This window comes from Pseudomonas sp. B7(2017) (assembly GCF_002112745.1).
GTDB classification, from domain to species: domain Bacteria; phylum Pseudomonadota; class Gammaproteobacteria; order Pseudomonadales; family Pseudomonadaceae; genus Aquipseudomonas; species Aquipseudomonas ekonensis.
In genome coordinates, this window is the sequence record NZ_NEIP01000006.1 from 1 (window position 1) to 113794 (window position 113794).

Genomic DNA, 113794 nt, shown 5'->3' on the forward strand with positions numbered 1-113794 from the left:
TTCTACAGCAGCCTCATTTGCTGTCAAGCGGTTATTTTCAGAAGTTTTCAAAATTTCTTTTTCAACTTCAACCACTTGCGCTTTCGATCTCTCGTCAGCGGGAGGCGAATTCTACAGCGTTGCACGCTGCTGTCAACACCTCTTTTCTCCGCTTTCGACCGGTAGGATCGAAACGCCGAAAGGGCCAAACAGCACCACCCTCTTCGACTCCCTCCGGGCTTCGCTGAACTGAAGCGACCCGCTGCCGAAAACTTCGTAACTCGTTGAATCTCAAGGAGTTTTCCGTTTCGACTGCGCCGGAAGTGGGGCGAATTATAGAGAACTGAAATCTACCGTCAACCGTTAATTTCACTTTTCTTGCAGAATCCGCTTTTTCCCCATCAACCGCGGGATCCGACGCGTCACAGGAGGGATCCGCAGCACCAATAGAGAGGCACCTATAAAGGCATAGACTGCCCACTCCTTGAGGTCCGCCCGTACGATCCAAAGCATATGCAGCAACCCAAGCCCGAGGATCGGATAAACCAACCGATGCAGCTTCTTCCAACGGACACCCAGCCGACGCTGACTGTAACGGTTGGAGGTGACGGCTAGCGCCAGCAATCCCAGGAATGCCAGCGCTCCGACGATGACGTACGGACGCTTGCGCAACTCAACCCCCAGCTGCGACCAGTCGAACCCCAGGATGAACGCCATATAGCTGAACAAATGCACAACCACATAGGCGAAGCACCAAAGGCCCAGCTGCCTGCGGACGGCAATCCATCCCGCCCACCCGGTCAGCTTCTGTGCCGGCGTCATGCTCAAGGTGACCAGCAGCAGCACCAGCGCGCCTAGCCCTAACCGATCGACCAGCACTTTGCCTGGATCCGGCCCGAGCAGATCCGAAAAGGCCTGGTAGAACCACAGCAGCGGCCAGATCGCCGCGGCGACAAAAACACCCATACGCCAAAAGGTATGCCGCATCAGTAGTTCTTCCGCAGATCGAGCCCGGCATAAAGAGAAGCAACCTCTTCCGCGTAGCCGTTGAACATCTGCGTATCACGCACGTTGGGCTTGAACAGGCTGTTCGGCAGACGCCGCTCCCGCGCCTGCGTCCACCTCGGGTGGTCGACCGTCGGGTTCACGTTCGCGTAAAAGCCGTATTCATTCGCCGCGATGCTTTGCCAGGTGGTCTTCGGCTGCTCACTCACCAGACTGATCCGCACGATCGACTTCACGCTCTTGAAGCCGTACTTCCAAGGCACCACCAGACGCAGGGGCGCACCATTCTGATTCGGCAGTTCTCGGCCATACATGCCGACCGCCAGAATCGCCAACGGATGCATTGCCTCATCCAGACGCAAACCCTCTACATAGGGCCAATCGATCAGGGCGAACCCGGATCGCTGCCCCGGCATGCTCTTGGGATCCTGCAGGGTTTCGAAACGGATGAATTTGGCGTTGGAGGTCGGCTCGACCTGCTTGAGCAGCGCCGACAGAGGAAAGCCGATCCAGGGAATGACCATCGACCACGCCTCGACGCAGCGCAAACGATAGATCCGCTCCTCCAATCGGTAGGGCTTCATGAAGTCTTCCAGCGCATAACGCCCCGGCTTACCCACCTCGCCGTCCACCACCACGCTCCAGGGTTCGGTCTTCAGGGAGCCGGCGTTGGCTGCCGGGTCACCCTTGTCGGTGCCGAACTCATAGAAGTTGTTGTAATGGGTCGCGTCCTTGAACGGCGTGATGGCCTCGTCCTTGGCGCTGACCGCTCCCCATTGGGTGGAGGGCAGTTTTTCGGCAAACCAAGTAGGTGCCTTTCCGGGATCGACATCGGCGTAACGCGCAGTCTCTTCGGCATCGGCCCAGCGCGGCAGGCCGGTCATGGCCAGGCCGGCGGCCGTTGCGCCAAGCAGTTGCCGACGGGACAGGTAGATGGATTCGGGCGTGACGTCCGACTCAGTGCAACCGGACGCCTTGGGGACTTTGATCAGCATGACAACTCCGCAGTTTTGGAGGACAGATGCACCCGTAGACTGCGGAGTATGAGGGAAATTACATCACTCGGCGTTTTTGTGGCGACGAAGATGCAACAGGTACTGCACCGGGCCGGACGCCGCATAGGCAAGGAAAACCAGCAGCAGGATGCGCGGCGGATCGCTGAACACCACGGCAAAGACCAGCACCACCGCGAGGATCGCCACGAAAGGCACGCGGCCTTTGAGGTCCAGTTCCTTGAAGCTGTTGTACTTGATGTTGCTGACCATCAGCATGCCCGCAGCGGCGACCATCAGGGCAACCAGGAACGACATCTTCGAACCCTGGATCCCGTAATCGCTGAACGCCCAGACGATGCCCGCCACCACGCCGGCGGCAGCAGGGCTGGCCAAGCCGATGAAGTAACGCTTGTCCGCCGTGCCGACCTGAGTGTTGAAGCGCGCCAGACGCAGCGCCGCACCGGCCACATAAATGAAGGCGACCATCCAGCCGACCTTGCCCATGTCGCCCAGCGCCCAACCGAACGCCAGCAACGCCGGGGCCACGCCGAAGGCAACCATATCGGACAGCGAGTCGTACTCGGCACCGAACGCGCTCTGGGTGTTGGTCATCCGCGCGACGCGGCCGTCGAGGCCGTCGAGCACCATGGCGACGAAGATCGCGATGGCGGCGAAAGCGAAGTACTTGCTCGCATTGGCCGCATCCCCCGCGCTCAATGCGGCCTGGGCGCTCATGGAGTTGATGATGGAATAGAACCCTGCGAACAGGTTCGCGGTGGTGAACAGGTTCGGCAGAAGATAGATACCACGATGCCGGACTTTACGGCCTTCGGCGTCATGGCCCTCTTCGACGTGCTCGTCGACGGGCAGCAGGCTTTCGGCGTCGGAAGCCTGGTTCGGCTCTTCAGGACGTTCGCTCATGGACATTACCTTGCAACGGATTGGACAGTTTCGACAGGTGTCTGGGACGACGGTTCGGCCGCAAACGATGCAGCTTTATACCAGAAGCGTCGGGCTCAAACGAAAAAACGCGGCCGAGGCCGCGTTTTTCGCACAAGGGTCGAGGACTTAGTTCTTGGCTTTGTCGACGATCTTGTTGGCACCGATCCACGGCATCATCGAGCGCAGTTGCTCGCCGATGATTTCGATGCCGTGAGCGGCGTTGTTGCGACGCTTGGCGGTCATCGAAGGGTAGCCGGTCGCGCCTTCGCTGATGAACATTTTGGCGTACTCGCCGTCCTGAATGCGTTTCAGGGCATTGCGCATGGCCTGACGGGATTCGGCGTTGATCACTTCCGGGCCGGTCACGTACTCGCCGTACTCGGCGTTGTTGGAGATCGAGTAGTTCATGTTGGCGATGCCGCCTTCGTACATGAGGTCAACGATCAGCTTCAGTTCGTGCAGGCACTCGAAGTAGGCCATTTCAGGCGCGTAGCCTGCTTCGACCAGGGTTTCGAAACCGGCTTTCACCAGCTCGACGGTACCGCCGCACAGAACGGCTTGTTCGCCGAACAGGTCGGTTTCGGTCTCGTCCTTGAAGGTGGTTTCGATGATGCCGGTACGGCCGCCGCCGACGCCTGCCGCGTAGGACAGCGCAACGTTCTTGGCGTTGCCCGAAGCGTCCTGGTAGACGGCGATCAGGTCAGGGATGCCGCCGCCTTTGACGAACTCGGAACGCACGGTGTGGCCCGGCGCTTTCGGCGCGATCATGATCACGTCGAGGTCGGCACGCGGAACGACCTGGTTGTAGTGGATCGCGAAGCCGTGGGAGAAGGCCAGGGTGGCGCCCTTCTTGATGTTCGGCTCGATTTCGTTCTTGTACAGCTGGGACTGGAACTCGTCCGGGGTCAGGATCATGACCAGGTCGGCGCCGGCGACAGCGGTGGCCACGTCGGTGACTTTCAGGCCATGGGCCTCGGCCTTGGCGACGGTGGAGGAACCTTTGCGCAGGCCGACGGTGACGTCGACGCCCGAGTCCTTCAGGTTGCACGCCTGGGCGTGACCTTGGGAACCGTAACCGATGATGGCAACTTTCTTGCCCTGGATGATCGACAGGTCACAGTCTTTATCGTAGAAAACTTTCATGAAATTCCCCTATATATCCAGGCCGTTCAGGCCGTTCGCCAAATTGTTTTAGATGCTGAGCACTTTGTCGCCGCGGGCAATCCCGGTGACGCCGCTGCGTACGGTTTCCAGAATCGAGGCAGTGCCGATCGACTGGATGAAGCTGTCGAGCTTGTCGCTGGTACCGGTCAGTTGAACGGTATAGACGCTGGCGCTGACATCGACGATCTGCCCACGATAGATATCGGTGGTGCGTTTGATCTCGGCGCGCTGGGCGCCGGTGGCCTTGACCTTGACCAGCATCAGTTCGCGCTCGATGTGAGCGCTCTCCGACAGATCCACCAGCTTGACCACCTCGACCAGCTTGTTCAGGTTCTTGGTGATCTGCTCGATGATTTCATCGTGGCCGACGGTGGTCAGCGTCAGACGCGACAGGGTCGGGTCCTCGGTCGGCGCCACGGTCAGGCTTTCGATGTTGTAGTTGCGCTGCGAGAACAGGCCGACCACACGCGACAAGGCGCCGGGTTCGTTTTCCAGAAGCAAGGAAATGATGTGCCGCATGATTAGGTACGCTCCGTCTTGCTCAGCCACATATCGCGCATGGAGCCGTCTTTGATCTGCATCGGGTAGACGTGCTCGCTGGTGTCGACCTGGATGTCGAGGAACACCAGGCGATCCTTCATGGCGAACGCCTCTTCCATCTTCGGCTTCAGGTCCTTCAGGTCGGTGATGCGGATGCCCACGTGACCATAGGCCTCGGCCAGCTTGACGAAGTCAGGCAGCGATTCCATGTAGGAGTGCGAGTGGCGGCTGCCGTAGCTCATGTCCTGCCACTGGCGAACCATGCCCAGCACGCCGTTGTTCAGGTTGACGATCTTCACCGGCAGACCGTACTGCATGCAGGTCGACAGTTCCTGGATGTTCATCTGGATGCTGCCCTCGCCCGTCACGCACGCGACGTCCGAATCCGGGAAGCTCAGCTTCACGCCCATGGCCGCCGGGAAACCGAAGCCCATGGTGCCCAGGCCACCGGAGTTGATCCAACGGTTGGGCTTGTTGAACTTGTAGTACTGCGCAGCGAACATCTGGTGCTGGCCCACGTCGGAGGTCACAAAGGCATCGCCCTTGGTCACTTCGCACAGGGTCTCGATCACGGTCTGCGGCTTGATCTTGCTGCCGTCGCCCTTGTCGTAAGGGAACAGGCCGCGGTCACCGCGCCACTCGTCGATCTGCTTCCACCAGCTGGTCACGGCGTCCTTGTTCGGGGTCTCGCCGATTTCCTTGAGGATCGCGACCATTTCGGTCATGACGCTCTCGACCGGACCCACGATCGGTACGTCGGCCTTGATGGTCTTGGAGATCGACGCCGGGTCGATGTCGACGTGAATGATCTTGGCGTTCGGGCAGAACTTCGGCGCGCCGTTGATCACCCGGTCGTCGAAGCGAGCGCCGACGGCCAGGATCACATCGGCATGGTGCATCGCCAGGTTGGCGGTGTAGCTGCCGTGCATGCCGAGCATGCCGATGAACTGACGGTCGGTGCCGGGGAAACCGCCCAGGCCCATCAGGGTGTTGGTCACCGGCAGGTTGAGCATCTTGGCCAGTTCGGTCAGCGGCGCGGAGCCGTTGCCGAGGATCACGCCGCCGCCCGAATAGAGCACGGGACGCTTGGCCGCCAGGAGCATTTCCGCTGCCTTGCGGATTTGCCCGGAGTGGCCGCGGACGGCCGGGCTGTAGGAACGCAGCTTGGCTTTTTTCGGGAAGACGTATTCGAACTTCTCGGCCGGGTTGGTCATGTCTTTCGGGACATCGACAACGACCGGGCCCGGACGACCGGATTGCGCCAGGTAGAAGGCCTTCTTCATGACTTCCGGGATTTCCGAAGCGTGCTTGATCATGAAGCTGTGCTTCACGATCGGCCGGGAGATGCCGATCATGTCGGTTTCCTGGAACGCATCGGTGCCGACCATGGTGCTCGGCACCTGACCGGAAATGATCACCATCGGAATGGAGTCCATGTAGGCGGTCGCGATACCGGTAATGGCGTTTGTGGCGCCAGGACCGGACGTCACCAGCACCACGCCGGCCTTGCCGGTGGCACGGGCATAGCCGTCAGCCATATGGGTAGCCGCTTGTTCGTGACGAACCAGGATGTGGGTCACTTCCGGTTCTTTGAACAGGGCATCGTAGACATGAAGGAGAGCACCACCCGGGTACCCGTAGATATATTTGACGCCTTCGTCACGCAAGAAGCGGACGAGCATCTCACCGCCAGATAAAAGCTCCACGTTGTTCACCTCTAAAACGCCAGAATACCGTCCACGAAATAGCGGAACGGGTCTTAATAGGTTTACTTCTCGGCAGAGCATGAGCGACGGTGGTCGCCGACTACGTCAGCACTGACTGAGCAAGTATTGGGATCGTCCCAAGTGTTGCGGGCCTTTCCCACCCAGCGCGAGGTAACGCGTTGCGGGTGTAACAGGTCGACGCGGATAGGCGCCTCATGATCTGCCGAGCGGGTCTGCTTCTGGCAGTCCCTCTACAGCGGACTTTGGATTCTTCTGTTTCGCCCTCTGCAAGTCAAGCCGTCTATGGGCTTAATTGTGGGTAAATACATGAGAACGCAAGAAAAAACCTGTAAAGAGCTACTCTGTTAGCTCCGATTGCGCAGTTTTACCAAGGAATCAGCATGCGAACGCTTATCGCCAGTCTGCTGATCGGCCTTAGCCCGTGGTGCATGGCCGGTCAGATCTACACTTGGGTGGACGCCCAAGGGGTCACGCATTTCGACGCGCAACCGCCGCCGGGACAGCCCGCCATCACCGTGCAGCCCTCTGCCCCGCCCCTCCCCTCTGCGTCCAAGCCATCGGCAATGCCGGGCAGCGGCGCACTCGGCGACCAGAAAGCCATCGACGAAAAGGTCAAGCGGCAAGTCGCCGAACAGCAAGCGCAGCTGACGGCGTTTTGCGACCAGGCGCGCACCAATCTTGCGCAGTTGCAGAACAATCCGCGCCTGAGGGAAGAAGTGGAGGGAAAGGTGCGACGGCTCAACGAAGAGCAGCGTCAGGAGCGAATCGCCGAAACGCACAAGCAGATAAACGAAAACTGCCAGTAGCCACCGGCAGTTTCCGGCTCAACGCGATGCGGTGATCAGCAGGTCGAACTCTTTGAGCAGCACCTGCAGTTGACGGTCCTTGCCCTGCACGTTGCGCTGGGCGAAGACCATCTCGGCCATTTCCTGGATGCCCGACGCGTTGGGCAGCGGCAGATCCTGCTCAAGGATGATCTTCATCTTCGGCAGGAAGATCCATTGCAGCCACTGCTCGAACTCGAGGGTATCGACGGCGAAGGGCTCGACGCTGTTCAGGGCCTCGGCGGACGGCGGCACGTCGTCCCACCAGCCCTGGGCGCGCAGTTCACGCTCGATCAGCAGCAACTGATCGGCGACTTTCGGAAAACGTACGTCCATCACAGCGAGACCCGGGCTTTCTGACGGGCCAGCGCGGCGCCGGAGGCATCGCCCTGCTTCTCGCGGGCCTGGGCGATCAGCTCCCACAGGCTGGCCTGCAGGTCCGGACGACCGTTGGCCATCGTCAGGGCACGGCGGGCGAACTGCTCGGCCTGCGGCGCATCGCCTTGGGCCATGCGCACCTGGGCCAGGCGGTACAGCACTTGCGGCTCACGCGGGGCCACACGCTGGGCACGCTCCAGGCTGGACGAGGCGCCGTTGAGGTCGCCGCCGGCCTGTTGCTGTTGGGCGGTGGTCAACAGCGCGAGCACCGGGCCGTCCAGTTGCTCGTCGGCGGACAGACCGCCGCCGCTGCCGCTGGCCGACGGGATGCCGCTCGGTGCCGAAGGCATGCTGTAGCTGCCGGAGCCGGTCGGCGCGGATTCCACCGGCGAAGGGTTGTACGGCCCCGGGGTGATGCCGCCGGACGCCGGGCCCGGAACGATCGGCGAGGTGCTGATCGGCGTCGAGGTCGCGGCGCCGCCCGGCACCATCACCACCACGCCGGTGTCGCCTTGGGGAATGGCCTGGGCCTGGCTCTGCGCCGGCCGCTTCACGGTCGTCTGCCGGAACCCGCCATTGGCCGAAATGCGCTCGCTGTTGGACACGGCGGTGCCGGAATCCACAACCGGAATCGAACCACGCTGCACGGTGGAGCAGCCGCTGAGCAGCGCCACGGCGGTCACCGCCGGAATCAACCACTTGTTCACTTGAATCCCTCTTTGCTTAATTCATCCAGCCCTTGACCCAATCCATCACCGACTCGGCAGGTGTGGGGTTTTCGCCCGCACACGCAGCGCCGGGCGGAGGCTCGCTGCCGCGAATATACGGCATCTGCACCGCACCCGGGCAATTGGCGTCGGAACCCTGGCCGGTGCGCGCATCGACCCAGGCCTGCACCACGTTGTCCGGTTGCGGCATGTCCAGCGGCAGCGGATCGGCCTTGCGCATGAAACTGGTCCAGACCTGCAGCGCGCCGGTGGCGCCGGTGAACGGCGTCTTGCCGTTGTCGTCGCGGCCCAGCCACACCACCGCCAGCAGGTCCTGGCTGAACCCGGCGAACCAGCTGTCGCGCGAGTCGTTGCTGGTGCCGGTCTTGCCGGCCAGCGTCAGGGTCTTGGGCAACACGTTATAGACCGAACTGCCGGTGCCTTCACGCATGACTCGCTGCATGGCGTTCTGGATCAGGTAGATCGAGGCCGGATCGAAGCGCTGTTCGATCTGGAACGGATAGCGCTTGAGCGGTTCGCCCTCGGCGGTCAGCACGCTGCGGATCCCGCGCATCGGCGTGTTGAAGCCGCCGTTGGCCAGGGTCTGGTACATGGTCGCCACTTCCATCGGGGTCATGCCGCCTGCCCCCAGCAGCATCGATGGGAAGGCCGGGAAGTCGCGGGTAACGCCCAGGCGTCCCAAGGTCTTGAGCACGTTGGGCACACCGATGGCGAGCCCCAGACGGGCTGTGGACAAGTTGTAGGAATGCGCCAGTCCCTGATAAAGGAACACGGTGCCGTGGGAGCGGCGGTCATAGTTCTGCGGTTTCCAGACCTGCCCGTCCGCGCCCTTCACCGAGAAGGATTCGTCCGACAGCCAACTGGTCAGCGTGTACTGGCTCGGCTTCTCCAGCGCGGTCAGGTACACCGCCGGCTTGATCAGCGAGCCGATCGGCCGCACCGCATCCAGTGCCCGGTTGAAGCCGGCGAAGCTGGCCTGACGGCTGCCGATCATGGCCTGGACCTCGCCCGTTTCCGGGTTGGTCACGACCATTGCCGCTTCCACGTCGTCGGCGCCTTTGCGGCCGGACAGGCGCTTGAAGGTGTCGTTGACCGACGCTTCGGCCTTCATCTGCAGGATCGGATCGAAGCTGGTGAAAATCCGCAGGCCCTCTTCGGTCAAGTCTTCGTCGCGGTAGTCTTCACGCAACTGGCGCTTGACCAGATCGATGAAGCCCGGGAACGAGCTGTCGGCCAGCTTGCCGCGGGTGGTCACGCCCAGCGGCATCTTCTTCGCCGCCTCGACCTGCTCGGCGGTCGCGACGCCCTGCTGCTCAAGCACGTCGAGCACCAGGTTGCGCCGCTCCAGCGCCCGCTCCGGGTTGCGGCGCGGGTTGTAGTAGGACGGCCCCTTGACCATGCCCACCAGCAGCGCGACCTGATGCAGCTTCAGCTCGGAAAGCGGCTGGCCGAAGAAGAACTGGCTGGCCAGACCGAAACCGTGCACCGCACGCTGACCGTCCTGGCCGACGAACACTTCGTTGAGGTAGGCCTCAAGGATTTCCTTCTTGTCGTAATGCAGCTCCAGCAGCATCGCCATCATGGCTTCGGTGAGCTTGCGGGTCAGGCTGCGTTCGTTGGTCAGGTAGAAGTTCTTCACCAACTGCTGGGTCAGCGTACTGCCGCCCTGGGTCATCTTGCCGCCGGAGGTGTTCACCCACACCGCCCGGGCGATCGACTTCGGCGACACGCCCCAGTGGCTGTAGAAATCCCGGTCTTCCACGGCCACCAGGGTTTCCAGCAGGTACGGCGGCACCTGGTCGAGTTTGATCAGGATCCGGTCTTCGAGGTTTTTCGGGTAGATCCCGCCGATCAGCAGCGGCTCCAGGCGCACCACGGACAGTTTCGAGCCGTTGGTCGCCGAGAGCTCGGCCACGTAGTCGCCGGAGAACCGCACGCGCACCGGCTGCGGTTTTTCCAGCCCTTCATAGAACTGGAAGCCACGGGTGTTCAGGTCGACGGTGTTGCCGTTGACCGATGCCGCGCCGGGGCCGTTGCTGACGCTTTCGCGGCGGTAGCCGAGGGCATCGAGTTCGGTGAGGAAATCGTCCTTGCTCAGCTTTTGTCCGACGAACAGCTCAAGCGGCCGCGCGTACACCTTGGCCGGGATCGTCCAGCGCTTGCCGGAGAATTTCTCCTGCACCACGGCATCGAGGTACACGGCGAAGCCGGCCAGCACCACAAGGCCGACCAGGCTGAGTTTAAGGGCCCAGCCCAGCCATGGGCGCAGGCCCCGGGAGGGTGGTTTTTTCGGTGTGCGGGGGGATCGGGTACGTGTCATGGCGGCGGATTATACGCACTTTATTCATACTCAACAGGAGCGCTCCGAGGTTTGCGTCGGGCGGGCGAGCGGCCATAATGAGCGCCTCGAATCCCCCAGACACTGAAGGATCACCTGTGAGCCAGTCCCTGATCGCTGCCCTGCAAAACCCGGCCCTCTACCCGCACCCCGTCGAAGGGTTCCAGGTCATCGAAACCCACATCTCGTGGGTGCTGCTCACCGGTCAGTTCGCCTATAAAGTGAAGAAGCCGGTGAACTTCGGCTTCCTCGACTTCACCGGCCTCGAGTCCCGCGCGCATTTCTGCGGCGAAGAGCTGCGGCTGAACCAGCGCCTGACCGACGACCTTTACCTGGAGGTCCTGCCGGTCACCGGCACCGCCGAGAACCCGCAACTGGGCGGCGACGGCCCGGCCATCGAATACGTGCTGAAGATGCGCCAGTTCCCGCAGACCGGGCTGCTCAGCACCCTGCAGGCCAACGGCGAGCTGACCACTGCCCACATCGACGAGATGGCCGAGCAGATCGCCCGTTTCCACCTCAATGCGCCGAAGGTGCCGGCCGAACACGACGCCGGCACGCCGGACAGCGTGATGGCGCCGGTTCGCCAGAACTTCGAGCAGATCCGTCCGTTCCTCAGCGACAAGAACGACCTGCTGCAACTCGAAGCCCTCGAGGCCTGGGCCGAAGCCAGCTTCGATCGCCTCAAGCCGCTGTTCGCCCAACGCAAGGCCGAGGGCTTCACCCGCGAATGCCACGGTGACATCCACCTGGGCAACGCCACCGTGATCGACGGCAAGGTCGTGATCTTCGACTGCATCGAGTTCAACGAACCGTTCCGTTTCACCGACGTCTACGCCGACATCGGTTTCCTGGCGATGGACCTGGAAGACCGTGGCCTGAAATCCCTGGCCCGCCGCTTCATCAGCCAGTACCTGGAACTGACCGGCGACTACCAGGGCCTGGAAGTCCTGAACTTCTACAAGGCCTATCGCGCCCTGGTGCGCGCCAAGGTGTCGCTGTTCAGCATGCCGGCCGACGCCACGCCGGTGCAGCGCGCCACCACCCTGCGCCAGTACCGCAACTACGCCAACCTGGCGGAAAGCTACAGCACCATCCCTTCGCGCTTCATGGCGATCACCCACGGCGTATCGGCGGTGGGCAAGAGCCACGTGGCCATGCGCCTCGTGGAAGCGTTGGGCGCCGTCCGCCTGCGTTCCGACGTGGAGCGCAAGCGCCTGTTCGGCGAGCAGACCGTCGCCAATGACGTCCAGGCCGGCATCTACAGCCCTGAAGCCAGCGTCGCCACCTACGACCGTCTGCATGAAGTGGCGGCGGTGATCCTGCGTGCAGGCTTCCCGGTGGTGATCGATGCGACCTACCTCAAGCGCGGCCAGCGCGACAGCGCGGCGGCCGTCGCCGAGGCCACCGGCACGCCGTTCCTGATCCTGGACTGCAACGCGCCGCAAGCCGTGATCGAAAGCTGGTTGGCGATTCGTCAGGCGGACAAAAAAGATCCGTCCGACGCGACCCTGGCCGTCATCGAGGCGCAACAGGCCAACCGCGAAGCCCTGACCCCGGAAGAGATCCTGCGCAGCAAGCGCGTGCAGACCAATGAATCCGGCACGCTGGACACCGTCGTGGCACAGATCCGTCAGCGTCTGCCAGGCCTGTAAGGGACTATTTCGGCCGTGAAGCCCCCGCTTGCTTCACGGCCGTCAAATAGTGGCATTATACTGGCGTCATAAAACCAACAGGTGAATTGACATGAGCCAGCCGAAACTACTCGACACCCCGCTGTACGCCTTGCTGCACAAGGACGACATCGCAGGCTTCAACAAGGAGCGACCCAAGGACGGGCCGATCGATATGGTGGGCGGCGATTTCCGCGGCCTCGACCTGCGTGAACTGAACGCTGACGGCGTTGATTTCACCGACGCCTATTTCCGCTCCGCCGACCTTCGCGGCATCGACTTTCGCCAAGCCTCGCTGGAAGGCGCCAGCCTGGCCCACGCGCAGATCTCCGGCGCGTACTTTCCGCCTGAGCTGAGCGCCGACGAGATTCTGATGTCGATGAATTTCGGCACCCGGCTGCGCTACCGCACCCGCTGAAGCCGCCCGAGCCGTCCAGCGCCCCTGCGCTGGACGGCATGCCGCCCGTTCCTTCCCACGCCCCACCACTGCTGCTGAGCAATCGGCCGCCCCTTAGAAGCGTTTGCGTCCAATCCGACCAACGAACCACGCTTTTCCTGCTGATGGCTACACTCCTGAGAAGATCGCCCACGCACCATTCGGCCGTCGCAAGGAGGCTTGATGAATGATGAACTGCAACACCTGAAGAATCTCGGCAAGACGTCGGCGCAATGGCTGCATGCCGTGGGCATCCACAGCGCTTCGGATCTGCGCCGCCTGGGCGCGGTGGACGCTTACCGTGCCGTGCGGACCCGAGGGTTCCGGGCGTCGAAGGTGTTGCTGTACGCGATTGAAGGGGCGTTGATGGACGTGCACTGGAACGACATCCCCGCCGAGCGCAAGGACGCTCTGAACAAGCAGCTCGAAGCCATTTCCTCCCGCCACAAGAATTGAACGGGCACTCGCCGCCATGTACTTGCTCGGGGATCAGTCGGCCTATGCCGATGCGTTGACCAGTCGCCTGCAGGACCTGCCGATGCAATGCCTGGCGGGGCTTGCGCCTTGCGGGCCGCCGCTGGAGCTGGAGTCGGCGGACGACCTGATGGCGCAGTTGCCCGGCGACCGGCTGTTTATGCTCAGCCAAGGCGTGGTCAACGGCAGCCTCGCCGCCCGGACCTTGTTCTATTGGCACGAGGGCGACCTGATCGGCCTGCAGCAAGGGCCGGAGTGGACGGATCTGCGGCTGTGCGCAGACGGCCCACTGAGCCTGTTGCCGTATCGGCGAAACGATGTGTTCCAGCATGTGTACTCGACGCCCGCGAACGGCGACCTGTTCCTGCGCTACCTGCTCGGCCAGACCGCCCTGCTCGCCCATGCCGTCGCCGAGCTTAAGCCCCGCGAGTTCCGCAGCACCAACGGGTTCAAACGGGTTCCTACAGGTGAAGTGCTGATTCAGCAGGGCGACACCTCCGACCATGTGTTCGTGATCATCGAAGGGCATGCCGAAGCGTTTGTCGACGGACACAAGGTGGGCGATGTGCCCAAGGACGAGATCTTCGGGGCCATGGCGGCGTTCACCGGCGAACCGCGCAACGCTACGGTGATCGCCAGCGAGCCGAGCACCGTGATGCTGATTCCCGGCGATCAGTTTCTCAGCATGACGCGCACCAACCCTAAAATCGCCCACAGCCTGATCGAAAGCATGGCGCGGCGCATCGACCAGCTCAACCGCCAGCTTGCCGCGTTTCACGCCCAGCATTGACGTCCCTTGTTTCCGGGGCTTTTTGGCCTTTTTCCAGACAAGGGAAAAGAAATCGGAAAGGGATGTTGACTTGGTAATGAGAATCGCTATGATTATCACAACTGGTCGCGAGACCGGTCGATATTCTGAAAGGCCCTTGGTTCGGACTCTCAGATTATCTCCTCATCAGGCTAATCACGGTTATTTGACCCGGTTTTTACCGGGTCTTTTTTTGCCTGTGGAAAAGTCATTTGCCGAACTGCTTTCGCATCTCGGCACAGTAATCCTGCGGCGGTCGGGCAGGCGTGAACCAGACATAGTCGGCCATGCTCGCCGACACTTCACTGCCCTGTTCCGCCAGCAGCAGCACCGTCGGCGCTTCCTCTGCGCCAAGATCCAGCGCATGCAGCGGCACGCCGACATCCTTGCGCGCATGAAAGGCTCCGGCGAACAGCATCGCGGGCGCAGGCGCCGCCAACAAGCGCGAGGCCATGCGCCGATCCCGCTGTTGCTGAACCGCCAGCATCGCCGGCATTTGCGAGGCCGGCAGCAAGCCGCAGTGAGAATCGGCAATCTGCTCCAGCAATTGCTTCTTGACCGGTGCAGCGTTGCTGCGGGTTCCGCTCAACGCCGGAGACTCGCGGTAGAACGCCCGAACGTCGGCGGCATCGAGATTGGCCGCCAGCAGCGGATAAGGCTGAGCGAGGGCAAACCGGACGATCGGCCCGTACAGGCTCCAGTCCCATCCATCCTGCCAGGCCAAGGCTTGGGCAAGGTCTGCGGGAGGCGCAGCGGACCTGCGCACATCATCGACCCGCGCCTGTTGCTCGGGCACCAGCATTTCCAACAGCAGGCTGCCTTGGGGGCGTTCCTTTTCCAGGTTCTGCAGCAGCCACAGCTGCAGGCCATGGTGGTCGGCATTGTCGTGCTGCTCGCCGACGATCACCCGCTGCGGCTCGCCCAGGCGTGCCAGCAGTTGCCGGGGCGTCAGCGCCTCAGCGCTACGCAGGTCCCGGATTTCGCCCGTGACCGGAGGCGGTGCCACAGCCTGACAGCCGCCGAGCAACAAGATCGCCAACAACAGGATTGCGCGCATGCCTGCACCTCGTAGAACCGTTCAGCGGGCGATGATCAGCGGGTGTCCGCGCTCCGGATGCGGTTGCACCAGCACCTCCAGGCCGAACACCGCCTTGAGCGAGTCCGGCCGCAACACCTGCTGCGGCGTGCCCAGCGCCACGGGCCGTCCGCTTTCGAGCAGCAGGATGCGATCACAATAGCGCGCCGCCAGATTCAGATCATGCAGGATCACCATCACCGCCGCGCCGCGGTCGGCGAACGCCCGCACGGCCTGCAGCGTGGTGTGCTGATGCAGCGGATCGAGCATCGACGTCGGCTCGTCCAGCAGCAGGGTCTGCCCGGCCTGCCCCGGCCACAACTGCGCCAGCACCCGCGCCAGGTGCACACGCTGGCGTTCGCCGCCGGACAGCGCCAGATAGCTGCGTCCGCTCAAGTGCGCCGCATCCGCCGCCTGTAACGCCTCGATGATGATTTCATCGTCGCGCACCCGTCCGGCCTGATGCGGCAAGCGCCCCATCCCGACCACTTCCTCGACGCGGAAAGCGAACTCCAGGGTGGACACCTGCGGCAGCACCGCCAGCCGCTGGGCGCGTCGGCTGCCGCGCCACTGCGCCAATGCCACGCCCTCAAGCAGGACGTCACCGTCGTCCGGCGCCAGCTCGCCGCACAAGGCGCCGAGCAACGTGCTCTTGCCCGCGCCGTTCGGGCCCAGCACCCCCAGCACCTCGCCCGGCGCAAGCTGCAGGCTGACCCCGGCCAGCACCGTCTTGCGGCCGCGGCGGATGTGCAGATTGTCTGCGCGCAACATCAGGCCCGCCCTCGCAGCAGCAGATAAAGGAAGAACGGCGCCCCGATGAACGCCGTCACGATGCCGATCGGCAGTTCCGCCGGCGCCAGCGCCAGCCGCGCCACCAGATCCGCCAGCAACAGCAGGCTCGCCCCGGCCAGCACCGACGCCGGCAACAGCACCCGGTGATCGGGCCCGGCCAGCAGCCGCACCAGATGCGGCACCACCAAGCCGACGAAACCGATCATTCCCGCCGCCGCCACGGCCGCGCCGACGCCGAGGGCCGTGCAGAACACCAGTTCGCGCTTGAGCCGTTCGACATCGATGCCAAGATGCCCGGCCTCGGACTCCCCCAGCAACAGCGCATTCAGCGCCCGTGCCCGGCGCGGCAGCCACAAGGCCACCCCGGCGCTGATGATCAGCAGCGGCCACAAGCGTGCGTAACTGGCGCCGTTGAGGCTGCCCAGGTTCCAGAACGTCAGGGTGCGCAGGGTCGCGTCATCCGCCAGGTAAGTGAACAGGCCGACGGCCGAGCTGGCCAGCGCGGTCAGGGCGATCCCCGCCAACAGCATGGTGGCGACATTGGTCTGCCCGTTGCGCCGGCCCAACCGGTACACCAGCGCCGTCACCCCGAGGCCGCCGAGAAACGCGCACGCCGACAACAAATAGGGGCCGAACCACTCCGGCAGCCCACCGAACAGCGAACCGCCGACAATCGCCACCGCCGCCCCCAACGCCGCGCCGCTGGACACACCGACCAGCCCCGGGTCGGCCAACGGATTGCGGAACAACCCCTGCATCGCCACGCCGGACAGCGCCAGCACCCCGCCGACCGCCAGCCCGAGCAGCGTGCGCGGCAGACGGATCTGCCAAAGGATCAGTTCGGCCTGCTCCAGCCCGTCCGCCGCCAGCGGCACGCCGAGCATGCGCAAGGCCGCGCGCAGCGTATCCAGCAACGGCAGGCTGACCGGCCCCAGCGCCAACGACAGCCAGGTCGCCGACAGGCACAACAGGATCAGGCCGATGAACAGGCCCCGGGGTTTGACCACTGGATTCATTGCCCGCCCTTGGCCGGGTAGAAACCGTCGGACAGCGCCTTCAGCGCCGCCGGCAGACGCGGCCCGAGGCCGCCGACCAGCAGCGTCGGATCCAGCTCCAGCACCCGCCCGGCCTTGGCCGCACGGCTGGCGTTGAGGATCGGGTTTTCCTTGAACAGGGCCGCCTTCGCCGCCTCGCCGGTCAGCGCCCGGTCGGCGAAGACCAGCACTTCAGGATCCAGGCCCGCCAGCGACTCCACGGAAAAAGGCTTGAAGCCGGATTGCGTCGCCAGGTTGCGCCCACCGGCCTGGCGGATCATCCAGTCCGCGGCGGTGTCGGTGCCGGCGATCAGCGGTTTGCCGCCGGCATGCCCCAGGATCAGCAGCACGCCCGGCGCCTTCTGCTTCGCCTGCGCTTGAGCCACGCGCTGCTTTTGCGTATCCAGCTGCTGTTGATAATTGTGCAGCTGCTGCGCGGCCTGCTCATCGGCCCCCAGCAGCGCCCCCAGACGGTTGACGTTCTTTTCCAGGGTCGGCAGGTCAGGCTGGGCCGAGAACAGCTCCACCTGCACGCCAGAGCTGCGCACCTGGGAAATCACCGGCGGCGGGCCCATTTCCTCGGTGCCGATCAAAATCTGCGGGCGCAGGCTCAGAATCCCCTCGGCCGAAAGGCTGCGCTGATAGCCGATGCTCGGCAGCGCCTTGAGCGATTCCGGATGCTGGCTGGTGGTGTCGACGCCCACCAATTTGGCCTCGCCGCCCAACGCGCTCACCCATTCCGACAAGGCCCCGCCGGCGCTGACCCAGCGTTGCGGCAAGTCCGCCGCCCCTGCCAGGTGGCTGACGAACAGTCCGGTGCACAGCACGGCGATGCGGGTACTCAGGCGCATGAACAGCTTCCTTGAACAGGTTTTTCCGGGCATCGCGACGCGAGGACAAGTATCCTCGGCATCGGGTCGCCAGGCGGCGGACGAAGGCGGCCATTTGATAATTGTTTGCATTTGAACGTCAAGCTCGGACACATCCGGACACGAGCCGACATTTGAGGATAGCCATGAAGTTTCTGTGCGCGGGCGCCGAGCTGGCCGAGGCCGGCAGCCGCGGTTTCGATATCGAAGGGAAAAGGCTGTTCGCGGTGCGCCGCAGCGGCCGGGCCTATGTCTACCTGAACCGCTGCCCGCACCGGGGCGTGGGGCTGGAATGGCACCCGGACCGTTTCCTCGACCCGAGCAACAGCCTGATCCAGTGCGCTACCCACGGCGCGCTGTTTCTGATCGAGGACGGCGAATGCGTCTCCGGCCCCTGCGCCGGACAGGCGCTGACCGCCATCCCCTGCCGCGAAGACGCCCAAGGGCTGTGGGTCGACCTCTAGCCGTCGAGCAAGACGTCCAACCGGCGGTCGATCACCATCTGCTGATGATCCAGCCGCACGCCATAGGCCAGCACCTCGACCCCGCAGGCCACCGCCTCGCGCAGGGCATCGGCGTAGCCCGGATCGATTTCACGGGCCGGGCGCACCGCGTCGATGCCGCTGAGATTGACGCAATACAGCTGCACCGCCCGGATGCCGTCCCGGGCCAGGTGCACGAGCTCGCGCAGGTGCTTGGCGCCGCGCTCGGTCACCGCATCGGGAAACGCCGCCACCGCCGTGCCGTCGAAGCCCAGGGTGACGCTCTTCACTTCCACGTAGGCCGGCCCTTGCGGGTAGTCGAGACGAAAATCGATCCGGCTCTTTTCCTGACCGTAAGCGACTTCGCGCTTCAGCGCGGTAAACCCGTTCAGCTCGCGGATCACTCCGGCCTGCAACGCCTCCTCGACCAAGGCATTGGCCCGCCCGGTGTTCACGCAGAACCGCCGGCCCTGCGGGGTTTCGCCGATCTCCCAGGTGCCGGGCAGCTTGCGCTTGGGATCGTTGGAGCGACTGAACCAGACCTGCCCGCCCTCCACCAGGCAATTGAGCATCGAGCCGGTGTTCGGACAGTGGAGCGTCAACGACTCACCGCCGACCGTCTCGACATCGGCGAGAAACCGCTTGTAGCGCCGGATCAGCCGCGCCTCTTCGAGGGGAGGATGAAAGCGCATCAGCCTTGCCAGCTCTTCAGGCCGCGGGCGATCCGATCCACCGCTTCTTGCAGGCGCGCAAGGTTTTGCGTGTAGGCGAACCGCACGTGATGGCCGGCCTGATGACGGCCGAAGTCCAGCCCCGGCGTGAATGCCACATGCTCGGTCTCAAGGAAATGCCGGCAGAACGCGAAGGCATCGCCGCCGAACCGGCTGATGTCGGCGTACAGGTAGAACGCCCCTTCCGGCTCCACGGCGATGTTGAAGCCCAATTCGCGCAGTGCCGGCAGGAGGAAATCCCGACGGCGGCCGAACTCGGCGCGGCGTTCCTCGAGGATGGCGATGGTATTGGGCTCGAAGCACGCCAGCGCGGCTTGCTGGGCGATGCTCGGGGCACTGATGTAGAGGTTCTGCGCAAGCTTCTCCAGCTCGCCGACCGCCGCCTGCGGCGCCACCAGCCAGCCGAGGCGCCACCCGGTCATGCCGAAATACTTGGAAAAACTGTTCAGGACAAAAGCACTGTCATCCACTTCAAGGACGCTGGCAGCGTCGGTGCCGTAGGTCAGGCCATGATAGATCTCGTCCACCACCAGATGGCCGTGGCGCGCCTTGACCGCCGCGGACAGCGCCGCCAGCTCGTCGCGGCTCAGCACCGTGCCGGTGGGGTTGGCCGGCGAGGCGACCAGCGCGCCGACGCTGTCGTGGTCCCAATGACGGTCGACCAGGTCCGGCGTCAGCTGATAGCGCACCTCGGGGCCGACCGGCACCAATTGCGCCGCGCCTTCGACCAGCCGCAGGAAATGCCGGTTGCACGGGTAGCCGGGGTCGGCCAGCAGCCAATGCTTGCCCGGATCCACCAGCAAGGCGCTGGCCAGCAGCAGTGCGCCGGAACCGCCGGGCGTGATCAGAATGCGCTGCGGATCGATGTCCAGGCCATGGCGCTGGCGGTAGAAGCCGGCGATCGCCTCGCGCAGCTCGGGAATGCCCCTGGCGGCGGTGTAGCGGGTTTTCCCTGCCTCCAGCGCCGCCTGCCCGGCGCGGATGATCGGCTCGGCGGTGGTGAAGTCCGGCTCGCCGATCTCAAGGTGGATCACGTCGTGGCCGGCGGCCTGGAGCTCGTTGGCCCGCGCCAGCAGCGCCATGACATGAAACGGTTCGATCGCACGACTGCGCGCACTGTAGGACTGAGCCATCGGCCTTGCTTCCCAGGGAAAAGAAGCGATTCTACCCACGTCGCGGAACGGTCGAGAACCCGCAGCGGTCAGAACCTCTGAGACTCTGGACTGTAACGAGCCATACGTATGCTCCAGGATTGACTAAAATCAGTGATTGATCAGGTCTCCAGCACCACCGGACACGGCCTGGCAAACATTTGCAGGCGCCACCGGCCGCGGGCTCGACATCCGGGAGTGGCGCGGGCCGAATTGATCTGGTAAGTTCGCCCGCTTGCAGCCGCAGGGCCGGCAGGTGTCGGTGATGGAGCAATCCTGCGCAATGGATTACAAGAGTAGAGGCGGTCCATTCATGCCCACCCAAGCAAAGCAACAACCGACGATCAGCGGTTTCGAACCTTACGTTCCGGCCGAAGGCGAGGAGTACATGGGCGCCCCCATGCGCGCTCACTTCACCAAGCTTTTGATGAGCTGGAAAAAAGAGCTGATGGAAGGGGTCGACAAGACGGTAGACCACATGAAGGATGAGGCTGCCAACTTCCCGGACCCGGCCGACCGTGCCAGCCAGGAAGAAGAGTTCGCCCTCGAGCTGCGCGCCCGCGACCGCGAGCGCAAGTTGATCAAGAAGATCGACAAGACCCTCGAACTGATCCAGGACGAAGAGTACGGCTGGTGCGAGTCCTGCGGCATCGAGATCGGCGTCAAGCGCCTCGAGGCCCGTCCTACCGCCGACCTGTGCATCGACTGCAAGACCCTGGCGGAAATCAAGGAAAAGCAGGTCGGCAAGTAATCCCGGCCCGAGCAGAGAACGGAGCGTGCGAACGCTCCGTTTTCGTTTCCGCTCCTGAACCTGCGACAACGCAGCGTCAGCCCCGTCCTATGCTGAACGAAACATCGCATCCGCGGACAAGCCCGCTCCCGCAGCGAGTCGGCGCAAGCCTGGAACCCGTATCGCCATCCCCATGACCGCCATGACCTCCCCTGCCTACATCGGCCGCTTCGCCCCCACCCCCAGCGGACACCTGCACTTCGGCTCGCTGGTGGCCGCCCTCGCGTCCTATCTGGATGCGCGCTCGGTCGGCGGCCGCTGGCTGGTGCGCATGGAGGATCTCGATCCGCCCCGGGAAGAACCCGGCGCCCAGGCCGCGATCCTCGAGGCTTTGGAGCGCTACGGCTTCGAATGGGACGGCGAGATGGTGCGCCAGAGCGACCGCCACGACGCCTACGCCGAAGTGCTCAACCGCCTGTTCAATCAAGGCCTGGCCTACGCCTGCACCTGCTCGCGCAAGCAACTGGAGCCCTACGGCGGCATCTACCCGGGGCTGTGCCGCAATGCCGGCCATGGCCAGGAGGACGCGGCGATCCGCGTGCGCGTGCCGGAGCTGGAATACCGCTTCACCGACCGCGTGCAGGGCGAGTTCCGCCAGCACCTGGGCCGCGACGTCGGCGACTTCGTGATCCGCCGCCGCGACGGTCTCTACGCCTACCAACTGGCCGTGGTGCTGGACGACGCCTGGCAGGGCATCACCGACATCGTGCGCGGCGCCGACCTGCTCGACTCCACACCGCGCCAGCTCTACCTGCAGGAACTGCTGGGCCTGCGCCAGCCGCGCTACCTGCACCTGCCGCTGATCACCCAGCCGGACGGCAACAAGCTCGGCAAGTCCTACCGCTCCCCGCCGCTGACCGCCGACCAGGCAACGCCCCTGCTGCTCAGGGCCCTGCGGGCGCTGGGCCAGGAACCCGGCCCGGAACTGGCCGACGCCACCCCGCAGGAACTGCTGGCCTGGGGCTGCGCCCACTGGGACGCCGCGAAAATCCCGCGCACACTGACATTGCCCGAAGCACAACTGCTGTGACGGCACTTGCAGTGGCGCGCCCATCCGTTACCATCGCCGCACGTTTTCGGGCACGCGCATAAAAAAGAGAGGCCGGGATGTACATCTATCGCTTGGTCCTGCTTCTGGTCGTGGGGATCTACCTGTTTTCGCCGGCCATCATGGATTGGTGGATCGACGCCACGGGCGCCTGGTATCGCCCTTATCTGCTGTGGCTGATCCTGATCGTCGTGACCTTCATCCTGCAGAGCCAAAAAGATGCCGATGAGCTTTAGCCTGACCCAGATGCTGCTGATCAGCGCCGCCTACCTGGCCGCCCTGTTCGGCGTGGCCTGGATCAGCGAACGGGGCATGATCCCGCGGGCGATCATTCGCCATCCGCTGACCTACACCCTGTCGCTGGGGGTCTATGCCAGCGCCTGGGCGTTCTACGGCACGGTCGGCCTGGCCTATCAGTACGGCTACGGGTTCCTGTCCAGTTACCTGGGGGTCTCCGGCGCGTTCCTGCTGGCGCCGGTGCTGCTGTACCCGATCCTCAAGATCACCCGCACCTATCAGCTGTCGTCGCTGGCGGACCTGTTCGCCTTCCGTTTCCGCAGCACCTGGGCCGGCGCGCTGACCACGATCTTCATGCTGATCGGCGTGCTGCCGCTGCTGGCGCTGCAGATCCAGGCCGTGGCCGACTCCATCGGCACCCTCACCGGCGAGCCGGTGCAGAACCGCGTGGCCCTGGCGTTCTGTGCGCTGATCATCCTGTTCACGATCTTCTTCGGTTCCCGGCACATCGCCACCCGCGAGAAGCACGAAGGCCTGGTGTTCGCGATCGCCTTCGAGTCGGTGATCAAGCTGGTGGCCCTGGGCGGCGTCGGCCTCTACGCGCTGTACGGCGTGTTCGACGGCCCGCAGCAGCTGGAACTGTGGCTGCTGCAGAACCAGACCGCCCTCGCCGCCCTGCACACGCCGCTGCAGGAAGGCCCGTGGCGCACCCTGCTGCTGGTGTTCTTCGCCTCGGCCATCGTGATGCCGCACATGTACCACATGACCTTCACCGAGAACCTCAACCCGCGCTCGCTGGTGAGCGCGAGCTGGGGCCTGCCGCTGTTCCTGCTGCTGATGAGCCTGGCGGTGCCGCTGATCCTCTGGGCCGGGCTCAAGCTGGGCGCCACCACCAACCCCGAATACTTCACCCTCGGCATCGGCATCGCCGCCGACAGCAAGGCGCTGGCGCTGCTGGCTTACGTCGGCGGCCTGTCGGCGGCCAGCGGGCTGATCATCGTCACCACCCTGGCCCTGTCCGGGATGGCGCTCAACCACCTGGTGCTGCCGCTCTACCAGCCGCCGGCCGAGGGCAACATCTACCGCTGGCTGAAATGGACGCGGCGGGCGCTGATCGTCGCGATCATCATGGCCGGCTTCTGCTTCTACCTGATGCTCGGCCCGGGCCAGGATCTGGCCAACCTCGGCATCGTGGCCTTCGTCGCCACCCTGCAGTTCCTGCCCGGCGTGCTGTCGGTGCTGTACTGGCCGACCGCCAACCGGCGCGGCTTCATCGCCGGCCTGCTGGCGGGGATCATGGTGTGGGTGGTGACCATGCTGCTGCCGCTGGTCGGCAACCTGCAGGGCTTCTACATCCCGCTGCTGAACATGATCTACGTGCTGGACGACACCAGTTGGCACATGGCGGCCATCGCCTCGCTGGCCGCCAACGTCCTGATGTTCACCCTGATTTCGCTGTTCACCAACGCCAGCCCCGAAGAGGCCAGCGCCGCCGAAGCCTGCGCGGTGGACAACGTGCGCCGTCCGCAGCGCCGGGAACTGCACGCCGCCTCGCCGCAGGAATTCGCCACCCAGCTGGCCAAGCCGCTGGGCGCCAAAGCCGCGCAGAAGGAAGTCGAACAGGCCCTGCGCGACCTCTACCTGCCGTTCGACGAGCGCCGCCCCTACGCCCTGCGCCGCCTGCGCGACCGCATCGAAGCGAACCTGTCCGGCCTGATGGGGCCGAGCGTGGCCCAGGACATGGTGGAAACCTTCCTGCCCTACAAGGCCGGCGGCGAAAACTACGTCACCGAAGACATCCACTTCATCGAAAGCCGCCTCGAGGACTACCACTCCCGCCTCACGGGGCTGGCCGCCGAACTCGACGCCCTGCGCCGCTACCACCGCCAGACCCTGCAGGAGCTGCCGATGGGCGTCTGCTCGCTGGCCAAGGATCAGGAGATCCTGATGTGGAACAAGGCGATGGAGGAACTGACCGGTATCGCGGCGCAACGGGTGGTCGGCTCGCGCCTGGGCACCATCGCCAACCCGTGGAAAGAACTGCTGCAAGGCTTCATCAACGTGCCGGACGAGCACCTGCACAAGCAGCACCTGACCCTCGACGGCCAGACCCGCTGGCTGAACCTGCACAAGGCGGCGATCGACGAACCGCTGGCGCCGGGCAACAGTGGCCTGGTGCTGCTGGTCGAGGACCTGACCGAAACCCAGATGCTCGAAGACAAGCTGGTGCACTCCGAACGCCTGGCCAGCATCGGTCGGCTGGCGGCCGGCGTGGCCCACGAAATCGGCAACCCGATCACCGGCATCGCTTGCCTGGCGCAGAACCTGCGCGAGGAGCGCGAAGAGGACGGCGAACTGACGGAAATCAGCGGCCAGATCCTCGAACAGACCAAACGCGTGTCGCGCATCGTCCAGTCCCTGATGAGCTTCGCCCACGCCGGCAGCCATCAGCACAGCGACGAACCCGTCTGTCTGGCGGAAGTGGCGCAGGACGCCATCGGTCTTCTAGCCTTGAACCGGCGCAACTTCGAGGTTCAGTTCTTCAACCTGTGCGACCCGGACCATTGGGTCGAAGGCGACCCGCAGCGGCTCGCCCAGGTATTGATCAACCTGCTGTCCAACGCCCGTGACGCCTCGCCCGCCGGCAGTGCGGTGCGGGTGAGGAGCGAAGCCTACGAACACACGGTCGACCTGATCGTGGAAGACGAAGGCAGCGGCATCCCGTCGAGCATCATGGACCGATTGTTCGAACCTTTCTTCACCACCAAGGACCCTGGCGAAGGCACCGGCCTGGGCCTTGCACTGGTCTATTCCATCGTTGAAGAGCATTATGGACAAATCACCATCGACAGCCCGGCTGATGTACAGAGCCAGCGCGGCACCCGTATCCGGGTGACTTTGCCGCGTCATGTCGAAGCGACGTCCGCTGTGAACTGAGACCGTCGAGAGTATCGAATCAATGCCGCACATTTTGATCGTCGAAGACGAAACCATCATCCGCTCCGCCTTGCGCCGCCTGCTGGAACGCAACCAGTACCAGGTCAGCGAAGCCGGTTCAGTGCAGGAAGCACAAGAACGCTTCAGCATTCCCACTTTCGACCTGATCGTCAGCGACCTGCGACTTCCGGGCGCACCGGGCACCGAGCTGATCAAGCTCGGCCAGGGCACCCCGGTGCTGATCATGACCAGCTACGCCAGCCTGCGCTCGGCCGTGGACTCGATGAAGATGGGCGCGGTCGACTACATCGCCAAGCCCTTCGACCACGACGAGATGCTCCAGGCCGTGGCCAGGATCCTGCGTGACCGCCAGGCCGCCCCCGCCGCCGGCGAAGCCGTCGCGGGCAAGTCCGCCAACGGCAGCGGCAAGGCCGCCGTCGATGCGGGCAACGGCGAGATCGGCATCATCGGCTCCTGTCCGCCGATGCAGGATCTGTACGGCAAGATCCGCAAGGTCGCGCCGACCGACTCCAATGTGCTGATCCAGGGCGAGTCCGGCACCGGCAAGGAACTGGTGGCCCGGGCCCTGCACAACCTGTCCAGGCGCGCCAAGGCACCGATGATCTCGGTGAACTGCGCCGCCATCCCGGAAAGCCTGATCGAGTCCGAACTGTTCGGCCACGAGAAAGGCGCGTTCACCGGCGCCAGCGCCGGCCGCGCCGGCCTGGTGGAAGCGGCGGACGGCGGCACGCTGTTCCTCGACGAGATCGGCGAACTGCCGCTGGAGGCCCAGGCCCGCCTGCTGCGCGTGCTGCAGGAAGGCGAAATCCGCCGGGTCGGTTCGGTGCAGTCGCAAAAGGTCGATGTGCGCCTGATCGCCGCGACCCACCGGGACCTCAAGAACCTGGCGAAGATCGGCCAGTTCCGTGAAGACCTGTACTACCGCCTGCACGTGATCGCCCTGAAGCTGCCGGCCCTGCGCGAGCGCGGCGCCGACGTCAACGAAATCGCCAACGCATTCCTCGCCCGCCAGAGCGCCCGGATCAACCGCACCGACCTGAAATTCGCCGCGGACGCCGAACAGGCGATCCGTCACTACTCCTGGCCGGGCAACGTGCGGGAGCTGGAGAACGCGGTGGAACGCGCGGTGATCCTGAGCGAGAGCCCGGAAATCTCCGCCGACCTTTTGGGCATCGACATCGAGCTGGGGGACCTGGAGGAGGACGAATTCATCGGCCTGCCGGCGCAAGCGGCCGCCAGCGCACCCACCAACAGCCACGAGCCGACCGAAGACCTGTCGCTGGAGGACTACTTCCAGCACTTCGTCCTCGAGCATCAGGACCACATGACCGAGACCGAACTGGCGCGCAAGCTGGGCGTCAGCCGCAAGTGCCTGTGGGAACGCCGTCAGCGCCTGGGCATTCCGCGGCGCAAGACCGGGGCCACCAGCGAGAGCTGAACGTTACCTGTCGAGCGTGCGGGTAACCGTTGAAAGGCTGAGAAAACTGTTACCTCAGCCATTTCACGTAACAGAAGCCGGGGTTATCGGTAACGAAACCCCGGCTTTTTTTCGCCCTCAAAAACCTGCCAGACCGTCCCAACCCCTTGTTTTACTGGGGTTTGCAAAAGTTGGCACGGCACCTGCTATATGTTTGGTACAAGAACAATAACAAGCAATGCATAAGACAATAAAAATAAGACGAATCGACTCACGCACAATAAAAACAAGACGGCGAGAGGCGCAGCTAACTGATTCTTTTGGAGAGGCGTTGTATTTGGGATTCGTCCCACGACCAGGCCGAGAACAACAAAAACTGTCTTGAGACAGAGCCTGTACTGGTTGGATCGCAAGATCACTGCAACTCAGCGACCAAAGCAATCCGTTTGCTCTTGGCTCCCGAATGGGAGGGTCATGAAGGGAAAACCTCATGACGAGGGCGCTCAACAAAAACAAGAAGCCCGAATCAAAAATAAAAAGAGCACGCAACTACTTCTTGGGGAGCTTCGGCTCCCCTTGTAGTTTCTGTCACCTTGACGTCCGCCCTGGCGATCCCCCTCCAGAAATTGCGGCTCCGAACGCCCTAGACGGCGGCCTGCAGCTCAAATCCGCTGCGTCCTACACCATTCGCCGACTAAATGCTAGAATCCCCGCCCATCATGCGGCCATTCCCCGGTAAGGCCGAACATTCCTTCAAACAGTGCATCCCATGCTGAAGAAGCTGTTCCAGTCATTTCGAACGCCCCTGCGTCGTACGCAACAACACATCCGCAGCACGCCTGAAGTCCTCAACAGCGGCCAGCACTCGCTGCAGAAGGCGCAATTCAGCCGTTATGCGGTCAACATCGTCGAACGTCTGCAGAGCGCCGGCTACCAGGCCTACCTGGTCGGCGGCTGCGTGCGCGACATGCTGCTGGGCATCACGCCCAAGGACTTCGACGTGGCCACCAGCGCCACCCCTGAGCAGGTCCGGGCCGAATTCCGCAATGCGCGGATCATCGGCCGCCGCTTCAAGCTGGTGCATATCCATTTCGGCCGCGAGATCATCGAGGTCGCGACCTTCCGCGCCAACCACCCGCAAAACGAAGACGACGAAGACAGCAACCAGTCCTCGCGCAACGAAAGCGGGCGCATCCTGCGCGACAACGTCTACGGCACCCTGGAGGAGGACGCGCAACGCCGCGACTTCACCATCAACGCCCTGTACTACGATCCGGTCAGCGAGCGCATCCTCGACTACGCCAACGGCGTGCACGATATCCGCAACCACCTGATCCGCCTGATCGGCGACCCGGTGCAGCGCTACCAGGAAGACCCGGTGCGGATGCTGCGGGCCGTGCGCTTCGCCGCCAAGCTCAATTTCGGCATCGAGAAGCACACCGTCCAGCCGATCCGCGACCTGGCGCCGATGCTGCGCGAGATCCCGTCGGCCCGCCTGTTCGAGGAAGTGCTCAAGCTGTTCCTCTCCGGCCACGGTGCGATCACCTATGAAATGCTGGTCGACCTGCAATTGTTCGAACCGCTGTTCCCGGCCAGCGCCGACGCGCTGGAGCACAACCCGGAATACACCCACACGCTGATCAGCGAAGCCCTGACCAACACCGACCTGCGGATCAAGCAGAACAAACCGGTGACCCCGGCATTCCTGTTCGCCGCCCTGTTGTGGCCCGCCCTGCCGGCCCGCGTGCTGCGTCTTCAGGAACGGGGCATGCCGCCGATTCCGGCGATGCAGGAAGCGGCCCACGAACTGATCGCCGAACAGTGCCAGCGCATAGCCATTCCGAAGCGTTTCACGATGCCGATCCGCGAGATCTGGGACATGCAGGAACGCCTGCCGCGGCGCAGCGGCAAACGCGCCGACCTGCTGCTGGACAACCCGCGTTTTCGCGCCGGCTACGACTTCCTGCTGCTGCGCGAAAGCGCCGGCGAGCAGACCGACGGCCTGGGCGAGTGGTGGACCGATTACCAGGACGCCAACGACAGCGGGCGCCGGGACATGATCCGCGAACTCAGCGGCAAGGACGACGGCACCGGCGGCGCACCGCGCAAGCGCCGGCGCAGCAACGCCAAGCGCAAGAGCGCAGCGGGCGAATAAGGCATGGAACGCATCTACATCGGCATGGGCAGCAACCTGGCTGCCCCGGCCGAGCAATTGCGCAGCGCGGTCGACGCGCTGGCGCACCTGCCCGCCACCGACCTGGCCGGCGTTTCGGCGTTCTACCAGAGCGATTCGCTGCTGCCGGGCCAACCGCGCTACACCAACGCGGTCGCGGCGCTGGACAGCTCGCTCTCCCCGCTGGAACTGCTCGACGCCCTGCAAGCCATCGAAAACGATCAGGGCCGCGAACGCCTGGAACGTTGGGGCCCGCGCACGCTGGACCTGGACATCCTGCTGTTCGGCGACCGACTGATCGACGAGCCCCGCCTCAAGGTGCCGCACTACCACATGCAGGAACGCGCGTTCGTCCTGTACCCCCTGGCGGAGCTGGCGCCGCAGGACTTGCGCCTGGCCGACGGCCGCACCCTGGCCGCGCTGCTGGCGGCCTGCCCGTTCATCGGCCTCGAACGCCTCTGACGGATTCCCCTGCCTCAGCCCGGGGCTGCCTGGGCTGACGTCACCGCCAGCAGGTTGGCTCCCACAGGGATCACTGCCGACGCCCCCGCCGCTCCCCGCAACTGCCTTTTTTGTAGGACAAAAATTCGGCAACCCAGACCCGCCGCAGCGCTGAATCGCATCAGTAACGCCGGTAACACTCCCGTCGTAACAATGCGGTAACACACGTAATTGACTTCCTGGGTTCTCATCACGACTATAGGCGTCCCGCTGCCGCCAACCCGGCGCACAAGGGCGCAATCCAGGCCTTATAAGCACGACAAAAGAGCGTGCGCCTGAATAGATGACGAATCACGCGCGTTACCCGCAGCAGTTTCCAATGCGCCTGAACGAGGATTTCTTACATGCCAGCCATCACCCTGACCACGCTCCAGAGCCTCAAGCAGAAAGGTGAAAAGATCACCATGCTGACCTGCTATGACGCGACCTTCGCCCACGCCTGCAACGAGGCCGGTGTCGAAGTGCTGCTGGTGGGCGATTCCCTCGGCATGGTCTTGCAGGGCCACGACAGCACCCTGCCGGTGACCACTGCGGAAATGGCCTACCACGTCGCCAGCGTCAAGCGCGGCAACACCGATGCCCTGATCCTCGCGGACCTGCCGTTCATGGCCAACGCCACCCTGGAACAGACCATGACCAACAGCGCGATGCTGATGCAGGCCGGCGCGCACATGGTCAAGGTCGAGGGCGCCCTGTGGCTCGCGGAGTCGATCCGCCTGCTGGCCGAGCGCGGCGTTCCGGTGTGCGCGCACATGGGCCTGACCCCGCAGGCCGTGAACATCCTCGGCGGCTACAAGGTGCAGGGCCGCAACGAGAACCAGGCGCGGCAGATGCGCGCCGACGCCATCTCGCTGGAGCAGGCCGGCGCGGCCATGCTGCTGCTCGAATGCGTGCCGAGCGAACTGGCCGCCGAAATCAGCCAGGCGGTGAAGATCCCGGTGATCGGCATCGGCGCCGGCAGCGCCACCGACGGCCAGGTGCTGGTGCTGCACGACATGCTTGGCCTGTCGATCAGCGGCCGCGTGCCGAAGTTCGTGAAGAACTTCATGCACGGCCAGGACAGCATCCAGAACGCCCTGAAGGCCTACGTCACTGAAGTCAAAGCCGCCACGTTCCCTGGCGTCGAACACGGATTCTCCGCATGAACACCGTCAAAACCGTACGTGAACTGCGCGCCGCCGTGGCCCGCGCCCGCAGCGAAGGCAAGCGCATCGGCTTCGTGCCGACCATGGGCAACCTGCACAGCGGCCACATCGCGCTGATCACCAAGGCCACCCAGCGCGTGGACTTCGTGGTCGCGAGCATTTTCGTCAACCCGCTGCAGTTCGGCGCCGGCGAAGACCTCGACAAGTACCCGCGCACCCTGGCGGCAGACCAGGAAAAACTGCTGGAAGCCGGCTGCGACCTGCTGTTCGCCCCGACCGTCGAGGAAATGTACCCCGACGGCATGGCCGGACAGACCCGAGTCAGCGTCCCGCAATTGTCCGAAGGACTGTGCGGCGCCAGCCGTCCGGGGCATTTCGAAGGCGTGGCGACGGTGGTCAGCAAGCTGTTCAACATGGTGCAGCCGGACCTGGCGATCTTCGGCCAGAAGGACTTCCAGCAACTGGCGGTGATCCGCGCGCTGGTGCATGACCTGAACATGCCGATCCAGATCATCGGCGAGCCGACCGTGCGGGCCGCCGACGGCCTGGCGCTGTCCTCGCGCAATGGCTTCCTCAGCGAAGAGCAGCGCGCCGTGGCGCCGGTGGTCTACCGCACCCTGAGCGCCATCGCCGAGTCGATCAAGCAAGGCGAGCGCGATTTCCCGGCCCTGATCCAGGCACAGCTCAAGCAACTGGAAGCGGCGGGCCTGCGTCCGGACTACCTGGAGATCCGCCACGCCCTGACCCTGCGCCCGGCCACGGCAGACGACCGCGACCTGGTGATCCTGGTGGCCGCGTTCCTCGGCACCACCCGCTTGATCGACAACCTGCACCTGAACCTCGACACCCCGGCCTGAGCGCCGTCATCCTTTGTGGGAGCGGGCTTGCCCGCGATGGCCATCCGTCCGCCATCGCGAGCAGGCCCGCTCCCACATTGTTTTGCGGCGACCGAAAATCCTGCATCCGCCCACGCCCCCTGTGGGAACCCGCCTGCTGGCGATGGCATCGGCGAAGACGCACCGAGAGCCAGCCGCTTGCGCATCGCCCATGCCCTGTGCGCAGCCATATTGCCGCCCTCCCCCCCTTCGGGCACACTGCCTGCCGTTCGATTCCGACCAGGGGAACCCCTCATGCACGCCATCATGCTCAAGGCCAAGCTGCACCGCGCCGAAGTCACCCACGCGGTACTCGATTACGAAGGTTCCTGCGCCATCGACGGGGAATGGCTGGACCTGTCCGGCATCCGTGAGTACGAGCAGATCCAGATCTACAACGTCGACAACGGCGAACGCTTCACCACCTACGCGATCCGAGGCGAAGAAGGTTCGCGGATGATCTCGGTCAACGGCGCAGCGGCGCACAAGGCCAAGGTCGGCGACCGCGTGATCATTTGCGCCTACGCCCACTACAGCGAAGCCGAACTTGCGAATTTCAAGCCGCGCATGCTCTACATGGCGCCGGGCAACGAATTGAGCCACACCAGCAACGCCATCCCGGTGCAGGTCGCCTGAGCAGGCCGCCCCCGCCCTTCCGTTCATCGGCCGTTTCCTGGACAGATGTTAAAAAAGTACAGGAAACGGGTCAGACAAAGTCAAGACAGATCGCAGCGCGGGGTTTACTGTATTGGCCCTGCGCCCTGAAACCGTGTCAACGCAGCTGACCCCATGCCCTGACCGGGCCTGGCGGTTCGATCCGTGTACCAAAGGCCGTTCAAGTAAAAAGGAAAACCGCAGCGATGGCGTACTACCGCACTCCTCATGACGTTACCGCTCTGCCTGCCTGGCAAGCGTTGAAAGACCACCGCCAAGCCATGCAGGATTTCAGCATGCGCGAAGCCTTCAACGCCGACCCGCAGCGCTTCAACCAATTCACCCTGAGCAGCTGCGGACTGTTTCTCGACTATTCGAAGAACCTGATCAACGCCCAGACCCGCGACCTGCTGGTGGGACTGGCCAACGAGGTCGACCTCAAGGGCGCGATCAAATCGCTGTTCGACGGCGAAATCGTCAATGCTTCCGAAGGCCGCCCTGCCCTGCACACCGCCCTGCGCCGCCCGGTGGGCGACAAGCTGTCGGTCAACGGCGTCAATGTGATGCCGGACGTGCACAAGGTGCTGAACCAGATGACCGATCTGGTGGGCCGCATCCACGACGGCCTGTGGCGCGGCTACACCGAGAAGCCGATCACCGACGTCGTGAACATCGGCATCGGCGGCTCGTTCCTCGGCCCTGAGCTGGTGTCCGAAGCCCTGCTGTCCTACGCCCAGAAAGGCGTGCGTTGCCACTACCTGGCGAACATCGACGGCAGCGAGTTCCACGGCCTGACCCAGAAGCTGCGGGCCGAAACCACGCTGTTCATCGTGTCGTCGAAATCCTTCAACACCCTCGAAACCCTGAAGAACGCCCAGGCCGCCCGCGCCTGGTACCTGGCCCAGGGCGGTTCGGAAGCCGAACTGCACCGCCACTTCATCGCCGTTTCGAGCAACAACGCGGCGGCCGTGGCGTTCGGCATCCGCGAAGAGAACATCTTCCCGATGTGGGACTGGGTCGGCGGCCGCTACTCGCTGTGGTCGGCCATCGGCCTGCCGATCGCCCTGGCCATCGGCATGTCCAACTTCAAGGAACTGCTGTCCGGCGCCTACACCATGGACCAGCATTTCCAGAGCGCGCCGTTCGAACAGAACATGCCGGTGCTGCTGGCCCTGCTCGGCGTGTGGTACGGCAACTTCTGGGGTGCGCAGAGCCACGCGATCCTGCCGTACGACCACTACCTGCGCAACATCACCAAGCACCTGCAGCAACTGGACATGGAGTCCAACGGCAAGCGCGTGCGCCAGGACGGCACAGCGGTGTCCACCGACACCGGCCCCGTGATCTGGGGCGGCGTCGGCTGCAACGGCCAGCATGCCTATCACCAGCTGCTGCACCAGGGCACCCAACTGATCCCGGCCGACTTCATCGTGCCGGTCGTCAGCTTCAACCCGGTGTCCGACCATCACCAGTGGCTGTACGCCAACTGCCTGTCCCAGAGCCAGGCCCTGATGCTCGGCAAGACCCTGGCCGAAGCCGAGGCCGAGCTGCGCGACAAAGGCATGAGCGAAGAGCAGGTGCACAAGCTCGCCGCCCACAAGGTGATCCCGGGCAACCGCCCGAGCAACACCCTGGTGGTCGAACGCATCAGCCCGCGCCGCCTCGGCGCCCTGGTGGCGATGTACGAACACAAGGTGTTCGTGCAGAGCGTGGTCTGGGGCATCAACGCCTTCGACCAGTGGGGCGTGGAACTGGGCAAGGAACTGGGCAAGGGCGTCTACAACCGCCTGGTCGGCAGCGAAGAGAGCGCCGCCGAGGATCCGTCCACCCAAGGCCTGATCAGCTACTTCCGCGGCCGTCACCGCGGCTGATCCGGCGCATCGCCCGCAGAGCCTGTCCATCACGGACTCTGCGGGCAACGACAATCCCCTGTGGGAGCGAGCCTGCTCGCGATGACAACGGAACATTCAACTTTGATGTTGGCTGATCCGACCCCATCGCGAGCAGGCTCGCTCCCACAGTCGTTTTGGTCATGGCTTGAACCTCTCGGGCACTCGGCGCATCTTTATTCTTGTCGCACAACAAGAATAAGGAACCGTCATGTTCGATATCAGCACGTTCCCCAAAGCCGATGCCGTCCGCCGGGCCGCACAGTTGAGTCAGGACGACTACCAGCGCCTGTACCGCGAATCCATTGAACACCCCAGCACCTTCTGGGCCGAACAGGCCAAGCGCTTCCTGGACTGGAGCACCCCGTGGCAGACCGTCCAGCGCTATGACCTGAAGACCGGCGAAGCCACCTGGTTCGCCGGGGCGAAGCTGAACGTCAGCCACAACTGCATCGACCGCCACCTGGAACGGCGCGGCGAGCAGACCGCCCTGCTCTGGGAAGGCGACGACCCCGCCGAATCGGCGCAGATCACCTACCGCAAGCTCCATCACCACGTCTGCCGGCTGGCCAACGTGCTGAAAAGCCGCGGCGTGAAGAAAGGCGACCGGGTGTGCATCTACATGCCGATGATCCCCGAAGCGACCTACGCCATGTTGGCCTGCGCACGGATCGGCGCGATCCATTCGGTGGTGTTCGGCGGCTTCTCCCCGGACTCCCTGCGTGACCGCATCCTCGACGCCGACTGCCGCACGGTGATCACCGCCGACGAAGGCGTGCGCGGCGGCAAGTTCGTGCCGCTCAAGCACAACGTCGACAAGGCCCTGCAAAGCTGCCCGGACGTCAGCACCGTGGTGGTGGTCGAGCGCACCCAGGGCAAGGTGGACTGGACCTTAGGCCGCGACCTGTGGTATCACCAGGCGGTGCGCGAGGTCAGCGACGACTGCCCGCCGGAACCGATGGACGCCGAAGACCCGCTGTTCATCCTCTATACCTCCGGCAGCACCGGCAAACCCAAAGGTGTGCTGCACACCACCGGCGGCTATCTGCTGCAGGCGGCGATGACCTTCAAGTACGTGCTCGACTACCGCGACGGCGAAGTGTTCTGGTGCACCGCCGACGTCGGCTGGGTGACCGGCCACAGCTACATCGTCTACGGCCCGCTGGCCAACGGCGCCACCACCCTGATCTTCGAAGGCGTGCCGAGCTACCCGACCACCTCGCGGTTCTGGCAGGTGATTGACAAGCACCACGTCAACATCTTCTACACCGCGCCGACCGCCCTGCGCGCCCTGATGCGCGAAGGGGCCGGCCCGCTGCAGGAAACTTCGCGGCAAAGCCTCAGACTGCTCGGCAGCGTCGGTGAGCCGATCAACCCGGAAGCGTGGGAATGGTATTTCAACGTGGTCGGCGAGCAGCGCTGCCCCATCGTCGACACCTGGTGGCAGACCGAGACCGGCGGCATCATGCTCAGCCCCTTGGTCAGCGCCCAGCTGATCAAGCCAGGCTGCGCCACCCGGCCGATGTTCGGCGTGCAGCCCGTGCTGCTCGATGAGCACGGCAAGGAAATCAAGGGCGCCGGCAGCGGCGTGCTGGCGATCAAGTCGAGCTGGCCGGCGCAGATCCGCAGCGTCTACGGCGACCCGCAGCGGATGGTCGACACCTATTTCAAACCCTACCCCGGCTACTACTTCACCGGCGACGGCGCCCGCCGCGACGAGGACGGCGACTACTGGATCACCGGCCGCATCGACGACGTGATCAACGTATCCGGCCACCGCATCGGCACCGCCGAAGTGGAGAGCGCCCTGGTGCTGCACGACAGCATCGCCGAGGCGGCGGTGGTCGGTTATCCCCACGACGTCAAAGGCCAAGGCATCTACGCCTTCGTCACGCCCATGAACGGCACCGAGGCCGGCGACGAACTGAAGAAAGAACTGCTGGCCCACGTCAGCAAGGAAATCGGCAGCTTCGCCAAGCCGGACCTGATCCAGTGGGCGCCGGCCTTGCCGAAAACCCGCTCAGGCAAGATCATGCGCAGGATCCTGCGCAAGATCGCCTGCAACGAGCTCGACAGCCTCGGGGACACCTCCACCCTGGCCGACCCGAGCGTGGTGCAGGGCCTGATCGACAAGCGCCTCAACCGGTAGCGGCGCCGGCGCGGTCGTCCGGCCGCGCCGTCCCTGCCCTGAAGCCATCCGTCGAGACCCCATGGAATTCATCCGCCACCGCATCGAAAGCCAGCTCATGAGCCTGACCGGGCTGTCCCTCGCCCAGCTCGACCTGGAAAACCCCAAGGGCGATCCCGGCCTGTTCGGCCCCGACTCGGTCAGCTGGCAAGTGCACGGCGACTTCAGCAGCATGCTGATCGGCGGCATCGCCGCGCTGCTGCTGCAGGCCTTGCACCCGCTGGCGCTGGCCGGGGTGTGGGACCACTCGAACTTTCGCCAGGACATGCTCGGACGGCTGCGCCGCACCAGCCAGTTCGTCTCGGGCACCACGTTCGGCTCGCGCAAGGACGCCGACTGGCTGATCGAAAAGGTGCGCACCATTCACCTGCAAGTGGTCGGCACCGCTCCGGACGGCCGCCCCTATGCGGCCAGCGACCCGGACCTGCTGACCTGGGTGCATGTGGCGGAGGTCAGCAATTTCCTCGCCGCCCACCTGCGCTACCGCAATCCGCATTTGTCCCTGGCGGACCAGGATCGCTACTACGCTGAGATCGCCGTGATCGCCGAACGGCTCGGCGCCCGGGACGTGCCCCGTTCGCGCGCGGCGGTGGCCGATTACCTGCAGCGCATGCGCCCGCAGCTGCTGTGCGACGGGCGCAGCCGGGAAGTCCTGCGACTGTTGCTCGACGCACCGGCCCCCAGCCTGCTGGCCCGACCCTTCGGCGACCTGATGATGAAGGCCGGCATCGACCTGCTGCCGGACTGGGCCAGCGACATGTTCGGCGTGCGCCAGAACCCGCTGCGCCGCCAGCTGATCCGCGCCAGCGTCAACCGCAGCGCGCCGATGCTGCGCTGGGCCATGCGCAACGGCTCGGTGCAGCGCGCCCAGCGGCGGATGGGGCTGCTGCCCTGATCCCTCGCCACAGACGCCGACAATGCTAAACTCCCGCGCCCCCATTCCCTCCAGCAAGGCGCCCGCATGTCTTCCTTGAACCAGGCGCTGCGCGCCGCCCTCGACCAACGCCAGGACCTGCTCGCCGAACTGCACGGCCAGGGCACCGACTGCTACCGACTGTTCCACGGCAGCCAGGAAGGCGCGGGCGGCCTGACCGTCGACCGCTACGGCCTGCAACTGATGGTGCAAAGCTTCCACCAGCCCCTGGAACGCGATGCCTTGCTGCACCTGCACGAGACCGTCAACCAGACCCTGGGCCTGGAAACCCTGCTGGTCTACAACGACCGCTCCGGGGGCAACTCGCGGATCGACCGCACCGACCCCGTCTACCGGGCCGACGAGGCGGCGCTGGCCGATCTGGTCGGCCACGAGTGGGGCCTGAACTACCGCGTGCGCGGGCGCCACGCCGGGCAGGATCCGCTGCTGTTCCTCGACCTGCGCAACACCCGGGGCTGGGTCAAGGATCACGCCAAGGGCAAAAGCGTGCTCAACCTGTTCGCCTACACCTGCGGGGTCGGCCTCAGTGCCGCCACCGGCGGTGCGCGCGAGGTGTGCAACCTGGACTTCGCCGAGGGCAACCTGGCGGTCGGCCGCGAGAACGGCCAGCTCAATCCGCAACTGCCGGCCATGCAATTCATCCAGTCCGACTACTTCCCGGCGATCCGCCAACTGGCCGGGCTGCCGATCACCCAGCGGCGCGGGCAAAAGCTGCCGAGCTATCCGCGCCTGGAACAGCGCCAGTACGATCTGGTGCTGCTCGATCCGCCGGCCTGGGCCAAGAGCGCGTTCGGCACCGTCGACCTGCTGCGCGACTATCAGAGCCTGCTCAAGCCGGCCCTGCTGGCCACCGCCGAAGACGGCGTGCTGATCTGCTGCAACAACCTGGCGAAAGTCAGCATGGACGACTGGCGCGAACAGGTGCTGCGCTGCGCGGAAAAGGCCGGGCGGCCGGTGCGCGAATGGACGGTGATGACACCGGGCCGGGACTTCCCTTCCATGGACGGACAACCGCCGCTGAAGACCCTGATCCTCCAGCTGTGAAGTCTGCTTGGGAAATTTCCCACAGAAAAATCTGAACAATCCTGGCCATGGGCAATTACTTCGGAACCGCAATCGCGTGCCATACTCCAAGGCACTCCGATTCAGACAGATGAAGCCGCACATGCCCAAAGGATTGATTCGCGCGATTGGCGCCCTGTTGACCGCTCTGGCCCTCTATAGCCTGCTGGGGTTTCTGATTCTGCCGGGCATTGCGTTACGGGTCGCCAACCAGCAACTGGCCAACTACGCCACCGTGCCGGCGCATATCCAGCGCATCGAACTCAATCCGTTCAGCCTTGAGCTCACCCTGTGGGGGCTGGTCATCGGCGAACCGGGCAAGGAACAGGTCGGGTTCGAACGCCTCTACGCCAACCTGCAGCTCGACAGCCTGTGGACAAAGGCCCTGCACCTGGCCGACATCGAACTGGACAAGCCCAAGACCGAAATCCTGTTCGCCAAGGACGGCCAGCTCAACCTGCTCGGCCTGTTCAAGCTTCCGGCCAGCGAACCCGCGCCGGCCGACCCCGACGCCAAACCGTTTCCGCTGCGCATCGACCGCATCAAGCTGGCCGGCGGCGCCGTGCATTTCGAGGACGCGCGCCCGAGCGAGCCGATCGAATTCCTCTACGACACCCTCGACTTCGAACTGAAGAACCTCAGCACCCTGCCCGAAGACAGCGCCGACATGACCCTGGTCGCCGTCGGCCCCGCCGGCGGGCGCATCGACTGGAGCGGCAACTTCAGCCTGATCCCGATCACCTCCGAAGGCACGCTGAAAATCACCGACGGCAAGATGAAGGCCTTCTGGCCCTACGTGCGCGACGCCGTGCCGCTGGTGCTGGAAGACGGCGTGGTCAGCCTCAGCACCGACTACAAGCTCAATCTGTCCAAGCAAACCGAACTGCTGCTGAACAACGTCGCCGTCAGCGTCGCGCCGTTCGCCATCAAGGCCCCGGACGGCCGTCCGCTGGCGAAGCTCGAACGCCTTGACGTCAGCGAGACCACGGTGGACCTGGCCAAGCAGCAGGTGGTGGTGGGCAAGATCCGCAGCCAGAAACTGGAGACCTGGGCCGCCCGCGAAGCCGACGGGCAACTGGACTGGCAGAAGCTGTTCGCCAGCCAGCCGTCCAAACCGGCGGCCAAGGCCGCCGCCGAACCCAAGACCGCGCCGGCCGCCGCCGATTCGCCGAAGGAACCGGCAGCGCCGGCCAAGCCCTGGCAAGTGCTGCTCAAGGACGTGCAGCTGCGCAATTACCAGGTGCACCTGGCCGACCGCCAGCCGCAGCCGCCGGTGGCCCTGGAGGTCGGCCCGCTGAACCTCGACCTGCAGAACTTCGACAGCCTCAACGGTTCGCCCTTCAACCTCAAGCTCGACACCGGCCTGGGCAAGCAGGGCAAGATCAGCGCCGACGGCGTGGTCAACCTCGCGCCGGTCACCGCCCAGCTCAACGTGAAGACCCAGGACATCGACCTGCGGGTCGCCCAGTCCTACATCACCCCGTTCATCCGCCTGGAACTGCGCAGCGGCATGCTCGGCAGCGACCTGAAGGTCAACCTCAAGAGCACCGAACCCCTGGCGCTCAGCGTCACCGGGCGTGCCCAGGTCGATCAGCTGCACACCCTCGACACCCTCAAGACCCGCGACTTCCTCAAGTGGCAGCAGGTGGTGGTGGAGGGCCTGAACTACCAGCACGGCGACAGCCTGTCCATCGACCGGATCAACCTGTTCCAGCCCTATGCGCGGTTCATGATCAACGATGACCGCACCACCAACATCGACGACCTGCTGGTGCCACAGCCCGCCGACTCGGCGGCGAAGCCGGCCGCCGCCAAGCAGCCGTCCGGAGGCGACAAGCCGCTGGGCATCCACATCGGCGCCATCGCGATCAACGACGGTTCGGCCAACTTCGCCGACTTCAGCCTGACCCCCAACTTCGCCACCGCGATCCAGCAGCTCAACGGCCAGATCGGCACCATCGACAGCCGCCAGGCTAAGCCGGCCAGCGTCGACGTCAAAGGCAAGGTCGACCGCTATGCGCCGGTGACCATCAAAGGTTCGGTGAACCCGTTCGACCCGATGGCCAGCCTCGACATCGCCACCAGCTTCAAGCGCGTCGAGCTGACCACCCTGACCCCCTACTCCGGCAAGTTCGCCGGCTACCGGATCCGCAAGGGCCGGCTCAACCTCGACCTGCACTACCTGATCACCAAGGGCCAGCTCAAGGCCGAGAACAAGGTGGTGGTGGAACAACTGCAGCTGGGCGAAAAGGTCGACAGCCCGGACGCCGTGAGCCTGCCGCTGAAACTGGCGATCGCCCTGCTCAAGGACGTGGACGGCAAGATCTCCATCGAGCTGCCGGTCAGCGGCGACCTGAACAACCCGCAGTTCAGCGTGATGCCGATCGTCTGGCAGACTTTGCGCAACCTGATCGTCAAGGCCGCCGCCGCGCCGTTCAAGCTGATCGGCGGCCTGGTCAGCGGCGGCGGTTCGGAGGACCTGGGCAGCGTGTCGTTCGCGCCCGGCTCCAGCGAGCTGAGCAAGGACGCCGAAGCGGCGCTGGTCAAGCTGTCCCAGGCGCTCAAGGAGCGTCCGGCCCTGCGCCTGGAAATCGAAGGCACCGCCGCCAAGAGCAGCGACGGCCCGCTCATCGCCGAGCAGCGCCTGGAGCGTGAATACCAGTACAACTACTACAAGATGCTCCAGCGCCGGGGCGACAAGGTGCCGGCCCAGGCTTCCTTGCTGCAGGTGCCGGACGGCGAGAAAGGCCCGTTGCTCGAAGGCATCTACCGCACCCGCCTGAAGACCCAGCCACCAGCCGAATGGAAGGACCTGGGCAAGGAAGAGCGCACCGCGAAGATGCGCGAGGACGTGATCAAGTTCTGGAGCTCCAGCGACGTCCTGCTGCGCCAGCTCGGTCAGGACCGCGCCAGCAGCATCAAGGATTACCTGGTGGACAAGGGCCAACTGGCCGACGACCGGGTGTACTTCATCGACGCCAACCTCGGCGAAGCGGAAAGCGATGGCCGGGTGGTGACGCAAATGCATCTGGATGCCGAATGATGAACCGCAAATGGCTGCCCGCAATCCTCTTGGCGTTGGCCGCCGGCCAAGCGTCTGCGTCCGACACCCTGCGTTGCGGCAGCCAGCTGGTCAGCCTCGGCGACCGCGCCAGCGAAGTGCTGCAGAAATGCGGCGAGCCGCTGAGCCGTGATGTGCTGGGGTACAAGCGCAGCGCCAATCGCCGTGAGGAGTTCCAGGTCGAGGAATGGACCTACGGCCCGAGCAACGGCATGTACCAGTACCTGCGCTTCGAGGGCAACCGCCTGAAGCAGATCAACAGCAAGCGCGGCAACTGAAATCCCCCCTGTGGGCGATGTTGGCTGTGACGGCCTCATCGCTTGCAGGCACGCTCCCACAGGTTTTTGTGGTGAGCACAGAACTGCGGCCGCTGCTGAACCCTGTGGGAGCCGGCTTGCCGGCGATGGCGGCGGGTCAGGCAACACAGATGCCGCAGTGCCGGCCTCATCGCTGGCAAGCCAGCTCCCACAGGTTTGTTGTGAGCAATGAATCCGCCAGCATCGCAGATCCCTTGTGGGAGCCAGCCTGCTGGCGATGACGCCATCCCAGGCGATGCGGCATGCGTTGCCCCGAAACGAAACGGGCCCCGGCAATCAACCGGGGCCCGCAGTGGCCACATTCCTGTGGCCGTTCGCATGAACTTCAAGTGCGGCAGACGTATTGCACGGATCGCCTGTCGCGCCTCCTCCCGTCCAGGCGAGAAGCCTTGCCTTACTCGGCTTTGAGGCCGTCGGCGGAAACCGCCTTGACGCCTTTGATTTTCTTGGCGATCGCGACCGCCATCTCTTTCTGCGAATCGGTCACGGCGACGTCAGACGACAGGGACACCACGCCTTTGTTGGTTTCGACCTTGATGTCGGTGCCGGGAATGCCTTTTTCGGTGACCAGGTCAGCTTTGACCTTGGTGGTGATCCAGGTATCGGAAGTGGCTTCCTTGGCTTTGGTAACTTCGCCGGCTGCCAGCGTCATGGGCGCCTGAGCCGTCTGGGTGGACTGGGCGAATGCGCCGGTGGCCATGGTCAGAGTCAGCGCGGTAGCAGCAGCGGCAGTGATAGCGAACTTCTTCATACGAGTAACTCCTGTTTTTCTGGAAAGTCTGCTGCGCTTCTTGTCAGCAGGTTACTGGGGATATTGCGAACGCTGTGCCAACTCCACGACAAAAATAAATCGTTAAAAATCAATCAGTTATGAAAACACTCAGTTGACGGAATCATGCAATTTGCATGACCGCGATCCGTTCTGCATGCAACTTGCGGATTTCTGAAAAGTTCCTAAGGCACTGAAATAATTCAGGCTTTTTCCGCCGCCCGGAAAACAGAATGCCCCGCTAGGCGGGGCATTCGGGAGACGCAGCGCGACCCTCAGGTCCCGGTGCAGCCCTTCGGCGCGTAGTCCTGGGCTGCCGTGGTCGCGCAGCTCCAGCCGGTGGCGGCGGTGCGGGTCAGGGTGATGGTTTTGCCCAGCACCGGACCTGGCGCATTGGCCAGGGTGCAGGTGATGGTGCCGGCCCCGGTGGAGGCTGTGCCCGACGCCGCCAGCGTGCCGCAGTTGGACGTGGTCGCCGTGGCGCTGCCGGCCACCAGCGTCAGTGTCGGGTCGGTGCCTTGATTGATGGTGTCCTCGAACGGCACCTTCATGGCGCTGATCTCCGCCAGCCCCGCCGTCACTTTCGAACGGGCCTGGTACTTGGAGTACTGCGGCAGCGCGATGGTCGCCAGGATACCGATGATCGCCACGACGATCAGCAGCTCGATCAGGGTGAAACCTTGTTGTTTCTTCATAGACACGCTCCTTGCATGAGTCGGAATCTCATGGTCTGAACACGACTCAGCACAGCCCGTGCCAATCCCTTGCAGGCCCTGAAGGCTGGGCGCGGCGGCATGCCCAAGGCACGTCCTACAGCCTTGAACCGCAGTATCTGACACTTTTTGTCACCTGCACCCCACAGGTTTGGCGCTGTCACTTGTCTAGGCTATAAGTCATGAAATGTCTGCGTCCGGGATCCCCATGAATGACATCGCTCTGAGCGGTCTGGCCAAGCAACTGGTGCAGGCCGAACTGCTGACGGAAAAAAGTGCCCAGCAAGCCTGGCAACAGGCCCAGCGCAACCGCTTGTCGCTGGTCAGCTATCTGGTGCAGAACAAACTGGTGAAAAGCTGGCAGGTCGCCGAAATCGCCTCGGAGCATTTCGGCGTGGCCTACCTGGATCTCAACTGCCTGGACAAGGAAACCCAGCCCAAAGGCCTGGTCAGCGAAAAACTGGTGCGCCAGCATCACGCGCTGCCCCTGTGGCGCCGCGGGAACAAGCTGTTCGTGGGGATCTCCGACCCGAGCAACCAGCAGGCGATCAACGACATCCAGTTCAGCACCGGCCTGAGCACCGAAGCCATCCTGGTGGAGGACGACAAGCTCACCGACGCCATCGAGAAATTCTTCGACACCCACGCCACCGGCCTTGAGGAAATGGCCGACGTCGACCTGGACGGCCTGGACGTCGAGTCCGTCGACGACAGCCGGCAGGATGCCATCGGCGGGTTCGACGCCGACGATGCGCCGGTGGTGCGCTTCGTCCACAAGATGCTGCTGGACGCGATCAAGAGCGGCTCGTCCGACCTGCATTTCGAGCCCTACGAGAAGAACTACCGGGTGCGGATGCGCACCGACGGCATCCTGCGCGAAGCGGCCCGGCCGCCGATTCAGCTGGCCGGCCGGATCGCCGCGCGCCTGAAGGTGATGGCCAGCCTCGACATCTCCGAGCGCCGCAAGCCCCAGGACGGGCGGATCAAGATGCGCCTGTCCAAGAGCAAGTCGATCGATTTCCGGGTCAACACCCTGCCCACCCTGTGGGGCGAAAAGGTGGTGATGCGGATCCTCGACCCCTCCAGCGCCCAAATCGGCATCGACGCCCTCGGCTACGAGCCGGAGCAGAAAGACCTGTACATGGCCGCCCTCAAGCAACCCCAGGGCATGATCCTGGTCACCGGCCCCACCGGCTCGGGCAAGACCGTGTCGCTGTACACGGGGCTGAACATCCTCAACACCGTCGACATCAACATCTCCACCGCCGAAGACCCGGTGGAGATCAACATGGAAGGCATCAACCAGGTCAACGTCAACCCGAAACAGGGGATGGACTTCGCCCAGGCCCTGCGCTCGTTCCTGCGCCAGGATCCGGACGTGATCATGGTCGGCGAGATCCGCGACCTCGAAACGGCGGAGATCGCCATCAAGGCCGCGCAGACCGGCCACCTGGTGCTCTCCACCCTGCACACCAACAGCGCCGCCGAGACGCTGACCCGCCTGCACAACATGGGCATCCCCGGCTTCAACATCGCCACCTCGGTCAGCCTGATCATCGCCCAGCGCCTGGCCCGCAAGCTGTGCAGCCACTGCCGGCGTCCCGCCGAGATCCCCCGGGAGACCTTGCTCAAGGAAGGCTTCCCCGAGGAACGCATCGGCCATTTCACGCTCTATGAGCCTGCCGGATGCGACCACTGCAACGGCGGCTACAAGGGACGCGTGGGCATTTATGAAGTGGTGAAGAACACCGCCGAACTGCAACGGCTGATCATGGCCGAAGGCAACTCGCTGGAGATCGACACCCAGATGCGCCGGGACGGCTTCAACGACCTGCGCACCTCCGGCCTGATCAAGGCCATGCAAGGCATCACCAGCCTTGAGGAAATCAACCGGGTCACCAAGGACTGAACATGGCGGTCAAGGCAGCGAAAACCAGCGTGTATGCCTGGGAAGGCACGGACAAGAAAGGCGGCAAGGTGACCGGCGAACTGAGCGGGCAGAACCCGGCGCTGATCAAGGCGCAGTTGCGCAAGCAAGGGATCAACCCCGGCAAGGTGCGCAAGAAGTCCGCCTCGCTGCTCCGCTTCGGCCAACGCATCAAGGCCCAGGACATCGCACTGTTCACCCGCCAGATGGCGACCATGATGAAGGCCGGCGTGCCGTTGCTGCAGTCGTTCGACATCATCGGCGAGGGCTTCGAGAACCCGGCCATGCGCAAGCTGGTGGACGAGGTGAAGCAGGAAGTCGCCGCCGGCAACAGCTTCGCCGCCGCCCTGCGCAAGAAGCCGCAGCATTTCGACGAGCTCTACTGCAACCTGGTGGATGCCGGCGAGCAGTCCGGGGCCCTCGACACCCTTCTGGAGCGGGTCGCCACCTACAAGGAAAAGAGCGAAAGCCTCAAGGCCAAGATCAAGAAGGCCATGACCTACCCCGCCGCCGTGGTGCTGGTGGCGGCGGTGGTCACCGGGATCCTGCTGGTCAAGGTGGTGCCGCAGTTCCAGTCGGTGTTCTCCGGGTTCGGCGCCGAGCTGCCGGCCTTCACCCTGATGGTGATCGCGCTCTCGGAATTCATGCAGCAATGGTGGTGGGCGATCCTCGCGGCCCTGGTCGCCGCCTTCTTCGGCACCCGCCATGCGCTCAAACGCTCCAAGGCCCTGCGCGACCGCCGGGACGCCTGGTTGCTGAAGCTGCCGCTGGTGGGCACGCTGATGTACAAGTCCGCCGTGGCGCGGTTCGCCCGCACCCTATCGACCACGTTCGCCGCCGGGGTGCCGCTGGTCGAGGCGCTGGACTCGGTGGCCGGCGCCACCGGCAACGTGGTGTTCAAGAACGCCGTGCTGCGCATCCGCCAGGACGTGGCCACCGGCATGCAGCTGAATTTCTCGATGCGCACCACCGGGGTGTTCCCCACCATGGCGGTGCAGATGACCGCCATCGGCGAGGAGTCCGGCGCCCTCGACGACATGCTCGCCAAGGTCGCCGGGTTTTACGAGGACGAAGTGGATAACATGGTCGACAACCTCACCAGCCTGATGGAACCGTTCATCATGGTGGTGCTGGGGGTGATCGTCGGCGGGCTGGTCGTGGCCATGTACCTGCCGATCTTCCAACTCGGCTCTGCGATCTGACATGCCCCTCGACGAACTGTTTGCCCTGTATCCGCTGGCCTTCGTGTGCACCGCCCTGTTGCTGGGGCTGGTGGTCGGCAGCTTCCTCAACGTGCTGGTCTGGCGCCTGCCGAAGATGCTCGAACGCGAATGGCGCCAGCAGGCCCGCGACATCCTGGGGATGCCCGGCGAAACGCCGCTGCCCACCTACAACCTGATGCTGCCGGCTTCGCAGTGCCCGCATTGCGCCCACCGCATCCGGGCGTGGGAAAACATTCCGCTGCTCAGTTACCTGTGGCTGCGCGGACGCTGTTCGGCCTGCGCCGCGCCCATCGGCAGACGCTATCCGCTGACGGAACTGGCCTGCGGCCTGCTCTCGGCCTTCATCGCCTGGCACCTGGGGTTCGGCTGGCCCGCGTGCCTGCTGACGGTGCTGACCTGGGGCCTGCTGGCGATGAGCCTGATCGACACCGAGCACCAATTGCTGCCCGACGTGCTGGTGCTGCCGTTGCTGTGGCTGGGCCTGATCGCCAACAGCTTCGGCCTGTTCACGTCGCTGCACGATGCGTTGTGGGGAGCGGTGGCCGGCTACCTGTCGCTGTGGTCTGTGTTCTGGCTGTTCAAGCTGCTCACCGGCAAGGACGGCATCGGCCACGGCGACTTCAAGCTGCTGGCGATGCTCGGCGCCTGGGGCGGCTGGCAGATCCTGCCGTTGACCATCCTGCTGTCGTCGCTGGTGGGTGCGGTCATCGGCATCATTCTGCTGCGCCTGCGCGACCGCAACGCCTCGACGCCGATCCCCTTCGGCCCCTATCTGGCGATCGCCGGCTGGATTGCCATGCTCTGGGGTGGTCAAATGACGGCCTACTATTGGCAGTTTGTCGGTTTGAAATGAATACCCCTGTGGAAAAACCCTGGATTCTCGGCCTGACCGGCGGCATCGGCAGCGGCAAGAGCGCGGCCGCCCAACACTTCATCGACCTCGGCATCCACGTGGTGGACGCCGACCATGCGGCACGTTGGGTGGTCGAGCCGGGGCGCCCGGCGCTGGCGAAGATCGCCGAACATTTCGGCCCCGCCGTGCTGCAGGCCGACGGTACGCTGGACCGCGCCGCCCTGCGCAAGCTGATCTTCGAAGTGCCCGAAGAGCGCCGTTGGCTCGAAGCGCTGCTGCATCCGTTGATCGCCGAGGAAATCGCCCATCACCTGGCGCTGGCGCAGTCGCCGTATGCGATCCTGGTCTCGCCGCTGCTGATCGAGTCGGGGCAATATGCGATGACTAGGCGGATCCTGGTGATCGACGCCCCCGAACACCTGCAGATCGAACGTACCCTGCAACGCGACCAGACCAGCGAGCAGCAGGTCCAGGCGATCCTCAAGGCCCAATCCAGCCGCGAGGACCGTGTGAGCCGTGCCGATGACGTGGTGGTCAACGACCGCGACCTCGCCTGGCTGCACAGCGAGGTCGAGCGCCTGCATCACTTTTACCTGACTTTATCCGGAGGCCAGCCATGAGCCAGACCCCAACCGTCAACTGCCCGACCTGCGGCGCCCCCGTGGAATGGGTGGCCGGCAACATCAACCGGCCGTTCTGCTCGGACCGCTGCAAACTGATCGACCTCGGCGCCTGGGCCTCGGAGGAACACAAGATCCCGGTCGCCCCGGACGCCGAGGATGAACTGTTCTCCGGCGACTTCGATCCGCGCCACTGACCCGCCGTCAGGGCCGCATGAAGCCGTAGTCCTGATCGTCGTCGAGGTTTTCCGCCAGAAAGCGCAACTCGTCGGCCAGGTCTTCGGCGTTGCGCACGGTCTTGCTCTGCTGCACCACCGCGCTGAGCAAGGCCCGCAGGCTCAGCCCCGGATCGAACCCCACCTCCTGCGCCATGTCCAGACTCTGACGCAACTCCTGCCTCGCCCACTCGTAAACGCTCATGCCGCTCGCTCCTGAAGGAATTCGAAGGAGCATGAAGGCACGACGGGCGGCGGATTTGATGTGGATCAAGACTTGGGGTCGTCGTCCTTCCAGGGCGCCGAAAGGTAGCGGGTGCGGTTGAAGGTCTCCAGCCATTCCGGGCAGAACACCACCAGCGCGCTGATCACCATGCCGTTGATGAACGCCTCGGGAAAGATCAGCAGCCACAGGTAGCCGATGAAGTCCTCCAGCCACTCCGGCAGGGCGAACAGGCCGTCGTACCACAGCAGCGCCAGGCTCGACACCAGGCACAGCAGCGCCGCCAGCGCAGCGGCGAAGAAGCCGGAGCAGAAGATGTACACGAACGGGTTGCGCGGCTGGGCGCGCTCGACCATCACCGCCACGCATTCGGTGACGAGCACCGGCAGCAGAATCAGCAATGTGCCGTTGACCCCCACCGCCACCAGATCCTGGCGCCCGAGCAACACCAGCCCGGCCTGCGCCACCAGCCCGCCGACGATCGCCAACGGCCAGTCCAGCAGCAACGTCACCGCCGTCATGCCGATGAAGTGGTACGACACGCCGGTGTCGAAGTCCCTGCGCACCAGCCACAGCAGGAACAGCGCGAACACAGTGCCGAACAGCAAGTGCTGACGCCGGCTGTCGCTGAACAGCTCGACCCACGAGGCGCTCCAGACCGCCCACAGCAAGACCGGCAGATAGATCAGCCAGCCCAAGGTCAGGCTCGTGGAAGACAGCAGTTCGGCACCGATCATGATTCCCTCATCCCTTGCGACAAATTCCCTGGTGGCAGCTGTGGCAGTCTACACCCCCACAACGCTGCTCAATGCAGGGCCTGCGCCCGCCGCAAACCCTGCGGGAGCCAGCCTGCTGGCGATGAGGCCCCCGCCGACGCATTTGCCGAGCAGGCTCGCGTCTGCCGAGGACGAACCGACGCAAATCTATCTGCCTGTCGCATTTGAACGCTAAGCTTGGGCCTATGGATGACTCAGACTACCTGCGCCTGCTGACCATCGCGGCCGAGCAAGCCAACGCCTTCCTGTCCAATGCCCGCAAATGGGAGCGTGAGCGTTGGGTCTGCCAGCGCCTGCTGCAAGGCCTGAACATCCCCTATCGGGCCGATGAGTTCGCCCCGGCCGGGGAGCCACCGGACGTATTGTTCCGTGACGCCAACTTCGAGGTGTTCTTCGTCCTCGACGAAGGCCGCCGGCTCAACGACGAATGGCGCGATGAACTGCAACGCCGGCGCAGCGCGTTTTCCCTGAGCCAACTGGTGCGCCGCGAAGCCAAGCCGCGGCGGATCCCGGCCAACGAGTTCCTCCTGCGCCTGGCCCCGACCCTGCGCAAGAAGGCCCACAACTACAAGGAACGCGGCATGGACCTGGGGGAGCTGGACATCATCGCCTTCGCCAGCCTCAAGCGCGAAGTGCTGGACCTGAACAGCCACTTTCCGCCGCCGACCGAGTACCTGCGCCAGGGCTGGCGCTCGCTGTCGCTGGTCGGGCCGACCTTCGCCCGGGTGCTGTTCGCCCACCCGGACGCGCCGGACTTCCTGCGCGGCAACCTGGGGCGCAGCATCGTGTTCGACGTCGGCATCAGCCTTTAGCCCTTGGCAGGATGGCGCAAACACCGGTCGGATGTTAAAAAAGCGCAATCATTCGCCCGGATGCCCTGCGCCGTTCAACGCGCGCAGGCAAACCGCTGTAACGTCTGCGCATCCAGCAACGTCTATCCCTGACGAGGCCTCACATGACCAGCCGCCTGAACCCCGATGACCAGAAGCATGTCGAAGAGTACCTGCAACTGTCCCAGCACCGCGTCGAGCGCCGGCCCTTCAGGCCGTGGATGCTCCTGGTGCTGGTGGTGGCGGTGACCGTCGGCCTCGGCCTGTTGAGCCGACTCATCAGTTACCTGACGCTATGAGCTGCCTTGCGCTCGCTCGGGTAACCACGACAACGATTTCCTTTAGCCTTGCGAGTTGTTCCCATGTCCCATCGTATTGTCATTGTCGGCGGCGGCGCCGGCGGCCTGGAGTTGGCTACCCGTCTGGGTAAGACCCTGGGCAAGCGCGGCACCGCCAGCGTCATGCTGGTCGACGCCAACCTGACCCACATCTGGAAACCGCTGCTGCACGAAGTGGCCGCCGGGTCGCTGAATTCCTCCGAAGACGAACTCAACTATGTCGCCCAGGCGAAATGGAACCACTTCGAGTTCCAGCTGGGGCGCATGAGCGGGCTCGACCGTGCCGCGAAGAAAATCCAGCTGGCCGCCACCTACGACGAAAACGGCATCGAACTGGTGCCTGCCCGGGAAGTGCCCTACGACTCCCTGGTGATCGCCGTCGGCAGCACCACCAACGATTTCGGCACCCAGGGCGCGGCGCAGCATTGCCTGTTCCTCGACACCCGCAAACAGGCCGAGCGCTTCCACCAGCAGTTGCTCAACCACTACCTGCGCGCCCATGCCGGCCAGAACGAAAGCGACGAGCAGATCAGCGTGGCCATCGTCGGCGCCGGCGCCACCGGCGTCGAACTGGCGGCCGAGCTGCACAACGCCGCCCATGAGCTGGCGGCCTACGGCCTCGACCGGATCAAACCGGAAAACATGCACATCACCCTGATCGAAGCTGGCCCGCGGGTGTTGCCGGCCTTGCCGGAACGGATCAGCGGCCCGGTGCACAAGACCCTGGAAAAGCTCGGGGTCAACGTGATGACCAATGCGTCGGTCAGCGAAGTCACCGCCGACAGCCTGATCACCGCCGACGGCAGCCAGATCAAGGCCAGCCTCAAGGTCTGGGCCGCCGGGATCCGCGCACCGGGCTTCCTCAAGGACATCGACGGCCTGGAGACCAACCGCATCAACCAACTGCAGGTGCTGCCGACGCTGCAGACCACCCGCGACGAGAACATCTTCGCCTTCGGCGACTGCGCCGCCTGCCCGCAACCGGGCACAGACCGCAACGTGCCGCCCCGCGCCCAGGCTGCGCACCAGCAGGCGTCGTTGCTGGCCAAGTCGCTGAAGCTGCGGATCGAAGGCAAGGCCCTGCCGGAGTACAAGTACACCGACTACGGCTCGCTGATTTCCCTGTCGCGCTTCTCGGCGGTGGGCAACCTGATGGGCAACCTGACCGGCACCGTGATGCTGGAGGGCTGGCTGGCGCGGATGTTCTACGTGTCGCTGTACCGCATGCACCAGATGGCACTGTACGGGCCGTTCCGCACGGCGATGCTGATGCTGGGCAGCAAGATCGGCCGGGGCACCGAGCCGCGCCTGAAGCTGCATTGATGCAACACCTGTAGGCGCGAGCCGGCTCGCGATGCGCTGATCCAGACGAGTTGATCTCGCCTGGACCGACACCATCGCGAGCAAGCTCGCTCCCACGCTGTGACCGCAGCCCCTGAATTCACCCACCCAACCCTGTGGGAGCCAGCCTGCTGGCGATGACGCCGGTGAAGCCGACGTTGGTCTGGATCAAACCCTCATTGTCCGACCCGCGCCCGAACCTCTGTTTCTCACTGTATCCCGTCCCCGCATTTCCCGCCTTCGCTTACAAACGCCCCGCCCCGCGACACAGTCGCGATACATCGGCGCCGCCTAATGGCCACACCCGAGCGCACCCGCGCCGGCAAATGCCCTTAACGCGTGGTTGCACTGAGCAACCGTAGGAGAATGCAATGTCCCGTACCTCGAAAATCGGCAAGAACTCCATTGGCCTGGTCGGCGCCGTGCTGGCCGGCGGCCTGATGCTGTCCGGCTCGGTGTTCGCCGCCCAGCCGCTGGCCCAGGGCTACATGGTCGCCTCGGCCGAAACCTCGGTGAAGACGCCGGAAGGCAAATGCGGTGAAGGCAAATGCGGCGATGCCTCGATGGCCAAGACCGACACCGATGGCGACGGCAAGGTGTCCCGCGCCGAGTTCCTTAAGGTCGCGCCGAAGTCCGACTTCGACAAGATCGACACCAACCATGACGGCTTCATCGACGAGCAGGAGGCGTACAACAACGTCAAAGCCAACTTCGAAGCCAACGGCAAGAAAATGCCCAAAGGCCTGTTCGAGCACCTGAAGGATCAAGACGGCGCCTGATTGCCCATCTGACGCCCGACACACAGCCGCGCGTTCTCCTACGAGAAGCGCGGCTTTTTCGTGCCCGCAGACGTCAGAGGCGGAAGCGTTGCACCATGCCCTGCAAGGCAGTGGCCAGTTGCGACAGTTCATGGCTGGAGGCGCTGGTCTGGTCGGCCCCGGCCGCCGAGCGCACCGACAGGTCGCGGATGTTCACCAGGTTTCGGTCCACCTCCCGCGCCACTTGCGCCTGCTCTTCGGCGGCGCTGGCGATCACCAGGTTGCGCTCGTGGATTTCGTGCACCGACGCCGTAATGGTCTGCAGCGCCTCGCCCGCCCGCTCGGCCAGCACCAGCGTCGTGGCGGCCCGGGAGGCGCTGGCCTGCATCGATTCCAGCGCCAGGCCCGATCCGCTGCGCATGCCCTGCACCATCTGTTCGATCTCCTGGGTCGATTGCTGGGTGCGATAGGCCAGCGCCCGCACCTCATCGGCCACCACCGCAAAGCCCCGTCCGCTCTCGCCCGCCCGGGCCGCCTCGATGGCGGCGTTGAGGGCCAGCAGGTTGGTCTGCTCAGCGATCGCCCGGATAACGTCGAGCACTTTGCCGATGTCCTGGGACTGGTCGGCCAGGGACTGCACCAGCTCGCCGGTGTGCTGCACTTCGCTGACCAGCGCATTGATGGCCTCGGCGGTCTCGCCGACACGCTCCTGCCCCAAGTGCGCCGATTCGCTGGACTGGCGCGTGGCGTCGGAGGTGGACACGGCATTGCGCGCAACTTCCTCCACCGCCGTGGTCATCTCGTTGACCGCCGTCGCCGCCTGTTCGATTTCATTGTTTTGCTGCTGCAGCCCCTGGGTGCTGTCGAGGGTGACGGCGTTCAGTTCATCGGCCGCGGTGGCCAGTTGCGTGGCCGAGCCGCTGATGCCCTGCAGGGTCTCGCGCAGGTTCTGCTGCATGGTCGCCAACGCCTTGAGCAGGCGGCTGACCTCGTCGTTGCCGTGGGCTTCGATCGGGCGGGTGAGATCGCCGCCGGCCACGCTTTCGGCGGCGTCCACCGCGCTCGCCAGCGGACGCACGATGCTGCGGGTCAGCAGCATCGCCAGCGCCACGGTGGCCAGCGCCGCCAGCACGATGAACAGGCTGACGATGGTGCGCGAGGTCTCGTAGTGTGCGGCGGAGTTCTGGCTCTCGGCGGCGACCTGCCGGGTGAACAGATCCGCCAGGTCGCTGAGCTGCTTGCCGGAGCCGTCGACCACGGTCTTCATGTCGACCAGCAGCAGCTTGGTCAGCTCATCGCGCTTGCCTTGTTCGGCGAGGACGAAGGATTGGGCGATGCCGGTGCGGTAGGCAGCGAAGGTTTTCTTGAACTGATCGTACAACTGCTGCCCCTCAGGGGTGACCACCAGCCTGTCGTAGGCGGCGATCTTCTCGCTCAGTTCCTTGTCGCGGGTGTCCATCTGGCTGCGGTAGGCGGCGACGTTCTTCGGATCCGGATCCAGTGCCATGCGCAAGGAGATGGTGCGGATGCGCAGCATGATCTCGCGGATCTCGTCACCGCCACGGATGCTCGGCAGCCATTGGGTTTCCACCGCGACCTCGCTGTCGCGGATGCTCGACATCTGCCCCAGCGAAAACACCCCGAGCAGCGCCACCAATACCGCGATCACAGCGAATCCCAGTGCGGCACGGGGAGCAATGTTCAACTGACGAAGCAACATGACGAACGCCCTTTTTCTTGTATTGGCCAGGTTAGGGGGCGAACGGCACGGCGGCCTGCCCCTCTTTTGCTAGCGGGCTATCGGCAAGTTGTACGATGACTTGAATGAAATTGCATTTCTGACGGGCAAAAAAAATCCCCGCATCTTTCGATGCGGGGATTTCTTTGTATGGTCGGGGTAAGGGGATTCGAACTCCTGACATCCTGCTCCCAAAGCAGGCGCGCTACCGGACTGCGCTATACCCCGGTAAAAAAAAGGCACCTTCGAAAGGCGCCTTCTGCGAACAGAGCTTTTGGCGTCTGATCTTAAGATTCGATCCCAGCGAACTGGTTTCAAAAATGGTGGGTCGTGTAGGATTCGAACCTACGACCAATTGGTTAAAAGCCAACTGCTCTACCAACTGAGCTAACGACCCAAATATGGTCGGGGTAAGGGGATTCGAACTCCTGACATCCTGCTCCCAAAGCAGGCGCGCTACCGGACTGCGCTATACCCCGGTTTGAAATTGGCTCCGTGACCAGGACTCGAACCTGGGACCCAATGATTAACAGTCATTTGCTCTACCGACTGAGCTATCACGGAACTACATATTTCAAGTTACAACAGTGAGGTTTGCCTCACCTCTGCCACCCGTTCGCATCGCTGCGTTCGTGTGTCTGAGGCGCGCTATTCTACAACCTAGAACACCTCTGTCAACCCCCTAAATTGCTTTCAAGTTAATGATTTGCAACTTATTTCGGTTTTCAGCTCAGTGAGCTGAAGCCCTGCGGGTGACTGACTGCGGGGCGCACTTTACAAGCCTTTTCCTTTGAGTTCAACAGCCTGGCGAAAAAAAAGGCCTCGCGATGGGCGAGGCCTTCTCTTTTGGCGCCGAGCGTCAGTTGAACGTGATCTCGTCGTTCTCCACCACGCCGGTCGCCGTTTCCCCCGGCATGAAGCGTCCGGACAGGATCAACTGCGCCAACGGGTTCTCGATCCAGCGCTGGATCGCCCGCTTCAGCGGCCGTGCGCCATAGACCGGGTCGTAGCCGACGGCAATCAGCTTGTCCATCGCCTCCGGGCTCAGCTCCAGCTTCAGCTCGCGCTCGGCCAGACGGCTGCGCAGGCGGCCCAGCTGGATCTCGGTGATGCCGGCGATCTGATCCCGCGCCAACGGTTCGAAGATCACCACTTCGTCGACCCGGTTGATGAACTCCGGCCGGAAGTGGGTGGATATCGCATCCATCACCGCCGCACGCTGGGCCTCGCGGTCGCCCACCAGTTCCTGGATCTGCATCGAGCCGAGGTTGGAGGTCATCACGATCACTGTGTTGCGGAAGTCCACCGTGCGCCCGTGGCTGTCGGTCAGGCGTCCGTCCTCCAGCACTTGCAGCAGGATGTTGAACACGTCCGGGTGGGCCTTCTCGACTTCGTCCAGAAGGATCACCGAGTACGGCTTGCGCCGCACCGCTTCGGTCAGGTAACCGCCCTCTTCGTAGCCCACGTAGCCTGGCGGCGCACCGATCAGCCGGGCCACGGAGTGTTTCTCCATGAACTCGGACATGTCGATCCGCACCATCGCCTCTTCGGTGTCGAAAAGGAATTCAGCCAGTGCCTTGCACAGCTCGGTCTTGCCGACCCCGGTCGGGCCGAGGAACATGAACGAGCCGCTCGGCCGGTTCGGATCCGCCAACCCGGCGCGGGAACGCCGCACGGCGTTGGCCACCGCCACCACCGCCTCGTCCTGGCCGATCACACGCTGATGCAGCAGGCTTTCCATCTTCATCAGTTTGTCGCGCTCGCCTTCGAGCATTTTCGACACCGGAATACCGGTCCATTTCGACACGACTTCGGCGATTTCCTCTTCGGTCACCTTGCTGCGCAGCAGCTGGTTCTCGCTCTTGCCGTGCTGGTCGACCATCTGCAGGCTGCGCTCCAGGTCCGGGATCACCCCGTACTGCAGCTCGGCCATGCGGTTGAGGTCACCCTTGCGCCGCGCCGCTTCCAGCTCCTGGCGGGACTGTTCGATCTTCTGCTGGATCTGCGCAGAGCCCTGAACCTCGGCCTTTTCCGAGTTCCAGATCTCTTCCAGGTCCGAATACTCGCGCTCGTGGCGGTCGATTTCTTCCTGGAGCTTCTCCAGGCGCTTCTTCGCCGCGTCGTCGCTTTCCTTCTTCAGCGCCTGGGACTCGACCTTCAGCTGAATCAGGCGGCGTTCCAGACGGTCCAGCACTTCCGGCTTGGAGTCGATCTCCATGCGGATGCGGCTGGCGGCCTCGTCGATCAGGTCGATGGCCTTGTCCGGCAATTGCCGGTCGGTGATGTAGCGATGGCTGAGCTTCGCCGCCGCGATGATCGCGCCGTCGGTGATCGCCACCTTGTGGTGCACCTCGTAGCGCTCCTTGAGGCCGCGCAGGATCGCGATGGTGTCCTCCTCGCTCGGCTCGTCCACCAGCACCTTCTGGAAACGCCGCTCAAGGGCCGCGTCCTTCTCGATGTACTGGCGGTACTCGTTGAGCGTGGTGGCGCCCACACAGTGCAGCTCGCCGCGGGCCAGGGCCGGCTTGAGCATGTTGCCGGCGTCCATCGAGCCTTCGCCCTTGCCGGCGCCGACCATGGTGTGCAGTTCGTCGATGAACAGAATGATCTGCCCTTCCTGCTTGGACAGTTCGTTGAGCAGCGCCTTGAGCCGCTCCTCGAACTCGCCGCGGTACTTGGCGCCGGCGATCAGCGCGCCCATGTCCAGCGACAGCAGGCGTTTGCCGCGCAGGCCGTCCGGCACTTCGCCGTTGATGATCCGCTGGGCCAGGCCTTCGGCGATGGCGGTCTTGCCCACGCCAGGCTCGCCGATCAGCACCGGGTTGTTCTTGGTGCGGCGCTGCAGGACCTGGATGGTGCGGCGGATCTCGTCGTCACGGCCGATCACCGGATCGAGCTTGCCGTCTTCGGCGCGCTTGGTCAGGTCGATGGTGTACTTGTCCAGGGCCTGGCGCGATTCCTCGTGGTTGGCGTCGTTGACCGCCTCGCCGCCGCGCAGGTTGTTGATGGCGTTCTCCAGGGCCTTTTTGCTCACGCCCTGGCCCAGCAGCAGTTTGCCCAGCTTGCTGTTCTCGTCCATGGCGGCGAGCAGCACCAGTTCGCTGGAAATGAACTGGTCGCCCTTCTGCTGGGCCAGGCGGTCGGCCTGGTTGAGCAGGCGCGCCAGATCCTGCGACATGTTGACGTCGCCGGTCGGATTCTGGATTTTCGGCAGTTGGTCGAGCTCTTTGGTCAGCTCTTTGCGCAGGCTGTTGACGTCGAAGCCCACCTGCATCAGCAGGGGCTTGATCGAGCCGCCCTGCTGTTCGAGCATGGCCTGCATCAGGTGCGCAGGCTCGATGCCCGGATGGTCGAGGCCGACGGCCAGGGATTGGGCATCGGACAGCGCCAACTGAAGTTTGCTGGTTAAACGGTCTATACGCATGGGGTCACCTTCCTTTTGAGCAGGTCGGATCTAGGAAACCATCCTGAATGAAGAAACCTGCCAGATACCGCTATAGATGTGGCCGATTCTGGAAGATTCAAGCGTCAGGGGTTTGATGCAGGTCAGACAAGCTTAGCGTGCGCCCGGCCTGGCCGATGCGTTTCCGTTTGACGGTAAGTTGCCGGCATTGAAAGGCGCGGCATGGCGCAAACCGGCGCCGTCAGACGGCGCCGCCTGGGCCCTCAAGCCACACCAGCGAGGCGAAGCGACCGGTGCGCGATGCGCGGCGATAGGAAAAGAAGCGCGGGTCGCTGACGGTGCAGAAACCGCCGCCGTACACCGCCGTGACACCCCGCTCGGCCAGACGCAGGCGCGCCAGCAGGTAGATGTCGGCCATGAACTTGCCGGCGTTTTGGCTCGGGACAAACGCGGCCGCCGCGGCGGGTAACTGATCGACGAAGGTTTCCCGCACTTCCGGGCCCACTTCGAAGGCCTGCGGGCCGATGGCCGGGCCGAGCCATACCAGCACGTCTTCAGGCGCGGTGCCCAGGGCGTCGAGGGTGGCCTCCAGCACCCCGGCAGCCAGGCCGCGCCAGCCGGCATGGGCGGCGGCGACGCGGGTGCCCGCGCGGTCACAGAACAGGGCCGGCAGGCAGTCGGCGGTCATCGCGGCGCAGGCGATGCCCGGCGTGGCGGTCCAACTGGCGTCGGCGGTGGCCACCACGGACGGGTCGGCGTGGGCCACGGTGGTGCCGTGGACCTGCTGCAGCCAGGCGGGCTTGATCGAAAAGTGATCGGTGAGGCGGCGACGGTTCTCGGCGACGTCCTGGGGGCGGTCATCGACGTGATCGCCCAGGTTGAGCGTGTCGAACGGCGCCTCGCTGACACCGCCCTCGCGGGTGGTGACACAGGCCTTGACGCTGGCCGGCGCGGGCCAGTCCGGCGTCAGCCAGTTCATCCGACGAACGCCTCGCGATCCTGCTTGAGCAGGGTCAGCAGCCAGACGAAGTCTTCCGGCAGCGGCGATTCCCAGCTCATGCGCTCGCCGGTGGTCGGGTGCTCCAGCTCAAGGAACCGCGCATGCAGGGCCTGCCGCGGGAAATGCTTGAGGGACTCGACCATGGTCTGGCTCGCGGCCGGCGGAATGCGGAAACGGCCGCCGTAGGCCGGGTCGCCGACCAGCGGGAAATTGATGTGCGCCATGTGCACGCGGATCTGGTGGGTGCGCCCGGTCTCCAGCTTCACCCGCACGTGGGTGTGGGAACGGAAGCGCTCCAGCACGCGGTAGTGGCTGACGGCCGGCTTGCCGCCCTCCATCACCGCCATGCGCTGACGCTGCTGGCCGTGGCGGCCGATCGGCGCGTTGATCTTGCCGCCGGCGGTCACCACGCCGATCACGATGCACTCATAGATGCGGCTGACGGTGCGGCTCTGCAGCTGCGCGACCAGCTTGGTCTGCGCCTGGATGGTCTTGGCCACCACCATCAGGCCGGTGGTGTCCTTGTCCAGACGGTGCACGATGCCGGCACGCGGGACGTTGACGATGTCCGGCACGTGGTGCAGCAAGGCGTTGAGCAGCGTGCCGTCGGCGTGGCCGGCGGCCGGGTGCACCACCAGGCCCGCCGGCTTGTTGATCACCAGGATGTCGTCGTCTTCATAGACGATGTCCAGCTCGATGTCCTGGGCCACCCACTCGCCCTGGGCTTCCTGTTCGGCGGTCAGCTCCAGCACCGAGCCGCCGTGAACGATGTCGCGCGGACGGATGACCGCGCCGTCCACGGTCAGGCGACCGTCTTTGATCCAGGCGGAAAGGCGCGAGCGCGAGTGCTCGGCGAAGAGTTGGGCGGCGACTTGATCGAGGCGTTGGCCGCCCAGTTCGGACGGCACCTCTGCGCGAAGTTCAATTTTATCGGACATGCTCGGACTGGCGTCGGCACAGCCTTTGGTTTCGGCTGCGCGCTTGTGGTTAAATACGGCTTCTTTTGCCCCGAGGCTTTTCAACGGGGCGCTCATCATAACAGGACGGTCCCGCCCAAGACAGCGGCCGTCATAGGGACGCAAGCCGCCATGCAAGTGAAACACCTGCTGCTGATCGCCATCCTCGCATTGACCGCCGCTTGCTCATCGAAGGAAGTCGTAGACGAAAACCTGAGCGAAGCCGAGCTGTACCAGCAGGCTCAGAAGGACCTGGACAACAGCAGCTACACCAGCGCCACCGCCAAGCTGAAGGCCCTGGAGTCGCGCTATCCGTTCGGCCGCTACGCCGACCAGGCCCAGCTCGAACTGATCTACGCCAACTACAAGAACGCCGAGCCTGAGGCCGCCAAGTCCGCCGCCGAGCGCTTCATCCGCCTGCATCCGCAGCACCCGAACGTCGATTACGCCTACTACCTCAAGGGCCTGACCTCGTTCGACCAGGACGTCGGCCTGCTGGCGCGCTTCCTGCCGCTGGACATGACCAAGCGTGACCCGGGCGCCGCCCGCGACTCCTACAACGAGTTCGCCCAGCTGACCAGCCGCTACCCGAACAGCCGCTATGCGCCGGACGCCAAGCAGCGCATGATCTACCTGCGCAACCTGCTGGCGGCCTACGAAATCCACGTGGCCGACTACTACCTGACCCGTCAGGCCTACGTCGCCGCCGCCAACCGTGGCCGCTACGTGGTGGAGAACTTCCAGGAGACCCCATCGGTGGGCGACGGCCTGGCGGTGATGACCGAAGCCTACCAGCGCCTGCACCTGGACGAGCTGGCGGCCTCCAGCCTCGAGACCCTGAAGCTCAACTACCCGAACCACCCGAGCCTGGTGGACGGTCAGTTCGTGCCGTCGGTGGCCGAAGCCGACAACCGTTCGTGGCTGAGCAAGGCCACCCTCGGCCTGATCGAGTCCCGTCCGCCGCTGCCGCCGGGAGAGACCCGCGCCAACCAGGACGTGCAGAAGCAGTTCCAGGACGCGAAGGACGCGATCCCGAACGAACTCAAGCCAAAAGACGAAAACGGCAACGTGATCGAAGAGCCGGAATCCGAGTCCGGCAGCTCCGACCGCTCGATCTTCAGCTACATGACCTTCGGTCTGTTCGACTGATCCACAGCAGTTGTACAAGAAAGGGAGATCTTCGGATCTCCCTTTTTCGTTGCCGCGTTTGACGGGGCTGTGCGGCCGACGGACTCCTTGGCTAAACTGCCGGATCATTAGCCGAAAAGCCGCCCATCATGCTTCGTTTACTGTTCTGGATCGCCCTGATCGCCGCCGCCGTCTGGCTCTGGCGCAAGATCAAGGCCCCCGCCTCCCCCGCCCAGTCTCCCCGCGAACAGGACGCCGCGCCCATGGTGCGCTGCGCCCATTGCGGCGTGCACCTGCCCCGCGACCGTGCCCTGAGCTTTGAGCAGCAGTGGTACTGCAGCCAGGCGCACCTGGAGCAAGGCCCCGGCTCCAGTGGTCGCTGAGACCGCCGACGCTTCCGGCAAGCAGGCCCAGCGCCTGCTGCGCCTCTATCATCTGTATCGCTTGAGCGTCGGCATCACCCTGGTGCTGCTGATTTCCAGCAACATGGACAACCGCCTGCTCACCTCGGCCGACGACGAACTGCTGCGCAGCGGCAGTTGGCTGTACCTGGTGCTGAACATCCTCCTGGTGGTGTTCCTGGAGAACATCCGCCGCCCGGCGCAGCTGTTCGGCCTGGCGCTGACCGACATCCTGCTGCTCTGCGGCCTGTTCTACGCGGCCGGCGGCGTGGCGAGCTCCCTGGGCAACCTGTTGATCGTCTCGGTGGCCATCAGCAATACCCTGCTGCGCCGACGGATAGGCCTGCTGATCGCCGCCGTCGGCGCCCTCGGCATCGTCGCCCTGAGCTTCCTGCTCAGTTTCGACCATCCCCTGAGCCCCAACGACTACCTCCAGGCCGGCACCCTCGGCGCCTTGTGCTTCGCGGCGTCCCTGCTGGTGCAGGGCCTGATGCAGCGCCTGGAGGTCAGCGAGCACCTGGCCGAACGCCGCGCCAGCGAAGTGGAAGGCCTCGAGGCCCTCAACGCCCTGATCCTGCAACGCATGCGCACCGGCATCCTGGTGTTCGACGAACAGCGCCGCATCCAGTTGGCCAACCACAGCGCCCAGGCCCTGCTGGGCCGACAGCACCTCGAAGGGCTGTTGATCGACGACTGCGCGCCGGGGCTGGTCGAACGCCTGCAACTGTGGCTGAGCAACCCCAGCCTGCGCCCCCAAAGCCTGAAGATGCCCGGGGAAGGCCCTGTGCTGCAACCGAGCTTCATCGCCCTGGAGCAGAGCCCGGGACGCCAGACCCTGGTGTTCCTCGAAGACCTCGCGCAGATCGCCCAACAGGCCCAGCAGTTGAAGCTGGCCGCGCTCGGGCGCCTGACCGCCGGCATCGCCCACGAGATCCGCAACCCGCTGGGCGCCATCAGCCATGCGGCGCAGCTGCTGGGCGAGTCCGAGGAACTCGACGGCGCAGACCGGCGTCTGACGCAGATCATCCAAGACCACTCCCAGCGCATGAACCGAGTCATCGAGAACGTCCTGCAACTGTCCCGCCGCCAGCAAAGCGAACCGCAGCGGCTGGATCTCAAGCCGTGGCTGGAGCGCTTCGTCGCCGAGACCCGCGAGCAGGCGACCGCCCGTCAGTCACTGCACGTGCACATCGGCGCCGGCGATTTGCGTACCCTGATGGATCCCGACCAGCTGACCCAGGTCCTCGACAACCTGGTGCGCAACGGCTGGCGCCACAGCGGCGCGCTGCACGAGCAGGCCGAAGTCTGGCTGGAACTGTCCCTCGACCCCGAATCCCGCCAGGCCGTACTGCACGTGCAGGACAACGGCCCGGGCGTGGCGCCCGACCAGCAGGCGCACCTGTTCGAACCGTTCTTCACCACCAGCAGCCAGGGCACCGGCCTTGGGCTCTATCTGTCCCGTGAGCTGTGCGAAAGCAATCAAGCGCGCCTAGACTTCAAACCACGCCAAGGCGGCGGCTGCTTTCGCATCACCTTTGCTCACGGACGGAAACAAAGTTGACTACGAGCCCACGGCAAAAAGTCCTGATCGTCGACGACGAGCCGGATATCCGCGAACTCCTGGAAATCACCCTGGGACGGATGAAACTCGACACCTTCAGCGCACGCAACCTGGCCGAGGCCCGGGCGCTGCTGCACCGCGAGGCCTTCAACCTGTGCCTGACGGACATGCGCCTGCCCGACGGCACCGGGCTTGAGCTGGTGCAGCACCTCCAGCAACGTTATCCACAGCTGCCGGTGGCGATGATCACCGCCTACGGCAGCCTGGAAACCGCGATCAACGCCCTCAAGGCCGGGGCCTTCGACTTCCTCACCAAACCGGTGGACCTTGCGCGCCTGCGCGAACTGGTCGCCAGCGCCTTGCGCGTGCCGGCGGCGGGCGGCGTCACGTCGATCGAACGGCGGCTGCTGGGCGACTCCCCGCCCATGCGCGACCTGCGCAAGCAGATCGACAAGCTCGCCCGCAGCCAGGCGCCGGTGTACATCAGCGGCGAGTCCGGCAGCGGCAAGGAGCTGGTGGCGCGCCTGATCCACGAACAAGGGCCGCGGGCCGGCCAACCGTTCGTGCCGGTCAATTGCGGGGCGATTCCGTCTGAACTGATGGAGAGCGAATTCTTCGGCCACCGCAAAGGCAGCTTCAGCGGCGCAGTGGAGGACAAGCCCGGCCTGTTCCAGGCGGCCCACGGCGGCACGCTGTTTCTCGACGAGGTGGCGGACCTGCCGCTGTCGATGCAGGTCAAGCTGCTGCGGGCGATCCAGGAAAAGGCCGTGCGCAGCGTCGGCGGCCAGCAGGAAACCGTGGTCGATGTGCGCATCCTCTGCGCCACGCACAAGGATCTGGACGCCGAGGTCGCCGCCGGACGCTTCCGCCAGGACCTGTATTACCGCCTGAACGTGATCGAACTGCGGGTGCCGTCCCTGCGCGAGCGGCGCGACGACATCGAAGCGCTGGCCGGCCAGATGCTCAAGCGCCTGGCCACCAGCACCGGCCAGCCCGTGGCGCGCCTGCACCCGCAAGCGCTCGAGGCCCTGAAGAACTACCGCTTCCCGGGCAACGTGCGGGAGCTGGAGAACGTCCTCGAACGGGCGCATACCCTGTGCGAGAACCGCATGATCGAAGCCGACGACCTGCGCCTGAGCGAGGGCAACTGCGCGGCCGAGGGCGGCCTCGCCGACCTGACGCAGATCGACAACCTGGAGGACTACCTGGAAAACGTCGAGCGCAAGCTGATCCTGCAAGCGCTCGAGGAGACCCGCTGGAACCGCACGGCGGCGGCGCAACGCCTGAACCTGTCGTTCCGCTCGATGCGCTACCGCCTCAAGAAACTGGGGCTGGACTGAGGCCCCTTATGGGAGCAACTGTCGTGTCCTGCGGTGCCTTGAGTGACGCCTTCGTCGGATCGCCGACGCCGCGAATGCCGGCTAGATCCGCCCCGCAGGCGCATACGGCGCCGGATCGATGATCGGCGCCCGCCCCAGCATCACATCGGCGAACAGCTGACACGACGCCGGCGCCAGCACCAACCCGTTGCGGTAATGCCCGCAGTTGAGCCACAGCCCCTCGAAGCCCGGCACGGCGCCGATGTAGGGAACGCCTTCCGGCGAGCCCGGCCGCAGGCCGGCCCAATGCCCCACCACCTCGGCGTCGGCCAGCGCCGGCAGCAACTCCACCGCCGAAGCCTTCAGGCTGGCCAAGGCCACGTCGGTCGGCGTCTTGTCGAACCCTTCGTGCTCCAGCGTGCTGCCGATCAGGATGTGCCCGTCGCGGCGCGGGATCGCATAGCGCCCCTTGGCCAGCACCATGCTCGGCAGGAAATCCGCCGCACACTTGTAGAGGATCATCTGCCCCTTGACCGGCTCCACCGGCAGCGTCAGATCCAGGGTCTTGAGCAGCTCGCCGCTCCAGGCGCCGGCGGTCAAAACCACCTGATCGCCCCGGATCACGCCCGCAGGGGTCTCTACGCCGACCACCCGCCCCCCTTCGCGCGCAAAGCCGCCGACCTCGCACTGCTCACGGATGCTGACGTTCGGCAGTGCCTGCAACGCCGCCTTCAGCGATTTGACCAAGCGCGGGTTGCGCACGTTGGCCACATCGTCCATGTAGACGGCCCGGGAGAACCCGCCGCCCAGGGCTGGCACCGCGTCATGGGCCGCCGAGATATCCACAGGCCGCAGCGGGCGCCCTTCCCGCTCGGCCCAGGCCAGCGCTTGCGCCTCGTCGTCCAGATCCAGCCAGTACAGGCCGGTGGTGTGCACTTCAGGGTCGACGCCGGTGGCGGCGAACAGGCGCTCGCCCAGCTGTGGATAAAAATCCTGCGACCAATGCGCCAGGGCGGTCACCGCCGGGCTGTAGCGCCACGGATAGAGCGGAGAAACGATGCCCCCGCCGGCCCAGGACGATTCCCGCCCCAGGTCCGAACGGTCCAGCAGCACCACGCTGCCCACCTCGTTGGCGAGGTTGTACGCGGTGAGCAGGCCAATCACCCCGCCACCGACAATCACCACTTGCTGTTGCCTGGTCATCTCTGTTCCAACCGTTAAATAGACAGCGGGCGCAAAGGGCGCCCCGATAAAGCGGCTCAGCGGCCCCAGCAATCCTTGGTGGTCAGCCCGGTGGTCGCGTTGTTCATGCTTCTCACGCCGGTGTTGGTGAGGGTGAAGTCCCCGCACTTGTCGGTGGCCATCGCCGTGCCGGCCTTGCGCGTCGCCGTCAGCAGGAAGGTCTGGTCGGTGATCGTCGGCGTGAGGGTGTAGAAATCGTTGCCGGCGCTCAGGCCGGTGACATTGGTGTAGACGTTGTTCTTCGAGTAGAAGCGCTCGAGGATCTGCGCCTGCTCCGACAGCAGCGACACCACTTCGCCACGGCGTCCCTTCTTCACGTACTCGGTGAGGCTCGGATAGCCGATGGTGATGACGATACCGATGATCGCGATCACGATCATGATTTCGATCAGGGTGAAGCCTCGGTGGGTTCTGCGCATGCCTCGGTTCTCGCTCACTGTAGTTGCCGCCACATGATGCGGCGGCTGCCGCCGCCGGATTTTTCCACCAGCGTGGTGATGGTGCCACTGGAATCGTTCACGACCTTGCGGCTCGCGCCGTTGACGATGGCGTTGAGGGTCGGAATGCCGCCGCTGAACACCACGCCGCTGGAGATCGTGTCGTTGGTGTCGACCACGCCGTCGGCGTTGGTGTCGAGCACCGCGTAGTTGAGCATCTTACCGCTGAACGCCTCGAGTTCGATGAGTTTGCCGGTGCCGAAGCTGGAACACGGGTCGGTGGTGTCGACGCTGGCGGTGGTGAACACGATCCGGCCCAGCACCAGGCTGGCCTGGTTGATCACCCGTTCGCCGGTCAGCACGTTGTTGTACACCAGCGGCAAGTACCAGCCTTTCTCCGCCGGATACGTCGTGTCGTTCTGGGAGGTGGTGACGAACTGACCTGAGCTGCCCGAGAAGGTGCCCGTGATGGATTGGGCCTGCAGGCTGCTCACCGTCAACTGTCCCGAGCCGCCGTCGGCGTCCCACACCGAATAGAACGCCTGCAGGTCCTTGTTGGTCTTGTCGGTGGTTTCGTTGAACTTGCCGGTGCCGACGAAGACCTGCTTGCCGCCCAGGGAATTGTCCGCCAGCAACGGTTGCGCGGTGATCGGCTGGGTCGCCCCGCCCGCCGTGGTGAACAGCGGCTTGCCGGAAAACGCCACGCCCCAGCTGTCGCTGGAGGCGGCGCTCAGGTCGAACTTCCACAGGCGCCCCTTCAGGTCGCCGCCGTACGCGGCCTGCACCACGTTCTGCGAGTTGACCTTGAGCTTGACCGACGACAGGCCGTTGGTGGTCTCGGTGGCGTCGACCACGATCTTGCGGATCAACGAACCGTCGCGCACATCCAGCACATACAGCGCCGCCACCCCGGAGTTGCTGCCGTAACCGTTGGCGATGAACGCCGCCCAGCGCCCGTCGGCCAGACGCGCCACTTCCGCCCGGGCATAGGCGTAGCCCAGATCGTTGAACACGTTCGATGCGCTGGCGGTGGACGGCGCGCTGACTTCCCACAGCCCCTTGATCACGTTGCCCGCCGAGGCGTCGTACAGCTGCAGCCCGTAAAAGGTCTTGCCGCCGGCGCCGGTACCGCCGATGGCCAGGGTTTTCCAGGCGGTGCCGAACTGCGCGTCGTACACGCCGACCTGGCCGTCCACCAGGAACTTGTGGCCGACGCCGTTGATGTAGGTCGGATCGGCGATCAGACGCAGCGACGGCAGCACGCTGGACGGCATGTAGGCATAGCGCCGGGTGCCGTTGGCCGAGTTGATGACGCTGACGAAACCGTCGTTGCCGTTCACCACCAGGCTGGCGTTCATGTTCGCCGCCTTGGCGGTCAGGTACGTGCTGTAGGAGGTGTCGCCCGACAGGTCGGACGCGGTTTTCTCCGAGGGCGACGCCAGCACCAGCGGCGAGTTGATGATGTCGCCCAGCAGTACGCTGCGCACCTTCAGGCCGGCTTTGTTGGTGCCCTTGCTCCATTCCACCAGATCGCTGCCACTGATGCCGGTGGGCAGGCCCTGGCCCAGGACGGTCTGCTGGGCGGCCGAGAAATTGCCGAAGGCCAGGGTGACGGCGGCGTTGGTCGTGGTGTTCCAGGACTGGTAGGTCGGTGCCGTGGCGCTGGGCACGATGGCCGTGTCGGTGCTCCACAGCACCGTCGACGTGTTCACCGCGCCGGTCGACGTGAACCCGAAGGACTTGATGGTGCCGCGCCAGTCCTTGGGGTCGTAGCTGGTCTGGAAGTAGCTGGTGCCGCTGGCCAGGGTGTTGCCGCTGGAGACCCCGCTGCCGCCGGAGCCGGCCTTGGAGGTGATGTCGCTCAGCGCGGCGGACAGCGCAGTGTTGAGGCCGGCGCTGTCGGTGGCCTGGTAGTACTTGCCCTGGCCGTAGCCGGCGGCGTCCGACAGCATGTCGTTGGCGGCGGTGAAGCCCACGGTGTAGGTGTTCATGTTCTGCTTGGGGAAGTCCGCCGCGTTCCAGCTCTTGCCCGCCGCGTCGGTGCCGGTGGAGCGCATGTCGATGTCGAAGGCGAACTTGGCGATATCGTCCAGGTACAGCGTATCGCCCTCGCCGTCGCCGTTGAGGTTGTCGCCGTCGTTGTTGACCCCGTCCCAGTTGGGCAAGCGGTTGCCGCCCAGAGGATCGTTGTTCGGGAAGGTGCGGTCGTAGGTCGGCAAGCCGTCGGTGATCACCACCCCGTAGTTTTTCTGGCAGCGGTACTGGATCGGGCTGGTGTAGGTGTTCGGCGTGCTGTTGTAGTAAGGCGCCAGGCCGCGCATGTAACGGGTGATTTCGTAGTAGGTCTCCGCCAGCGGCGTGTTGGCCACGGCGCTCAAGCCGTTGATCGAAGAAATCAGGGCGTTGTAGTTGCTGTCGGCCTGGGCCTGGGTGACGCTGCCGGACACCGGCGACAGGTCGCTGACCGAACGGGCGATGTAGCCGCCGTTGCCGGGGTTGTTGTTGGTGGCCGGGTTGAACGTCGCCAGGCCGATGCGCAGGGAGCGGTTGCTGGTGACCAGCGCGGTGGACACGTTGCGCGCGACGTTGATCCGGTAGTCGTTGGGGATCGCGCCCGTGGTGAAGTCGCGGTTGCTGCCGTTGGCCAACCCGACCACGTAAGAGATGTAGTCGCCCGAATAGCGCGTGTTGCCGCTGCCCACCGGATCCGGCAGCTTCAGGCACAGGGGCGTCAGCGAGTTGTTGTAGAACGCGTAGGCCCCGCCGGAGCAACCCGAGGTGGGCAGGCTCGACAGGAACACCGAGTCGCCTGTGATCGCCGTCGAGCTCAGGCACAGGCCTGCGAAGGCATTGCACTGCTTGGCCGGCGTGCGATCCACCGTCGGATCGAACCCCGCCGCGTAGATGATGCTGTTCATGCTCCCCGAATCGTCGATCAGCAACATCACGTTCGGCGGCACCGCCGCAGCGCTCAGCAGCGGCGAGTCGGACGGCGTGAAGGCGTAGGCCGGCGCCACCAGATACCCGCCGAGCAACAGCCCGGCCAACAGGGCCCGCCATGGCCGGCGCGGTTCAGTACTTGGCATAGACACTCTCCACCACGCTGCGCGAAGTGCCGGCGATGCCGACGGCCGTGACCCGGTACAGCGTCGCCGAGGTGTTGCTCGGCACATTGACGGCGGTCAGGGTGGTGCCGATGTTCTGCACGCCGTAGAACCCGCTGCCGGCGGCGATCCAGGTGACCCCGGACGAGGCGTTGAGCCCCGCCGCGCTGACCGTCGAGGACTCCGCCGGCGGCGCGCACTGGGCCGTGGTGGCGCACACCGCCAGCGAATAGCTGTCGAGCTGCACCGCGCTTTCGCCGATGCGCAGCGCCGCTTCGGCCACCTGGAACGACTGGTTGCGCAGGCTGACGCTGCCGGCCATCTTTTCCTGGAGGTTGGCGCTCTGCATCGACGACAGTCCGATCAGGGTCAACAGCAGCAGGAACACCAGGCTGACCAACAGCACCATGCCGCGCTGCGCCTGCGGGGGACGGAAAGGGATCGTCATCGGCCGGCCCTCATTGCAGGCGGTTGCGCAAGGCGGCAACCACGTTGAAGGTTTGGCTGCGCACCCGGTTGTTCGGGTCGGTGAGGGTCAGGCTCAGGCGCACGCTGCGGATGCGGGCCGGGTCGCTGGGGTTGCTGCTGTAGGTGGAGGCCGCGACATCCGTGGCGGACGCCGCCAGGCCGAACATGACGCTGAAGGCGCTGACGTTGTTGACCAGCGCCGACTGGGTCGGCGAGCCGCTGCCGGTGCCCATGAGTATCTGGTTGTTGCTGAAGCTGTAGACCAGGCGTCGGATCGGGAACGCGATCTGTCCGGACGCTGCGGCCCGCACGCCGGTGTAGGCCGTGGCGCTGTTGCGGCAATCGGAGAGCACCGTCCAGGTCGGCGTCCCGCCGCCGCCGACATCGGCGGTGACCAGGGTCAGCTTGAGGTTGGCGTTGTCCCAGCTGATCGGCGCGATCTGGCTGGCGTTGAAATCGCCGGCGGAGCTGGAGTCGGTGATCGTGCCCAGGCAGCCGAACATCCCGACCATGCGGATCTCCTGGATCATCTTGCTCAGCACGAAGCGCGCGTCCTCCTGCATGGCGGCGGCGCTGTTCTGGCTGGCGTAGGTGTTTTTCGCGGCGATGAAGATCTGCACCACGCCCAGCACCACGATCAGCCCCAACGCCAGGGCGACCAGCAGTTCGATCAGGCCGAACCCGAGATTGCGGCGCTTCATGGCGTGGCCACCGGATCGACGGCGGCGCGGCTGGTGAGCACGAAGCTGCGCTGGGCGGTCGCGGCGTTGGCGGCCCGGGCATCGCTCCAGGTGATGGTGATGGTGTACACCCGCTGGTTCAGCGTGATGGTGCCGGTGGCGGTGGGCCCGCCGAAACCTGTGATATTGGTGGCGAAGTCGTAGAGGTCCTGGTCCCGGGCCACGCTCAGGTTGCCCGAGGCCGGCGGCGTGACGGTGTAGTCGGCCGCGGAATTGGCGCGGATCCGGTCCATCATGTCGTAGGCGATGAAACTGGCCTGGCTGGCCATCCGCGAGCTGTCGGTGTATTTCAGCGCATTGAGCTGAACCGCCGCCGCCCCCAGCAACCCGACCGTCAGAATCAGCAACGCGACCAGCACCTCGATCAGCGTCATGCCCTCCTGTGCACCCTTGCTCCCTGCCCTCATCCGCAGCTTCCACCCAATTGGATTCGTCCGTTCAGACACACGTTCAGCGTCCTGCTTTGCGTTCCCAGCGTGTAGCTGATGACCACCGCCGTCGACGGCGCCGCCAGCCCGCCCAGATTGTTGAAATCCAGCGCGCTCACTCCTGAGGTTAGCGTCAGAGTCGCCCCGCTGCTCATCGCTGGAACAACCCGCAATACATTGGCCGGTGTCCCCGTGCTGTCGTAGACCGACAACTCGCCAGTCCAAACGCTGCCGCCGGCGGTCGGCCGGATCCGTGTGGTCACGCCGCGGTCAATCGCTTCGAGTCGCGCATAGTTGAGGGCCCGCTGCAGGTCGCCGACTTCGGTGTCGGCCTTGCTGCCCTGCACCGACCGTGTAAACGCGGGCACCGCCATCGTGACCAGGACCACGAACACGGCGACCGCCACCAGCAGCTCGACCAGCGTGAAACCTTTTGTACAACGATCCATCGATGCCCTCCGTAGCCGTCGGCTATACCTGATACACGCTAGAACATCCGGCCGGCCGGCGTCGGCCGATTTGCCCTGCCCGACGCCGGGAGGCGCCGCGCACCTGCTCCACGGAGGGAGCCTTCATGCCGCAACCTGTCATGCCGCAACGGGGCCTGAGCCTGGTCGAACTGCTCATGGGACTGGCGATCGGCGCAATTGTTCTGTCGCTGGTCGGCCCGGCGTTCGCCGCGCTCACGGAGTCCAGCCGCCAGGAACAGGCGGCGCGGTCTCTGCTCGAAGGCATCCGCAACGCCCGCACGCTGGCCATCACGCACAACCGGACCGTGGTGATGCACGGCATCGACGGCGACTGGGGCCGGGGCTGGCGGATCATTCTGGACAACAGCGGCAAGGGGCCGGAGGACAGCGGCAATCCGCTGCTGGTCGAGCATGCGAGCGACGGGAAGGTGCCGGTCGTCGGCAATTGGTGGGTCAGCCGCTATGTGCGGTTCAGCGGCCTGGGCCAGCCGCTGATGCCCGGAAGGTCGTTTCAGGCGGGGAAGCTGCACATTTGCTCGGCCCGGGAGCCGGTCAGCCGATGGCAGATCGTGCTGGCGGCGAGCGGCCGCGTGCGCCTGGCCGGCGAAAAGGCCGAGCAGGCGCTGTGCGGCAAGGCGCAGGGCGTCAGATCGAACGGACGCGCAGCTCTTTCGGCATCGAGAACGTGATGTTCTCCTCACGCCCGGCCAACTCGTCGGCGCCGGTAGCACCCCAGGCCTGCAGCTGCTGGATCACGCCGCGCACCAGCACTTCCGGGGCGGAGGCGCCGGCGGTGATGCCGATGCGCTCGACGCCTTCGAACCAGGCCTCTTGCAGGTCTTCGGCGCCGTCGATCAGGTAGGCCGGGGTGGCCATCCGTTCGGCCAGTTCGCGCAGGCGGTTGGAGTTGGAGCTGTTCGGGCTGCCGACCACCAGCACCACATCGCACTCGTCGGCCAGTTGCTTGACCGCGTCCTGACGGTTTTGCGTGGCGTAGCAGATGTCGTCCTTGCGCGGGCCGCCGATGGCCGGGAACCGGGTGCGCAAGGCGTCGATGACGCGGCTGGTGTCATCCATGGACAACGTGGTCTGGGTGACGAAGGCCAGCCGGTCCGGGTTGCGCACCTGCAGTTCGGCGACGTCCTGCTCGTCCTCGACGAGGTAGATCGCGCCGCCGTTGCTGGCGTCATACTGGCCCATGGTGCCTTCGACTTCCGGGTGGCCGGCATGGCCGATCAGGATGCATTCGCGCCCGTCGCGGCTGTACTTCGCCACTTCGATGTGCACCTTGGTCACCAGCGGGCACGTGGCGTCGAACACCTTGAGGCCGCGGCCGGCGGCTTCGCTGCGCACGGCCTGGGAGACGCCGTGGGCGCTGAAGATCACGATGACGTCGTCCGGCACCTGATCCAGCTCTTCGACGAAGACCGCGCCGCGGCTGCGCAGGTCTTCGACCACGAACTTGTTGTGCACCACTTCATGGCGCACGTAGATCGGCGGCCCGAACACTTCCAGGGCGCGGTTGACGATTTCGATCGCCCGGTCCACGCCAGCGCAGAAGCCACGGGGGTTGGCGAGTTTGATTTGCATGCTGTGCCTCGTGCCTTGCGCGCAAGAAATTGCGAATACAGTAAAAACCATTCAAAGGGGAAAGTCCCCTTCGAATGGGGAAGAACACGACGGGAGCGAGCCTGCCCGCTCCCGCACGGTCACTGCCCGATGACTCAGAGCGCCTTGACGGAAATGATTTCCACGTCAAAGGTCAGCGTCTTGCCGGCCAGCGGGTGGTTGAAATCGACGGTCACTTGCGCGTCGTCGAATTCCTTCACCACGCCCGGCAATTCAGTATTGGCCGCATCGTTGAAGATCACCAGCAGACCGGGCGACAGCTCCATGCCCGTGAACTGCGAACGGGGGATGACCTGCACGTTCTGCGGGTTCGGCTGGCCGAAGGCGTTCTCCGGCTCGATGGTCAGGGTGCGCTTGTCGCCGCCCTTGAAGCCGAACAGCGCCGCCTCGAAGCCCGGCAGCAGGTTGCCGTCGCCGACCTTGAAGGTCGCCGGGGCCTTGTCGAAGGTGCTGTCGACAGTGTCGCCGTTCTCCAGGCGCAATGCGAAGTGCAAGGTGACTTCGGTGTTCTGGCCGATGCGTTGCACGGCCGATACCTGTTCAGTCATGAACGGCCTCTTCGGTTTTCTTGGATTTGAACATGTCCAGTGCCAGCATCACCGCACCCACGGTGATGGCGCTGTCGGCGAAGTTGAACGCCGGGAAGTACCAGCGGTTCTGCCAGTGCACCAGGATGAAGTCGATCACATGGCCCAGGGCGATGCGGTCATACAGGTTGCCCAGCGCACCGCCCAGCACCAGCGCCAGGGCGACGGCCAGCCAGGTTTCGTTGCGGCCCAGGCGCTTGAGCCAGACCACCAGCACCGCACTGACCACGATGGCGATCAGCGCGAACAGCCAGCGCTGCCAGCCGGAGCTGTCCGCCAGGAAGCTGAACGCGGCGCCCGTGTTGTAGGCCAAGGTCCAGCTGAAGTAGTCGGGAATGACCACGATCTGCTGGAACATTTCGAGCTTGCCTTCGAAGTAGAACTTGCTGGCCTGGTCGATGACCAGCACCAGCACGCTCAACCAGAGCCAGCCCAGCCGTCCGAAACGGCCCACGGCATTAGGCATAGTGACGCACCTCGCCGGCGCCGCTGATGTTGTCCACGCAACGGCCGCAGATTTCCGGATGCTCCGGGTTCACGCCGACGTCTTCACGGCAGTGCCAGCAACGGGCGCACTTGGTGTGGTTCGACTTGACGATCTTCAGCTTCAGGCCGCTGACTTCGGTGGCCACCGCATCGGCCGGCGCCTGGGTGAACGGCGCGACGGCGGCGGTGGAGGTGATCAGCACGAAGCGCAGTTCGTTGCTCAGTTTGGCCAGGTCGGCGCTCAGGGCATCCTCGGCGAACAGGGTCACTTCGGCCTGCAGGTTGCCGCCGACGGCCTTGGCCGCGCGCTGGATCTCCATTTCCTTGTTGACCGCGACCTTCACTTCCATGATGCGATCCCAGTAGGCACGGCCCAGCTCGAAGCCTTCCGGCAGTTCGGTCAGCCCTTCGTACCAGGTGTTGAGCATCACCGATTCGTTGCGCTCGCCCGGCAGGTACTGCCACAGCTCGTCGGCGGTGAACGCCAGGATCGGCGCGATCCAGCGCACCAGCGCCTCACAGATGTGGAACAGCGCGGTCTGGCACGAACGGCGGGCCTTGCTGTCGGCGCCGGTGGTGTACTGGCGGTCCTTGATGATGTCGAGGTAGAAGCCGCCCAGCTCCTGCACGCAGAAGTTGTGGATCTTGGAGTAGACGTTCCAGAAACGGTATTCGCCGTAGCTTTCCTTCAGCTCGTTCTGCAGCAGCAGCGTGCGGTCCACCGCCCAGCGGTCCAGCGCCAGCATGTCTTCGGCCGGCAGCAGGTCGGTGGCCGGATCGAAGCCGGTCAGGTTGGAGAGCAGGAAGCGCGCGGTGTTGCGGATGCGCCGGTAGGCGTCCGCGCTGCGCTGCAGGATCTGCTCGGACACCGCCATTTCGCCGGAGTAGTCGGTGGAAGCCACCCACAGGCGCATGATGTCGGCGCCCAGGGTGTCGTTGACCTTCTGCGGTGCGATCACGTTGCCCAGGGACTTGGACATCTTGCGGCCCGCCTCGTCCACGGTGAAGCCGTGGGTCAGCAGCTCGCGGTACGGCGCATGGTTGTCGATGGCGCAGCCGGTCAGCAGCGAGGAGTGGAACCAGCCGCGGTGCTGGTCGGAACCTTCCAGGTACAGGTCGGCGCGCGGGCCGGTCTCGTGGCCCATCGGGTGCGAGCCGCGCAGCACGTGCCAGTGGGTGGTGCCCGAGTCGAACCAGACGTCGAGGGTGTCGCTGATCTTGTCGTACTGCGGCGCTTCATCGCCCAGCAGTTCGGCCGCGTCCAGCTTGAACCAGGCGTCGATGCCTTCGGCTTCGACGCGCTTGGCGACCTCTTCCATCAGTTCGACGGTGCGCGGGTGCAGTTCGCCGCTTTCCTTGTTCAGGAAGAACGGGATCGGCACGCCCCAGTTGCGCTGACGGGAGATGCACCAGTCCGGACGGTTGGCGATCATCGAGTGCAGACGCGCCTGGCCCCAGGCCGGCACGAACTTGGTCTCTTCGATAGCCTTGAGCGAGCGCTGGCGCAGGGTGTCGCCGGCGGTCGGCTGCTTGTCCATGCCGATGAACCACTGCGCGGTGGCGCGGTAGATCAGCGGGGTCTTGTGGCGCCAGCAGTGCATGTAGCTGTGGTCGATGACGGTGGTGTGCAGCAGCGCACCGACTTCGCTCAGCTTGTCGACGATGGCCGGGTTGGCCTTCCAGATGAACTGGCCGCCGAAGAATTCCAGCGACGGTGCGTAGACGCCGTTGCTCTGCACCGGGTTGAGGATGTCGTCGTTGACCATGCCGTATTTCTTGCAGGTCACGAAGTCGTCCACGCCGTAGGCCGGAGCGGAGTGAACCACGCCGGTGCCGGCGCCCAGCTCCACGTAGTCGGCCAGGTACACCGGCGACAGGCGGTCATAGAACGGGTGGCGGAAGTTGATCAGCTCCAGCGCCGAACCCGGCGCGGTGGCCAGCACGGTGCCTTCTACACCGTAACGGGACAGGCACGACTCCACCAGCTCTTCGGCCAGCACCAGCAGCTTGTCGCCGACATCGACCAAGGCGTAGTTGAATTCCGGGTGGACGTTCAGCGCCTGGTTGGCCGGGATGGTCCACGGGGTGGTGGTCCAGATCACGATGGCGGCCGGTTTGGCCAGCGACGCCAGGCCGAACGCGGCGGCCAGCTTGGCCTCGTCGGCGATCGGGAACGCCACGTCGATGGTCGAGGATTTCTTGTTCTCGTATTCGACTTCCGCCTCGGCCAGGGCCGAACCGCAGTCGAAGCACCAGTTCACGGGCTTGAGGCCCTTGAACACGAAACCGCCCTTGACGATTTCGGCGAGGGCGCGGATCTCACCGGCCTCGTTCTTGAAATCCATGGTCTTGTACGGGTTGGCGAAGTCGCCCAGCACGCCGAGGCGGATGAACTCGCTCTTCTGGCCTTCGATCTGCTCGGACGCGTAGGCGCGGCACAGTTCGCGGGTCTTTTCCGCGCCCAGGTTCTTGCCGTGGGTCACTTCGACCTTGTGCTCGATCGGCAGGCCGTGGCAGTCCCAGCCCGGCACGTACGGCGCGTCGAAGCCCGACAGGGTCTTCGAGCGGATGATCATGTCCTTGAGAATCTTGTTCAGTGCGTGACCGATGTGGATCGTGCCGTTGGCGTACGGAGGGCCGTCGTGCAGGACGAACTTCGGACGGTCCTTGCCAATCTCGCGCAACTTTCCGTACAGGCCAATACTGTCCCAGCGCTGCAGGATCTGCGGTTCGCGCTGTGGCAGGCCGGCCTTCATTGGGAAGGCGGTGTCCGGAAGGTTTAGCGTGGCTTTATAGTCGGTCATTTAAGGCTCTTCATTAGCGATGGGCGCTAGGTGCGGCGAGTGCACGGGCGGCGGCGACATCCGCGTTGATCGCCGTTTTCAGTGCCTCCAGGGAGGCGAAACGCTGCTCTTCACGCAGCTTTTGGTGGAAAACCACCGTCAGGCGCCGGTCGTACAGATCGCCGGCGAAATCGAGTAGATGGACTTCAAGGTGGGCCTTGCCGTCACCTTGCACCGTGGGCCGCACGCCGATGTTGGCGACGCCGGGCCAGGTCTTGCCGTCGATGGCGACGTCGACCAGGTAGACCCCGGTGAACGGCACGCGACGGCGCTTGAGCTGAATGTTGGCTGTGGGCGTACCCAGTTGCCGGGCCAGTTTCTGGCCGTGCAGCACGCGGCCGGCGATCCGGTACGGACGGCCGAGCAAACGTTCGGCCAGAGCGAAATCGGCGGCGGCCAGCGCGTTGCGCACCTGGGTGCTGCTGACCCGCAGGCCATCCAGCTCGACGGTCTGCGCGGCCTCCACGGTGAAACCGTGCACCTGGCCGGCCTGCAGCAGGAAATCGAAATCGCCGAGACGGTCGCAGCCGAAACGGAAATCGTCGCCGACCTCCAGGTGCTGCACGCCGAGGCCGTCCACGAGGATGGTGTCGACGAACTCGCTGGCGCTGAGCTTGCTCAGGCGCTGGTTGAACGCCAGGCACAGCACTCGGTCGACGCCTTCGGCGGCCAGCAGCTGCAGTTTGTCCCGCAGCCGGGCCAGGCGTGCCGGCGCCGTGTCCGGGGCGAAGAATTCCCGGGGCTGCGGCTCGAAAATCACTACGCAGCTGGGCACGCCCAACTCGAGCGCACGCTCGCGCAGCCGGCCCAGGATAGCCTGGTGACCCCGGTGCACACCGTCAAAGTTGCCAATAGTGGCGACGCAGCCCCGATGCTGGGGGCGCAAGTTGTGAAGGCCTCGAACCAGCTGCATAACGCGCTTCTTGCTCATAAAGTGGCCGATTATAACCACACCCGACGGCCGACGACAGGCAACACCGTCACCCAAAGTGATCGAGCCGACAAAACCGCCGGCCCGAACCGCAGCGCAGGGGCCGAAACCTCAGCCCAACGCCTTGCGGTTGAAGTCGCGCAGGCGGAAGCCCAACAGCAGCAGCATGCCGAAATATGCCACCACGCCCGCCACCACCAGCACGCCCAGGCGCAGGAAACGCTCCAGCATGTGCCCCTGATCCCAGGCCGGCATGAAACGCATGCCGACCAGCAGCACCAGCGACATCACCGCGACCGCCACCAGCAGCTTGAAGCCGAACGCGGCCCAGCCCGGCTGCGGCTGGTACATCTGCTGCTTGCGCAGCTGATAGAACAAAAGCCCGGCGTTCAGGCACGCGCCGGCGCTGATCGCCAGCGCCAGGCCGGCATGGGCCAGCGGGCCGATCAGCAGCAGGTTGAACAACTGGGTGACGATCAGGGTGAAGATCGCGATCTTCACCGGCGTGCGGATGTTCTGCTGCGCATAGAAACCCGGCGCCAGCACCTTGATCAGAATGATCCCGAGCAGGCCGACGGAATAGGCGATCAGCGCCCGCTGGGTCATCGCCGCATCGAAACCGGTGAACTGACCGTACTGGAACAGCGACACCGTCAAAGGCTCGGCGAGGATGCCCAGCGCCAGCGCGCACGGCAGCACCAGCACGAAGCACAGGCGCAGGCCCCAGTCGAGGATGCGCGAATATTCGTGGCGGTCTTTGTTGGCGTAGGTCTTGGCCAGGGTCGGCAGCAGGATCGTGCCCAGCGCCACGCCCAGCACGCCGGACGGCAATTCCATCAAGCGGTCGGCGTAGTACATCCAGGACACCGAGCCGGCCACCAGGAACGAGGCGAAAATGGTGTTGATGATCAGGGAGATCTGGCTGACCGACACCCCGACGATCGCCGGCAGCATCTGCTTCATCACCCGCCAGACACCGGTGTCGCGCAGGTTCAGGCGCGGCAGCACCAGCATGCCGATCTTCTTCAGGTGCGGCAGCTGGTAGAGCAGCTGCGCCAGGCCTCCGACCAGCACCGCCCAGCCCAGGGCCATGACCGGCGGATCGAAGTACGGGGTCAGGAACAGCGAAAACACGATCATGCTGACGTTCAGCAGCGTCGGCACGAAGGCCGGCACCGAAAAGCGGTTCCAGGTGTTGAGGATCGCTCCGGCCAGCGAAGACAGCGAGATCAGCAATATATAAGGAAAAGTCACCCGCAGCAGGTCGGAGGTGAGGCGGAACTTCTCCGGCGTATCGGCGAAGCCCGGCGCGGTGGCCCAGATCACCCACGGCGCGGCGAGCATGCCCAGCGCCGTGACGAGGGCCAGCACCAGGGTCAGCAGGCCCGAGACATAGGCGATGAACGTGCGGGTGGCCTCCTCGCCCTTCTGGCTCTTGTATTCGGCCAGGATCGGCACGAACGCCTGGGAGAACGCGCCTTCGGCGAAGATCCGCCGCAGCAGGTTGGGCAGCTTGAAGGCGATGAAGAAGGCGTCGGTCGCCATTCCGGCGCCGAACGTGCGCGCGATGAGCGTGTCGCGGACAAACCCGAGAACCCGGGAAAGCATCGTGATAGAGCTGACGGCGGCCAACGATTTGAGCAGATTCATTGAAGGAATGTGTGCCTGTCGATAAACAGCAGGCGAACTGTGCGCCCACTTGTGCGATACTCCGCGCCGCAACAGCACAGAGCCAAAGCTCGCGAGTTTACAGGTCATGCGCCGGAATGAAATATCCCGTCGCGTTATGCCTACCACTTAGCGGAACGTCTCAAGCGCCCTTGACAAGACATCAACTCATCGGCATGATTCGCGGCCTATTTTGTTTGCTATTCCCTAAAAAGTCTTTCGAGGAGCTCGACGGTGGCCAACTCACCTTCCGCCAAAAAACGTGCAAAACAGGCTGAGAAGCGTCGCAGCCACAACGCCAGCCTGCGTTCCATGGTTCGTACCTACATCAAGAATGTAGTTAAAGCCATCGACGCAAAAGACGCTGAAAAAGCTCAAGCTGCCTACACCCTGGCTGTGCCTGTCATCGACCGTATGGCCGACAAAGGCATCATCCACAAGAACAAGGCCGCTCGCCACAAGAGCCGCCTAAATGGCCACGTCAAGGCACTGAAAGCAGCTGCCTAAGCGACGTAGTCACTGAAAAACCGACCCAAGGGTCGGTTTTTTATTGCCTGCGATTTGGCGCATGCGGATGCAGAAAATGCTCGATCCTACCCTGCCGCGCCAACAGACCAGCCCCCACAGGTTCCGTGCCGCGCACAGCCCCTGCGGGAACCTCCGGATGACTACTGGGCAGGCGCCCACGGCAGGATCGGGATCGCCGTCACCGCATTCTGCGGACTGCCTTCGATCAGGCGGTCGCTGTAGACCAGATACACCAGGGTATTGCGCTTCTTGTCGAGGAACCGCACCACCTGCATGGTCTTGAACACCAGCGAGGTGCGCTCCTTGAACACCTCCTCGCCATCCTTCAGCTCACCCTTGAACCGAATCGGCCCGACCTGACGACAAGCAATGGACGCCTCGGCGCGATCCTCCGCCAACCCCAGGCCGCCCTTCACCCCACCGGTCTTGGCACGGGACAGGTAGCAGGTCACACCGTCGACCTTGGGATCGTCGAACGCCTCGACCACGATCCGGTCGTTGGGGCCGACGAACTTGAACACGGTCGACACCTGGCCGATCTCCTCGGCCGAGACCGCCAACGGCAACGCCATCAGCAGCCCCAACAGTCCTTTTGCAATCCGCATCGCACGCATCCTCACACCAGAATCAGGTTGTCACGGTGAACCAGCTCGGGCTCGGCCATGTAGCCCAGCAGGCCGACAATGGCATCCGACGACTGACCGATGATCTTCTGTGCCTCCAGGGCGCTGTAGTTGGCCAGGCCACGGGCGATCTCACGACCGTCCGGCGCCACGCAGACCACCATCTCGCCGCGGCGGAAACTGCCCTGCACCAACTTGACGCCGACCGGCAGCAGGCTCTTGTTGCCCTGAGACAAAGCCGACACCGCCCCGTCATCCAGCACCAGCGTGCCGCGGGTCTGCAGATGCCCGGCCAGCCACTGCTTGCGCGCCGCCAGCATGCCGCGCTCCGGCGACAGCAGCGTGCCGATACGCTCACCCGCCTTGAGGCGATCCAGCACCCGCTCCAGGCGCCCGCCGACGATGATGGTGTGCGCACCGGAACGCGCCGCCAGACGCGCCGCCCGCAGCTTGGTCTGCATGCCGCCGCGCCCCAGCGCACCGCCGGTGCCGCCCGCCACCGCATCCAGCGCCGGATCGTCGGCACGGGCTTCGTAGATCAGCCGCGCATCCGGATTGCTGCGCGGGTCGGCATCGAACATGCCGTCGCGGTCCGTCAGGATCACCAGCAGGTCCGCCTCCACCAGGTTGGCCACCAGCGCCGCCAGGGTGTCGTTGTCGCCGAAGCGGATCTCGTCGGTGACCACGGTGTCGTTCTCGTTGATCACCGGGATCACCTTCAGCTCGACCAGCGCGCGCAAGGTGCTGCGGGCGTTCAGGTAGCGCTTGCGGTCGGACAGGTCGTCGTGGGTCAGGAGGATCTGCGCGGTATGCCGGCCATGCTCGGCAAAGCTCGACTCCCAGGCCTGCACCAGCCCCATCTGGCCGATGGCGGCGGCCGCCTGGAGCTCGTGCATCGCACTGGGTCGTGCGCTCCAGCCCAGACGGCTCATGCCGGCCGCCACCGCCCCGGAGGACACCAGCACCAGCTCCACGCCCGCTTCGTGCAGGGCCACCATCTGCTCGACCCAGACACCCATTGCCGCACGATCCAGCCCCTTGCCGTCAGCCGTCAGCAAAGCGCTGCCGATCTTCACGACCCAACGCTGCGCACCTGTCACCTTGCTCCGCATCATCTTCAACCTTAGCTTGAGGGCAGCGCGACCCAGCGCCGCCCGTGACGTTATTTGTGGCTACCGTTTTCCAGATACCAAAACGCCGCTCGATTGAGCGGCGCTTAAGTTTACTGCAACGGATCAGTCGCGCACGTAAATGATTTCCGGACCGTCGTCGTCATCCACGTCGTCCTCGTCCCAATCATCGTCGCCGATGTCATGGACCGACTTCACGCCGCTGCGGCGCAGAGCGCGCTGATCATCCAGGGCCTGCAACTGGGCACGGGCTTCGTCTTCGATGCGCTGATCGAGGTCGGCCAGCTCTTCCTGGTAGGCCGGATCATTGGCCAGACGGTCGGCGCGGTCTTCCAGGTAACGCATGATGTCGCGGGTAAGGCGCTCGGTGCCCTCTTTGGCGATGGCCGAGATCACGTAGACCGGACCTTCCCACTGCAGGCGCTCGACCACTTCCTTGACCCGAGCCTCGTGCTCTTCCTCGAGGATCTGGTCGCACTTGTTCAGGATCAGCCAACGGTCGCGCTCAGCCAGCGAAGGACTGAACTTGGTCAGCTCGTTGACGATCACTTCCGCCGCATCCGCCGCGCTGCTTTCGTCCAGCGGCGCCATATCCACAAGGTGCAGCAGCAGACGGGTGCGCGCCAGGTGCTTGAGGAAACGGATGCCCAGGCCGGCGCCGTCGGATGCACCTTCGATCAGCCCCGGAATGTCGGCGATGACGAAGCTCTTCCAGCGGTCGACGCTGACCACGCCCAGGTTCGGCACCAGCGTGGTGAACGGGTAGTCGGCGACTTTCGGCTTGGCGGCCGACACCGAACGGATGAAGGTGCTCTTGCCGGCGTTCGGCAAGCCCAGCAGGCCGACGTCGGCCAGCACTTTCATTTCCAGCTTCAGGTCGCGCTGCTCGCCCGGCTTGCCCGGCGTGGTCTGGCGCGGCGCGCGGTTGGTGCTGGACTTGAAGCGGGTGTTGCCCAGCCCGTGCCAGCCGCCATGGGCCACCAGCAGCTTCTGACCGGACTTGGTCAGGTCGCCGATCACTTCCTGGGTGGACGAGTCGATCACCGTGGTGCCGACCGGCACGCGCAGGATCAGGTCTTCGCCCTTCTTGCCGGTGCAGTCGGTGCTGCCGCCGTTGGAGCCGCGCTCGGCATCGAAATGCCGGGTGTAACGGTAGTCCACCAGGGTGTTAAGGTTTTCGTCGGCCATCATGTAGATGGAACCGCCGTCACCGCCGTCACCGCCGTTCGGACCGCCGTTCTCAATGAACTTCTCGCGACGGAAGCTCATGCACCCGTTGCCGCCGTCACCCGCCTTCACGCGGATCGATACTTCATCAACAAACTTCATAACCAACGCCTCTCGCCGTACGGACGAGCCGAAAAACAATCAAGACATAAGACTCTTGCAAAGATGAGCGCAGCGACCCCAATACACGACCCGCATCGCACGCCGACAGCCCATACAAACAGCTTTGCAAGAGACTCATCCCACAAACGAAAAAGCCCCGTCGCAAGACAGGGCTTCTCCAGCATTCTCGCAATCAGGCTGCGACAACGCTCACGTAACGGCGGTTGAAAGCGCCCTTTACTTCGAACTTGATCACGCCTTCGATTTTCGCGAACAGGGTGTGATCCTTGCCCATGCCAACGCCGTAGCCAGCGTGGAATTGGGTGCCGCGCTGACGCACGATGATGTTGCCGGCCTTGATGGCCTGGCCGCCGTACATCTTCACGCCAAGTCGTTTGGCTTCTGAGTCGCGACCGTTGCGGGTACTACCACCAGCTTTTTTGTGTGCCATGAGTTCAATTCTCCTAGTGAGGAATTAGGCTGAAATTAAGCCTGAATACCGGTGATTTTGATCTCGGTGAACCACTGGCGGTGGCCCATACGCTTCATGTGGTGCTTACGGCGACGGAACTTGATGATGCGGACTTTATCGTGACGACCTTGGGAGATCACTTCAGCCTTGACGGTTGCGCCAGCAACAACAGGTGCGCCGATGTTCACGTCGTCGCCGTTGGCGACCAGCAGAACGCGGTCAAAGGTCACGGATTCGCCGGTGGCGACTTCCAGTTTTTCGATCTTCAGGTATTCACCTTCAGCGACTTTGTATTGCTTACCGCCGGTAACGATTACTGCGTACATGGTATTTCTCCGATAATCCTGCTCACCCAGCTCTTTATAGGAAGAGGTATTGGCTGGCATGGCTGCATGGGGCTGGAACGGCCCAAGTGCAATTGCGTAAGGCAGGTGCTGCCCAGGAAGTTCAGGGTGCGCGATTGTACGCAAGCCGCCGACGCCGCGCAAGGGGCCGTCCATCGCGCCTTGACACCTGCGGACGTGGGTCCTAGCATGCCGCGCAACCCTTCTGGAGCACCTGTCTCTGATGCAACCCCAAGCTTTCTACCGCGCGGTGGCGGACGATTTTAGCGCCGTCGACGGCATCATCAAGAAACAGCTGACTTCCCGCGTGCCGCTGGTGTCGAAAATCGGCGATTACATCACGTCAGCCGGCGGCAAACGCCTGCGCCCGCTGCTGGTGCTGCTGTGCGGCAAGGCCCTGGGCCGCGAGGGCGACGACCTGCGCCTGCTGGCCGCCACCATCGAATTCCTGCATACGGCGACCCTGCTGCATGACGACGTGGTCGACATGTCCGGCATGCGCCGCGGCCGCTCCACCGCCAACGCCATGTGGGGCAACGCCCCGAGCGTGCTGGTCGGCGACTTCCTGTACTCGCGCTCGTTCGAGATGATGGTCGAACTGGGCTCGATGCCGGTGATGAAGATCCTGTCCCAGGCCACGCGCATCATCGCCGAAGGCGAAGTGCTGCAGCTGTCCAAGGTGCGCGACGCCAGCACCACCGAAGAGACCTACATGGAAGTCATCCGCGGCAAGACCGCGATGCTGTTCGAAGCCTCGACCCACAGCGCCGCCGCGCTGGCCGGCGCCACCGCCGAACAGGCCGAGGCCCTGCGCACCTTCGGCGACCACCTGGGCGTGGCGTTCCAGCTGGTCGACGACCTGCTCGACTACAAGGGCGACGCCGACACGCTGGGCAAGAACGTCGGCGACGACCTGGCCGAAGGCAAGCCGACCCTGCCGCTGATCTACACCATGCGCGAAGGCACGCCGGAACAGGCGGCCCTGGTGCGCCAGGCGATCCAGAAAGGCGGCATCGAAGACCTCGAAAGCATCCGTGCGGCGGTCGAAGCCTCCGGCTCGCTGGACTACACCGCGCAGTTGGCCCGCGACTACGTGGCCCGTGCCATCAAGTGCCTCGAAGCGCTGCCTGCCAGCGAATACCGCGATGCGCTGGTCGAACTGAGCGAGTTCGCGGTCGCCCGCACGCACTGATCTTGCTGCCCCTGCGGGAGCAGGCTTGCTTGCGATAGCGTCATGTCAGACGCCATCGCGAGCAGGTCCGCTCCCGCAGTGCTTTGCATGCAATGCCCTGCTTCGCTTAAAACCCTATACAATGTGCGCCCTTTAACGATCCTCATACCAAGGAGCCTTAGTGAGCACGTTGCCACCCTGCCCGAAATGCAATTCCGAATACACCTACGAAGACGGTGCCCAACTGGTGTGCCCGGAGTGCGCCCACGAATGGTCCGCCAACGGTGAAGCCGACGCGGCATCCGAAGACACCGTGAAGAAAGACGCGGTGGGCAATGTCCTGCAGGACGGCGACACCATCACCGTGATCAAGGACCTGAAGGTCAAGGGCACCTCGCTGGTGGTCAAGGTCGGCACCAAGGTCAAGAACATCCGTCTGTGCGACGGCGACCACGACATCGACTGCAAGATCGACGGCATCGGCCCGATGAAGCTCAAGTCCGAGTTCGTCAGAAAGGTCTGAGCCCGCTGCCTGCCATCCCGCGCCCGACGCGGGATGGCGACCCCTCCCCCGCTTTCCCCTCGCCGCAACGCAATGGCCAAACGCCAGCCGTTTTGAACTTACGCAATCTTTACCCGCAAAAAAACGCAAACCGCCAATAGGCGCTTGCTATTTGACGAATAAGAATTATTCTCATTGAACCCTTTCAATGGAGATGAGAACCATGACTTATCTGATCGACGCCTGGCTGGACCGTCCGCACCCTTACCTGCGGATCCTGCATCGGGAAACCGGGGAAGTCTGCGCGGTGCTGGAAGAAGAAGCCCTGCATGAACTGCAGGATCAGGGCGACCTGGACGTCAGCGGCCTGAGTTCCAGCGAACCGCTGGTGCTCAAGGAGCTGGTGCGCAATCTGTTCCTGTTCTGCTACGCCCGGGCCTTGCGCCCGACCGGTGAATTGCACAACAAGATCGAAGTATGAAAACCACCGCAGGAACGGTGGGATCCAGCCAACTGACGATGGCATCCGCGCGGCCCCCAAAGAACCGGTCGATCCTATCGCCAGCAGGCTGGCTCCCACATTAGCCTGCCATCAAGGCAGGCCAGTCCTTACAGAACGTCGAGCAGCTCGACGTCGAACACCAGAACGCTGTGCGGCGGGATGCTGCCCACGCCTTGCGCGCCGTAAGCCAGCTCGCTCGGCACGTACAGACGCCATTTGCTGCCGGCATTCATCAGTTGCAGGGCTTCGGTCCAGCCGGCGATCACGCCGCCCACCGGGAATTCGGCAGGCTGGCCGCGCTCGTAGGAGCTGTCGAACACAGTGCCGTCGATCAGCGTACCGTGGTAGTGGGTGCGCACGTTGTCTTCACGGGTCGGCTTGGCGCCTTCGCCCTGGGTCAGCACTTCGAACTGCAGGCCGGAAGCCAGGGTGGTGATGCCTTCGCGCTTGGCGTTTTCGGCCAGGAACGCACGGCCTTCGCCGGCGGCGGCTTCAGCCTTGGCAGCGGCTTCGGCTTGCATGATCTCGCGGATCACCTTGAAGCTGGCGGACATCTCTTCCTGGCCCACACGGCTTGGCTGGCCGGCGAACGCGTCGGTCAAGCCGGCCAGGATCGCGTCCAGGCTGACGCCCGGTGGCGGGTTGTCGCGCAGCTGGTCGCCCAGCTGACGGCCGATGCCGTAGCTGACGCGGGTTTCGTCGGTGGACAGATTTACTTCGGACATGACACTGCTCCGCTGTGCGGACGGCCCGGGACTGGCCGTGCATGCACAGCGCGTCCCGGCGCGCCCGGAACCAAAAGGGCGAGCAGACTAGCACAGATGCCCAGGCTTTGATCGGATCGCGGGCGCTACAGCGCCGAGCGCCACGCCAACGGCACTTTCAGGCTTTCCTCGCCGCTGGCGCCGAGACCGCACATCTCGTCGTGCACCGAGGTGTGCACCAGGTTGAACGGCAGCACCGGGAAGTTGTGCAGCAGATCCCGGGCGTGCTCCACCGAACGCAGCGTCAGCATCTGCCCATCGGTGCCGCTGAGCGGGTACGCCGCGCCGTGCATCCGCGCCTCGAGCAGATAGATTCCGCCCTCCATGGAGATCAGGTTCAGTTCATCGACCTTCCTGGCGACGGCAAACGCATTCAGCTCTTGCAGGTTCATGGGCGCACCTCACGCGACGGCGGGTCTGGACGCCTACAGGGATAGGCTTCGGCACGACAAAGCACAAGCCATGAACGAGACCGCCCGTCTGTTTTGCAACGGACGGGCGGTGTTTTTCCTGCTTGAAGAGGGAAGCCGTCGGGCGAGCTTCCCCATCGCGACTCAGTGCTTGGTCACTTTGTCCAGATAACCCATGGCGAACGCCGAGACCACGAAGGTCATGTGGATGATCACGTACCACATCAGGTGTTCGGGGTCGACGTTCTTGGCGTCCATGAAGATGCGCAGCAGGTGGATCGAGGAGATCGCCACGATCGAGGCCGCCACTTTCATCTTCAGCGACGAGGAGTCCATGGTGCCCAGCCAGTTGAGCTTTTCCTTGCTGTCGTCGATGTCCAGCTGAGAGACGAAGTTCTCGTAGCCGGAAATCATCACCATCACCAGCAGGCCGCCCACCAGCGCCATGTCGATCAGCGACAGCAGCACCAGGATCAGTTCCGACTCGGCCATCTCGAACACGTTGGGGATGACGTGGAAGACTTCCTGGAAGAATTTCAGCGCCAGCGCCAGCAGCCCGAGGGACAGACCGAAGTAGATCGGCGCCAGCAGCCAGCGCGAGGCGTACATTGCGTTTTCGACAAAGCGTTCCATTGAATCTCACACAAGGGGTTGTAATCGGCGGCGAGTATACCAGCCCCCCGCGAGCGCCAGAAACCGCCCGGAAATCCGCCACCTGCGTGTGTGTGTCAAAGTTTTTCTGCTAGTGTCCAGATCATTGACAGCCCCGCGACAGTGGACAGGACGACTGGAAATGGATGTGCGCTTGCCGATGACGACTGCCGGAATGTGCCTCGCTCTGCTGCTGGGCGGCTGCTCGCCGGACGACGAAAAGCACGGCCCGAGCCTTGAGGAAAAGACCGCGCAGTTCGAACAGTCGCTGGACGCCATCACCGACCCCAAGCTCAAGGACGCCGTGACCGAACTCGGCGGTTCGCTGCTGCTGCTCGAACGCGCCCGGCGGCGGCTCGACGGCCAACCGGCCAAGACCGAGTACGGCGAAGACGCCCTCGGCGCGCTCAGGCACTACCCCACGCCCCAGGCGCTGGTCGATACGTTCATCGATGGCCTGTTCGTGCTGCGCAAGGACGTCGGCTCCGACTACCTCACCGATCTGCAGCCGGTGTTCCCCTTCAACCTCAACATCCCCGGCGGCTTCCTGTTCCCCCACGGCGTGCAATGGCAGTCGGTGACCTTGAGCGACAAACGGGTGATCGCCTGGCAAACGGAATGGTCGGAGACTGACCCGGGCATCCAGCTCAGCCCGTCCAGCTCCACCCCCGACGACCTGACCCTGTCCTACCCCTTCATCGAAGGCCTGGACATCGACCGCAAGAGCCAGCCGCAGCCGGTCAGCCTGCTGGGCGAGATCGAGGTCATCGCCCCCGGGCGCCTGCACGGCTTTGACCTCGGCAAACAGGACATCGGCCAGACCCGCACCGACGGCAATCTCAGCGTCACGCTGCTCAAGCTTGAGAAGAACTACGCCGAAGTCGAATTCAGCAACAGCCTGCCCCTGGCCCCTGAGGTCGGCGGCACACCGCTCAACCCGATGATCGTCCAGGCCCGCGACGCCACCGGCCAATACCTCAAGCGCGCCGGGTCGATCAACGAGAGCCCGGAGCAGGTCGCGTTCTACCAGGAACAGCTGGCGCACCTGCAGCAGCAAAAGGCCTGGAGCGACGCTCTGGAGAAACAGCTCAACGACGGCCAGAGCGCCTTCGAGCGCCAGCACCCGCGCCGCTACAACAAGGTGTACTTCCATGGCCCGGTCGAGACCCTCGAAGTGAGCGTGCTGGACTTCTCGAACGTGAGCGTGACCCGCAAGCCGCTGGATCTGCCGGTGCGCCACCTGGATCCGCACACCACCGCGAAGGCGGTGCAGCCACTGGACCTGCCGGTGACGGTGTATGACGACCAGGCCGCGGACTGGCTCAAGGGCGCGGCCCTGACCGAGCAGCAGCTGAAGGACAGCATCCGCATCCGCCAGTCGGTGGAGGAGCCCAGTGCCGCCCGGATCGAGTTCGATCACCGCAAGACCTTCAACGACGAACTGCTCGGCGAGGACTTCAGCCCCGGCGACAGCCCGGTGACTTTCTTCACGCAAAAGCGCAACGGCGAACGGGACGAGCCGATCGAACTGCCGCCGGAGGCGTACCAGGTCGATCCGCTGTCGGGCACGATCACCTACGATCTGAACCTGTTCCCGGAAACCCCGGCGTTTGCGGTCGGCTCCATGCCGCTGTTCCTGGCCACGGTGGAAAAGCAGACGTTCGACGCCAAGTCCTTGCCCAAGGGCCTGGACATCCGCAACAACATGCTGGTGGTGGATCTGAAGCGGTTCGCGGCCGACCAGTGGCGCTTCTTCGTCAAGGACGGCAGCGGCCAGTACCTCAAGCAGATTCTTTCGGTCAGCCACGACGCGGGCGCAGAGGGCCCGGCGATCTTCGGCGTGCACTACTTCTACGGTCGTCCCACGCAGGTGGAAACCTACCGGCGAACCGACCTCGCCACCGTGCAGTACGGCTTTGAGGTCAAACTCGACAAGGCTCAGGCACCGGGCACGGCCCCCTGAGCCCCGGAACCGGCAGGCTCAGTTGAGGCTGCGGCTGCGGCCGCCGTTGATCTGCCGCAGTTGGGCTTGCAGGTGCAGGCTCCAGATCTGCGGATCGTCGGCCAGCTCATAACCGTGCATCGTGAGGCTTTCGACGATGGTGTCGAGGATCGACTCGGCGGCGACCGGCCCGTGGAAAGGGCCCTGGGCCTTGATGGCGGAAGGTTGTTCGCCGGCCATGCCGGCGGCGAAGAGCAGCGTCCACATGCCGGTGTCGCCGGCCAGGGGCTTGATGGCGCATTCGATACGGGTCACAAGACCCAGGCACTGACGGGTGAGGCAGAGGTTGCGCGACATGGCGGCGACCCTCGGTGAAGCCGGTGTTCAACCCTCAAGGGAAGGCTGTTTCGATCCAGTGATGCTCTCGATGTCCTTGAGCTGAGAATAGAAGAAAAGTCGTCTGCGCCAACCGGATACGACCAGAAGGCGCCGAATGGTCATTGTGTGAATTTTGGCGCCAGAGTGATGGCACTTTCCCGCACGTTCCCGCCCAAATGCGACGGTGGGAGCCCGCCTGCCGGCGATGGCGGAACGTCAGACAGACAGATGTCGAATGACATGCCGCAATCGCCCGCAGGCGGGCTCCCACCGGTTTACCGCATCGGCCTTCAGGCCGGCTTGGCTTCGGCCAATGCCTCTTGGGCCGCTTCCTTCTCGGCCTCCTTCAGGTCCTCTTCGCTGATCATCTCGGCGATCACCCGCAGACGCTCCACGACGCGAGCGTTGACGCTGCCTTCCGGGAACTGGCCGTCGGCGTCCGGCTCACCGGCCGGCTCGCCCACCAGCAGGCTCAGCGCCTCGTCGGCCTGGCTCACCGCATAAACGTGGAACTGCCCGGCGCGCACCGCCGCCAGCACCTTCTCATCGAGCATCAGCGTGGCGACGTTGGCCTTGGGAATGATCGCGCCCTGCTCGCCGGTCAGCCCGCGGGCTTCGCAGAGGCGGAAGAAGCCTTCGATCTTCTCGTTGACCCCGCCGACCGCCTGCACCTCGCCGAACTGGTTGATGGAGCCGGTGATGGCGAAGCACTGCTTGAGCGGGGTCTTGGACAGCGCCGAGATCAGCGTGCACGCCTCGCCCAGCGACGCGCTGTCGCCGTCGACGTAGCCGTAGGACTGCTCCAGCGCGATGCTCGCGGAGATCGCCAGCGGGAATTCCTGCGCATAGCGGCTGCCCAGGTAGCCGGTGAGGATCATCACGCCCTTGGAGTGGATCGGCTGGCCGAGGTTGACCTCGCGCTCGATGTCGACGATGCCGCTGCCGCCCGGGTACACCGTGGCGGAGATCCGCGCCGGCACGCCGAACGCCGAGTCGCCGACCTCCAGCACCGTCAGCCCGTTGCACTTGCCCACCGCCGCGCCGTCGGTGTCGATCAGGATGATCCCGGCGAGCATGTCGTCGAGGATCCGCGCCGACACGCGCCCGGTGCGGGTGGCCTTGGCCTTCAGCGCCCGTTCGATGTGGCCGGCGTCGGTCATTTCGTCGCCGGCCAGGTGACGGATGAAGTCCGCTTCGCTGACCAGCTGGAACAGGTCGCCGATCCGCGCCGACAACCGCCCCTGGTGTTCGGCCAGGCGAGCGCTGTAGGTGGCCAGGCGCGCCACCGCGTCAGCGGTCAACGGCGCCATGCCCTCCTCCGAGGTGCGGGTCTTGAGCAGTTGGGCGAACTGCTCCAGGCTTTCGTCGACCATCGGGATGTCTTCGTCGAAGTCCACCAGGACGCGGAACATCTCCTGGAAGTCCGGATCGTGGTCCTGCAGCGCGTAGTACAGCTGCCGGGCGCCGATGATGATCACCTTGACCTGCAGCGGGATGTGCTGCGGGGTCAGGGTCACGGTGGCGAAGCGGCCCATTTCGCCGAGCGGCGACTCCATCTTCAGCTTGCGCGACTGCAGGGCGCGCTTGAGCGCATCCCACACGAACGGCTCGCCGAGCATCTTTTCCGCCTCAAGGATCAGGAAACCGCCGTTGGCCCGGTGCAGCGCACCCGGGCGCAGCTGCCGGTACGTGGTGTAGAGCGCACCCTGATCGGTGGTGTACTCGATGCGGCCGAACAGGTTTTCGTAGGTCGGGTGCGGCTCGAACACCACCGGCGCGCCGCCGCTGACCGGGTGGCCGACCACCAGGCTGGGGGCGTATTGCTCCTCCAGCAGCTTGCGGGCGACGGCGTCGGTCTTGCTGTCGTCCACCAGTTGCTCGACCACGGTCTTGAGCAGGTACACCTGCATCGCTTGCAGGTAGCCGCAGACGCCGGCGTTCTCGGCGTACTTTTCCGACAGCGGCGCCAGCAACGGCTGCAGGGCCAGGGTGATGGTCTCTTCGTTGAGCTGGCGCAGCTGGTTGCTCGACTCGCGCTTCCACTGCGGCAAGCTCGCCAACTCCTCGTTGAGGCGCTCCTCCAGTGCGGAGATGTCCTCGTGGAAGCGCTCGCGGTCGGCTTCCGGCAACTGGGCGAACTCCGCCTCGTCCAGCGCCTTGCCCTCGAACATCGGGGTGAAGGCGATGTTGCTGCTGTCGCGGTACAGGGCGACGTCCTTTTCCAGGGCCAGGCGCTCGATCACATCCAGCGCACGGTCGTAGCGCTGGTTGAAGGCGCGGTCGATGCCGCTCTTCTTCTGCTGGTAGGACGGATGCTCGAAGACGGCCGGAAAGGTCGCCAGCAGGTTGTCGATCAGGCCGTTGATGTCATTGATGAAGGCGCCGGCGGTGCCCGACGGCAGCTCCAGGGCGCGGGGCTCGCGCGGTTCGTCGAAATGGTTGACGTAGACCCAGTCCGCCGGGGTCTGCAGGCGCTTTCCTTCGGCCTTCAGGTAGCGTTTGACGAACGAGAAGCGGCCGGTGCCGGGCTCGCCCATGACAAAGACGTTATAACCGGGGCGCGGCATGGCCACGCCGAACTGCAGGGCTTCGACCGCGCGTTCCTGGCCGAGCACACCGCGAAAGGGCTCCAGATCGTTGGTGGTGGTGAAGCTGAACTGTTCAGCGGAAAACGGACGGGTCAGCGCTTCGGGCGCCAGACGCAAACTGGCGGCAACAGGATCAGGCATCGGGCTTCCTTAACAATCAGGCGGGGCAGATAAGAGGCATTCTGGCGCTGCCCGTACCCACTGGCAAGGCGCCTTGCGGCGATGCGCCGGCCTGCGCCCTCACGAAAAGCCGGCCCGTGCGCAAATCTGAAGGAAAATGTGACGGAACCCGGCGAACGTGCCTAAACTCCAAGCTGCGCGGCTGGAACGAATACCGGCCCACTGGCGCCGTTCGGGTCTGTACGCACAGAGCTTGGGGGGGCCAGAACCCTGTCCATTGGTACGCACATAAAGAGAACAAAGCTATGAAACGGATTCTTCTCGGTACTCTCTTCACCGCTGTATCCATCAATGCCATGGCCCAGGCGCCGGGCGGCCCTGATTGCGGCTGGGGCAACATGCTGTTCGAAGGCCAGCGCGGCACGCCGGCCCACTTCCTCGCCTCCACCACCAACGGCACCTCCGGCAACGCGACGTTCGGCATGACCTCCGGCACCAACGGCTGCTCCACCAACGCGGCGCTGACCTACGGCGGCAAGTCCTGGTTCGCCATGAACGGCATGATGAACGAGCTGTCCGAAGACATGGCCAAGGGCCAGGGCGAAGCGCTGACCACCTACGCCGTGGTGCTGGGCGTGGCGCCGGAAGACCGCGCGCACTTCGCCGCCGTGACCCACGAACACTTCCAGCAGATCTTCAGCAAGGCTGACGTGACCGCCGAGGACGTGCACACCAACACCCTGGCCGTCCTCAAGGCCGACCCTCGCCTGGCCAAGTACGCGACCCAGGCCTAAGCCAGGCCCCGCCCGCTTCCTTCGGGGAGCGGGTTTTGTTCTTTCGCAGCGGCCCTCTGTCGGGAAATGCCGGCCAGTCATCAGCAATGACGGTGGAATCGAGCCTGCTCGCTCCCGCATGGGTTGACCGGCCGTTACCCGTCGAACCCTTTTTGACGATTTCAAGTTGCCACCTATGCTCAAACGCCTTGCCTGGCTGGCGCTGTGTGCCTGCGCCCCGCTGTCCGCCGCGCCCCACCTCGATCCCCAACGTTTGCAGCAACTGGCCAACGACCGCTTCTGGATTTCCCTGGGCCACTACGAGACCGCCAAGCTCGGCGGCTGGCGCAGCTATGTCAGCGATAGCCGGTTCTTCCTCGCCGCCGACGGCAACGAACACCCCGACCGTGAACTGGCCGCCACCGTGCAGGCGCTGTACGCACCGGCCAGCCTCGGCGAGCGGCACGCCCAATGCGTGTACCCGGCCCGTACCCGCTGGCTGAAGGCGCAACTGAACCTCAAGGACCTGCCGGCCCCGGACTGCGCCGAATTCCGGCAATGGTTCAAGGACGTCTCGCCCCACAGCGCGGTGATGATCTTCCCGGCGGCCTACCTCAACAGCCCGTCGTCGATGTTCGGCCACACGCTGCTGCGCATCGACCAGGCCGACGTGCAAAGCGACAAGACGTCGCTGCTCAGCTACGCGATCAACTTCGGCGCCTACATCGAAGGCTCGGACAACAGCATCCTCTACGCCTGGAAAGGCCTGATGGGCGGCTATCCGGGGCTGTTCGCCCTGGTGCCCTACCAGGAAAAGCTCTCCGAGTACCGCAGCCTGGAAAACCGTGACCTGTGGGAATACCGGCTGAACCTGACGCCGCAGGAAACCGCGCGCATGGTCGAGCACGTGTGGGAGCTCAAGCAGATCAAGTTCGACTACTTCTTCTTCGACGAGAACTGCTCCTACCGCCTGCTCGAACTGCTGCAGGTGGCCCGCCCGGGCCTGCGCCTGACCGAACAGTTCCCGCTCACGGCCATCCCCACCGACACCGTCAAAGCGGTGAAGGACGCGGGCCTGGTCGAGCACATCGAATACCGTCCGTCCCGTGAGCGCGAACTGCTCAGCCGCGCCGAGCCGTTGAGCGACGAGGAACAGGACTGGGTGCTGAAGGTCAGCGCCGACCAGCAACAGTTGCAGGCGCCCGCCTTCAAGGCCCTGCCCCGCGACCGTCAGGCGCTGGTCATCGATGCCGCGTACCGCCTGGAGCGCTACCGCGCCAACGGCCAGGAGCGCGATCCGCAACGGGCCCAGCGCAGCTTCGAACTGCTGCGGGCGATCAACAAGAACCCGGCGCCGGAGCTGGAGATCCCCCGCCCCGGCCTGCCCGAGGACGGACACGAATCGCGCACCTGGCAGGCCGGCCTGGGCACCCGCGGCGACCGGGCGTTCGGCGAGTACGGTCTGCGCATGGCCTACCACGACCTCAACGACAACGGCGAAAGCTTCCCGCTGGGCGCGCAGATCGAAATCCTGCAGATGAAGCTGCGCCAATACGAGGGCAACGATTGGCAGTTCCAGCGGCTGGACCTGGCCACCATCCGTTCCCTGACCCCGCGCAACGCGCTGCTGCAGCCGTTGTCGTGGCAGGTCACCGGGGGGCTTGAGCGGGTGCCGGGCAAGCACGACGACGAAACCCTGGTCAGCCACGTCAACGGCGGAGGCGGCGGCACCTGGCAATTGGGCGAGGACATGCTCGGCTTCGCCCTCGGCACGGTGCGGATTGAACACAACAACGACTTCGCCGGGTTCATCGCCCCCGCCGCCGGCTTCAACAGCGGCGTGCTGTGGAAAAACCCGCTGGGCAACCTCAGCCTGGAGGCCAAGGGCGATTACTTCACCAACGGCGAAGTGCGCCGCAGCCTGAGCCTCAACCAGCAGTGGGAACTGTCGCGCAACCTCGGCCTGCGGCTGAGCGCCGAACGCGAATTCAGCCATCTGGCCACCCCGCAGACCGAAGTGATGCTTGAGGTGAAGTGGTATCACTACTGATCCCCCCATATCCCCTGTAGGAGCGAGCCTGCTCGCGATTCGGTTCTTCAGCCGACGAATGCGTGGGCTGGCACACCGCTATCGCGAGCAGGCTCGCTCCTACAGGGGATTTGCGCACGCTCAACAAATTGCTCACATGCCTTTCACGCACACCGGACGAATCCGCTTCTAGACTTTCCCGTATCAGCCGTGAAACGGCCCGGGAGAACGAGATGTGGCGGTGTGCGGGATTGCTGGGCGTGTTGTTGCTGGTCGGCGGTTGCCAGAGCACCCATGAAGAGTTGATCGCCAGAGGTTATCCACCGGCCTTCGCCGACGGTTTCGATGACGGCTGCGTCAGCGGCCGACAGGCGGCCGGCTCGATCAGCGGAGAGTTCCGCAAGGACGTGCCGCGCTACCTCAAGGACGCGCAGTACGCCGAAGGCTGGAGCGACGGTTTCCGCCAGTGCCAGGCCATGCTGGAAAACAAGGATCGCGACGACTACCGCAACGAGCACTGGGACGAGCGCGAACGCGCCTGGCAGCAGCAGAAGGATCGGGACGCGGCGCGGGCGTATCGCTCGCCTTAGGTCGTTTCCAGACAACCGCGTCCGAACGATGCCTGCGACCATGGGTCGACTCCCTAAGAAGGCCCGTCAAAGGAGGCGACCATGAGCCGCGCTTTCGTCAATGAGGACAACGCCGCCGCGCAGGCCGACCAACCGGTCGAGCGGCAGGTCAGCACGCAACCCAACTACGTCACGCCCCAGGGCTTTGCGCTGCTGCAGGCCAAAGTGGCGGAACTGCAGGCCCTGCTGGCCGAGCAATCGGAAAAGGGCGATCAGGCCGACAAGCAGCGCCTGGCCGATCTCGACCGGGACTTGCGCTATTTCATGCAGCGCGTCGGCAGCGCCCAGGTGGTGCCCGCCGCCACCTCGACCGACAAGGTGCAGATCGGCAGCTGGGTGACCTACGCCGACGAGCACAACACCGAACGCCGGGTACAACTGGTGGGCGAAGACCAGGCCGACGTCGCCCGCGGCCTGATCAACTGGAGCTCGCCCCTGGGCCGGGCGCTGCTGGGCGCCCGGCTCAACGACGAAGTGCTGTGGCAGCGCCCGGCCGGCGATCGGGTGATCGAGGTGATCCGCATCGAACCGGCCTAGGCGGCAATCTTCACTGACGCCATCGCCAGCAGGCTGGCTCCCACAGTCGAGGGCGTCGGATCAGTCCCCGGTGATGTCGGATGCACCGGCCCAATCGCTGGCAAGCCAGCTCCCACAGGGTTCGCGCTGGCCGCAGATCATCGGCAGGTTGGCTTCCACAGGTTTCGCGCTGGCCGCAGATCATCGGCAGGCTGGCTTCCACAGGTTTGCGCTGGCCGCAGATCATCGGCAGGCTGGCTTCCACAATGTGGGTGGCGGACACGGAACCTGTGGGAGCCAGCCTGCTGGCGATGGCCTTGATGCGGTTCCACTGAAAGTACGCAGGCCAAAAAAAACGGAGCCCTAAGGCTCCGTTCTCTTTCATGCCACCAGCCGGATCAGGCCAGCTTCTTGTGGCGAACACGGTGCGGCTGGGCCGCGGCGTCGCCGAGGCGTTTCTTGCGGTCGGCCTCGTACTCGGTGTAGTTGCCTTCGAAGAACACCGCTTGCGAGTCGTCTTCGTACGCCAGGATGTGGGTCGCGACGCGGTCAAGGAACCACCGGTCGTGGGAGATCACAATGGCGGCGCCCGGGAAGTCCAGCAGGGCCTCTTCCAGGGAACGCAGGGTTTCGACGTCGAGGTCGTTGGACGGTTCGTCGAGCAGCAGGACGTTGCCGCCCTCCTTCAGGGTCAGCGCCAGGTGCAGACGGCCGCGCTCACCGCCGGACAGATCCTTGACGAACTTCTGCTGGTCGCCGCCCTTGAAGTTGAAGCGGCCGACGTAGGTGCGCGACGGAATCTCGTAGCTGCCGATGCGGATCTGGTCGGAACCGTCGGAGATCTGCTGGAACACGGTCTTGCTGCCGTCCAGGTCTTCGCGGCTCTGGTCCACGCAGGCCAGCTGCACGGTCTCGCCGATCTCGATGCTGCCGGAGTCCGGGGTTTCCTTGCCCATCAGCATGCGGAACAGGGTCGACTTACCGGCGCCGTTGCCGCCGATCACGCCGACGATGGCGCCTTTGGGCATGGAGAACGACAGGTTGTCGATCAGCACGCGGTCGCCGTAGCCCTTGGTGACGTTCTTGAATTCGATGACCTTGTCGCCCAGGCGCGGACCGGCCGGGATGTAGATCTCGTTGGTCTCGCTGCGCTTCTGGAATTCCTGCGACTGCATTTCCTCGAAGCGCGCCAGACGTGCCTTGGACTTGGACTGGCGTGCCTTGGCGCCTTTGCGCACCCACTCCAGCTCTTCCTTCATGGCCTTTTCGTGGGCCGACTGCTGCTTGGATTCCTGGGCCAGACGATCGGACTTGGCTTCCAGCCAACCCGAGTAGTTGCCCTCGTAAGGAATGCCCGCGCCGCGGTCGAGTTCCAGGATCCAGCCGGCGACGTTGTCCAGGAAGTAACGGTCGTGGGTGATCGCCACCACGGTGCCCGGGAAGTCGTGCAGGAAGTGTTCGAGCCAGGCGACGGAGTCGGCGTCCAGGTGGTTGGTCGGTTCGTCGAGCAGCAGCATGTCCGGGGCGGACAGCAGCAGGCGGCACAGGGCCACGCGGCGTTTCTCACCGCCGGACAGGTGTTCGACCTTCGCGTCCCATGCCGGCAGGCGCAGCGCGTCGGCGGCGACTTCCAGCTGACGCTCCAGGTTGTGGCCGTCGCTGGCCTGCAGGATCGCTTCGAGCTTGGCCTGTTCGGCGGCCAGCTTGTCGAAGTCGGCGTCCGGCTCGGCGTAGGCGGCGTAGACCTCGTCCAGGCGGGCCTGGGCGTCCTTGATCACGCTGACCGCTTCCTCGACCACTTCGCGCACGGTCTTGGCCGGATCCAGTTGCGGTTCCTGCGGCAGGTAGCCGATGTTCAGCTCCGGCATCGGGCGGGCTTCGCCCTCGAACTCGGTGTCGACGCCGGCCATGATTTTCAGCAGCGTGGATTTGCCCGAGCCGTTGAGGCCGAGCACGCCGATCTTGGCGCCAGGGAAGAAGGACAGCGAAATGTTTTTCAGGATTTCCCGCTTCGGCGGAACAACTTTGCCCAGCCGATGCATGGTGAAGACGTATTGAGCCATGGAGAACCTAGGGTCAGTGACGGATGAATGAGTGGAGCGCAGGCGATGCCTGGCCAGACCGGTGCGCGTCGTTCAGTTGAGAGTGCCCAATGCGTGCGCGCGGAAAAAGTCTGAGTCTAGGAGCTGGAACGCTCCCGCGTAACCGGCAAAGCTACCTGAATGACGGAAGGCAGTCCAGCCGAGCGGGGCTGGCACTTCGCCACAACTCAAGGCATGCTAGCCGCCCTTCGGGCGTCCGGCTTATAGTGCACGTCGCGCCAGTCCAGCCAAACCGCAGGATTCCAGCTTGTCCAATGTCACTCCGCCAGCCTCTGTGAGCAGCACCCAACCGGCGCCCGGCTCGCCCCTGCGCGGAACATTGAAAGGCGCGCTGGCGACCCTGGTGCTTCTGCTGCTGGCGCTGCTGTTCTGGCAACTGCTCGACCAACTGCGCGAAACCCAGAAGAACCAGCGCCAGTACACCATCGACTACACCGCCGATCTCGCCTCCCAGGTCAGCCTGAACATGGCGCTGAACGCGCAGATCGCCCTCAACCTGCTACCGATCGTCGAACAGCCGCAATCGGCCGACGAACAGCAGGCGCTGTTGCGCAAGCTGCAGCAGTCGCTGCCCGACCTGCGCAGCCTGGCGCTGCTCAGCCCGTCCGGCAAGGTGCTCAGCGACAGCGACGCCGCCAGCGAAGACGCCGACTACCTCGGCGAACTGGTGCGCCGCAGCCGCGCCCAGGCCCACTATTTCAGCAACGCCGACGACGGTTCGGTGGTGCACCTGCTGCTGCACCAGGCCAGCGGCAGTACCCGCGGCTATTGGGCGCTGCGCCTGACCCCGACCTTCTTCGCCTCGCTGACCAAACAGGGCGACACCGGCATCCGCCCGCTGTGGCTGGTGGAAAACCGCATCAACCATCAGATCATCAGCCGCGACGAAGTCCTGCCTTCCGCCCGCACCAGCACCCTGACCCCGGACGACCTGGCCAACAGCGTGCTGACCGTGCCGCTGAGCAGCAGCGACTGGCAACTGCGCGGCCTGTTCGACCGTCAGCGCGTGCTCGAGCAACTGTTGCCGGCCTTCATCGGCAAATGCCTGCTGGGCCTGGCGTTCTCGCTGCTGCCGTTCATCGCGCTGCTCAACATGCGCCGCCGCCAGCGCCAACTGCATGAAGGCCGGCGCCGCTACCAGGACATCTTCGAAGGCACCGGCGTGGCCCTGTGCGTGCTGGACCTGTCCGGGCTCAAACAGGTGTTCGACAAGGCCCGCCTGCAGACCAGCGACCAGCTCAAGGCCTGGCTCGACCACCCGCAGCAGCGCCAGCAGCTGTTGCAGGAACTGCGCATCACCGAGGTCAACCAGGTGGCGCTGCAACTGCTCAACGTCAATTCCTGCGAGCACGCCTGGCAGCTGCTGATCGACGGCCGTCCGCACACCCACTGCGCCATCGGCAACCAGGTGCTCGACGCCGTGCTCCAGCAACAGAAGCAGCTGGAGCTCGAAATCAAGCTGCCGGACATCAACGGCCGCGACCAGCACCTGTGGCTGGTGCTGCGCCTGCCGCAGGAACAGCACGACTACAAAGCGGTGATCCTGAGCATCAACGACATCACCAGCCGCAAGCTGATCGAACTGTCGCTGCTGGAGCGCGAGGGCTTCTGGTCGGACGTGGTGCGCACCGTGCCGGACCACCTGTACGTGCAGGACGTGATCAGCCAGCGGATGATCTTCAGCAACCATCACCTGGGCCAGACCCTCGGCTACAACCGCACCGAACTGCATCAGATGGGCGAGTACTTCTGGGAAATCCTGCTGCACCCCGAAGACGCCGACTACTACCACCGCTCGCGCCAACTGCAGCGCCACGCCGGCTACAGCCAACTGCTGCAGTGCCAGTTGCGCTTTCGCCACCGCGACGGCAAATGGCGGCGCTTCGACATCCGCGAACAGGCGCTGGCCCGGGACAAGCACGATCAGGTCACACGGATCATCGGCGTGGCCAAGGACATCACCGAGCAGATCGAGGCCAGCGAATCCCTGCGCGACAGCGAGCAGCGCTACCGGATGCTCGCCGAAAGCATCAGCGACGTGATCTTCTCCACCGACAGCAAGATGTCGCTCAACTACGTCAGCCCTTCGGTGCAGGCGGTGCTGGGCTATGACGCCGAGTGGATCTTCCAGAACGGCTGGCAGTCGACCATCGCCAACCCGCAGCAGCTGACCGGCATCTATCACCTGATGGACCGCGTCAGCAAGGCCTTGGACAAGCCCGAACAACTGGCGCTGCTGCGCAGCCAAGTGCAGACCCAGATGTTCCTGTTCGACTGCCTGCGGGCCGACGGCCGCAAGATCCCGATCGAGCTGCGCCTGGTGCTGGTGTGGGACGAGCACGGCGCCTTCGAGGGTGTGCTCGGCGTGGGCCGCGACATCAGCCAGCAGCGCCGTGCCGAAAAAGACCTGCGCATGGCCGCCACCGTATTCGAGCACTCGACGTCGGCGATCCTGATCACCGACCCCGCCGGCTACATCGTCCAGGCCAACGAGGCGTTCAGCCGGGTCAGCGGCTACGCGGTGGCCGAAGTCCTCGACCAGTTGCCGAACATGCTCACCGTCGACGAGCAGCAGGACGCGCACCTGCGCTATGTGCTCAAGCAACTGCACCAGCACAGCACCTGGGAAGGCGAAGTCTGGCTCAAGCGGCGCAACGGCGAGCATTACCCGGCCTGGGTCGGCATCACCGCCGTGCTCGACGACGAAGGCGACCTGGCCAGCTACGTGTGCTTCTTCAGCGACATCAGCGAGCGCAAGGCCAGCGAGCAACGCATCCACCGCCTCGCCTACTACGACGCCCTGACCCACCTGCCCAACCGCACGCTGTTCCAGGACCGCCTGCACACCGCGCTGCAGTCCGCCGACCGGCAGAAGTCGTGGGTGGTGCTGATGTTCCTCGACCTCGACCGCTTCAAGCCGATCAACGACTCCCTCGGCCACGCCGCCGGCGACCGCATGCTCAAGGACATGGCCACGCGCCTGCTGGCCTGCGTCGACGATGACGACACCGTGGCGCGGATGGGCGGCGACGAATTCACCCTGTTGCTGCAGCACCGCTCCAGCCGCGAGATGGCGCTCAACCGGGCGATCCACGTGGCCGAGCAGATCCTCGCCAGCCTGGTGAAACCGTTCGTGCTCGAAGGCCGCGAGTTCTTCGTCACCGCCAGCATCGGCATCGCCTTGAGCCCCCAGGACGGCAACGAGCTCAGCCAACTGATGAAGAACGCCGACACCGCGATGTACCACGCCAAGGAACGCGGCAAGAACAACTTCCAGTTCTACCAGGCCGACATGAACGCCAGTGCGCTGGAGCGCCTGGAGCTGGAAAGCGACCTGCGCCACGCGTTGGAGCAGAACGAATTCGTGCTGTATTACCAGCCGCAGTTCAGCGGCGACGGCAAGCGCCTGACCGGCGCCGAAGCCCTGCTGCGCTGGCGTCATCCGCGTCGCGGGCTGGTGCCGCCGGGGGACTTCATCCCGGTGCTGGAAGAGCTCGGCCTGGTGGTGGACGTCGGCGACTGGGTGATCGCCGAAGCCTGCCGCCAACTCAAGACCTGGCACCAGAGCCGCGTACGCGTGCCGAAGGTGTCGGTGAACATCTCCGCCCGGCAGTTCTCCGACGGCCAGCTCGGCACACGGATAGCCACCACCCTGCGCGAAACCGGCCTGCCGCCGGCCTGCCTGGAACTGGAGCTGACCGAAAGCATCCTGATGCGCGAAGTCAGCGAGGCGATGCAGATCCTCGACGGCCTGAAGAACCTCGGGCTGAGCATCGCGGTGGACGACTTCGGCACCGGTTACTCATCGCTGAACTACCTCAAGCAGTTCCCGATCGACGTGCTGAAGATCGACCGCACCTTCGTCGACGGCCTGCCGTCCGGCGAGCAGGACGCGCAGATCGCCCGGGCGATCATCGCCATGGCCCACAGCCTCAACCTGGCGGTGATCGCCGAGGGCGTGGAGACCCACGAGCAACTGGACTTCCTGCGCGAGCACGGCTGCGACGAGGTGCAGGGCTACCTGTTCGGCCGGCCGATGCCGGCGGGGCGGTTCGAGGCGCAGTTCAGCAACGATGCGCTGTTCATGTTCGACTGAGGATCTGCGGCGCTGCCATCGCTGGCAAGCCAGCTCCCACAAAGTTTGATGTCAATCATGAAGTTCGTGGTTATCAGCGGTTACTGTGCGAACTGGCTGGCCAGCGAAAAGGCCGGCACGGACGCCACGCATTCGGCCATGAACGCCACTTGTCTGCGACATGATGTCGTTTCATATGCCATCCAAAACCCGTTGGGTTAGAATGCCCCCCTTTTCTGCCCCGATCCTTGAGGACCGCCATGTTCAGCCGTGATTTGACTATTGCCAAGTACGACGCCGACCTTTTTGCCGCCATGGAGCAAGAAGCTCAGCGCCAGGAAGAACACATCGAGCTGATCGCTTCGGAAAACTACACCAGCCCTGCGGTGATGGAAGCTCAAGGCTCGGTGCTGACCAACAAGTACGCCGAAGGCTACCCGGGCAAGCGCTACTACGGCGGCTGCGAATACGTCGACGTGGTTGAGCAACTGGCCATTGACCGCGCCAAGGAACTGTTCGGCGCCGACTACGCCAACGTCCAGCCGCACGCAGGCTCCCAAGCCAACGCCGCGGTCTACCTGGCCCTGCTGTCGGCCGGCGACACCATCCTGGGCATGAGCCTGGCCCACGGCGGTCACCTGACCCACGGTGCCAGCGTGTCCTCCTCCGGCAAGCTGTACAACGCCATCCAGTACGGCATCGACGCCAACGGCCTGATCGACTACGACGAAGTCGAGCGCCTGGCGGTCGAGCACAAGCCGAAAATGATCGTGGCCGGTTTCTCCGCCTACTCGCAGGTGCTGGACTTCCCGCGCTTCCGCGAAATCGCTGACAAGGTCGGCGCCTACCTGTTCGTCGACATGGCCCACGTGGCCGGTCTGGTCGCCGCCGGCGTCTACCCGAACCCGGTGCCGTTCGCCGACGTCGTGACCACCACCACCCACAAGACCCTGCGCGGTCCGCGTGGCGGCCTGATCCTGGCGCGCGCCAACGCCGACATCGAGAAGAAGCTGAACTCCGCCGTGTTCCCAGGCGCCCAGGGCGGCCCGCTGGAGCACGTGATCGCGGCCAAGGCGATCTGCTTCAAGGAAGCTCTGCAGCCTGAGTTCAAGGCCTACCAGCAACAAGTGGTGAAGAACGCCCAGGCCATGGCCGGCGTGTTCATCGAGCGCGGTTTCGACGTGGTGTCCGGCGGTACCCAGAACCACCTGTTCCTGCTGTCGCTGATCAAGCAGGAAATCTCCGGCAAAGACGCCGACGCCGCACTGGGCAAAGCGTTCATCACCGTGAACAAGAACTCCGTGCCTAACGACCCGCGCTCGCCGTTCGTCACCTCCGGCCTGCGTTTCGGCACCCCGGCCGTGACCACCCGCGGCTTCAAGGAAGCCGAGTGCAAGGAACTGGCCGGCTGGATCTGCGACATCCTGGCCGACCTGAACAACGAAGCGGTGATCGACGCCGTTCGCGAGAAGGTCAAGGCCATCTGCAAGAAGCTGCCGGTGTACGGCGCCTAACGGCAGCCTGAACCCCAGCACGGAAAACCGGCCAAGCGATTGGCCGGTTTTTTTTCGCCCGCAAAAACCCGTTTCCCTGACTCGCGCCCCTTTCCCCAAGCAACTTTCCCTCATGCCATTCAAGACTTGAAACAACAACACCCCATCACTATCGACCACACCAAAGAACTAACTGTTATCGTTCACCAAATTCGCCAGCGCCAATAAATCCATCCACACGACAACACCAAAACATACAACTAAGAAACAATCCAAATGCCACTCACCACTGGAATTCAAGGAAGAACCCATGAGAACAAACAGGCAAGACTCTTTCATCGCAACATTAGCAATGGACACTCAGCACGTTAACTTTCTTGGCCTGTTGCACGAAACTCCTGCCACACGCCTGGACACACAGTTTTCCGGTGGCTTTTTCACTGGCGCACCGAAACAGAAAAACGACAGCCACCTGCTGGGCCATCGCTCCCGACAGGACATCCCCAATCCCGCGCCAATGACGATCTACTTCCGCTGCACGGACGACTATTACCACCTCTATGTAAGGTCCCACCCCGTCTATGCAGGATACTGCCTGAGCAAAGACCCTTCCGGCTTCCTCGGGGCGTTTCTCCCGGCCGGTCGCGACACCACCTCCTTCAATCTGCTGAACCTGGACAACCGCGTCATCACGCTGCCGGACCTGACCCGCGACACCCACCTCATCCGGCTCCAGGCACGCAGCGCCCGGCATGTCGGCAGCCTCCGCCGAAGAGGCGCGCCCTACCGCTACCTGGGCGAAACCGACAAGGAAGGCATCGTGTTCAAGCTGCGGATCATCGAGCGCAACGCATCGTTCCTGAGTGACCCGGACGAAGTCTGACCCACGCCTGCCCGACGCACTTCAACTTCCCGCGACACTGCACTTTTCAACGAACATTCAGAACGCTGAGCATCCTATGAGCACCGACCAGGAAAAATCCTTCATTGCAACTTTCAGCACCCCTCTTGGAAACCCTCACTTTCCAAGACTGACCTACGGCAAGAAAGTCTCGACAATGCGCCCCGACTACGTGCCCTTCACTCTTTCTTCCCACATTGATGTTTCCGATTATTTGTTCCTGAACCCAAACGTCGCACCCGACGCACTGACGTTTTATTTCAGATGCCTCGACGACTATTACACGATCTATATTCTGACTCCCGGAGACTATTACTACAGGACTGTCAGCAAAGAGCAGGAAGACTTCCTGAACGCCTATGCCACCGAAGACGGCGACCAGACCACTTTCAACTTGCTGAACGCCCGCGGCAAGATCGTCACGCTGGATCGACTCGGCAGCGACACACCCACCGTCCGGATACAGACGCGGGCCGGCAAACTGCTCCGGGCCGGATTGAGCCGGAACCGATATGACCCCAAGGTCGGCACGTTCATCCGAACCGACCCCAACCAGAGTTCGACCGCACTGGACTTCAAGCTGAACATCCTGCAGCGCAACGCGCCCTACTGATCCGGCATCGCAAGGATCGCACCGCCTACCCGACGCCAAGGTGCGGACATGACCGTCCGCGCTTTGGCCTCTTCACAAGCAAGGCAAGATAACCGGCAGCACCGAACCACTGGTCAGACCGGTCAAGCCAATTTGTCATTTTTCACTTGCACCCCTCCCGAAACAGCGCCTATTCTGCCCCCGCACTGGACATACCGGTAAGACCACAATAATTAAGTCCTCAATCCGAAGCGCCACGCGCCCGGCAGCCAGGACACCGACCAGGATTCCTCCCATGCTCAGATGGTGCTCGCGTTCGATCTTCCTCCAAGTGGTTCTCGGCCTGATGCTCGGCATCGTCTGCGGACTGACCCTCCCCGAATACTCGGCCCAGCTCAAACCGCTGGGCGACGGTTTCATCAAACTGATCAAGATGCTCATCGGCCTGATCGTGTTCTGCGTGGTGGTCAGCGGCATCAGCGGCGCCGGCGACCTGAAGAAGGTCGGGCGCATCGGCCTCAAATCGGTGATCTACTTCGAAGTGCTGACCACCCTCGCCCTGGTGATCGGCCTGGTCTTCGCCTTCACCACCGGGATCGGCAGCGGCGCCAACATCCACCTGGAACAGCTGGCCGCCGCCGACATGGGCGACATCGCCGAACGCGGCCAGCACATGCACACCACCACCCAGTTCCTGATGGATCTGATTCCGGCATCGGCCCTCGGCGCCTTCGCCGACAACAACATCCTGCAGGTGCTGCTGTTCTCCGTCCTGTTCGGCAGCGCGCTGAACCTGGTGGGCGAGGCGGCCTCCGGCATCTCGCGGCTGATCAACGAACTGAGCCATGTGATCTTCCGGATCATGGGCATGATCGTGCGCCTGGCGCCCATCGGCGTGTTCGGCGCCATCGCCTTCACCACCAGCAAGTACGGCCTGGATTCGCTGCAGCACCTGGGCAGCCTGATCGGCCTGTTCTACCTGACCTGCGCCGCCTTCGTGTCCCTGGTCCTGGGCCTGGTGATGCGTCTTTCGGGCCTGCGCCTGTGGCCGTTGCTCAAGTACCTGCGCGAGGAACTGCTGATCGTGCTCGGCACCGCGTCCTCCGACGCCGTGCTGCCGCAAGTGATGCGCAAGCTCGAACACCTGGGCATCGGCAGCTCCACCGTCGGGCTGGTGATCCCCACCGGCTACTCGTTCAACCTCGACGGCTTTTCGATCTACCTGACCCTGGCCATCGTCTTCATCGCCAATGCCACCGGCACGCCGCTGGCCATGACCGATCTGCTGACGATCCTGCTGGTGTCGCTGATCACCTCCAAGGGCGCCCACGGCATTCCGGGCTCCGCGCTGGTGATCCTGGCCGCGACGCTGACCGCGATCCCGGCGATTCCGGTGGTGGGCCTGGTGCTGGTGCTGGCGGTGGACTGGTTCATGGGCATCGGCCGGGCGTTGACCAACCTGACCGGCAACTGCGTCGCCACCGTGGCCATCGCCCGCTGGGAAAGGGACATCGATGTGCAACGGGCCAACAAGGTGCTCAGCGGCGAGCAAGGCTATACCTTTCAGCCAAGAAAACCGGCCGCCCGGGCGGCGGCCAAAGAATTCTGAATGACCGCCGTGCCTGCCGGAGCGCAGGCACGGCCCATGGAGCGAACACGTGATTACTACTTCAACCGTCGTCAACTCAGTGGTGGAAAAACTCCGCGCCGCACTGGCCCGAGGCCAGTGGCGTTCCGGCGACATGCTGCCGGGCCAGCGCGAGCTGGCCGAACAACTGGGCATCAGCCGCCCGAGCCTGCGCGAGGCGGTGACCGTGCTGGAAACCCTGGGCCTGGTGCGCTCGATGCCCGGCAAAGGCGTGGTGGTGCTCGAGGCGCAGGCCGAGGACACGCAGAGCCCCGACAGCGCCGTCGCCCGCGCCAGCCTCGAGGACGTCCTGCAACTGCGCTACACCTTGGAGCCGTTCATCGTCGGCCTGGTGGCGCAGTCGGTCGGCAGCAAGGAAGTCGGGCAACTGCGCCTGACCCTGATGGACATGCGCGAAGCCCTCGACGCCGGCGACAGCGAAGCCGGGGCCAACGCCTACATCGCCTTCCACGAAGAACTGTTCGCCCTGACCGCCAACCCGATCTTCCAGAGCGTGGTGCAGCAGACCGGCAACGCCCTCAAGCAGAGCGCCGAGGTGCTGCGCAATTCGCCGCAGCACCTGGCCGAACGCCTGGAAGAGAACGAAGCCGTGGTGCGCGCCATCCGCAACCGGAACAGCGCCCAGGCCAGCGCCGAAATGCGTCGGCACATCCTGCGCGAAGGACGCCGGATGGGGATCGAGCTGAACATTCCGGATGACCACCTCGGCAACTGAATCGCCTCACACGGGAGACCTGTCATGAACAGCCTTGCCACGTCGCCTCACACCCGCCGGATGTCGGCGGCCCTGCCCTTCCCCGGCCTGCGGGCGCCGGCGGAGGATCTTTATCGGCAATTGTTCGAGGCGATCCTGGAGCAGCGGATCGGGCCTGCGGACCGCTTCACGGAAGACAGCCTCAAGGCGATGTTCGGCGTCAGCCGCGCGCAGGTGCGCCGGGTGCTGACGCGGTTGTCCCATGAGCACGTCATTGTGTTGCGCACCCATCATCGGCCACGGGTCGCCGAGCCCGATGCCGAGCAGACCCGGCAAGCACTGCACGCTCGGCGCCTGGCCGAAGCCACGCTGGTGCGCATGGCTTGCCGCAATGCATCGCCTGACGGGCTCAAGCGCCTGCGGGCATGCGTGGAGCGCGAGCGCCTGGCCCTGGCGCAAGCCGAAAACGGTGCGGCGATCCGGCTGTCCGGGGAGTTTCATCTGCAACTGGCGCAGTTGGCGGGGAATGCGCCGTTGGCGCACTTTCTCGGCAGCCTGGTGCCGTTGACGTCGCTGGCCATTGCGCGCAATGCCGGGCAGGCCCCCGAGGGCGACTCCTGGCAGGCGCATTCGGCGATCGTCGAGGCGGTGGCAGATGGGGACGCGGACAAGGCAGCGGTGCTGATGAGCCGTTACCTGGAGCGCCTGGAGGACAGACTGCTCCACCCGACCCGCGAACACAGAGCCGCAGGCTAGATCGACTTCGCGGGCAAGCCTGCTCCCACAGTGGCCGGCGCCGCCCAAAACCTGTGGAAGCCCTCCTGCCGGCGCCGCGCCCTCAGCCTGCCATTTCGGCAAACCCTGCCCGGATCTTCTCTTCAGGCAGGTCATCGGCGATGAACACGATCACACTCTCTCGCGCCTCGCCGTCGGCCCATTCGGTGTCCCAGTCGAAACCGTACAGCTTGAGCACGCCCTGGAAGACCAGCCGCCGATCCTCTCCGGCAATGCTCAGCACGCCCTTGTAGCGCAGCAGTTGCCGTCCATGCTCCTCCAGCAGCTCGTTCATGAACCCGCTGAGGCGGTCGATGTCCAGCGGCCGGTCGGTGCGCAGCACCAGGCTGGAGATGCGGTCGATGGACGGCGCCTGGCGCACCGGCCTCAGGCTCACCCCGCCGCCCAGGTCGGCATTGAGGTTGAAGCCCCGCACGTCGAGCAGTTCGGCCAGGTCGATCCGGCCGTGCTCGACCACACGGATGGGCGCCCGCCGGTTGATGCGCGCCAGCCGCTCGCTCAGGGCGGTGAAGGCGGCTTCGTCCACCAGGTCCGTCTTGCTCACCAGCAAGCGGTCGGCGAACCCGACCTGCGCCTGGGCGATGGTCTGGGACAGGTGCAGGTCGGCGTGCGCGGCGTCCACCAGGGTGATGATGCCGTCGAGCAGGTAGCGCTCGCGCAGTTCTTCGTCGATGAAGAAGGTCTGCGCCACCGGTGCCGGGTCGGCCAGGCCGGTGCATTCGATCACCAGCCGGTCGAAGGCGATTTCGCCGCTGTCCAGCCGTTCGAGCAGCAGGTACAGGGCCTTGGTCAAATCAGTGTGGATGGTGCAGCAGACGCAGCCGTTGGCCAGGGTCATGACCTGCACGGGCTCATCGCCGAGCAGTTGGGTGTCGATGCCGGCGTCGCTGAATTCGTTTTCGATCACGGCGATCTTCAGGCCGTGCTCGGCCTTGAGCAGGTGGCGCAGCAAGGTGGTCTTGCCGGCGCCGAGGAAACCGCTGAGCACCGTGACGGGAATGGGAGAGGACAAGCGTTTTCTCCTGATCTGAAAGAATCACAAAACAAATGTGGGAGCCAGCCTGCCGGCGATGAGGGCGGGTCAGTCGGCATCGTTGCCGAATGACGCTCCGCTATCGCCGGCGGGCTGGCTCCCACAGGTTTACCGCGTCGGCCGCAGGCTGTCAGCTCAACAGCACTTCGGCCCGCCCTTGCCGCCGTAACGGGCCTCCTGACGTTCCCGGAAGAACGTCTCGTAGTCCATCACCGGCTTGTCCGGGTGCTTGGTCTGCATATGCTCGACGTAAGTGTCGTAGTCGGGCATGCCGACCATCAGGCGTGCGGCCTGACCGAGGTATTTACCGAGGCGACTCAGGTCATTGAACATGGTGCAATCCTCAGGTTACGCGTCCGGCAGGGCGTGGAACGGCGATTCTTTGTCCGTGCGTTCTTTTTTGCCCCAGGCGGCGATGCCGACCTTGAGCGCATAGAACAGGATGCTGAACACCACGAACAGGAACAGCGCCGTCAGCGTCGCGTTGGTGTAGGCGTTGAAGATCACATGCTGCATCTGCTCCACGCTCTTGGCCGGCGCGAGCACCTGGCCTGCGGCCAGCGCATCGCTGTACTTCTTGGCCAGCGACAGGAAGCCGATCGCCGGGTTGGCGTCGAACAGCTTGATGAAGCCTGCGGTGGTGGTGCAGATCAGCAGCCAGGCGGCCGGCAGCAGCGTGACCCAGATGTAGCGCTGACGCTTCATCTTGATCAGCACGACGGTGCCGAGCATCAGGGCGATGCCCGCCAGCATCTGGTTGGAGATGCCGAACAGCGGCCACAGGGTATTGATGCCGCCCAGCGGATCGATCACGCCCTGGTACAGCAGCCAGCCCCACATCGCCACGCAGCCGGCGGTGGCGATCAGGTTGGCGGTCCAGGACTCGGTGCGCTGCAACGCCGGCACGAAGGAGCCGAGCAGGTCCTGCAGCATGAAGCGCCCGGCGCGGGTGCCGGCGTCCACGGCGGTCAGGATGAACAGCGCCTCGAACAGGATCGCGAAGTGGTACCAGAACGCCATGGTGTTCTCGCCCGGCAGGACACTGTGCAGGATCTGCGCGATACCCACCGCCAGGGTCGGCGCACCGCCGGCGCGGGCCAGGATGGTGGTTTCGCCGATGTCGTGGGCCACGGCCTGCAGCGCATCCGGGGTGATGGCGAAGCCCCAGTTGCTGACCGCCGTCGCCACCGCCACCACATCACCGCCGACCACGGCGGCCGGGCTGTTCATGGCGAAGTACACGCCCGGCTCGATCACCGAAGCGGCGACCATTGCCATGATGGCCACGAAGGACTCCATCAACATGCCGCCGTAACCGATGTAGCGGGCGTTGGTTTCGTTGTCCAGCAGCTTCGGCGTGGTGCCGGAGGAGATCAGCGCGTGGAACCCGGATACCGCACCGCAGGCGATGGTGATGAACAGGAACGGGAACAGGCCGCCCTTCCACACAGGGCCGGTGCCGTCGACGAACTGGGTCAGCGCCGGCATTTTCAGCTCGGGCATGGTGACCAGGATGCCGATCGCCAGGGCGATGATGGTGCCGATCTTGAGGAAGGTGGACAGGTAGTCGCGCGGGGCGAGGATCAGCCACACCGGCAGCACCGCCGCGACGAAGCCGTAGCCGATCAGCATCCAGGTGATCTGCACGCCGGTGAAGGTGAAGGCCTTGGCCCACACCGGATCGGCGGCGACCTGCCCGCCCAGCCAGATCGAGCCCAGCAGCAGCAACACGCCGATCACCGAGATCTCGCCGATGCGGCCCGGACGGATGTAGCGCATGTAGACGCCCATGAACATCGCGATCGGGATGGTCGCCATCACGGTGAAAATGCCCCACGGGCTTTCGGCCAGGGCCTTGACCACGATCAGCGCCAGCACCGCGAGGATGATGATCATGATCAGGAAGCAGCCGAACAGGGCGATGGTGCCGGGGATGCGGCCCATTTCCTCGCGCACCATGTCGCCCAGGGAACGGCCGTTGCGGCGGGTGGACATGAACAGGACCATGAAGTCCTGCACCGCGCCCGCCAGCACCACGCCGGCGATCAGCCACAGGGTGCCGGGCAGGTAGCCCATCTGCGCCGCAAGCACCGGGCCGACCAGGGGGCCTGCGCCGGCGATGGCCGCGAAGTGGTGTCCGAAGAGAATGTGTTTGTTGGTCGGCACGTAGTCCAGACCGTCGTTGTTGATCACGGCGGGGGTGGCCCGGCGCGGATCGAGCTGCATCACATTGTTTGCGATGAACAGGCTGTAGTAGCGGTACGCGACCAGATAGATGGCCACAGCGGCGACCACGATCCACAAGGCGTTGATCGCCTCGCCTCGACGCAAGGCCACGACGCCCAGGGCGCACGCCCCTACGATTGCCAGCACCAGCCAGGGTAAGTGGCGTAGCGGGCTATTATTATTTTTCATTTTATTATTCCAGCCAGGGTGGACAAGAAAGACAGCCACCCCGAGTTTAGCGCTGTTGGCCGTAAAGACCATACCCGACATTGGTCTGAGGCCGCTGCGGGCTGGTCGCGTCCGGCGGGCCGGGTCTATAGTCAGCGTACCTTCAAGAGGAGTGCGCCATGAGCGAGCGTCGCCGCTTCAAACGTATTGCGTTCGATGCCAAGACCGAATTGAGCCAGGGCGAGCGCATCTGGCCGGTGAAGCTGGTCGACCTGTCACTCAAGGGATTTTTGATCGAGAAGCCGCAGCCGTGGCTCGGCGATCCGAAGCAGGATTTTTTCGTCAGCATCCACTTGAGCGACGAGGTCGAGATCACGATGGACGCCCAGCTGGCGCACGAGGACCGCGGCCAGCTGGGGTTCGTCTGCCGGCACATCAGCCTGGAGTCGATCCAGCGCCTGCGGCGGCTGATCGAGCTCAACCTGGCGGACGAGTCCGAGCTTGAGCGCGAACTGGCTGCGCTGATCGAACTCTGAGCAGCGACGATCCCCTGTGGGAGCCAGCCTGCCGGCGATGGCGGTTTTCCCGTCGAATCGATCGTCACGGGGAGTCTGCTATCGCCAGCAGGCTGGCTCCTACAGTGAATCGGCGGTTATTCGAACAGCGAATCCAACGCCTGCTCCAGCCGCGTCACGGCAATGATCTGCAAGCCTGGCGGCGCTTCCTTCGGCGCATTGCCCTTGGGCACGATCGCGCGCTTGAAGCCGTGCTTGGCCGCTTCCTTCAGGCGCTCCTGGCCGCTGGGCACCGGGCGCACCTCACCGGACAGGCCGACCTCACCGAACACCAGCAGGTCGTGGGGCAACGGCCGGTTGCGCAGGCTCGACATGACCGCCGCCATCAGCGCCAGGTCCGAGGCGGTCTCCAGCACCTTCACGCCGCCGACCACGTTGAGGAACACGTCCTGATCGTGGGTCGGGATGCCGCCGTGACGGTGCAGCACCGCCAGCAGCATCGCCAGGCGGTTCTGGTCCAGACCCAGCGTCACCCGGCGCGGGTTGGCCAGATGGCTGTCGTCCACCAACGCCTGAACTTCCACCAGCATCGGCCGAGTGCCTTCCCAGGTCGCCATCACCACGCTGCCCGGCACTTCCTCCTGAGCACGGGTCAGGAAAATCGCCGACGGGTTGGAGACTTCCTTCAGCCCTCTGTCAGTCATGCCGAACACGCCCAGTTCGTTGACCGCGCCGAAACGGTTCTTCACCGCCCGCAGCAAGCGCAGCCGGCCATCGGACTCGCCTTCGAAATACAGCACGGTATCGACCATGTGCTCCAGCACGCGCGGGCCGGCCAGCGCGCCTTCCTTGGTGACGTGGCCCACCAGGAAAATCGCCGTGCCGCTCTGCTTGGCGTAACGCACCAGCAGCGCCGCGCTCTCGCGCACCTGGGACACGCCGCCCGGCGCCGATTGCAACTGTTCGGTGAAAATCGTCTGGATCGAGTCGATCACCATCACCCGGGGCTTTTCCTGTCGGGCGGTGGCGATGATGCTTTCGATGCAGGTTTCGGTCATCACCCGCAATTGGTCCTGCGGCAACCCCAGACGCCGGGCGCGCATCGCCACCTGCTGCTGGGACTCCTCGCCGGTGACGTACAAGGCCGGCATGCTGCGGGCCAGGTTGCACAGGGTCTGCAGCAGGATCGTCGATTTGCCGATGCCGGGATCGCCGCCGATCAGCACCACCGAACCGTCCACCAGGCCTCCGCCCAGCACCCGGTCCAGCTCGCCGGAGGCGGTGGAGAAGCGCGGGACTTCCTCGACGCTGACTTCGGCCAGCGTCTTGATCTGCGCCTGCTGCCCCGCCCAGCCGGTGCGGCCGCTCGGCGCCGCCGCCCCGCCGCTCTCGACCAGGGTTTCGGTCAGAGTGTTCCAGGCGCCGCACTCGCCGCACTGCCCCGCCCATTTGGGAAAGGTGGCGCCGCACTCGGTGCAGCCGTACATGCGCTTGGCCTTGGCCATCTGAACCCCCGGCAAAAACCGCGATGATAACGCAGCCGCGGCCGATGGGCGCAGCGGCGCTCATCGGCCGACGGCATTCGCACCTCAGTCCGCCAGGTTGGCGGCCAGCGCCTGGACCCGCGCCAGG

105 protein-coding genes, 4 tRNA genes and 1 pseudogene (1 of these 110 cut by a window edge) are annotated in these 113794 nt (G+C 64.5%); 54 read left to right on the top strand and 56 right to left on the bottom strand.

What is annotated here, in order from left to right; translation table 11 throughout:
* Positions 1–232 (top strand): annotated as a pseudogene (locus tag CAG29_RS28655) (hypothetical protein); the annotation flags it as partial.
* Between the two features lie 116 nt (positions 233–348).
* On the opposite strand, the gene msrQ reads toward CAG29_RS28655, so the two are convergent.
* From msrQ to CAG29_RS13375, 6 genes are all read right to left on the bottom strand, one after another.
* On the bottom strand, positions 349–966 hold the full coding sequence (msrQ, locus tag CAG29_RS13350; RefSeq protein ID WP_085584309.1) for a protein-methionine-sulfoxide reductase heme-binding subunit MsrQ: 618 nt from the start codon (positions 964–966) through the stop codon (positions 349–351).
* Entirely contained in the window at positions 966–1979 is a 1014-nt protein-coding gene (gene msrP, locus CAG29_RS13355; RefSeq protein WP_085694639.1) for a protein-methionine-sulfoxide reductase catalytic subunit MsrP, read from the bottom strand. Before msrP ends, msrQ begins: the two co-directional genes overlap by 1 nt.
* A 63-nt stretch (positions 1980–2042) precedes the next feature.
* The gene (pssA, locus tag CAG29_RS13360) at positions 2043–2900 is read right to left on the bottom strand and encodes a CDP-diacylglycerol--serine O-phosphatidyltransferase (protein ID WP_085584305.1); all 858 of its coding nucleotides are present in this window, start codon (positions 2898–2900) and stop codon (positions 2043–2045) included.
* Between the two features lie 147 nt (positions 2901–3047).
* Positions 3048–4064: a ketol-acid reductoisomerase gene (gene ilvC, locus CAG29_RS13365; RefSeq protein ID WP_085632244.1), complete on the bottom strand. Its 1017-nt coding sequence runs from the start codon at positions 4062–4064 to the stop codon at positions 3048–3050.
* Positions 4065–4112: 48 nt separating this feature from the next.
* Positions 4113–4604 (bottom strand): acetolactate synthase small subunit, encoded by a 492-nt coding sequence (ilvN, locus tag CAG29_RS13370; protein WP_040064172.1) that lies wholly within the window; start codon positions 4602–4604, stop codon positions 4113–4115.
* A gap of 2 nt (positions 4605–4606) precedes the next feature.
* Positions 4607–6331: an acetolactate synthase 3 large subunit gene (locus CAG29_RS13375; protein ID WP_085584316.1), complete on the bottom strand. Its 1725-nt coding sequence runs from the start codon at positions 6329–6331 to the stop codon at positions 4607–4609.
* A 401-nt stretch (positions 6332–6732) separates the two neighbouring features.
* Between CAG29_RS13375 and CAG29_RS13380 the strand changes: the two genes are divergently transcribed.
* On the top strand, positions 6733–7158 hold the full coding sequence (locus CAG29_RS13380) for a DUF4124 domain-containing protein (RefSeq protein ID WP_085584301.1): 426 nt from the start codon (positions 6733–6735) through the stop codon (positions 7156–7158).
* 18 nt (positions 7159–7176) lie between these two features.
* Here the strand turns inward: CAG29_RS13380 and CAG29_RS13385 are convergent, their stop codons facing one another.
* Genes CAG29_RS13385 through mrcB form a run of 3 tightly spaced genes read right to left on the bottom strand, consistent with a single transcriptional unit; the run spans position 7177 to position 10602 of the window.
* Entirely contained in the window at positions 7177–7512 is a 336-nt protein-coding gene (locus CAG29_RS13385) for a YqcC family protein (protein ID WP_085584299.1), read from the bottom strand.
* Positions 7512–8261 carry a tetratricopeptide repeat protein gene (locus CAG29_RS13390; protein ID WP_085694640.1) on the bottom strand — a complete coding sequence of 250 codons (750 nt, stop codon included), beginning with the start codon at positions 8259–8261 and terminating at the stop codon, positions 7512–7514. The genes CAG29_RS13385 and CAG29_RS13390 overlap by 1 nt, the downstream gene beginning before the upstream one ends.
* A gap of 16 nt (positions 8262–8277) precedes the next feature.
* The gene (gene mrcB, locus CAG29_RS13395) at positions 8278–10602 is read right to left on the bottom strand and encodes a penicillin-binding protein 1B (RefSeq protein WP_085584295.1); all 2325 of its coding nucleotides are present in this window, start codon (positions 10600–10602) and stop codon (positions 8278–8280) included.
* Positions 10603–10718: 116 nt separating this feature from the next.
* Between mrcB and CAG29_RS13400 the strand changes: the two genes are divergently transcribed.
* From CAG29_RS13400 to CAG29_RS13415, 4 genes are all read left to right on the top strand, one after another.
* Positions 10719–12275 (top strand): bifunctional aminoglycoside phosphotransferase/ATP-binding protein, encoded by a 1557-nt coding sequence (locus CAG29_RS13400; RefSeq protein WP_085584293.1) that lies wholly within the window; start codon positions 10719–10721, stop codon positions 12273–12275.
* A 91-nt stretch (positions 12276–12366) separates the two neighbouring features.
* Complete coding sequence (locus CAG29_RS13405; protein ID WP_085584291.1) at positions 12367–12711, top strand: pentapeptide repeat-containing protein; 345 nt, start codon at positions 12367–12369, stop codon at positions 12709–12711.
* Between the two features lie 201 nt (positions 12712–12912).
* Positions 12913–13185, top strand: coding sequence for a TfoX/Sxy family protein (locus CAG29_RS13410; RefSeq protein WP_003228231.1), 273 nt, complete (start codon positions 12913–12915; stop codon positions 13183–13185).
* Positions 13186–13201: 16 nt separating this feature from the next.
* Entirely contained in the window at positions 13202–13993 is a 792-nt protein-coding gene (locus CAG29_RS13415; protein WP_085632246.1) for a Crp/Fnr family transcriptional regulator, read from the top strand.
* A 226-nt stretch (positions 13994–14219) separates the two neighbouring features.
* Here CAG29_RS13415 and CAG29_RS13420 read toward each other — a convergent pair whose 3' ends face one another.
* The 4 genes from CAG29_RS13420 to CAG29_RS13435 are packed head-to-tail and all read right to left on the bottom strand — an operon-like array spanning position 14220 to position 17763.
* The gene (locus CAG29_RS13420; RefSeq protein ID WP_085632248.1) at positions 14220–15068 is read right to left on the bottom strand and encodes a ChaN family lipoprotein; all 849 of its coding nucleotides are present in this window, start codon (positions 15066–15068) and stop codon (positions 14220–14222) included.
* A gap of 21 nt (positions 15069–15089) precedes the next feature.
* The gene (locus CAG29_RS13425) at positions 15090–15857 is read right to left on the bottom strand and encodes a heme ABC transporter ATP-binding protein (RefSeq protein ID WP_085632250.1); all 768 of its coding nucleotides are present in this window, start codon (positions 15855–15857) and stop codon (positions 15090–15092) included.
* Positions 15857–16840, bottom strand: a complete 984-nt coding sequence (locus CAG29_RS13430; RefSeq protein WP_170930375.1) for an iron ABC transporter permease — start codon at positions 16838–16840, stop codon at positions 15857–15859. Before CAG29_RS13430 ends, CAG29_RS13425 begins: the two co-directional genes overlap by 1 nt.
* A 50-nt stretch (positions 16841–16890) precedes the next feature.
* The gene (locus CAG29_RS13435; RefSeq protein WP_085632252.1) at positions 16891–17763 is read right to left on the bottom strand and encodes a hemin ABC transporter substrate-binding protein; all 873 of its coding nucleotides are present in this window, start codon (positions 17761–17763) and stop codon (positions 16891–16893) included.
* Between the two features lie 164 nt (positions 17764–17927).
* Between CAG29_RS13435 and CAG29_RS13440 the strand changes: the two genes are divergently transcribed.
* A complete protein-coding gene (locus CAG29_RS13440) occupies positions 17928–18245 on the top strand; it encodes a Rieske (2Fe-2S) protein (RefSeq protein WP_085584279.1) in 318 nt (105 codons plus the stop codon).
* Here CAG29_RS13440 and sfsA read toward each other — a convergent pair.
* Together sfsA and CAG29_RS13450 are read right to left on the bottom strand one after the other, a co-directional pair.
* The gene (sfsA, locus tag CAG29_RS13445) at positions 18242–18955 is read right to left on the bottom strand and encodes a DNA/RNA nuclease SfsA (RefSeq protein ID WP_085632254.1); all 714 of its coding nucleotides are present in this window, start codon (positions 18953–18955) and stop codon (positions 18242–18244) included. The two genes, CAG29_RS13440 and sfsA, sit on opposite strands and share 4 nt — an antisense overlap.
* A complete protein-coding gene (locus tag CAG29_RS13450; protein ID WP_085584275.1) occupies positions 18955–20127 on the bottom strand; it encodes a pyridoxal phosphate-dependent aminotransferase in 1173 nt (390 codons plus the stop codon). The genes sfsA and CAG29_RS13450 overlap by 1 nt, the downstream gene beginning before the upstream one ends.
* A 331-nt stretch (positions 20128–20458) precedes the next feature.
* Here CAG29_RS13450 and dksA point away from each other — a divergent pair, with 331 nt between their 5' ends.
* From dksA to CAG29_RS13530, 16 genes are all read left to right on the top strand, one after another.
* Entirely contained in the window at positions 20459–20896 is a 438-nt protein-coding gene (gene dksA / locus CAG29_RS13455) for an RNA polymerase-binding protein DksA (protein WP_085632256.1), read from the top strand.
* 181 nt (positions 20897–21077) lie between these two features.
* Complete coding sequence (gluQRS, locus tag CAG29_RS13460; protein ID WP_170930284.1) at positions 21078–21965, top strand: tRNA glutamyl-Q(34) synthetase GluQRS; 888 nt, start codon at positions 21078–21080, stop codon at positions 21963–21965.
* 77 nt (positions 21966–22042) lie between these two features.
* Positions 22043–22219 carry a hypothetical protein gene (locus CAG29_RS28205; RefSeq protein ID WP_003176118.1) on the top strand — a complete coding sequence of 59 codons (177 nt, stop codon included), beginning with the start codon at positions 22043–22045 and terminating at the stop codon, positions 22217–22219.
* Entirely contained in the window at positions 22203–25157 is a 2955-nt protein-coding gene (locus CAG29_RS13465; protein ID WP_170930000.1) for a sensor histidine kinase, read from the top strand. The genes CAG29_RS28205 and CAG29_RS13465 overlap by 17 nt, the downstream gene beginning before the upstream one ends.
* A 22-nt stretch (positions 25158–25179) precedes the next feature.
* Positions 25180–26616, top strand: coding sequence for a sigma-54 dependent transcriptional regulator (locus CAG29_RS13470; protein ID WP_085584267.1), 1437 nt, complete (start codon positions 25180–25182; stop codon positions 26614–26616).
* A 748-nt stretch (positions 26617–27364) separates the two neighbouring features.
* Positions 27365–28750: a polynucleotide adenylyltransferase PcnB gene (locus tag CAG29_RS13480; RefSeq protein ID WP_085584263.1), complete on the top strand. Its 1386-nt coding sequence runs from the start codon at positions 27365–27367 to the stop codon at positions 28748–28750.
* Between the two features lie 3 nt (positions 28751–28753).
* On the top strand, positions 28754–29230 hold the full coding sequence (gene folK / locus CAG29_RS13485; protein ID WP_085638833.1) for a 2-amino-4-hydroxy-6-hydroxymethyldihydropteridine diphosphokinase: 477 nt from the start codon (positions 28754–28756) through the stop codon (positions 29228–29230).
* 383 nt (positions 29231–29613) lie between these two features.
* The gene (panB, locus tag CAG29_RS13490) at positions 29614–30414 is read left to right on the top strand and encodes a 3-methyl-2-oxobutanoate hydroxymethyltransferase (protein ID WP_085584259.1); all 801 of its coding nucleotides are present in this window, start codon (positions 29614–29616) and stop codon (positions 30412–30414) included.
* Complete coding sequence (gene panC, locus CAG29_RS13495; protein WP_085638837.1) at positions 30411–31271, top strand: pantoate--beta-alanine ligase; 861 nt, start codon at positions 30411–30413, stop codon at positions 31269–31271. Before panB ends, panC begins: the two co-directional genes overlap by 4 nt.
* A gap of 273 nt (positions 31272–31544) precedes the next feature.
* Positions 31545–31925, top strand: coding sequence for an aspartate 1-decarboxylase (gene panD / locus CAG29_RS13500; RefSeq protein WP_047229851.1), 381 nt, complete (start codon positions 31545–31547; stop codon positions 31923–31925).
* 224 nt (positions 31926–32149) lie between these two features.
* Positions 32150–33814 carry a glucose-6-phosphate isomerase gene (gene pgi / locus CAG29_RS13505; RefSeq protein WP_085584255.1) on the top strand — a complete coding sequence of 555 codons (1665 nt, stop codon included), beginning with the start codon at positions 32150–32152 and terminating at the stop codon, positions 33812–33814.
* Positions 33815–34043: 229 nt separating this feature from the next.
* Positions 34044–35981, top strand: a complete 1938-nt coding sequence (acs, locus tag CAG29_RS13510) for an acetate--CoA ligase (RefSeq protein ID WP_085632264.1) — start codon at positions 34044–34046, stop codon at positions 35979–35981.
* Positions 35982–36042: 61 nt separating this feature from the next.
* Entirely contained in the window at positions 36043–36915 is an 873-nt protein-coding gene (locus CAG29_RS13515) for an oxygenase MpaB family protein (RefSeq protein ID WP_085694641.1), read from the top strand.
* A gap of 66 nt (positions 36916–36981) precedes the next feature.
* A complete protein-coding gene (locus CAG29_RS13520; protein ID WP_085694642.1) occupies positions 36982–37998 on the top strand; it encodes a class I SAM-dependent rRNA methyltransferase in 1017 nt (338 codons plus the stop codon).
* Positions 37999–38107: 109 nt separating this feature from the next.
* Positions 38108–41059, top strand: a complete 2952-nt coding sequence (locus tag CAG29_RS13525) for a DUF748 domain-containing protein (RefSeq protein ID WP_085632269.1) — start codon at positions 38108–38110, stop codon at positions 41057–41059.
* Positions 41059–41355, top strand: coding sequence for a DUF2845 domain-containing protein (locus tag CAG29_RS13530; RefSeq protein WP_085584245.1), 297 nt, complete (start codon positions 41059–41061; stop codon positions 41353–41355). Before CAG29_RS13525 ends, CAG29_RS13530 begins: the two co-directional genes overlap by 1 nt.
* Positions 41356–41788: 433 nt before the next feature.
* On the opposite strand, the gene CAG29_RS13535 is transcribed toward CAG29_RS13530, so the two are convergent.
* Positions 41789–42145, bottom strand: a complete 357-nt coding sequence (locus CAG29_RS13535) for a BON domain-containing protein (RefSeq protein WP_085694643.1) — start codon at positions 42143–42145, stop codon at positions 41789–41791.
* Between the two features lie 293 nt (positions 42146–42438).
* Positions 42439–42858, bottom strand: coding sequence for a pilin (locus CAG29_RS13540; RefSeq protein ID WP_085584241.1), 420 nt, complete (start codon positions 42856–42858; stop codon positions 42439–42441).
* 226 nt (positions 42859–43084) lie between these two features.
* Between CAG29_RS13540 and pilB the strand changes: the two genes are divergently transcribed.
* The 5 genes from pilB to yacG are packed head-to-tail and all read left to right on the top strand — an operon-like array spanning position 43085 to position 47696.
* Entirely contained in the window at positions 43085–44785 is a 1701-nt protein-coding gene (pilB, locus tag CAG29_RS13545) for a type IV-A pilus assembly ATPase PilB (RefSeq protein ID WP_085584239.1), read from the top strand.
* Between the two features lie 2 nt (positions 44786–44787).
* Positions 44788–46005, top strand: a complete 1218-nt coding sequence (locus tag CAG29_RS13550) for a type II secretion system F family protein (protein WP_085584236.1) — start codon at positions 44788–44790, stop codon at positions 46003–46005.
* Position 46006: 1 nt separating this feature from the next.
* Positions 46007–46879 carry an A24 family peptidase gene (locus CAG29_RS13555; protein ID WP_085656229.1) on the top strand — a complete coding sequence of 291 codons (873 nt, stop codon included), beginning with the start codon at positions 46007–46009 and terminating at the stop codon, positions 46877–46879.
* Positions 46876–47499 (top strand): dephospho-CoA kinase, encoded by a 624-nt coding sequence (coaE, locus tag CAG29_RS13560; protein ID WP_085694644.1) that lies wholly within the window; start codon positions 46876–46878, stop codon positions 47497–47499. The genes CAG29_RS13555 and coaE overlap by 4 nt, the downstream gene beginning before the upstream one ends.
* Positions 47496–47696 (top strand): DNA gyrase inhibitor YacG, encoded by a 201-nt coding sequence (yacG, locus tag CAG29_RS13565; protein ID WP_085632277.1) that lies wholly within the window; start codon positions 47496–47498, stop codon positions 47694–47696. Before coaE ends, yacG begins: the two co-directional genes overlap by 4 nt.
* Positions 47697–47703: 7 nt before the next feature.
* On the opposite strand, the gene CAG29_RS13570 is transcribed toward yacG, so the two are convergent.
* Entirely contained in the window at positions 47704–47919 is a 216-nt protein-coding gene (locus tag CAG29_RS13570; protein WP_085584228.1) for a hypothetical protein, read from the bottom strand.
* 65 nt (positions 47920–47984) lie between these two features.
* Positions 47985–48674: an energy-coupling factor ABC transporter permease gene (locus CAG29_RS13575; protein ID WP_085584226.1), complete on the bottom strand. Its 690-nt coding sequence runs from the start codon at positions 48672–48674 to the stop codon at positions 47985–47987.
* 224 nt (positions 48675–48898) lie between these two features.
* Between CAG29_RS13575 and CAG29_RS13580 the strand changes: the two genes are divergently transcribed.
* The 4 genes from CAG29_RS13580 to CAG29_RS13595 all read left to right on the top strand — a co-directional run bounded on the left by CAG29_RS13580 (position 48899) and on the right by CAG29_RS13595 (position 52001).
* A complete protein-coding gene (locus CAG29_RS13580) occupies positions 48899–49525 on the top strand; it encodes a DUF1780 domain-containing protein (protein ID WP_007959580.1) in 627 nt (208 codons plus the stop codon).
* Between the two features lie 143 nt (positions 49526–49668).
* Positions 49669–49842 carry a DUF3094 family protein gene (locus CAG29_RS13585; RefSeq protein WP_085584224.1) on the top strand — a complete coding sequence of 58 codons (174 nt, stop codon included), beginning with the start codon at positions 49669–49671 and terminating at the stop codon, positions 49840–49842.
* A 63-nt stretch (positions 49843–49905) separates the two neighbouring features.
* Complete coding sequence (locus CAG29_RS13590; protein ID WP_085584222.1) at positions 49906–51204, top strand: NAD(P)/FAD-dependent oxidoreductase; 1299 nt, start codon at positions 49906–49908, stop codon at positions 51202–51204.
* 389 nt (positions 51205–51593) lie between these two features.
* The gene (locus CAG29_RS13595) at positions 51594–52001 is read left to right on the top strand and encodes a hypothetical protein (protein ID WP_085584220.1); all 408 of its coding nucleotides are present in this window, start codon (positions 51594–51596) and stop codon (positions 51999–52001) included.
* 73 nt (positions 52002–52074) lie between these two features.
* On the opposite strand, the gene CAG29_RS13600 is transcribed toward CAG29_RS13595, so the two are convergent.
* From CAG29_RS13600 to rluD, 8 genes are all read right to left on the bottom strand, one after another.
* A complete protein-coding gene (locus tag CAG29_RS13600) occupies positions 52075–53700 on the bottom strand; it encodes a methyl-accepting chemotaxis protein (protein ID WP_085694645.1) in 1626 nt (541 codons plus the stop codon).
* 169 nt (positions 53701–53869) lie between these two features.
* Positions 53870–53946: transfer RNA gene (locus CAG29_RS13605), tRNA-Pro, on the bottom strand.
* Between the two features lie 93 nt (positions 53947–54039).
* Positions 54040–54115, bottom strand: a tRNA-Lys gene (locus CAG29_RS13610).
* A gap of 5 nt (positions 54116–54120) precedes the next feature.
* Positions 54121–54197: transfer RNA gene (locus CAG29_RS13615), tRNA-Pro, on the bottom strand.
* Positions 54198–54206: 9 nt separating this feature from the next.
* Positions 54207–54282 (bottom strand) — tRNA-Asn (locus CAG29_RS13620).
* A gap of 295 nt (positions 54283–54577) precedes the next feature.
* Positions 54578–57142, bottom strand: coding sequence for an ATP-dependent chaperone ClpB (clpB, locus tag CAG29_RS13625; RefSeq protein WP_085584216.1), 2565 nt, complete (start codon positions 57140–57142; stop codon positions 54578–54580).
* Between the two features lie 220 nt (positions 57143–57362).
* On the bottom strand, positions 57363–58100 hold the full coding sequence (gene pgeF / locus CAG29_RS13630) for a peptidoglycan editing factor PgeF (protein ID WP_085638855.1): 738 nt from the start codon (positions 58098–58100) through the stop codon (positions 57363–57365).
* Positions 58097–59059, bottom strand: a complete 963-nt coding sequence (gene rluD / locus CAG29_RS13635; protein ID WP_085584315.1) for a 23S rRNA pseudouridine(1911/1915/1917) synthase RluD — start codon at positions 59057–59059, stop codon at positions 58097–58099. Before rluD ends, pgeF begins: the two co-directional genes overlap by 4 nt.
* A gap of 150 nt (positions 59060–59209) precedes the next feature.
* Between rluD and CAG29_RS13640 the strand changes: the two genes are divergently transcribed.
* The 4 genes from CAG29_RS13640 (at position 59210) to CAG29_RS13655 (ending at position 63507) form a co-directional block, all read left to right on the top strand.
* On the top strand, positions 59210–60226 hold the full coding sequence (locus tag CAG29_RS13640) for an outer membrane protein assembly factor BamD (protein ID WP_085584212.1): 1017 nt from the start codon (positions 59210–59212) through the stop codon (positions 60224–60226).
* Positions 60227–60354: 128 nt separating this feature from the next.
* A complete protein-coding gene (locus tag CAG29_RS13645; RefSeq protein WP_085656231.1) occupies positions 60355–60588 on the top strand; it encodes a PP0621 family protein in 234 nt (77 codons plus the stop codon).
* Positions 60578–62167: a PAS domain-containing sensor histidine kinase gene (locus CAG29_RS13650; protein WP_085656232.1), complete on the top strand. Its 1590-nt coding sequence runs from the start codon at positions 60578–60580 to the stop codon at positions 62165–62167. The genes CAG29_RS13645 and CAG29_RS13650 overlap by 11 nt, the downstream gene beginning before the upstream one ends.
* On the top strand, positions 62164–63507 hold the full coding sequence (locus CAG29_RS13655) for a sigma-54 dependent transcriptional regulator (protein ID WP_085632283.1): 1344 nt from the start codon (positions 62164–62166) through the stop codon (positions 63505–63507). The genes CAG29_RS13650 and CAG29_RS13655 overlap by 4 nt, the downstream gene beginning before the upstream one ends.
* An 81-nt stretch (positions 63508–63588) precedes the next feature.
* On the opposite strand, the gene thiO is transcribed toward CAG29_RS13655, so the two are convergent.
* From thiO to CAG29_RS13690, 7 genes are read right to left on the bottom strand one after another with little or no spacing between them, the layout of a single operon-like run.
* The gene (thiO, locus tag CAG29_RS13660) at positions 63589–64689 is read right to left on the bottom strand and encodes a glycine oxidase ThiO (protein WP_085694646.1); all 1101 of its coding nucleotides are present in this window, start codon (positions 64687–64689) and stop codon (positions 63589–63591) included.
* A 56-nt stretch (positions 64690–64745) separates the two neighbouring features.
* Complete coding sequence (locus CAG29_RS13665; protein WP_085584202.1) at positions 64746–65147, bottom strand: type IV pilin protein; 402 nt, start codon at positions 65145–65147, stop codon at positions 64746–64748.
* A 14-nt stretch (positions 65148–65161) separates the two neighbouring features.
* The gene (locus CAG29_RS13670; RefSeq protein WP_085694647.1) at positions 65162–68251 is read right to left on the bottom strand and encodes a pilus assembly protein; all 3090 of its coding nucleotides are present in this window, start codon (positions 68249–68251) and stop codon (positions 65162–65164) included.
* A complete protein-coding gene (locus CAG29_RS13675; RefSeq protein ID WP_085584199.1) occupies positions 68238–68717 on the bottom strand; it encodes a PilX N-terminal domain-containing pilus assembly protein in 480 nt (159 codons plus the stop codon). Before CAG29_RS13675 ends, CAG29_RS13670 begins: the two co-directional genes overlap by 14 nt.
* 10 nt (positions 68718–68727) lie before the next feature.
* A complete protein-coding gene (locus CAG29_RS13680; protein ID WP_085694648.1) occupies positions 68728–69438 on the bottom strand; it encodes a PilW family protein in 711 nt (236 codons plus the stop codon).
* Positions 69435–69884 carry a type IV pilus modification protein PilV gene (pilV, locus tag CAG29_RS13685; protein WP_085584195.1) on the bottom strand — a complete coding sequence of 150 codons (450 nt, stop codon included), beginning with the start codon at positions 69882–69884 and terminating at the stop codon, positions 69435–69437. Before pilV ends, CAG29_RS13680 begins: the two co-directional genes overlap by 4 nt.
* Positions 69881–70354 carry a GspH/FimT family protein gene (locus tag CAG29_RS13690; protein WP_085584193.1) on the bottom strand — a complete coding sequence of 158 codons (474 nt, stop codon included), beginning with the start codon at positions 70352–70354 and terminating at the stop codon, positions 69881–69883. The genes pilV and CAG29_RS13690 overlap by 4 nt, the downstream gene beginning before the upstream one ends.
* Positions 70355–70494: 140 nt before the next feature.
* Between CAG29_RS13690 and CAG29_RS13695 the strand changes: the two genes are divergently transcribed.
* Positions 70495–71064, top strand: coding sequence for a GspH/FimT family pseudopilin (locus CAG29_RS13695; RefSeq protein WP_085584313.1), 570 nt, complete (start codon positions 70495–70497; stop codon positions 71062–71064).
* On the opposite strand, the gene ispH is transcribed toward CAG29_RS13695, so the two are convergent.
* The 6 genes from ispH to murJ all read right to left on the bottom strand — a co-directional run bounded on the left by ispH (position 71021) and on the right by murJ (position 78501).
* Positions 71021–71965 carry a 4-hydroxy-3-methylbut-2-enyl diphosphate reductase gene (gene ispH / locus CAG29_RS13700; protein ID WP_085584191.1) on the bottom strand — a complete coding sequence of 315 codons (945 nt, stop codon included), beginning with the start codon at positions 71963–71965 and terminating at the stop codon, positions 71021–71023. The genes CAG29_RS13695 and ispH overlap by 44 nt on opposite strands.
* Before the next feature lie 134 nt (positions 71966–72099).
* Entirely contained in the window at positions 72100–72552 is a 453-nt protein-coding gene (gene fkpB, locus CAG29_RS13705; protein ID WP_085584189.1) for an FKBP-type peptidyl-prolyl cis-trans isomerase, read from the bottom strand.
* A complete protein-coding gene (gene lspA, locus CAG29_RS13710) occupies positions 72545–73057 on the bottom strand; it encodes a signal peptidase II (RefSeq protein WP_085584187.1) in 513 nt (170 codons plus the stop codon). The genes fkpB and lspA overlap by 8 nt, the downstream gene beginning before the upstream one ends.
* Positions 73050–75881: an isoleucine--tRNA ligase gene (gene ileS, locus CAG29_RS13715; protein WP_085694649.1), complete on the bottom strand. Its 2832-nt coding sequence runs from the start codon at positions 75879–75881 to the stop codon at positions 73050–73052. Before ileS ends, lspA begins: the two co-directional genes overlap by 8 nt.
* A gap of 13 nt (positions 75882–75894) precedes the next feature.
* Complete coding sequence (gene ribF / locus CAG29_RS13720) at positions 75895–76833, bottom strand: bifunctional riboflavin kinase/FAD synthetase (protein WP_085584183.1); 939 nt, start codon at positions 76831–76833, stop codon at positions 75895–75897.
* Between the two features lie 129 nt (positions 76834–76962).
* Positions 76963–78501 carry a murein biosynthesis integral membrane protein MurJ gene (gene murJ / locus CAG29_RS13725; protein WP_085584181.1) on the bottom strand — a complete coding sequence of 513 codons (1539 nt, stop codon included), beginning with the start codon at positions 78499–78501 and terminating at the stop codon, positions 76963–76965.
* A gap of 252 nt (positions 78502–78753) precedes the next feature.
* Between murJ and rpsT the strand changes: the two genes are divergently transcribed.
* Positions 78754–79026 carry a 30S ribosomal protein S20 gene (rpsT, locus tag CAG29_RS13730; RefSeq protein ID WP_085584179.1) on the top strand — a complete coding sequence of 91 codons (273 nt, stop codon included), beginning with the start codon at positions 78754–78756 and terminating at the stop codon, positions 79024–79026.
* 161 nt (positions 79027–79187) lie between these two features.
* Here the strand turns inward: rpsT and CAG29_RS13735 are convergent, their stop codons facing one another.
* The 5 genes from CAG29_RS13735 to rplU all read right to left on the bottom strand — a co-directional run bounded on the left by CAG29_RS13735 (position 79188) and on the right by rplU (position 82927).
* The gene (locus tag CAG29_RS13735; RefSeq protein ID WP_085584176.1) at positions 79188–79652 is read right to left on the bottom strand and encodes a CreA family protein; all 465 of its coding nucleotides are present in this window, start codon (positions 79650–79652) and stop codon (positions 79188–79190) included.
* Between the two features lie 11 nt (positions 79653–79663).
* Entirely contained in the window at positions 79664–80782 is a 1119-nt protein-coding gene (proB, locus tag CAG29_RS13740; protein WP_085694650.1) for a glutamate 5-kinase, read from the bottom strand.
* 123 nt (positions 80783–80905) lie between these two features.
* Positions 80906–82129: an Obg family GTPase CgtA gene (gene cgtA, locus CAG29_RS13745; RefSeq protein WP_085694651.1), complete on the bottom strand. Its 1224-nt coding sequence runs from the start codon at positions 82127–82129 to the stop codon at positions 80906–80908.
* Positions 82130–82322: 193 nt separating this feature from the next.
* A complete protein-coding gene (rpmA, locus tag CAG29_RS13750) occupies positions 82323–82580 on the bottom strand; it encodes a 50S ribosomal protein L27 (protein WP_085584170.1) in 258 nt (85 codons plus the stop codon).
* Between the two features lie 35 nt (positions 82581–82615).
* Entirely contained in the window at positions 82616–82927 is a 312-nt protein-coding gene (rplU, locus tag CAG29_RS13755) for a 50S ribosomal protein L21 (RefSeq protein WP_003228361.1), read from the bottom strand.
* Positions 82928–83168: 241 nt separating this feature from the next.
* On the opposite strand from rplU, the gene CAG29_RS13760 reads away from it, so the two are divergent.
* The 3 genes from CAG29_RS13760 to CAG29_RS13770 all read left to right on the top strand — a co-directional run bounded on the left by CAG29_RS13760 (position 83169) and on the right by CAG29_RS13770 (position 85099).
* Entirely contained in the window at positions 83169–84137 is a 969-nt protein-coding gene (locus tag CAG29_RS13760; RefSeq protein ID WP_085584166.1) for a polyprenyl synthetase family protein, read from the top strand.
* A gap of 160 nt (positions 84138–84297) precedes the next feature.
* Positions 84298–84639 carry a zinc ribbon domain-containing protein YjdM gene (locus tag CAG29_RS13765; RefSeq protein ID WP_085584164.1) on the top strand — a complete coding sequence of 114 codons (342 nt, stop codon included), beginning with the start codon at positions 84298–84300 and terminating at the stop codon, positions 84637–84639.
* Between the two features lie 202 nt (positions 84640–84841).
* Positions 84842–85099 carry a hypothetical protein gene (locus CAG29_RS13770; RefSeq protein WP_085584162.1) on the top strand — a complete coding sequence of 86 codons (258 nt, stop codon included), beginning with the start codon at positions 84842–84844 and terminating at the stop codon, positions 85097–85099.
* A 128-nt stretch (positions 85100–85227) separates the two neighbouring features.
* On the opposite strand, the gene CAG29_RS13775 is transcribed toward CAG29_RS13770, so the two are convergent.
* The 3 genes from CAG29_RS13775 to CAG29_RS13785 all read right to left on the bottom strand — a co-directional run bounded on the left by CAG29_RS13775 (position 85228) and on the right by CAG29_RS13785 (position 86927).
* The gene (locus CAG29_RS13775) at positions 85228–85845 is read right to left on the bottom strand and encodes an FKBP-type peptidyl-prolyl cis-trans isomerase (RefSeq protein WP_085632290.1); all 618 of its coding nucleotides are present in this window, start codon (positions 85843–85845) and stop codon (positions 85228–85230) included.
* Positions 85846–85970: 125 nt separating this feature from the next.
* The gene (locus CAG29_RS13780) at positions 85971–86276 is read right to left on the bottom strand and encodes a DUF6482 family protein (protein WP_085584158.1); all 306 of its coding nucleotides are present in this window, start codon (positions 86274–86276) and stop codon (positions 85971–85973) included.
* 162 nt (positions 86277–86438) lie between these two features.
* The gene (locus tag CAG29_RS13785; RefSeq protein ID WP_085584156.1) at positions 86439–86927 is read right to left on the bottom strand and encodes a TIGR00645 family protein; all 489 of its coding nucleotides are present in this window, start codon (positions 86925–86927) and stop codon (positions 86439–86441) included.
* 160 nt (positions 86928–87087) lie between these two features.
* On the opposite strand from CAG29_RS13785, the gene CAG29_RS13790 reads away from it, so the two are divergent.
* Complete coding sequence (locus tag CAG29_RS13790) at positions 87088–88908, top strand: hypothetical protein (RefSeq protein ID WP_085656236.1); 1821 nt, start codon at positions 87088–87090, stop codon at positions 88906–88908.
* A gap of 18 nt (positions 88909–88926) precedes the next feature.
* Here CAG29_RS13790 and CAG29_RS13795 read toward each other — a convergent pair whose 3' ends face one another.
* Both CAG29_RS13795 and CAG29_RS13800 read right to left on the bottom strand, forming a co-directional pair.
* Complete coding sequence (locus CAG29_RS13795; protein WP_085584152.1) at positions 88927–89244, bottom strand: hypothetical protein; 318 nt, start codon at positions 89242–89244, stop codon at positions 88927–88929.
* 311 nt (positions 89245–89555) lie between these two features.
* Positions 89556–91994, bottom strand: a complete 2439-nt coding sequence (locus CAG29_RS13800; protein WP_085638874.1) for a Lon protease family protein — start codon at positions 91992–91994, stop codon at positions 89556–89558.
* Between the two features lie 284 nt (positions 91995–92278).
* Here CAG29_RS13800 and CAG29_RS13805 point away from each other — a divergent pair, with 284 nt between their 5' ends.
* The 4 genes from CAG29_RS13805 to CAG29_RS13820 all read left to right on the top strand — a co-directional run bounded on the left by CAG29_RS13805 (position 92279) and on the right by CAG29_RS13820 (position 95941).
* Positions 92279–92767, top strand: coding sequence for a DUF3015 domain-containing protein (locus CAG29_RS13805; RefSeq protein ID WP_085584148.1), 489 nt, complete (start codon positions 92279–92281; stop codon positions 92765–92767).
* Between the two features lie 175 nt (positions 92768–92942).
* Positions 92943–94796, top strand: a complete 1854-nt coding sequence (locus CAG29_RS13810) for a DUF4105 domain-containing protein (RefSeq protein ID WP_085656238.1) — start codon at positions 92943–92945, stop codon at positions 94794–94796.
* Between the two features lie 212 nt (positions 94797–95008).
* Complete coding sequence (locus tag CAG29_RS13815; protein WP_085584144.1) at positions 95009–95365, top strand: hypothetical protein; 357 nt, start codon at positions 95009–95011, stop codon at positions 95363–95365.
* A gap of 81 nt (positions 95366–95446) precedes the next feature.
* Positions 95447–95941, top strand: coding sequence for a GreA/GreB family elongation factor (locus CAG29_RS13820; RefSeq protein ID WP_085584142.1), 495 nt, complete (start codon positions 95447–95449; stop codon positions 95939–95941).
* Positions 95942–96318: 377 nt separating this feature from the next.
* Here the strand turns inward: CAG29_RS13820 and ettA are convergent, their stop codons facing one another.
* Positions 96319–97983: an energy-dependent translational throttle protein EttA gene (gene ettA, locus CAG29_RS13825; protein WP_085584140.1), complete on the bottom strand. Its 1665-nt coding sequence runs from the start codon at positions 97981–97983 to the stop codon at positions 96319–96321.
* A 286-nt stretch (positions 97984–98269) separates the two neighbouring features.
* Between ettA and CAG29_RS13830 the strand changes: the two genes are divergently transcribed.
* The 7 genes from CAG29_RS13830 (at position 98270) to CAG29_RS13860 (ending at position 108181) form a co-directional block, all read left to right on the top strand.
* Positions 98270–102118 carry a bifunctional diguanylate cyclase/phosphodiesterase gene (locus tag CAG29_RS13830; protein WP_085638880.1) on the top strand — a complete coding sequence of 1283 codons (3849 nt, stop codon included), beginning with the start codon at positions 98270–98272 and terminating at the stop codon, positions 102116–102118.
* A gap of 239 nt (positions 102119–102357) precedes the next feature.
* Positions 102358–103611, top strand: a complete 1254-nt coding sequence (gene glyA / locus CAG29_RS13835) for a serine hydroxymethyltransferase (RefSeq protein ID WP_009050960.1) — start codon at positions 102358–102360, stop codon at positions 103609–103611.
* Positions 103612–103900: 289 nt separating this feature from the next.
* Entirely contained in the window at positions 103901–104473 is a 573-nt protein-coding gene (locus tag CAG29_RS28215; RefSeq protein ID WP_139831490.1) for a hypothetical protein, read from the top strand.
* Between the two features lie 76 nt (positions 104474–104549).
* The gene (locus CAG29_RS13845) at positions 104550–105104 is read left to right on the top strand and encodes a hypothetical protein (RefSeq protein WP_139831491.1); all 555 of its coding nucleotides are present in this window, start codon (positions 104550–104552) and stop codon (positions 105102–105104) included.
* Between the two features lie 274 nt (positions 105105–105378).
* Entirely contained in the window at positions 105379–106692 is a 1314-nt protein-coding gene (locus tag CAG29_RS13850) for a C4-dicarboxylate transporter DctA (RefSeq protein ID WP_085584132.1), read from the top strand.
* Between the two features lie 49 nt (positions 106693–106741).
* Positions 106742–107446, top strand: coding sequence for a FadR/GntR family transcriptional regulator (locus tag CAG29_RS13855; RefSeq protein WP_085632301.1), 705 nt, complete (start codon positions 106742–106744; stop codon positions 107444–107446).
* A gap of 24 nt (positions 107447–107470) precedes the next feature.
* A complete protein-coding gene (locus CAG29_RS13860) occupies positions 107471–108181 on the top strand; it encodes a GntR family transcriptional regulator (RefSeq protein WP_085694652.1) in 711 nt (236 codons plus the stop codon).
* Between the two features lie 82 nt (positions 108182–108263).
* On the opposite strand, the gene yjiA is transcribed toward CAG29_RS13860, so the two are convergent.
* The 3 genes from yjiA to CAG29_RS13875 all read right to left on the bottom strand — a co-directional run bounded on the left by yjiA (position 108264) and on the right by CAG29_RS13875 (position 111668).
* On the bottom strand, positions 108264–109232 hold the full coding sequence (yjiA, locus tag CAG29_RS13865; protein ID WP_085694653.1) for a GTPase: 969 nt from the start codon (positions 109230–109232) through the stop codon (positions 108264–108266).
* 156 nt (positions 109233–109388) lie between these two features.
* Positions 109389–109586, bottom strand: a complete 198-nt coding sequence (locus CAG29_RS13870) for a YbdD/YjiX family protein (protein WP_085584123.1) — start codon at positions 109584–109586, stop codon at positions 109389–109391.
* A gap of 15 nt (positions 109587–109601) precedes the next feature.
* On the bottom strand, positions 109602–111668 hold the full coding sequence (locus tag CAG29_RS13875; protein WP_085694654.1) for a carbon starvation CstA family protein: 2067 nt from the start codon (positions 111666–111668) through the stop codon (positions 109602–109604).
* A gap of 158 nt (positions 111669–111826) precedes the next feature.
* Between CAG29_RS13875 and CAG29_RS13880 the strand changes: the two genes are divergently transcribed.
* A complete protein-coding gene (locus CAG29_RS13880; protein ID WP_085694655.1) occupies positions 111827–112183 on the top strand; it encodes a PilZ domain-containing protein in 357 nt (118 codons plus the stop codon).
* A gap of 116 nt (positions 112184–112299) precedes the next feature.
* On the opposite strand, the gene radA is transcribed toward CAG29_RS13880, so the two are convergent.
* Together radA and katB are read right to left on the bottom strand one after the other, a co-directional pair.
* Positions 112300–113667 (bottom strand): DNA repair protein RadA, encoded by a 1368-nt coding sequence (radA, locus tag CAG29_RS13885; RefSeq protein ID WP_085584117.1) that lies wholly within the window; start codon positions 113665–113667, stop codon positions 112300–112302.
* Between the two features lie 84 nt (positions 113668–113751).
* Positions 113752–113794, bottom strand: partial view of a catalase KatB gene (gene katB / locus CAG29_RS13890; protein WP_085694656.1) — the 3' portion only. The gene runs 1499 nt beyond the window's last position; the window shows 43 of its 1542 coding nt (coding positions 1500–1542); its start codon lies beyond the right edge, outside the window; its stop codon occupies positions 113752–113754.

Bases quoted from the DNA above. Each gene is read 5' to 3' on its own strand.
- CAG29_RS13595 (WP_085584220.1), top strand. From the start codon at position 51,594: ATGTCCCGTACCTCGAAAATCGGCAAGAACTCCATTGGCCTGGTCGGC.
- ileS (WP_085694649.1), bottom strand. From the start codon at position 75,881: ATGACCGACTATAAAGCCACGCTAAACCTTCCGGACACCGCCTTCCCA.
- CAG29_RS13680 (WP_085694648.1), bottom strand. From the start codon at position 69,438: ATGAAGCGCCGCAATCTCGGGTTCGGCCTGATCGAACTGCTGGTCGCC.
- gluQRS (WP_170930284.1), top strand. From the start codon at position 21,078: ATGACCTCCCCTGCCTACATCGGCCGCTTCGCCCCCACCCCCAGCGGA.
- coaE (WP_085694644.1), top strand. From the start codon at position 46,876: ATGAATACCCCTGTGGAAAAACCCTGGATTCTCGGCCTGACCGGCGGC.
- CAG29_RS13645 (WP_085656231.1), top strand. From the start codon at position 60,355: ATGCTTCGTTTACTGTTCTGGATCGCCCTGATCGCCGCCGCCGTCTGG.
- CAG29_RS13875 (WP_085694654.1), bottom strand. From the start codon at position 111,668: ATGAAAAATAATAATAGCCCGCTACGCCACTTACCCTGGCTGGTGCTG.
- msrP (WP_085694639.1), bottom strand. From the start codon at position 1,979: ATGCTGATCAAAGTCCCCAAGGCGTCCGGTTGCACTGAGTCGGACGTC.
- CAG29_RS13470 (WP_085584267.1), top strand. From the start codon at position 25,180: ATGCCGCACATTTTGATCGTCGAAGACGAAACCATCATCCGCTCCGCC.
- CAG29_RS13385 (WP_085584299.1), bottom strand. From the start codon at position 7,512: ATGGACGTACGTTTTCCGAAAGTCGCCGATCAGTTGCTGCTGATCGAG.
- CAG29_RS13665 (WP_085584202.1), bottom strand. From the start codon at position 65,147: ATGCGCAGAACCCACCGAGGCTTCACCCTGATCGAAATCATGATCGTG.
- CAG29_RS13525 (WP_085632269.1), top strand. From the start codon at position 38,108: ATGAAGCCGCACATGCCCAAAGGATTGATTCGCGCGATTGGCGCCCTG.
- glyA (WP_009050960.1), top strand. From the start codon at position 102,358: ATGTTCAGCCGTGATTTGACTATTGCCAAGTACGACGCCGACCTTTTT.
- CAG29_RS13600 (WP_085694645.1), bottom strand. From the start codon at position 53,700: ATGTTGCTTCGTCAGTTGAACATTGCTCCCCGTGCCGCACTGGGATTC.
- yacG (WP_085632277.1), top strand. From the start codon at position 47,496: ATGAGCCAGACCCCAACCGTCAACTGCCCGACCTGCGGCGCCCCCGTG.
- CAG29_RS13590 (WP_085584222.1), top strand. From the start codon at position 49,906: ATGTCCCATCGTATTGTCATTGTCGGCGGCGGCGCCGGCGGCCTGGAG.
- CAG29_RS13800 (WP_085638874.1), bottom strand. From the start codon at position 91,994: ATGCCTGATCCTGTTGCCGCCAGTTTGCGTCTGGCGCCCGAAGCGCTG.
- CAG29_RS13580 (WP_007959580.1), top strand. From the start codon at position 48,899: ATGGATGACTCAGACTACCTGCGCCTGCTGACCATCGCGGCCGAGCAA.
- CAG29_RS13465 (WP_170930000.1), top strand. From the start codon at position 22,203: ATGCCGATGAGCTTTAGCCTGACCCAGATGCTGCTGATCAGCGCCGCC.
- panD (WP_047229851.1), top strand. From the start codon at position 31,545: ATGCACGCCATCATGCTCAAGGCCAAGCTGCACCGCGCCGAAGTCACC.
- ribF (WP_085584183.1), bottom strand. From the start codon at position 76,833: ATGCAGCTGGTTCGAGGCCTTCACAACTTGCGCCCCCAGCATCGGGGC.
- dksA (WP_085632256.1), top strand. From the start codon at position 20,459: ATGCCCACCCAAGCAAAGCAACAACCGACGATCAGCGGTTTCGAACCT.
- radA (WP_085584117.1), bottom strand. From the start codon at position 113,667: ATGGCCAAGGCCAAGCGCATGTACGGCTGCACCGAGTGCGGCGCCACC.
- pssA (WP_085584305.1), bottom strand. From the start codon at position 2,900: ATGAGCGAACGTCCTGAAGAGCCGAACCAGGCTTCCGACGCCGAAAGC.
- pgi (WP_085584255.1), top strand. From the start codon at position 32,150: ATGGCGTACTACCGCACTCCTCATGACGTTACCGCTCTGCCTGCCTGG.
- lspA (WP_085584187.1), bottom strand. From the start codon at position 73,057: ATGCCTAATGCCGTGGGCCGTTTCGGACGGCTGGGCTGGCTCTGGTTG.
- CAG29_RS13570 (WP_085584228.1), bottom strand. From the start codon at position 47,919: ATGAGCGTTTACGAGTGGGCGAGGCAGGAGTTGCGTCAGAGTCTGGAC.
- CAG29_RS13675 (WP_085584199.1), bottom strand. From the start codon at position 68,717: ATGACGATCCCTTTCCGTCCCCCGCAGGCGCAGCGCGGCATGGTGCTG.
- ispH (WP_085584191.1), bottom strand. From the start codon at position 71,965: ATGCAAATCAAACTCGCCAACCCCCGTGGCTTCTGCGCTGGCGTGGAC.
- pilV (WP_085584195.1), bottom strand. From the start codon at position 69,884: ATGAGGGCAGGGAGCAAGGGTGCACAGGAGGGCATGACGCTGATCGAG.
- CAG29_RS13555 (WP_085656229.1), top strand. From the start codon at position 46,007: ATGCCCCTCGACGAACTGTTTGCCCTGTATCCGCTGGCCTTCGTGTGC.
- CAG29_RS13540 (WP_085584241.1), bottom strand. From the start codon at position 42,858: ATGAAGAAACAACAAGGTTTCACCCTGATCGAGCTGCTGATCGTCGTG.
- sfsA (WP_085632254.1), bottom strand. From the start codon at position 18,955: ATGCGCTTTCATCCTCCCCTCGAAGAGGCGCGGCTGATCCGGCGCTAC.
- panB (WP_085584259.1), top strand. From the start codon at position 29,614: ATGCCAGCCATCACCCTGACCACGCTCCAGAGCCTCAAGCAGAAAGGT.
- CAG29_RS13415 (WP_085632246.1), top strand. From the start codon at position 13,202: ATGTACTTGCTCGGGGATCAGTCGGCCTATGCCGATGCGTTGACCAGT.
- cgtA (WP_085694651.1), bottom strand. From the start codon at position 82,129: ATGAAGTTTGTTGATGAAGTATCGATCCGCGTGAAGGCGGGTGACGGC.
- mrcB (WP_085584295.1), bottom strand. From the start codon at position 10,602: ATGACACGTACCCGATCCCCCCGCACACCGAAAAAACCACCCTCCCGG.
- CAG29_RS13530 (WP_085584245.1), top strand. From the start codon at position 41,059: ATGAACCGCAAATGGCTGCCCGCAATCCTCTTGGCGTTGGCCGCCGGC.
- msrQ (WP_085584309.1), bottom strand. From the start codon at position 966: ATGCGGCATACCTTTTGGCGTATGGGTGTTTTTGTCGCCGCGGCGATC.
- CAG29_RS13845 (WP_139831491.1), top strand. From the start codon at position 104,550: ATGAGCACCGACCAGGAAAAATCCTTCATTGCAACTTTCAGCACCCCT.
- clpB (WP_085584216.1), bottom strand. From the start codon at position 57,142: ATGCGTATAGACCGTTTAACCAGCAAACTTCAGTTGGCGCTGTCCGAT.
- CAG29_RS13780 (WP_085584158.1), bottom strand. From the start codon at position 86,276: ATGAACCTGCAAGAGCTGAATGCGTTTGCCGTCGCCAGGAAGGTCGAT.
- CAG29_RS13575 (WP_085584226.1), bottom strand. From the start codon at position 48,674: ATGATCGGTGCCGAACTGCTGTCTTCCACGAGCCTGACCTTGGGCTGG.
- ilvN (WP_040064172.1), bottom strand. From the start codon at position 4,604: ATGCGGCACATCATTTCCTTGCTTCTGGAAAACGAACCCGGCGCCTTG.
- CAG29_RS13760 (WP_085584166.1), top strand. From the start codon at position 83,169: ATGCAACCCCAAGCTTTCTACCGCGCGGTGGCGGACGATTTTAGCGCC.
- CAG29_RS13480 (WP_085584263.1), top strand. From the start codon at position 27,365: ATGCTGAAGAAGCTGTTCCAGTCATTTCGAACGCCCCTGCGTCGTACG.
- CAG29_RS13670 (WP_085694647.1), bottom strand. From the start codon at position 68,251: ATGCCAAGTACTGAACCGCGCCGGCCATGGCGGGCCCTGTTGGCCGGG.
- CAG29_RS13770 (WP_085584162.1), top strand. From the start codon at position 84,842: ATGACTTATCTGATCGACGCCTGGCTGGACCGTCCGCACCCTTACCTG.
- CAG29_RS28205 (WP_003176118.1), top strand. From the start codon at position 22,043: ATGTACATCTATCGCTTGGTCCTGCTTCTGGTCGTGGGGATCTACCTG.
- rplU (WP_003228361.1), bottom strand. From the start codon at position 82,927: ATGTACGCAGTAATCGTTACCGGCGGTAAGCAATACAAAGTCGCTGAA.
- CAG29_RS13795 (WP_085584152.1), bottom strand. From the start codon at position 89,244: ATGTCGCGCAACCTCTGCCTCACCCGTCAGTGCCTGGGTCTTGTGACC.
- CAG29_RS13440 (WP_085584279.1), top strand. From the start codon at position 17,928: ATGAAGTTTCTGTGCGCGGGCGCCGAGCTGGCCGAGGCCGGCAGCCGC.
- acs (WP_085632264.1), top strand. From the start codon at position 34,044: ATGTTCGATATCAGCACGTTCCCCAAAGCCGATGCCGTCCGCCGGGCC.
- CAG29_RS13550 (WP_085584236.1), top strand. From the start codon at position 44,788: ATGGCGGTCAAGGCAGCGAAAACCAGCGTGTATGCCTGGGAAGGCACG.
- CAG29_RS13785 (WP_085584156.1), bottom strand. From the start codon at position 86,927: ATGGAACGCTTTGTCGAAAACGCAATGTACGCCTCGCGCTGGCTGCTG.
- CAG29_RS13690 (WP_085584193.1), bottom strand. From the start codon at position 70,354: ATGGATCGTTGTACAAAAGGTTTCACGCTGGTCGAGCTGCTGGTGGCG.
- CAG29_RS13535 (WP_085694643.1), bottom strand. From the start codon at position 42,145: ATGAAGAAGTTCGCTATCACTGCCGCTGCTGCTACCGCGCTGACTCTG.
- CAG29_RS13695 (WP_085584313.1), top strand. From the start codon at position 70,495: ATGCCGCAACGGGGCCTGAGCCTGGTCGAACTGCTCATGGGACTGGCG.
- CAG29_RS13870 (WP_085584123.1), bottom strand. From the start codon at position 109,586: ATGTTCAATGACCTGAGTCGCCTCGGTAAATACCTCGGTCAGGCCGCA.
- murJ (WP_085584181.1), bottom strand. From the start codon at position 78,501: ATGAATCTGCTCAAATCGTTGGCCGCCGTCAGCTCTATCACGATGCTT.
- panC (WP_085638837.1), top strand. From the start codon at position 30,411: ATGAACACCGTCAAAACCGTACGTGAACTGCGCGCCGCCGTGGCCCGC.
- CAG29_RS13450 (WP_085584275.1), bottom strand. From the start codon at position 20,127: ATGGCTCAGTCCTACAGTGCGCGCAGTCGTGCGATCGAACCGTTTCAT.
- CAG29_RS13790 (WP_085656236.1), top strand. From the start codon at position 87,088: ATGGATGTGCGCTTGCCGATGACGACTGCCGGAATGTGCCTCGCTCTG.
- ettA (WP_085584140.1), bottom strand. From the start codon at position 97,983: ATGGCTCAATACGTCTTCACCATGCATCGGCTGGGCAAAGTTGTTCCG.
- CAG29_RS13520 (WP_085694642.1), top strand. From the start codon at position 36,982: ATGTCTTCCTTGAACCAGGCGCTGCGCGCCGCCCTCGACCAACGCCAG.
- pilB (WP_085584239.1), top strand. From the start codon at position 43,085: ATGAATGACATCGCTCTGAGCGGTCTGGCCAAGCAACTGGTGCAGGCC.
- CAG29_RS28215 (WP_139831490.1), top strand. From the start codon at position 103,901: ATGAGAACAAACAGGCAAGACTCTTTCATCGCAACATTAGCAATGGAC.
- CAG29_RS13880 (WP_085694655.1), top strand. From the start codon at position 111,827: ATGAGCGAGCGTCGCCGCTTCAAACGTATTGCGTTCGATGCCAAGACC.
- CAG29_RS13810 (WP_085656238.1), top strand. From the start codon at position 92,943: ATGCTCAAACGCCTTGCCTGGCTGGCGCTGTGTGCCTGCGCCCCGCTG.
- CAG29_RS13585 (WP_085584224.1), top strand. From the start codon at position 49,669: ATGACCAGCCGCCTGAACCCCGATGACCAGAAGCATGTCGAAGAGTAC.
- CAG29_RS13515 (WP_085694641.1), top strand. From the start codon at position 36,043: ATGGAATTCATCCGCCACCGCATCGAAAGCCAGCTCATGAGCCTGACC.
- CAG29_RS13775 (WP_085632290.1), bottom strand. From the start codon at position 85,845: ATGTCCGAAGTAAATCTGTCCACCGACGAAACCCGCGTCAGCTACGGC.
- rluD (WP_085584315.1), bottom strand. From the start codon at position 59,059: ATGTCCGATAAAATTGAACTTCGCGCAGAGGTGCCGTCCGAACTGGGC.
- thiO (WP_085694646.1), bottom strand. From the start codon at position 64,689: ATGACCAGGCAACAGCAAGTGGTGATTGTCGGTGGCGGGGTGATTGGC.
- CAG29_RS13735 (WP_085584176.1), bottom strand. From the start codon at position 79,652: ATGCGGATTGCAAAAGGACTGTTGGGGCTGCTGATGGCGTTGCCGTTG.
- CAG29_RS13640 (WP_085584212.1), top strand. From the start codon at position 59,210: ATGCAAGTGAAACACCTGCTGCTGATCGCCATCCTCGCATTGACCGCC.
- fkpB (WP_085584189.1), bottom strand. From the start codon at position 72,552: ATGACTGAACAGGTATCGGCCGTGCAACGCATCGGCCAGAACACCGAA.
- CAG29_RS13425 (WP_085632250.1), bottom strand. From the start codon at position 15,857: ATGTTGCGCGCAGACAATCTGCACATCCGCCGCGGCCGCAAGACGGTG.
- CAG29_RS13850 (WP_085584132.1), top strand. From the start codon at position 105,379: ATGCTCAGATGGTGCTCGCGTTCGATCTTCCTCCAAGTGGTTCTCGGC.
- ilvC (WP_085632244.1), bottom strand. From the start codon at position 4,064: ATGAAAGTTTTCTACGATAAAGACTGTGACCTGTCGATCATCCAGGGC.
- CAG29_RS13820 (WP_085584142.1), top strand. From the start codon at position 95,447: ATGAGCCGCGCTTTCGTCAATGAGGACAACGCCGCCGCGCAGGCCGAC.
- CAG29_RS13405 (WP_085584291.1), top strand. From the start codon at position 12,367: ATGAGCCAGCCGAAACTACTCGACACCCCGCTGTACGCCTTGCTGCAC.
- folK (WP_085638833.1), top strand. From the start codon at position 28,754: ATGGAACGCATCTACATCGGCATGGGCAGCAACCTGGCTGCCCCGGCC.
- CAG29_RS13815 (WP_085584144.1), top strand. From the start codon at position 95,009: ATGTGGCGGTGTGCGGGATTGCTGGGCGTGTTGTTGCTGGTCGGCGGT.
- CAG29_RS13860 (WP_085694652.1), top strand. From the start codon at position 107,471: ATGAACAGCCTTGCCACGTCGCCTCACACCCGCCGGATGTCGGCGGCC.
- pgeF (WP_085638855.1), bottom strand. From the start codon at position 58,100: ATGAACTGGCTGACGCCGGACTGGCCCGCGCCGGCCAGCGTCAAGGCC.
- CAG29_RS13435 (WP_085632252.1), bottom strand. From the start codon at position 17,763: ATGCGCCTGAGTACCCGCATCGCCGTGCTGTGCACCGGACTGTTCGTC.
- rpmA (WP_085584170.1), bottom strand. From the start codon at position 82,580: ATGGCACACAAAAAAGCTGGTGGTAGTACCCGCAACGGTCGCGACTCA.
- proB (WP_085694650.1), bottom strand. From the start codon at position 80,782: ATGCGGAGCAAGGTGACAGGTGCGCAGCGTTGGGTCGTGAAGATCGGC.
- CAG29_RS13410 (WP_003228231.1), top strand. From the start codon at position 12,913: ATGAATGATGAACTGCAACACCTGAAGAATCTCGGCAAGACGTCGGCG.
- CAG29_RS13805 (WP_085584148.1), top strand. From the start codon at position 92,279: ATGAAACGGATTCTTCTCGGTACTCTCTTCACCGCTGTATCCATCAAT.
- CAG29_RS13380 (WP_085584301.1), top strand. From the start codon at position 6,733: ATGCGAACGCTTATCGCCAGTCTGCTGATCGGCCTTAGCCCGTGGTGC.
- CAG29_RS13420 (WP_085632248.1), bottom strand. From the start codon at position 15,068: ATGCGCGCAATCCTGTTGTTGGCGATCTTGTTGCTCGGCGGCTGTCAG.